The organism is Algisphaera agarilytica (assembly GCF_014207595.1).
In the GTDB taxonomy this organism is placed as follows: Bacteria; Planctomycetota; Phycisphaerae; order Phycisphaerales; family Phycisphaeraceae; genus Algisphaera; species Algisphaera agarilytica.
In genome coordinates, this window is the sequence record NZ_JACHGY010000001.1 from 3,884,375 (window position 1) to 3,998,716 (window position 114,342).

Below are 114,342 nucleotides of genomic sequence, written 5' to 3' on the forward strand. Positions count from 1 at the left end.
TTTCTGTGCTTGTTCAGTCATGAGGATTCCTTCCAGCCATTCCCCGGTGATGCGAAACGTGTCAGTCAGATCGCTCGAAGCATAGGCGTTCGGCTATAGTTCGACCATGCTATCCCCTCAAGGTTCATTCCGACTGTTTGGTTTCCGGGGCATCGACGTGTTCGTCCACTGGTCGTGGTTCATCGCGGCCTACATCCTCTTCAGCTACACCGGCGGCCAAAGCACGGGCGATCTGATGAGTTTCATGCTCATCTACGGCTCGCTTTTCGGCATCATCGTGCTGCACGAGTTCGGCCACGCCCTGGCCTGCCGATCTGTCGGCGGGGAGGCGAAACACATCGTGCTCTGGCCATTGGGCGGCGTGGCGTTCGTGAACCCGCCGGCCCGGCCTGGCGCGGTGCTGTGGTCGATCGCGGCGGGGCCGTTGGTGAACGTGGTGCTCGTGCCGGTCTTCTTCGGGCTGTACATGTTCTCGGGCGGCTTCCCGGACTGGCTGCAGAGTTACCTACTGATCATGGGCAGCATCAACACGGCGTTGTTGGTGTTCAACATGCTGCCGATCTACCCGCTCGACGGCGGGCAGATTTTGCAGTCGATCCTGTGGTTCTTCATGGGCCGGGCCAAGAGCCTGCGTGTCACCGCGAGCATCGGCCTAGTCATCGGCGGCTTCGCGTTCCTCACGGCCTTGCTCGGCGTGTCGAAGTTCATCCCGTTACTCCAGCAGATCAGCCAGATCATGCTGCTGCTGCTCTCGGCCTTCGTCGTCTGGCAGGCGTGGAACGGCTTCCGCGTGGCGCGGTACTTGGCGTTGCAGGAAGCGTACGAGAAGGACGGCCTGGAGAAAGCTCTTCAACGCGCCAGGGAGATGACGGCCGGGCCGGGGCGTAATCAACCATAGATATGGTTTGCCTTGGTCCCCTCTCCCCCCGGGAGAGGGTTAGGGTGAGGGCACTAACGATCCGCCTGTGCCCACCGGCCGCCCGCATAAAAACTTCCAGCCGCCCTCACCCCAGCCCTCTCCCGGGGGGAGAGGGAGCAAAGGCAAACGCCTCGAAAGAGTTTCAATCGCTCTCGTCGAGCTCGCACATCCAGCCGCGCGCCCTTGCGAGGAAGTTCGGCAAGTGTCGCTCCACAAATGTCGCCTCGTCCCACGCCTCTCCGCTTAGGAGGTGGCGATATTGCTCGGACACCACATACGAAAACGCCGGAGTACTTTCCCCCGAAGCCAACTCAACCTCAACGGTTTGCCGGTCATAGACCTCGCTCTCGAAATAATCGAGCCTTACCAACGACGCCTCATCCACATCGAAGTACAGCCTCCCCGTCACATGCATACCCTCGGCGGGCACGATCCCGGGATACACCTGCTGCGCGATCAGGAACCGCTCAAAGTCTCGAAGCGTTGCGTTTTCATGCCGAAACGAACGCCCCGTCACGACCTCCATCACGGCCGGGATCACGAGCGAGCCGTAGGTGAAGACGTCTGCGGACATAAGCACCGTTATCGCTGCGAGCTTACAACGCTCAGATCCCGTCCGGGATCGACTCAAACTGCGTTAACGATTCGAACGTCTGGCGTTGGCGGATCACGTGCGTCTGCCCGTCCTTCAGCAGGACTTCCGCGGCGAGGCGGCGGGAGTTGTAGTTGCTGCTCATGGCCATGCCGTAGGCGCCCGCGTCGTGGAGGACGAGGTAGTCGCCGGCGGTGGCGGTGGGCAGGCTGCGGGTGGTGACGAAGCCGCCTTCTTCCTGCGTGAAGACGTCGCAGGACTCGCACAGCGGGCCGGCCACGATGGAGTCGGTCGTGCCCTCGGGCGTCGAGCCGTCAGGGCGGACGACCGAGATGTGGTGGTAGGCGCCGTAGAAGCTGGGGCGGACCAGGTCGTTGAAGCCTGCGTCGATCACAATGTAGTGCTTGCTGCCCGACTGCTTGACGCTGCGCACCTGCGTGAGCAGGTAGCCCGACTCGGCGACGAGGTACCGGCCCGGCTCGACTTCGAGGTGGATGTCGCGGCCGGCGATCTCGGCGATCTGTTTGCGGGCATCATCCCAGACCTGGTAGTAGCGGTCGAGGTCGATGCGCTCGAGATTGTCCTTGCGGTACGGAATCGGCAGGCCGCCGCCCGCGGAGATCGTCGTCAGCGTGTCGGCGTACTCGGCGAAGGTGCGCGCGGCATCGACCATCGCGCCAGCGACCTGGGCGAGGTGATCGAACTCGCTGCCCGAGCCGATGTGCATGTGCAGGCCGTGGACGGTTAGGTTGTGCTTCTTGGCGGCGGCGAGGCAGTCGGCGACCTGGGTGTGCCAGATGCCGTGCTTCGAGGATTCGCCGCCGGTGTTGACCTTCTGCGAGTGGCCGTGGCCGAAGCCGGGGTTGATGCGGAGGGTGATCGGCACGTCGATGCCCGCCTCGGCGAGCTGGTCGATCATATCGGGGCTGCCAACGTTAACCGGTACGTTGTACTGGCGGATCATTTCGATCGCGTCGTTGTCGAAGATGTCGGCGGTGAAGACCACGTCGTCGGTGCCGAGCTCGTAGCCCGCGAGCTTGGCGCGGTGCATCTCCCCGGCGGTGACGGCGTCGACCTTCACGCCGTGCTTCCGCATGATCGCGAGCAGGGCCAGGTTCGAGTTGGCCTTCTGGGCGTAGCGGACGGTGTCGAACTGCTGGACCTCGCTGATGCGCTTCTCGATAACCGCGGCGTCGTACACCCAGGTGGGCGTGCCGTGGTCGGCGGCGATCTGCGAGCAGTCGAAGGGCAGGGCGGTGGCGTCGGTGGTGGGGGCGGTCATGGTCACGGTTGGGCTTTTCTTCGGGGGAAATCGGGGCAAAGGGTCATTGTAGGGCTTGCGCTGCGTCTTGGCTCGGGGCCGGGTCGAGGCGTTCCTCGCGACGCAGCTTGATGAGCGGCCAGAGCGAAGCAGCCAGGCAGAGCAGCACCAGCGGGGCGACGGCGATCAGCATCCCGCCGACGGGGTCGCCCACGACGCGCTGCAGCCCGATGCCCGCCAGGCCGATGGCGGGGCCCAGGGCAAAGCCGCTGCCGATCAGGGCCTCGTGGTGACCGCCCGCCTCGACGGATGCGTTCTCCAGCACCATGGCGTGGTAGAGCGCCGCGAAGTACACCTGCCCGCCGCAGAAGCCGAAGATCAGCTCCCCGCCGATCGCCACCGCGGTGGTCGGGGCGAACAGGACCATGAGAAACCCGGTGGGCACCCCGATCGCCGACACGGCCAGAGGCAGCGATCGGCCCCGCCAGAACGTCCAGATGCCGAGCGCCACGAAAGTGAGGAATCGGCCGACATCCAGCACCGAGGACAACGCCGGGGCCCAGAGCACGCCGTGCCCCAGCCGGTCGAAGATGCTGGGCATCAGCGGGACGAGCAGGAACATCATTGCGCACGTCCCGATCAGCGACCAGCGGGACGAGTTCATCAGGGCTCGGTACCGCCGGACACGCCGCGGGTCGGGGCGTTCGGGGTGGTCGTGCGGCAGGTGCTCGGGCACCCACGGCAGCTGCAGGATCACCGGCAGGGTGAAGAGGTAGATCGCTCCGGCGAGCATGATGAACGAGGAGGGCGGCAGCCATTCGATCATGACGCCGGTGAGCGCCAGGGCGAAAGGCATCGCACTCGACCAGGCCATGTTGAATCTGCCGATGACCTTGAGCGTCCGGTCGGGCGTGGCCCCGGCAGTCACGTAACTCTCGATCACCGGCCACTTCATCCCGATGAGCAGGCCGATCCCCGCAAAGCCCGACCACACGATCAGCGGCGTCGGCATCAGCGCGACCGTCATGTTCAGCATGCACAGCCCGATCATCAGCGATTGCAGCGTCGGCCGTTCGCCGCGTTTCTTGGTGACCTTGTGCGAGAGCATGGCACCCGATGCGTAGCAGACGCCGAACACGATCGCGAGCCCGAGATTTTCCGCCTCGCTGAACTTGAGGATCTCGTCGGTGTAGAAATACAACCCCCGCTCGAGCAGCACGGTGGCGAGGCTCTGGAAAAAAGTCAGGGGAATAAGCAGGCGTTGCATAGCTTTGTCGCGATCGGGCTTCGGGTTAATCGGAAGATGATAAGTAGCCGTCGCCTGCGCGGCGAGTGGCAGGGGCTCTGCCCCTGCACCCCGAAGGCACCGGGCGGCGGTACGCACCATCCGAGCACGAAGCGTCAGCGAGTGCTTCTGCCGGGCACTCGCTCACGCTTCGTGCTCGGGTAGGGCTGTTGGGGTGTCGGGGCGCAGCCCTGACCGCCCGCCGCGCAGGCGATCTTCCAAGAAAAAACTACCCAATGACCCTTCGTGTCATTGCTTTCCGGATTTCCTTGTCGGCTTCCTTCTTGCGGATGTCCTGGCGTTTGTCGGCCTGCCGTTTGCCGACGCCGACGCCGATCTCCAGCTTGGCCATGCCGTTCTTGAAGTAGAGGGCCAGGGGGATGATGGTGACGCCTTTGGCGGTGGTCCGGCCGTAGAGCTGCTTGATCTCGCGCTTGTGGGCAAGGAGCAGGCGGACGCGTTTCTGGTCGTGCTGGAAGGGGCCGGCCTGGGGGTAGTGGGCGATGTCCACGTTGTGCAGCTGCAGCGTCATCGCGTTCGGGTTGACCGCGACGTAGCCCTCGGCGAGGGAGACGTGGCCGTGGCGGATGCTCTTGACCTCGGTGCCCAGCAGCTTCATGCCGACTTCCAGCTTCTCGCTGATGTCGTAGTCGTGCTTGGCGCGTCGGTTGAGGATGCGCGGCTCGAAGTTGCGGGGTGGTTTCTTTCGCTTGGCCATAAATACATTCCGCTCCGCGGCTCCGGGCGGCGGATCGCACAGGGTAACCGCTCGCAGCGATTTCGGCGAAACGGTTTGTGTAGAAATGAACGAAAACGGCGTCCTGTTGTGCAGGACGCCGTTGGGTGGTGTGGTTGTTTGCTGGCTGACAGTCAACCGTCAGGCGGCGGAGCCGAATGCCTTAGCGCTTGTCGCGTTCGACCATCGCGTAGGCGTTGTGGTTGTGGATCGACTCGAAGTTTTCCGAGTTGACCTGGTACCACGCGATGCGGTCTTCGTTGTTCAGAGCCACCGCGAGGTCGCGGACGATATCTTCGACGAACTTGGGGTTCTCGTAGGCGTCTTCGGTGACGAATTTTTCGTCGGGACGCTTGAGCACCGAGAAGACCTGCGTGCTGGCGCACTTCTCGACGATCTCGAAGAGCTCTTCGATCATCATCGATTGCCCTTCTGCGAAGCGGACCTTGGCTTCCATGACGCAGCGCTGGTTGTGGGCGCCGTACTTGGAAATTTCTTTGGAGCAGGGGCAGAGGCTGGTCGCGGGGACCTTGATGCCCAGGATGAAGTCGTCGGTGCCGTTGGAGTTGCACTCGAAGGAGACTTCGATGTCGAGCTTGCCGGGCATGCCGGAGATGGGGGCTTCTTTGTCGATGAAGTAGGGGAACTCGAGTTCGAGGTGGGCGTCGTCGGCGTTGAGACGCTGCTTCATGTCGTGGCAGACGAGCATGATGTCTTTGGAGCTGATCGCTTCGTGGTACTTGTTGAGGATCTCCAGGAAGCGCGACATGTGGGTGCCCTTTTTCTCCTGGGGCAGCGAGACGTACATGTTCACCGTGGCCACGGTCGACTGCTTGCCGCCACTGGGGGTGTCCAGGGCGATGGGGTAGCGGATGTCTTTGACGCCCACTTTGTTGATCGCCACGCGGCGTTGATCCTGCGAACCCTGCACGTCGGGCATGGCCTGCTTGTCGGAGTTGGTGTCGGTTTCGTCGAGGGTGGAGCTGTCGGGCATGGTGATCCTTTGGTTGGACAGCGGCTGGGTGTCTCCCGGATTCGCCGCAACGCATCAGCATAGGCGTATGTTTCCCGCGAGGCAAAAATACTTTGTTTTGACGCCGTATTTCATGACGCGGCTCAACTCCGGCAAACCGTGTCCTATCATGCAGCAATGAAGCTTTACACCAAACGTGGCGACGCGGGTCTGACCGATCTTTACGGCGGCCAACGCGTGGGGAAACACAACCTCCGCGTCGAGGCCTACGGCACCGCCGACGAACTCAACAGCGTCATCGGGCTGGTCATTTCGACCGGCGGACCCGACGAGATTTTGCAGCCCCTGACCTCGATCCAGAGCCGGTTGTTTGAGATCGGCGCCGACCTTGCGACGCCCCACGGCGAGCTGGATGAGGACGGCCACGAGACCGGCCGCAGTTCCACCGTCCCCCGTGTCGGCGAGACGCAGGTTGCTGAATTAGAGCAGTGGATCGACGCGGTCTGTGAGCCCGTGCCCGCCATGCAACACTTCGTGCTGCCGGGCGGGACCGAACTCGCTTCGCGCTTGCACGTGGCTCGGACAGTTTGCCGCCGGGCCGAGCGGTTGTGTGTCGCGCTGGCCACGATGGAGCCCATCGGCGACCACGTCATCGTGTACCTCAACCGCCTAAGCGATCTGTTGTTTGCCATGGCCCGCCGGGCGAACCAGCTTGAGGGGGTGGACGACATCCCGTGGATCGCGCCGGGCAAGGGCGATGACTAAAGCCGATGACCCAGCGAAGCCCAAGCGACGCCGGCGGAAACGGAGGCGGGTTTTGAAGATCGTCGGCGGGTTGCTGTTGCTCGGGGTGCTCATGCTCCCGGCATGCGGGCACATCCAGGTCGCGTTGCTGCCCATCGCTGAAACCATCGGGCCGGAGGGCACGTTCCGGGTGGACGTGGGGGACGAGAAACTGATCGCACTCACCATCGACGACGGCCCGTCGGATCACACCGAGCCGATACTCGATCTGCTGGCGGAGCACGACATCACCGCAACGTTTTTCATCCACGCCGACCACCTCGACGTGATGGGCGAGAGGGGTGACAAGGCGGTGCAGCGCATCCTGAGCGAGGGGCACGAGCTGGGCAACCACACGCTGTCCGATGTGCCGAGCGTTTCGTTAAGCGAGTCGGAATTCGCCGCAACGTTTAGCGCCGCCGACCAACGGCTGCGTGACTTGGGGGTGGAGCCGCGTTGGTTCCGCACCGCGGGCGGGAATTTCGACCCCGACGTGATGTTGCCCGCCGTGGTGGCCGCGGGATACGAGCCCACGTTTGCCATGGGTTCGTTTATGCCGTGGGACACGTTCCTGCATCTGCCCGAGACTTACGGCAGGCAGATCGGCGGGGCGGCCTTCCCCGGTGCGATTCTGGTGCTGCACGAAGGTATCGGCGAGCAAGCGGGCCGGGGTGAACGGACCCTGAGGACGTTGGAGAAACTGATCGAGGTCACCGAGAAACGCGGCTACCGGATGCGGAGTTTGTCGGAAGTGGTGGACCACTCACGACAGGTCGATGCCGGGCAGGGCTTGTGAGAGGTTGATGTGCGTGCCGTCGGTGACGACTTCGCCCTCGGCCCGGTGGTTGGCTTCGAGCTCACGGACGATGTCGAGCATTGGCGAGTGGAGCGGGGCGGTAAAAGTCATCGATTGTTCGCTCACCGGGTGTTGAATGCGCAGGAGTGCCGCGTGCAGGGCGGGGGTGCCCATGACGAGTTCACCGCTGGCGGCGCGCTCGGCGGCTTTCGCCTCGATCTTCTGGCCCTCGGCCTTGGTGCGGGCGAAGTTGAGGTTGGGCCGCGCCCCGGCCGCGATCGGAGGGTCGAGGAGTTCGGGAGGCCCGACGGTTTCGCCGCCGTAGAGCTGGTCGCCGACGATGGGGAAGCCGTGGTAGGACAGGTGCACGCGGATCTGGTGGGTCCGCCCGGACTTGAGCTCGCACTCGATGAGCGAGAACCCCTTGTACCGGCGACGCACGCGGAAAAACGTCAGCGATTCCTTGCCGCTTGCATCGTTGCGCACGGCGTGCCCTTCGCGGATGGTCGGGTGCTTGCCCAGCGGCTGGTTGATCGCGCCGGAGGGTGGGTCCGGGCAGCCGTGGACCAAGGCGAGGTAGCACTTGAGGTTGGTGCGGTCTTCGAACTGCTTGGCGAGGAGCCAGTGGGTGGTTTCCTGCTTGGCGAAGATGATCACGCCGGTGGTGTTCATGTCCAGGCGGTGGACGACGCCGGGGCGCTGATCGTCTTTGCCGACTTCCGAGAGCTCGGTCTTCTGCGCCTTGGCCTGCTCGGTGAACGGCGAGGCGTTGTAGCCGGGGTGTTCGAGGTGGTAGGCCAGGGCGTTGACCATCGTGCCGGTCTTGTATTTCCGGGCGGGGTGGACGATGAAGTTGGCCTGCTTGTTGACCACGACCATGTCGCGGTCTTCGAAGAGGATGTGCAGCGGGATCGGCTCGGGGTGGACGTCGATCGCGGGCTTGGGCGGGACCATCACCTCGACGCGGTCGTTTTGGCGGAGCTTGTAGGACGGCTTGACGTTGTTGCCGTTGACGGTGACGCCGCCCAGGCCGATGAGCTTCTGGATCTGGTTGCGGCTGATGCCCTTTAGGCGGTTGTGCAGATACACATCCAGCCGTTTCTTGGAATCGGTGGTGATGTCGTAAACGCGGTGCTCGGCCCCGGCGTCTTCGAGCTCTTCGAGGGTCGTGGCCTCGTAACGCGCATCGGGATCGAGCTCGCGGTCGGGCGCGGGCTCGGGGGAGTCGTGGCTTAAGTCAAAAGGGTTGGAAGCGTCGGGTTGATCTTCTTCCGCGGGCATGACGAGCACATTCCTACTCCACCTGTAGCCTCGGGTTCAATCCCCCTCCCTTGAGGGAGGGGTTAGGGGAGGGTGACTAACCTCGCCCCAAACCACGGCAAACCGCAAGCCTCGGCACCCTCCCCCGGCCCCTCCCTCAAGGGAGGGGAGAAGACAAAACGCTACAGGTGAAAACGTTTTGGTCTACTGGGGGCTGGGCGTTTTTCGGGCGAGGTGGACCGCCCGTGACGGCTCGCGTCACTCGGCCGCGGCGGGCTCGGCTTCGGCGGCGGGTTCCGCTTCGGCCGAGGCTTCGGGGGTTTCCGGGGCAAGCTCGAAGGGCGTGGTGAGGTCGACACCGCTGACGGTGGGCGGGGCGGACGATCCGCTGGCCGACTCTTCGGCGACAGGCTCGGGGGCGAACTCGACGGCCTCGGCAAGCTCGGGCAGGAGGGCCAGGCGGTTCTCGGCGAGGCTCACCCAGTAGGGGAACTCGCCCTCGGCCTTGGTCTTGATCTGCTTGTAGAACTCGCCGGCCTTGGCGGTGTCGTACTGCGATTCGGCGACGGTCGCCAGGCCGTCAAGTGCGTTGAGCTCGAAGATGAGGTGGGGCGCTTCGTCGAGCGCGGCCTGGTACTGCTCGGCGGCCGAGCTGAGGATCGCCGGGGCGTCTTCATCCGAGGCGGTGCGCGATTCGGCGAGCAGCAGGTCACCGGCGTTGAGGTGGGCCTTGGCCCGGACGGCGGGGTTCTTGTTGCTCTCGGCGGTGACTTCGAGCGCTTCGGGGGTGACCGAGGCGTAGAGGTCCAGCCAGGCGGTCTGCAGGGCGGACTCGCGGTTCTTGGTGATCAAGTTGTAGCCGGCGAAGACGATGGCAAAGATCGCCAGGCCGCCGATGAACTGGGTTCCGAACTTGTCGTAGACGTACTTCACGTCGCTGAAGAAGCTGGACAGCTCGCTGTCCATGTCCGCTTCGTGCGGGTCGTGAGCCATCGGGGCGTTCTTGGGCGGGGTGGCTTTGGGGGGCGTTTCCATGGGGTGGCAATTCCGGGGGCGATCCCGGTCCGCGTGAGAGCGGTCGAGAGGCGATTAGGTTGAGGAGAATGAAATTACTGGGGCGGGGCGATCGGGCTGATGGTGATGGCCATGGTCGTGATGCCCTTGTCGCCGGTGATGGCGATGCGGAGTTGTTCGGGGCCCTTGGCGTAGGACTGGAGGGTGGCCCGCGGGTCGCCGTTGTCGAAGCCGTCGAGCTGCCAACCGAAGTCGTCGAGGTTACGACGGAAGTAGGCGGCGGCGTCCTGGGTGTTGGACCGGCCCTGGTAGACGTGGTGCACGGTGCGGATGCCCGAGATCGGGTCGACGCTGCTGGTGCTCTTGGAGGGCACGCCGACGAAGCCCACGGGGCGGGGCACGTCGGGGATCTCGGCGTCGGGGGACATGACCAGGCCGGCACCCGAGGGCTTGGGCAGCAGGTCGCCGTCGTCGGAGTAGGCGACGACCGGGAACGGGCCCTGGGTGCCGGGGCGGCAGCCGCCGACCATCACGGTGACGACGAGCAATCCGACGAGGCACAGAGCGGTCCAGATCGAGTGCGGCTTGGCAGCGGGCTTCATCATGTAGGAGTCTGCTTTCGGGGGGTTCACAATCTGATCGATGACGCGCCGCACCGCGGCGCGGGCGTGACGCAATATCGTATCTGGCGCTTGGGGGGCGAGCAAACGCTGCTTAACGTGGCGGCGTCAGATCAGCATGCGGGGCGTTTGACAGCGCAAGGCCCTCGGCGATATTCTTTGGCGCTTGACGCTAAGGCCATGCGGCCCGCGTGTCAGATGGTGATCGTAGCTCAGTTGGTTAGAGCATCGGGTTGTGATCCCGAGGGTCGCGGGTTCGAATCCCGTCGGTCACCCTTTCTCATCATTTGGATCGGCGGCAAAGTGCTGATGAGCGGGACGATCCGCCGATCTCATTCCGGTGGGCTGCAACAATCAAGCGAGCGAGGCACCTCAAGGATGATGGCTGACCGGCTGGCGAACTTCGGAACCAACATCACCGACCGCCTGGCGGGGTTCGGCGAGTTTTCGCGTTTCTGCGGGCACTGGGCCTACTGGACCGTCCGCAAGCCCGCGGGCTACAGCCGGCTGCGGCTGCTCATGCCCCAGCTGTTCACCATCGGTGTCCGCAGCATCCCCGTGGTCATGCTCGTCGGGGCGTTCGTCGGCGCGGTCATCGGCCTAGAGACCTACGGCCAGTTCGAAGCGATCGGCCAGGAGAACAAGCTCGGCGGCGTCATCGCGCTGTCGGTCGTGAAGCAGATCGGCCCGGTGCTGGCCGCGGTCATGATCGCCGGCCGCGTCGGCGGGGCGGTCTCGGCCGAGGTCGGCACGATGCGGGTGACCGAGCAGCTCGACGCCCTGCGCGTCATGGGAACCGACCCGATCCAGCACCTGGTCGTGCCTCGGGTCATGGCCTGCATCATCATGCTCCCCATCCTGACGATCTTCTCGAACCTGCTGGGCATCGCGGGGGGCTACCTCGTCGTCTCGACGGGCTTCGGCGTCGACCAAACCGACTACTGGGACTTCACCGCCCAGCTCGTGACCAACTGGGACGTCTTCACCGGCCTGTTCAAGTCGGTCTTCTTCGGCCTGTTCATCGGGCTCATCGCCTGCTTCAAGGGCTTCAACTGCGAGAGCGGCGCAGCGGGCGTCGGTAAAGCGGCCACCGAGTCCTTCGTGCTCGGCTTCATCGCCATCATCATCAGCAACTTCTTCCTGGCCCAGTTCCTCAACACCCTCGACCCGCTGATCAACGGTATCGGCGGCGCAAGCGTCGTGGGCTGACCCGATTCTGATTCAACCTTCCGAACCCTTTCCGCGAAAAACTCTATGGCCGACCTCCTCACATTCGAAAACTTCGCCAATCTTGGCGTGCTCCTGTTCCTCCAGGCCGTCCTGGGCTTCGACAACCTGCTCTACATCTCGATCGAGAGCCAGCGGGCCCCGAAAGACAAGCAGAAAGCGGTCCGCCGCAACGGCATCCTGATCGCGATCGCGCTGCGCATCGTCCTGCTGTTCGTCATCATCTCGCTGATCAAAAAACTCGAAGCGCCGTTTTTCGAGGTCCACTGGGAAGGCGTGATCGAGGGCGCGTTTAACTTCTCGACGATCGTCTTCCTCTTCGGCGGGGCGTTCATCATGTACACCGCGATCAAAGAGGTCCGCCACCTCTTGTCGATCGACGACTTCCATCACGCGGGCAAATCCAAAGAGTCCAAGAGCGCAGCGCAGGTCATCGCGCTGATCGTGTTCATGAACCTGATCTTTTCGTTCGACTCGATCCTCTCGGCCCTGGCGATCACCGAGGTCTTCGTCGTGCTGGCCATCGCGATCGTCAGCTCGGGCGTGGCGATGCTGCTGCTGGCCGACCGCGTGACCGATTTCATCTCCAAGAACCGGAAGTACGAGGTCTTGGGGCTGTTCATCCTGTTCATCGTCGGCATCGTGCTGCTGGGCGAGGGCGGGCACGAGGCGCACCTCAAGCTGTTCGGCTTCGAAGTCCACCCGATGAGCAAGGCGACGTTCTACTTCTCGGTCGCGGTGCTCGTGATCGTTGATGTGATCCAGTCGGGCTATCAGAAGAAGCTGGACGCGGTGAAGGCCGCCCAGCCGAATCGGCATTGACCGGAAACGAATCGCTGATGTGAGGCGGGGCCTTGCCCATGGTGGGGCGGGCAGGTTTACACTGTGCGGATGCCGCCTGCCGACCATCACGAATTAACCGGGTTGAGTCGCATGAAATCGGCGTCGGTGGCCGCGATGGCGGTGTTGCTCACAGCGATGGCGCTGGTGCCCTGCTTCACGCCCAACTCGCCGGTGCGGTACTTCGAAAGCGACCCGCGCATCGATATGCAAGGTCTGTATGGGGATCAGCTGCCCGAGCTCGGCCCGTTGGGCATGGCCTGGCTGCAGACGCTGACGGTGGTGGTGGCGGGGCTGGGAATCGCGGTCGCGGTCTGGGCCGGGGCGAGGCTGAGCAAGGCGGCACTGGTGCTCGCGTCGCTGGGGATGGCGGTGGCGGCGTTCCATATGACCAAGGGCACCGCACGCTGGGAAGACTGGACCCAGGGCGGGGCGTGGATCGCAGCGTCGGCGGTGGGGGTGTCGGCGATGCACCTTGCACAGCACGCATCGGCCCGGAAGTGGATCGTGGCATTGGTGGTGGCCGCGGCGTTGCCGTTGCTGGCCGAGGCGGGGTGGTACGTCTGGGTGGAACACGCCATGACGGTGGCGGTGTTTGATGAGGACCCCGCCGCGATGCTGGAGCGTCAGGGGCTGGTCCCGGGGACCGAGGCCGCGGTGCTGTTCGAGCGTCGCCTGCGGTTCGCCGATGCGACGGGGACGTTTGGGCTGTCGAACGTGTTGGCTTCGGTGGCTGGGGCGATCGCGATGCTGGGGCTGGGCGTGGCGGGGTGGTCGGCGTGGCGTTCGCGGGGGCAGGGCCGATGGGTCTTGGCCGGGGCGGCGGGCGTGGCGGCGGTGGCGGCTTTCGTGGTGGTGGGGTTGACCGCATCCAAGGGCGCGACGCTGGCGCTGGTCGCCGCATTGGGCTTGGGGGGGCTCGTCTTCATCGGCACGCGTTGGAAGCGTGCGTCGGGGCTGATCCATTTCGCGACGATCGCCCTGGTGCTCATGGCTTTTGCGTCGATTGGCGTTCGGGGCGCGATGGGTCCGCCCCCGGCCTCGCCCGACGGGTTCGTGGCCGGGGCGGCGATCGACGGCGAACGCAGCCTGCTGTTTCGCTGGCACTACCTGCAAGCAGCGATACAGATCGCCTCGGAAAACCCGCTGCTCGGGAGCGGGGCACGCGGCTTTGCCGACACCTACCCGAGTGCGAAGAACCCGATCAACCCCGAGACGGTGACGAGCGCCCACAGCGTATTCACCGACCAGATCACCATGCTCGGGCTCGGCGGCTGGGCGTGGACAGCACTGATGCTGTGGTGGCTGTGGCGGGCGGGCGGCGCGGTGGGCCGATCTTTGGCGGCCGAAGACTCGTCACCCGAAACCGAGCCTTATGCGGCCACGCGTTCGACGGTGTGGACCGCGGTGGGTGCGGCGGCGGTGGTCTTCACGATCACGCTCACCGTCCGGCAGGGGGCGTTGTTCATCGACACGGCCCTGCTGTGGCTCCTGGCGCTCGCGTTGTTCATCACGGTGGCGGCGTTGCTTGGCGCACGGGGCGGGATGTCCACGACGGCCCAGCGGGTCGCGCTGCTGCTGGCCGCGACGGCGGCGTTGGTGCACAACCAGATCGAGATGGCGTTCTTCCAGCCCGCGGCGATGGGCATCCTCTGGCTGATCCTCGGTGCGGCCGGAGCGCGTGTCGTTCAATCCAAGGCGGTCGTCGCAGAAGACGCGCCTGCCGAAGCCGCTAAACCGCCGAGCAAGGTCAGCCCCATGATTGCGGGGGGTTGGGGGTTGGTCGTGCTTGTAATGATGGGCGTCTACGCCGCGGGCGTCACCCATCACGAAACCGCGATGGCCCGGGCCACCTCGGCCCTGCGTGCGGGCAATCTATCGACCACACTGGATCGCTTGGCCGAGGCACAGCACGCCGCGGGGCTCGACACGCGGGCTCTGCGTTGGCGTGCCCAGCTGGTCCCGGTGTCGCAGCTCGGCTCTGTGCTGCGGTGGATCGAAGACGCGGTCGATGAAGCCAAACGCCCGGCCACGTTCGAACGCTTGCGGGCCTCGGTGTTGGCCGAGTTGGCGCAGCAGCTCAGCACGCCCGAAGCTCACGGGGCGACCGACGAGGCCTTCGCGGCGCTGGCGGAGAAATCGCCCTACAACATCCAGGACCGGCTGATGTGGGCCGACTCGCGTTGGGCCGCGGGGGAACACGGCGAAGCCCGTGAGCACTACCGGGCCGTCTTGGAATTGCGTGAGCAGAAATACCTCGACCCCGCCGACCCGCTGAGCCCTGAACAGCTTGAGCGGGTGCGTCGGGCGCTGGAATCTGCGGCTCCTTAAGACGTCGTGTGGTGTCAGATCGTCTGTGTCGACAACGCGGCCACGTTCAATTCATCGCGGATGACTTGCGCTAACCCTTCGGCATCGTCTGCCGAATCGGTGACGGCAAAACACGCCGCCCCCGACCCGGTGACATGCACGGGGCGGGGCGAGAGCCTGCCCAGGTCCTCCAGGAGCGACTTGAGCCGCGGCTGGACGTCAGCCGCGGCGGCGGTCAGGTCGTTGAACAATTCGCGGTTGCCGGGCGTGAAGCCCCGGGCGAGTTCCCGGATGTCGTCGGCGTTGATCGGGGACTTCGAAGCGTTGAGCCGATCAAACGCGGCGTACACCGCCCCGGTGGGGCAGCCGAAGGGGGGCAGGATCAGCACCAGATGGATTGGCCACGTGGCGGAGCATGGGGCGGGTTCGACTTGATCGCCCGTGCCGGTGACGATCGACGAGGTTTGTCCCGCCAGCACGCCCAGGGCAAAGTGGACATCGCTCCCGAGTTCCGCCGCCAAAGCGGATTGATCGCTTGCGTTAAGCCCCAGCTCGAAGAGCCGATCCAACGCCACGATCATCCCCGCCGCGTCGCTCGACCCGCCGCCGAGCCCAGCGCCGGTGGGGATGCGTTTCTGCAGCTCAACCCGCACCGCCAGCGGCCGGCCCATGCGTTGCTCGACCAGCGCGTGAGCACGAAACATCAGGTCGTCTTCCAGTGCCCAATCGATCGCCCCCGGGACCGGAGCGTCGGGCGCATACGCCAACTCGAACGAAGACTCGCCCGGCGATTCCGAGTCGGGAACAACCCGCTCCACCGTCAACGTGTCGGCAAACGACAACGCCGCCATCCAACTCGCGATCGGGTGGAGGCGGCGGGGGTCGTTGGGTTGTGGTGGGTCGACGGCGAGCGCGAGGTTGACCTTGGCCGGGCAATCGAGGGTGACCGGGCCGGCCATTGAGTCAGCCTTGCTGCGGGTTTGAGATCGCGGTGCCGGGCAACAGGTCGTCGATGCGACGGCCCATCATGATGGCGCCGTGCAGCTGAGCCCAGAACGACTCGGCGGCACGCTGGTCGTTGAACTGCTTGGTCCAGCTCTCGATGATCTTCTGGACCACGACGGGCATCGTGGTGTCTTGCGTAGCCTTGCCGATGCTCGACAGCCAGAACATCAGGCGGTACAGCTCGGGCTGATCGCTGGCGATCTGAGCGTAGAGGTTGGCCGAGGCATCGGCTGGGGCGCCTTGCTCGATGCGTTCGAGCACGGGCTCGAAGCGGCGTTGCACGACGGCGGCGAGCAGGGCCCGCTTGTCGTCGAAGTAGCGGTAGATCGAGCCGACCGCACAGTCGAGCTGCTTGGCGATACGGCGGATGGTGGTGCCGTCGTAGCCGAGCTCCTGCAGGCAGGCCTCGGTGGCGTCGAGGATCTGCTCACGGCTGAGCTGCGTGGGCGGTTTGGGGGTGGCGACGTTGGGGACCGGGCCGATGGTGCCCAGCACGTCGGGACGAGAGACAGCGGCCGGGGTCACCGGGGCGGTCAGCGCGTCGAGAGGTTGATTCGGGTGGGGATTAACCGATCCGTCGGTTACTTGTGACATAGGCGTTCACCTCCATGCGAACAGTTATCGGTAGTTTGAAGCCTACGGCGCGAAACGTCAAGTGTCTTGTGAAAACAGGGGTTTTACGGTGTTTAGCTCGGGGGTTTTCCACATCGGGTGTGGTTTATCATGGATGTGAGGTCCGGGCAGCAGCCGATTGCCCCGCCAGACCGCGCATCGTAACCCCGAAACCGGTGAGGTGGATGTGAATCTCGATTTCGACCAAGCCGCCGAACGCATGATCCGCACGCAGCTGCGGCCGCGGGGCATCCGCGACCCGCGGGTGCTCGAGGCGATGCGGCGTGTCGAACGCCACCGGTTCGCACCGCAGCAGTTGACCCCCGCCCAGGTCTACGGCGACCACGCCCTGCCCACCGAGCTGGGCCAAACCCTCAGCCAGCCCTTCGTCGTCGCCCACATGACGGCGTTGCTCGACGTCCAGCCCGGCCAACGGGTCCTGGAGATCGGCACCGGCAGCGGCTACCACACCGCGGTCTTGGCCGAGCTCGGCGCGTCGGTGATCAGCGTCGAACGCCACGCCGCGCTTTCCGAAGCCGCGGGGCAGCGTCTCCACGTAGCCTGCCCGAAGGCGGACCTCACGCTGGTGGTGGGTGACGGCTCGCTCGGTTGGCCCGACCTCGCGCCCTACGACCGCATCCTCGTCACCGCCGCTGCGCCGAGCCTGCCGGTGGCCCTCGACCAACAGCTCGAACCCCACGGCCGAATGGTGATTCCACTGGGCGACCGCAACGAACAGGTGCTCGCGGTGTTCACCCGCGACGGCGACGAGCTCCAACGCCACGACGACCTGGCCTGCCGCTTCGTCCCCATGATCGGCTCCGACGCCTGGCCGGGTTAAGTTTCTGCATCATCCGTATATACCTCTAGCCACTACCATTTCACCTTTCGTGCGGTATATTGTGATGTCTTACGTTGTATCAATTACGGGGAAAGCCTGATGGTCATGCAAAAACTCAAACTTTCGGTGGCGGCAGTTGTGGTATGCACGTTTGTTGCGTCTAGCGCCCATGCGGTGGCGGTGACGCAAGATGGTCCATTCGTTTGGGGGCCAGACCGCATAATCCGCATGAATATCACCAACGATGATGTGGGGGCGACGTACAACTCGCTTACGATCGACACCTCGCACCTCTTCGACCAGCTCGCCGCGGCCAACGGGATGACGCTGGCAGATGTCATCTCACAGTCTTGGGTAGGCACGATTACCACAACCCAGGGTGTTGATTACACCGGTTGGTTCGGCAACTTTGATGCGTCTGGGGATATTCAGATCACAAACGTCGGTGGCACCGCGGGCATTACATACGAAACGTTCGACTACAACCACGGCATACGATTGTTTTTCATTACCCCCACCGCACTGTCCCCATTGGGCATTGGCTACGGGCTTGCAAACGCGGGGTTGGTGGAAGCAAAGGATGATGCGGGGTTGGGGGCATCGTCTTACTATGGCTCCGGCAATACCTACATCGTCCTCCCGGAACCCGGCACCCTTGCGTTTCTGGGGCTGGCGGGCCTGGGGCTCTTGGCACGCCGCCGATCCGCATAGCCCCCGGGTACCCCATTAAGCAACGACCATGCACCCCCGCACTACGCCGGGGTGTTTTTGTTTGGGGTATTTCTATCACGTTTGTCGCGTCGCGCTCACTTCCCCTCTCTTGAGGGAGGGGTTAGGGGAGGGTGTGAAACCTCGTCCTAAATCGCGGCGGACTCTCGAGTCTCGGCACCCTCCCCCGGCCCCTCCCTCAAGGGAGGGGAGAAGACAAAAAGTCACGCGTGGAGTCGTTGGGCTCTGACGTGGCTACGAGGGCATGGGCAGGCAGAGTCCGGAGCCGCTCACGTCGATCGATCCAGCAACCGGTACTGGATCGCCTCGCCCACATGGGCGACCGTGATGTCATGGCACTCTTCCAGGTCGGCGATGGTCCGCGCGACGCGGCGCACTTTGTCGTACGCCCGGGCGCTCAGGCCGATGGAGGTCATGGCTTCTCGGAGGAGTTCTTTGGCCTGCGGTTCGAGTGGCGCAACTTCGTCGAGCTCGCTGCCGGACAAGACACGGTTGGTCTTGAGTGGTCCGCCATTGCGCTCGGCCTGGCGTGCCCGCGCTTGGACGACACGCTGACGGAGTGTGGCCGAGTCGGTGCCGTTCTTCTCGCCGGTGAGTTGTTGGTAGGGCACGGGCGGGACTTCGACGTGGATGTCGACGCGGTCGATGAGCGGACCGGAGATCTTGGCCATGTACTTGTCCATCGCGCGTTGGCTCACGTCGTCGGTGGGCTTGCTGCCCTTGGGCGTGGGGTTCATGGCGGCGACGAGCATGAACCGGGCGGGGAAGCGGATCGAGCCCTGAGCCCGGGCAATGGTGACGTGGTTGTCTTCGAGCGGTTGGCGGAGCGTTTCGAGCACGGCCCGCGGGAACTCGGGCATCTCGTCGAGAAAGAGCACGCCGTGGTGGGCGAGCGACACCTCGCCGGGCCGGGGGATCGCGCCGCCACCCACCACGGCGAAGGGGCTGGCGGTGTGGTGCGGGCCTCGCACGGGGCGGGCGGTCATCAGCGACTGGCCTTTGGGGACCTGACCGATGGACGAGTAGATGCGTGTGACCTCTAACGCCTCGTCACGCGACAAGGGCGGGAGGATGCCGGGCAAGGCTTTTGCGCACATGCTTTTTCCCGTACCCGCCGGGCCGATCATCATGACATTAGCGCTAATTTAACCAACCACTGACTACGCCAACCGAGCGGATTGGAAACGCCCAGATGACGCGAAACTGATGATACGGTTAGGCGGAGTAGCTACCGCCGTGCAACGGCCCGCCGCTGGGTTTCTTTCTTTCCCCAGCGGCGGGGCGTGCGACCCAACGAAAGGAAGCCCCGTGAAACAATCAAGACGAAGGGGCGTCCGCCGCCCCCGGCACCACTACTGGCCAAGTGAAGACATCCGACACATCGACGACATCCCACCGGGCACGCCCACCGTGCTGTATTGCCGCGTGAGCGGCTCCCGCCAAGACCCGGAGCCGCAAACGCAAGATCTAATCCAAGCGGCCGCCGCCGCAGGATTGCCCGTGGTGGGCGAGCGGTGCCACACCGGCCCAGCGGGCGAGGCGTTGGCCGCAATACGCGAGGCGGCGATCCTGGCGGCCGAGCACGGCGGCGTGGTGTTGGCGACGGGGACGACCCGCTTTGCCCGTGCCGCCGCGTGGCAGACCGGCGAGCAGGACAACGTGCGGGCAGGCCAGCACACCATCAAGGAAGTATGCGAAGCCGCCGGGGTGCCGCTGGTGACGGTGCTGCACCCGGATACCCCACCGCGTGAAGAACGCGAGTACCACGCCCGGTTAGGACGCACCGCGAAGCCACCCGCCGGGCGAACACCGAATAAGCGACCGGGATATAAGAAGCGGCGGCGCTTGAAGCTACTGCCCCGCGTGCTACGCATGCGGCTGGATGGTTACAGCAACCGGGGGATAGGACGCGAACTTGGGGTGGCGGAAAAAACGGTCCGTGATTGGCTAAAACGATGCGACGCATGACTGCGGGGATTTTGCCCGCGAGTTCACATGACGAACATAGGTAAATGCCGCAAATATTTGCAATAGCTTGCGTTACTACACCTGTGGCTTGGCCTATGCTAGGCGGTATGTCCTAACAGCCAGTACTGGCCCGGCTAGCTTGCCAGCCCTACGCACCACCCATATAGTGCTGTGTAGCCAATTTTCTGACTCCATGTGAAATTATCTGTTTACGGCAAGGAAGCCATGGCCTCAAAATACAAAGTAATTGACCTATTTGCCGGAGCCGGGGGACTGAGCCTTGGCTTTCGCCAAGCTGGGTTTGAGGCTGTTTTTGCTGTTGAGAAAGAGCCCGACTTCGCGAAGACCTATGCCGAGAATTTTGGCAGCCACATCGTCGCCTCTAGTATCGAGGACGTTGTTGCTTCGGGTATTTGTCCCAAGGCGGATATCGTTGTTGGCGGGCCACCATGCCAGGGGTTCTCAAACCTCACGGGCAATAAACGTTCTGATCCTAGACGCAAGCTTTGGCAGTATTTCATGGACGTCGTAGAGTCGTCCGACTGCAAGGTTTTTGTGTGTGAAAATGTGCCAAACATGCTTACCTCGGCGGAGGGTACCGCACTCATACGGAGGGCACGTAAACTTGGATTCCATGTCACCGATGACAGCATGGGTGTTTTGCTAGCGAGCGAGTATGGCACACCGCAGAATAGGCGACGGTGCATAATCATCGGTTCAAAGCTAGGGCCTACCAAACTACCAAAACCAAATGGTGAGAAGCGAACGGTGCGGGACGCATTTCAGTCGATTCCTTTAAAGCCTATTCACAAAGATCTGCATGCAACTCCTGCTAGCGGATCTGACTTGCACATTGCCCGTAACCCCACAGAGCTTTCACTCAAGCGATACAAACTAATTCCACCCGGTGGCAACCGGTTTGATTTACAACGGTTGGCACCCGAACTAACTCCGGGCTGCTGGATACGTAAAACATCCGGAGGCACGGACCTGTTTGGACGCCTTGAGTACGACGGCCCTGCACGCTGCACAATCAGAACAGAGTTCTATAAACCCGAAAAGGGTAGGTACCTCCACCCGAAAGCTGACCGACCTATCACACATTGGGAAGCCTCACGCCTACAAGGTTTCCCCGATGACTTTCGATGGCATGGAACCAAAATTCGAATCGCGATACAAATCGGTAATGCTGTACCACCTCCACTAGCGAAGGCAATCGCCGAGAACGTTAAGAAGCATCTTCGCGAATTCAAACATAGACCAACGTCACGCCCAGCAAAGGCTGATCTAAGGCAGCTTTCATTGCTTCCTAGCTAAGCGACTTTGATCCACGCTTTTGAGCGGACTTGGCAATTTCCGCCTTGATATTCGCTGGCCATGGCCTAGAAGAAATAAGCTGATACGCGAAACGTGCGGCTCCGCTTTCACCCTTCGCCCGCACAGATTTTACTTCCCAACCAAGGTCGCGTAGCTCGCGAAGCCGACGAGTCCATTCATCATCTTGCCCAACAATCTCAAGCAAACGGCGTGGAACTATCTGTCCATCAAAAGCCTTAAGTAGTTCGCCGAGTCGCTGTATCGGTAGCTCGAAATTCATGCATTTACGCATGAGGTCTGCGTCAAGCGACGCAAAGAAATCCTTCTTTCCACCATTACATTCTTCGCATAGGGCTTCGAGGTTTTCAATATCATTTGATCCACCCCAGTTGCGAGGGACCTTGTGATCTACAACTAGCTTAACTCCGTCTTCTTTAACAGTCAGTCCGCACATTTGGCATCTCCGCCCTGCTCTATGCATGACTTCTGCACGGTCCTTAGCACTAATCGAGTGTGGCTGCTTGTGCTCAAGCGTCGGCTCAATTGATTCAAGGGCATAGAGAAACTGACGATTTCGACGCCCTTCAACACGTCGAGCGTTCCAGCCCGCATCTCTTAGTTCTTGTATCCGTTTCCGGAGTTGTTGCTGCTCATGAGGCTCGAACCCCATTACGGCACGGATTTCATTTAGCGTTACGGGCTGGGCAACACCCAAACTGATAAAAGCTCGAAGTAGTGTTTGGTGAAACGGGCCAAGACGCTCTTCTGCAAGATTCGGAATCGGAATTGAATTCAAGTCCACACGAATAAGATAATCGATGCATTAGAGTTGCGAGTGGCGGATGAGCCGCTTTTCAAAACAATCTCTATATTTCTTTAAATATCTCCTAAACAAGGAGTTGCGACGCCTATTCGTTGCCGTACAGTGCGGGTGTAACGAACGCGGCATGTTGCCGCACACCCCCAACGCCAAAGGAGACCACCATGGCAACCGCAACGAAGAAGACGACCGCAGCGACCACAACCGCGAATAAGAAGGCGACGGCGAAACAAACCGCACCGGTAGATGAGCAACCGACGGCCGCCAAGCCCAAACCGAGGAAGCCCAAGGCCCCCGGCGTACAGGCGAAGGTGACCCGGCCCTACCTCGCCGGGCAGATCATCGCCAAGCACGGTTTGGCCGCGGGTGTGACCCCGGCCATGGTGGCCGAGTTGAACGAGGCGTACGGCAAGCCGAACGACGTTGAATCTGCCTTCTGCCTGAAGAATGCCCACCACGCCATCCGTGGTGCGACCGGCCTAGCCGAAGACCAAGCGTACGAGGACGCAGCTAGCTGAATACCAAACGCCCCGGCACGGCGGGCCGCAACACCCGGTTACAATTACGTGATGCTCAGATACGCCGCATTTGCGTTTGCCTTCTTGTTATCTACCTCGACTCAGGCCGACACTCTGACCGGCCGTGTCGTGGGCGTGAGTGACGGCGACACGATTACCATCCTGATTGATAAAGAAGAAGTAAAAATCCGCCTTGAAGGCATAGACGCCCCCGAGACGGGGCAGGCATTTGGTACGCAAGCTAAGAAGGCATTGTCCGATCAAGTATTTGGCGAGGATGTTGCCGTCGTTGTTACCGATACCGACCGCTACCAACGCAAGATCGGCAGGGTGTACGTGAAAGTGAGAGGCAAGACCCGCGACATCAATCTCGCTATGGTCGCGGCGGGCATGGCCTGGCACTACACCGCCTATAGTGACGACCCCGAACTGGCCGAAGCCGAAGAAACTGCGAGGAAGAAACGCCGAGGCCTATGGCGTGATCCGGACCCGATGCCGCCGTGGGAGTGGCGGAAACAGAACTAATCTTGCTAGGTTAATCACCTCTCCTGACACCATTGTTAGCACCGGCCATGCCCCGCCCCGCGGCGGGGAATGTCATCCCCCTGCATGCCCTTACACCCCTCTTATCAACTAGACGGCCCGCGAGCCCAAGCCGGGGACCGACGCGGCAGGTGGCCGACAGGCCCACGAGAGAACGCGACCCCTAACAAAGCGACCATTGCCGGGGCAACCTCCACCCATCACCGCGAAATACAAGTGAAACGAGGGATGATTTTGCGGCTTGCTATCGCGTCGGCGCTAGATTTTTCCAAATTAGTGAAAACTTTTTTACCGCGAGCCACAGTATGGGGTTACGTGCCGAAATGATGCCCAAAACATTGAAATCAGAAAAAGGAAACTTCGACTCACATCGAATCTGTATATGGCGGGTGTGTTATGCCCGCCGAGAGACACCCTAACAAGGAGACAGACGATGAGACGTGGTGACAGTGAATATGACGAGTACGAAGAGCACAAGATTCAGACTTTCGATGATTATTTGGCCATGCTCCGCCGGAGCTACCACCTGATGCGGAAGTTGAATCATAGCGATCCCAACGAAGAAGCCGTGAGGCGAAGAGTGGCTACGGCAGTGAGTTTCATTGTGGAAGAAATCTACGTATGGAACCTGCAAGCCTCCGGGTGGGACACCGTAGGCGACGCTGTGAAGGCCCTTGTCCCGCCCCCTTATGGGAACCCGGAATGCATGTGGGCACTCGAAGAGGTAAATCCCGAGAGAGGCCAAGCGAGCAGCCCGAGGGCGTAGTACACACCCCAGCCCCGACGCACCCCCTACCCCCGGCCCGCATACGCATACGGATTGAATGTACGTTTAGGGTGCGAGGCGATTAAGCCAAAAAAACGCCCCTAGAGCCGCCGCTGCGCCCTTACATCAAGTAACACCACACCCGTACCCTTACCGGCACACCCCTAACCACGAGGTAATGCCATGCAAAAGAAGGTTGCGGTTTATATCCGCGTGAGCACCACCGGGCAGAACGAAGCGGGCCAACGCGAGGCGATAACCGCGTGGCTCAAAAATCATGGTCACGACATACTCATGGTCACTTGGCACGTGGAACGCTACACAGGGACGACAACCACCCGTCCCGCGTTAGACCAACTACAGGCCGCCATCTTTAGGGGCGAGCACGAGATGGTGGTGACATGGCGTTTAGATCGCCTAAGCCGCAAACAGCGTGACGGAATCAACCTCCTTGCCAACTGGTGTGACGCGGGCGTACGCGTTGTTTCAATTAGCCAACAGCTTGACCTTAGCGGTGCGACCGGCCGCCTGATAGCCGGGGTGCTGTTTGCCGTGGCCGAGATGGAATTAGAGACGATGCGGGAGCGACAGAGGGTAGGAATTGAGGCAGCAAAGCAGCGAGGCGTATACCAAGGACGCGTACCCGGCACCACTAAGGCGAAGCCCACCCGTGCCGCCGAGCTACGCGACCGGGGGCTAACGCAGGAGGAGATTGCAACGGCTCTTGGCGTGAGCCGGACGACCGTAAATCGATACCTAAGAAAGGTTGGCTAGGGACTCTACACCCCATGCGACCTCCCGTAAGCTCGCGGCGATACCGCACCAATAGGCCGCCGATGCCCCAACGTTCGGGCATAGATAGGCAAATGATCATGCCCACCAAACGCAAAGACATCACTGCGACCTTCAAACCCATGTTTTGGGATGACCTAGATGGTCGCACCGGCACCGCCCCAAACATCCGCGACCGGTACATGACGCTAAAGGCGGACGCGGGGGCCGTGAGCCGCCAACGCGACATCCTTTGCCAGCGTGCGGTGTTTATGTGCGTGTGCCTCGAAACAATGGAGTGTGAGGCGGTGGCCACGGGCAAGTTCGACGCCGGGGTCTACACGCAGATGAGCAACGCTCTCCTCGGCTTACTCAAAGCCCTTGGCCTTGAACGCCACGTGAAGAAGGCGGGCGGCCTCAAGGACTACATCCGCGAGCGGCAGGCCGAAGCCGAGGAGGTAGCCGCGTGAACATCATCGAAGCCATCAAAGACCCGCAACTATTCCGGCATTGGCTTGCCCCGGATGGAAACCTCCGGAGTTGGCAACCGTGGCTTGCGGCATTGCGTTCGCTCTACCACATCCCAGGCAAAGGTAAACACGGTGCCCGCCTCGCCGCCCAGGCCACCGGGCATAGCCCGAGTGTGATTAACACATACGCCCCCTACGACGTGGGCCTATTCCTTACCGGCCGCCGCTCCGGCAAGAGCCGCATCGCCGCCGTGATTGCCGCGTATGAGGCCGTATTGGCGGGGCACCAAAAGAAGCTGGCCCCCGGCGAGGTTGGCGTGGTGCCGGTGCTGGCCCCCACCATGAAGCAGGGCCGGATCGTAAAAGGCTATCTCCGGGCGATCTTCGATCTACCCCTCCTACAGGGTGAGCTTGCAACCGAAACGGCCGAAGGCTTCACCCTACACGATGGTACGCGGATCGAGATCATGGCCGGTGATTACCGGAAGGTTCGTGGCTACACGCTCCTTGCCGCCATCATCGATGAAGCCGCGTTCTTCCAATATGAAGACACGGCGAAGGTGAACGACACGGAGTTGGTGCGTGCCCTACGGCCTAGCCTTGCCACCACGCAGGGGAAGTTGATTGCAATCACCAGCCCGTACGCACGGAAGGGTTGGTGTTGGTATGCCTACCGCACCTACCACGGAAGCCATGCCCGCACATGCTCGGCCGCCCTCATTTGGCAGGCCCCAAGTCGCACGATGAACCCCACCCTCCCGCAGAAGGTGGTGGATGATGCGTTGCGAGAAGACTACGCAGCGGCCAAGAGTGAATACCTCGCCGAGTTCCGCGACGACGTGGCCGCATACGTGGACCGCAGCGTGGTTGAAGCCGCCACCGACGCGGGAACACCCGAGCGATTGCCCCGGCCCCACACCGCCTACACCGCGTTTGCCGACCTGAGCGGGGGCCGCAACGACGACGCGGCGTTGGCCATCGCCCACAAGGAGGGTGAGCGGGTCATCATCGACTACGCCCGCCAGTGGCGGCCCCCGCACAACCCCACCACGGTTATTGAGGACATGGCCGCTGAGCTACGGCGTTACGGCATACGGCGTTGCACCGGCGACAACTACGCGGCCGAGTTTGTCGCCGGTGCGTTCCGTGCCAACGGCATCACCTACAAACGTGCCCCGCTTCCAAAGTCCGGGCTCTACATGGAATTTCTGCCCCGGCTCACCTCCGGCCTTATCACGCTGCCCGCCAACCCCGTGCTGGCCGAGCAGCTTTGCAACCTTGAGCGGCGAACCCGTGCGGGGGGCCGCGACATCATCGACCACCCCCCGGGCGGCCACGACGACCTGGCTAACGCCGTTGCGGGCGTAGCCACCACCGCCGCTACCCCGGCCCGCCTTGTTGGGGCGTTGGCCATCTAACCCCAATGGAGTCCCACCATGATCGAAGACCTGACACCCGGCCAACGAGTAGCCCGTTTTGACGCCCAGCATGGCCCCGGCGGCGAACGCGATGAGGCTTGGCTCTATTTCCCCGATGGTGCACGCCGCGAGCTGAACCCCATGGGTGCCCTGTGCGAGCCGCCCCGGGACGAAGCCGAGCGGTGCCGACTCATCGCCCATTACCACCGCACCATCGTCAACCGCCTTGTGCGGACGTTTGACGATAAGAAAACGCTCTACACGGAAAACGCCAGCCAGTACGACCATGAGGAGTGCATGGCGGAACTGAAAAGCCTGAAGGCCGAGATTACGACGGCCCGTGAGGCGTTGGCGGAAGCCGAGGAAGCCGAGCGGTATGCCCGCACCGGCCGCACCCGCGAGGAGGAGGCCCGCTACCAGCAGATGGAGGCGGACCACGCAGCGGAACGTGAGCGGCGACGCAAAGAACTCGAAGGGATCAACGTATGAACACTACCACTAGGAATATACCCATGATGTTTTACGACGACGGTTTGCCACTACCGGTTATGAACTTTGGTAACCCGGACCCACGCCCCCCGGCGTGCGGGGCGGATGATGTGGACGACATGCTGCAACTGCCGGTGATGAACTTTACCGGCAACGGCGACAAACGCCCCGACACGGGCGAGGTTGGCCAGCAGCACCAAAGCCCCCAGACCACCACGACAAACGCGGCACGCGGCAACGACGGGCTACTCCCGTTGCCGAGCACGCTGTAAGCACGAAGCCGGTGGCGGCATCCGGCACTTGTCCGCCTGGCCGCTCACTCCTTCCCCGGATCAATCACGGGGTCCACGGGCGGTACGCCGCCACCGGTTTTTTAGAACACCACCCCACGGGGTGGCGACGGCGTGGGTTTGATCCCCCACACCGGGCATGTAACCCCCTTGACCGCATGCTACGCCACCCCGTCTTTTAACCCATTGGTCAAGGGGGAAAGGTCGAGGGGCCCATGGCAACCGAGACAGAACCGACACGGGTGTATTCATACATTCGCTTCAGCACAGAAGCACAGGGCAAGGAAGGTCGTGATAGCGAACGCCGCCAGAACGAATGGCGTGACAGATTTATGGCGGCCCATCCCACGTACGTGTTGGACGACGAACTCAAGCTCCTAGATGATGCGTGTAGTGCCTACAAGGACGAACACCGGGGTAAGGATGGAAAACTAGGACAGTTCCTAGATCACGTTGAACATGGCCGCATCCCCACCGGCAGCATCTTGTTGGTTGAGAGCATCGACCGGCTGACACGGCTGGAGCCCTTTACCGCATTGGAGATGATTTGTTTTGGCCTATTAAAACACGGCATAACTATCCAGACGCAGATTGCTCGTTACGACCGTGAAGCAGCAACAAACGGCCAAATCCATGGCCTTATCGCCGAGATCACCCGTGCCTACCAAGAGTCGAAGCATAAGAGTGAGCGGGTTCGAGCGGCGTTTGATAACAAATTTAAGAAGGCACGCACATGCGGTAAGAAAGTGACTGCTCGCTGTCCAGCATGGCTATGGCTAGACAAGGAGACCGATGAGTTTGTAGAGGTACCCGGTGCAAGGGAGACAATCCAACGCATTTACCAAATGAAACTGGACGGGCTTAGCCAACACAAAATTGAGAAGACGCTTAACGCCAAAATCGGTGGGGCAACATGGCAGCGGCCGAAGGGGTGGGGAGTTGGCTATATACGGAAGATTTGGAGCAACCCTGCCGTCATTGGCGAGTTACAACGTTACCGCCGTGGGGCGGATGGCAAACGACGCCCCGTGGAGGCACCGATCCCGGGTTACTTTCCCGTCATCGTTGATCCGGACACCTTCTATGCCGTTCAGTCTCAGCTTGCCGGCAACCGAGGCAAGGGAGGTCGGAATGGGAAGAAGTGGAATGTATTCACACACATCATCAAGTGCGGGTATTGCAGTGGGGCTATGTATTACAAGCCTCCCCACGCAAGAGACGCCGCTAGGCTGAAATGCAGTAACGCCAAACGCGGCCTTGGGTGTGTTGCGGGAACTGTACGGTATGCGGAGGTTGTGGATGTATTGTTGCGGGGATGCGTGTACCTAGACCCGGCCCAAGTGCTGCCCGCCGCCGATGAACACGCGGCGAAGGCTGCGGCACTACGGAAGCAGCGGGATGGCGAACTGGCGGAATTGCAGGGTATAAAACAAAGACGAAAAAACTTCCTAGATCAACTGGGCCGTACGAACTGCCCCGAGACGCGTGATGATTACCAACGGATGCGGGCAACCCTGGCGGAGCGTGCAAACGAACTAGAAGACACCACGGCAGAGGTGATGCGGCAGCTAGTGAAGCTGGAAAACGGAACAAAAAACATGCGGTGTTGGCAGCGTGGAGTGGCCGACTTGATCGACGCCATCGAAGACGACGAAGCGGCAGACATGCGGGCCAAACTATCCGCCCACCTCCGAACGTTTATTGACTGCATCGAGGTGTTCCCCCACGGCTTCCCCAAGGTGGCGGAGCCCGCGACTCACTGCCAAATAGAACGGGGTGAGCCGGTGCCGGGCAAGCGTGGGCGACGGCGACGTGTTCCCGCGAAGCGGTGGTGGGACGCGGATGTCGACACCATAATCGAAACGCTGGATGCGGCATACGACGACACGCTCGGCCCCAGGCCAACGAATAAACGGTGGGCCAAATTTGAGCGTTATGTATTGGACCGCCGGATGAGCAAAGAGGGCCGCTTCTACCGCGTGCACTTCAAAACCGGTGAGCGGGTGGACCTAGTGCCGCCGGGTGGGCTAGCCACCGGATATACCACGGTAGGCAAGACGGTAGAAAAAACGCTGCCAAACATCGCGGGGCTGTGGAAGGACTTTAATGAGGCGTGATGTCATTTGGTTAAATTAGCGCCAATAGCATGAGGTTGTGCCCGCCCGCCGCCGCGATGGTCAGCGCCCGCTTCACCGCCTCCTGCCCGCGCACATCCGCGAAGTCGATCGCGGCGTTTGCACGTGCGAGTTCATGCTCGACCGCCACCGGCCCCAAAGGCTCGATGTCGAACGTCCCGTTCAGAAACCCCACCACGCTCGACAACGCATCCACCGGGTACACCTCGATCCCGTCCACCGCCCGCGCTTCCTCGGCGTTGTCCACCGGCACAACCACGCCTTCCACGCCCAGCTTCTTCGCCAGGATCGCGAGGTTGATGACCCCATTGATCGGCCGAACACGCCCGTCCAACGCCAGCTCCCCGGCGAACAACAGCCGCTTGTGACGCTGGGTCTGCACCACCTGTGCCGCGAGCAGCAACCCCACCGCAATCGGCAGGTCATACACCGGCCCCGACTTGGCGATGTCCGCCGGCGCAAGATTCACCAACAACCGCGCCATCGGAAACGGGTACCCCGAATTCACGATCGCCGACCGCACCCGCTCGATGGATTCTTTCACCGCGGTGTCGGGCAGCCCGACGATCGTGGTCTTGGGAAAGCCACTCTCAGCGACATCCACCTCGACCTCGCACGCCAGCGGGTCGATCCCCTGCAACACAAAACTATGAACCTGAGCCAACATCGCGCAGACCTGCCTGAAAACGGTCGGCCCCGCGTTCCCAGACACCCCCGGAAACGCCCCCGGCCGATCGGAAAAGAATTGTCATTAAACACCATACTCAGTGCCACGGCTTCACGCACGGAAAAAGAGGTGCGCCCCTTCGGTTGGGGGCACGAATGGGGAGAGAATTCCTCATCGGTACAGGGGTGTTTGCCCCGATGAAACCTTGTCATGCGTCATGGATCGCGTTAGCTTGGGGCATCGATAGTTTCAGTACGGGGATCGATCGAATCTGGAGGAAAGATGTACATGATGGCTAAAGGTTTACGGGGCGGTGCGTTGGCGTTGGTTGGCGGACTGCTCGGGATCGGTGTCGGCGTGCCCTCGGCTCAGGGGGCCGTGGTGTTCAGCCTGAATCGGGACGGCTCGTCGGCGGACGGCGTGCTGGACGACGGCTCGCGGTGGAACGCGGTCCAAACCAACTTCGTGCGCAACGGCACCACGCTTGAGCGGTCGCTGGCGGGCGGCCTCCGGTACTCGCTCCAGGGCGGCTCTTACGCGGCGTACCGCGACTTGTTTTCGTGGCGCATCACGCCGTCGACCCAGGCGTTTACCGACGCGGTGGATCGGGCGTTCAATGCCTGGACCAAAGTCGACCCCGTATCGGGCTTCGGCACCCAGCTCTCGTTTCAGGCCGACCTGAACACCGCGGTCGACGACGGTGTGGACAACTACGTGCGGCTGGGTTCAGAGATCGACCTGTTCGGCAAGAACATCGGCACCGGCCAACGAGGCCAGGCCTACTTCAACTCGATCTCGCTCAACCAGGGATTGACCCTCACCTCCGGCACGACCGGCTACGGCGGCTTCGCGATCGCCGGGGCGGACGTCGACATGAACACCAACGTGACGTGGTGGTCCTTGTCCGACTTCGAGGTCATCCTCACCCACGAGATCGGCCACGCCATCGGGCTCGGCGACGTCGACTTCCCGGGAAGCAACGGCTTCATCGACAACAACTACGACCCGAACAACCCCACCGCCACGCTCACCGACAGCTGGGCGGACCTCGTCAACCCGCTGAACCCCGCCGACTCGGCCGGGCTCTCGCTCTACACCGTGCCCAACAGCAGCCAGGGCGTGGACGCCCCCGGCGTGGACATCTTGATGGAGAGCAACATCCCCTCGGTCTTCTTCAGCCAGGGCTACGCCGAGCTACAAAACGACGACTTCGGCGGCCGCCAGTTCCTCTACCCCGAGCTCGAGCGTGCCCTGATCCTCGCCGGCGACTACAACGGCAACGGGGTGGTGGACGCGGCGGACTACACGGTGTGGCAGGACAGCTTCGGCTCGACGATCGCCCTCGACGCGGATGGCAACGGCAACGGCATCGTGGATGCCGCTGACTACACCGTCTGGCAAGACAACTTCGGAGCCATCGCCGGCACCGGCACACTCTCGATCATCCCCGAGCCTGCGACGGGATTGGCTATGCTCGGTTTGCTCGGGTTTCGTCGTCCTTCGCGGCGTGGGGCCTGAGCCGATCGGCGAGCGCTCGCTCTTTCATCGACCCCAAAATATGTCCAACAAAAAACCCCGTTGACTTGCGTCAGCGGGGTCTTCTGTAAGCGAGGGTGACGGGGCTCGAACCCGCAACCTTCGGATCGACAGTCCGATGCTCTAACCAATTGAGCTACACCCCCTAGGGGGAACGTCGGCTGAAAACGAGGTCGTTTCAGCGAACGTGCCCGGCTTGCTTAGGGCCGGGCCACATAGAGTAGCTAAGCCCCGCCGCATGTCAAACGGCCGGGTTGCATGTTCGGGATAACAGCATTTAGCGCCGTTTAGGGAGAGACGGCTGCGGGTTTTACTCCCTCTCCCGCCGGGAGAGGGTTGGGGTGAGGGCACACGGTGTCGCGATAGGCCCGACACCAATGTGGATTCGCGTTCCCCCTCCGACGGGTTCCACCCGCCACCTCCCCCGGTGGGGGAGGGGTTATAAACAGCTATCCAGACTTCGGGCCGCGCCGCCGGGGTTTACCGCCGCCGGAATTGCCCCCCGAACGGCCGCCGGGTTTGCCTTTGCCCTTGCCGCGTCCGCCGCCGGAGCCGCCTTGGGCAGCGCCTTGGCCGGGCTTGCCGCGGGGTTGGAAGCGGCGTTTGGGTTTCTTGCTGGATTTGGACAACTTGGCCTGTCCTTGAACACCACCGCCGCCTCGCCGAGGCTTGCCTTGGCCCTGGTTCTGGCCGCGCTGCTGACGCTTGGGGGATGGCGTGTCATCGGGCAGCTTCGCGGCTTCACCCTCGGGGATGTCATCCGGGAAGTCGGTCAGCACCGGCAGCTTCATCTTGATGGTCCGCTGCACCGCGGTCAGGTTGGCCCGCTCGAGCTTGTCGCAGAACGCGATCGCCATGCCCGAGGCCCCGGCCCGAGCCGTGCGACCGATGCGGTGCACGTACGACTCGGGGTCGTCCGGCAAGTCGTAATTGAACACGTGCGACACGTTGTCGACGTCGATCCCGCGGGAGGCGATGTCGGTCGCGACGAGAACATGGCACTGCCCGGACTTGAAACGTTCGAGGCTGCGGAGGCGGGCGTTCTGGGTTTTGTTGCCGTGGATCGCCTCGGCGGGGAATTTGAACTTCTTCAGACGACGTACGAGCTTGTCCGCCCCGTACTTGGTGCGGGTGAACACGATGGCCCGCGAGACCGAGTGCTTGCCCAGGAGGTGCGCGAGCATCTGCGGCTTGTGGCCCTTGTCGACGAAGTACACCGCCTGCTCGACCCGGTCGGCCGTGGTGGACTGCGGGGCGGTGCTGATCTTCACCGGGTTGCGCAGCAAATCGTTGGCGAGCTTCTCGATCGCGGGCGGCATCGTCGCGGAGAACAGCAGCGTCTGGCGGTCCTTGGGCACCTTCTTGTTGATCTTGCGGATGTCGGGGATGAATCCCATGTCGAGCATCCGGTCGGCCTCGTCGAGGATGAACGTCTGCACCCGCGACAGGTCGACGTGGCCCTGCTCCATCAGGTCGATCAGTCGGCCGGGCGTGGCGATGATCAGGTCGACGCCGCGGTTGAGCTTGGTGATCTGCGGGTTCTGGTTCACACCGCCGTAGACGAGCACGCTGGCGAGGTCGATTCGCTGGCCGTAGTCCTGGAAGCTCTGGGCGATCTGCCCGGCCAACTCGCGGGTCGGCGCGAGCACGAGGCAGCGTGGCAATCGCTTGCCGGACGGGCGTTTCTCGGTGTGCATGCGGTGGAGCGTGGGCAGGGCAAACGCGGCGGTTTTGCCGGTGCCGGTCTGGGCGCAGCCGAGCACATCACGCCCCTCGAGCGTGTGGGGGATCGTCTGGGCCTGGATCGGCGAGGCGGTGACGTAACCGCAGTCGGCGACGGCCTGGAGGATCGGTTCGGCAAGGGGGAGTTGGGCGAAGTCCATCGGGTGGGATTCAGTATCCGTTGGCGGGGTGAGTCGAAAAAAAGACCCGCGTGGGTCGCACGCGGGTGGTGGGGCGGGGTTGTCGGGCGGCGCGTCGGGCCGCCGGGCCGAGCCCTATTTGTAGAGCTCGGGGCCTTCGTCGGCGGGCTTGGGCGACTTCATCGGTACGACGGTGTCTGCCGGGGCGAGCGTGTTGCTCGGCGCGGCTTCGGCGGCGGGAGCGGCTTCGGCCTCGGCTTCATCGCCGGGCATGGCGACGAGGTAGATCTCGACACGGCGGTTGGCTTCCGAGCCACGCGGGCCGTTGGGCTCAACCGGGCGGAACTCGCCGTAGCCGGCCACGCTCATGCGCGACTCGGGGATGCCGGCCGAGCGGAAGCCCTTCATGACCGCGACGGCGCGGGCGGTGGACAGGCCCCAGTTGTCGCCGAACTGCTGCTTCACGAAAGCGTTCTTGATCGGCACGTTGTCGGTGTGGCCCACGACACGCACTTCGTACTGCGAAGCGACCGGCGAGCTGAGCACCTGAGCGAGCCGTTCCACGATCGGGGCGGCTTGTTCACGCAGTTCTGCTTTACCGGAGCCGAAGGTCACGTCGCTGCGGAAGCGGATCGCGCCGGTCTTCTCGTTGTAGCTCATCAGGTCGGGGTTGGCCTCGGCCAGGCGAGCCAGTTCGTCGGCCAGTTCCACGGGGATCGGGGTGGTGCCGGCACGGGAGAGCTGGTCCTTGAGCTTGGCCACGGCGGCTTCCAACGCGGCACGGTCGGCCAGGGCGTCGGCGAGCTGGGCCTGGAGGTCGGCGTTGGGGTTCTTCGCGCCGCGGAGCAGCTCGATCTGGCGGTCCTTGTCTTCGAGCTGGGCCTGGAGGTCGAGGATCTGTTCTTGAGCCACGCGGTACTGGGCGCGGTAGTTGGCGACCGCACTGTCGCTCACGCACCCGATGGAGAAGAGGGCGGGCAGAGCGATCGCGAGCGCGGAGAGGGTCAGGCGAGATTTCATATTCGTGGGTCCCTGTTGAGATCTGCAAAAAGCGCACCGTTGTGCAATCTTTGCAGTTTAACACGGTCGCCGTGCGGGCGTGTCCGGGGGGAGGCTTTTTATGAAGCCGTGGGCGGTTATCGGCGGGCGATGCCGGAGTGCTATGCTAGATCGAGTGAGATATCCGCGATGAACCGTTCTGAACCCGAGCCCTCTGGCAGCCCTTTCGAAGATGTCACGCTGATCCGTGCGGGAGCCATCGCGGGTTTCGATGCATCCGCGACCATCGTTTCAACCATACCGGAAGCGTTCCCAGAGGCCCACCGCCGAGCCGCGAACGCACGTCCCGCAGCGATCTTGGTGTCCGCGGGCCGGGTGGCGATCGCCGGCGAACCGAATGTCATTTGCGGGTTTGCAGGCGACAGGCCACCCCGGGTGATCGATCTGCCGGACCGGTTGGTCATGCCGGGGTTCATCAATGTCCACGCCCACCTCGAGCTGACCTCGATCGGTCCGCAGCCCTACGGCGGAGACTTCGTGGGCTGGGTGGCGATGTTGCGGGAGCATTGGCCGGGCGAGGGCGAGGCGTTCGCGAAGTCGCCCGACCCGGAATGGTTTGCCGCGGCGGCCGCCCTGGGTGCCGAGCAGTCGCGGGCGGCGGGCGTGCAGGCGATCGGTGACATCACCCGGTTCGACGCGGTAGCCGAGGCCCGGCGGGCCGGGGGGCTCGACGGCGTGAGTTTCATCGAGCTCTTCGGGATGGGAACGCCCTGGGACGCCGAGGCGCTGGCCCGTCTGGGTGAGCCCGCCGACGGTTTTCAGCCGCACGCGCCGTACTCCGCGGGCCCGGCATTGTTCGACGCGGCGTGTGCCTCGGGTCGGCCGGTGAGCTGCCACCTCGCCGAGACACACGACGAGCGGCGTTTCATTGCCGAGGGGGACGGCCCGTTTCTGGATTTGCTCCAGTCATTGGGCAAGTGGTCGCCCGACTTTGCATCGCGGTACGGCGACGGCCTGTCGCCCGTGCGTTGGATGGAGCCGTATCTGCGGCGGGCGCCGTGGCTGCTTGCGCACTGCAACTACGTCAGCGACGACGACATCGCGCTGCTCGCCGAGACGGGGGCGTCGGTCGCCTACTGCCCGATCGCCAGCGAATACTTCGGTCACGACAACCACCGCTACCGCGAAATGCTCGACGCCGGCGTGAACGTCTGCCTCGGCACGGACTCGATCGTGTGCCAGCCGGCCAACGAACCGCAACCGCTCGGCATCCTGCCGCAGATGCGTCGGCTGTATCAACGCGACCAAACCGATCCGGCGTTGTTGCTGCGCATGGCGACGGCCCACGGCCGACAGGCATTGCAACTCGACGGCAAGCTGACCTGTCTCGCCACCGCGCCGTTTGATCCCGACGACGAAACCGATGCGTTGACGCAGGTGTTGCAACGCCAAGACCCTGTCCAAGCGTTGGCGCTGAATGAATTTTCCAGCTGAGAACCGCGTTTGGATTTTCCTTCCTCGGCCCGATCGGCGTGGATAGAATTGTGTGAGAGAGGGTTGTTACTTCCGCCGCGCGTTCTTGCCGTGAAGGATTCAACCATGACCCACGAGTTGCCTCGCCTTTCCCCCATAACCGCTGCCGCGTCTCACCCGGCCCGAGGCAATGTCCACTTCCCGTACGCGTATCTCGCGCTCGTCTTCGTCTCGGCACTCGACCTGATCCTGACCTACATCATCCTGCTCATGGGCGGGTACGAAGTGAACCCGATCGCCAACGCGGTTCTGCAGAGCCCGGCCGACTTCCACGGGCTCATCCTGTACAAGTTTGTGATCGTGGTGAGCGTGGTGCTGATCTGTGAGTACATCAGCCGGCACGCCAACCACGCCGGGCGTCGCCTGGCCGTGTGGGCGGTGGCGATCAGTGCGTTCCCGGTGGTGTGGTCAACGCTGCTGTTGATCGATCAATTCTGAATCGTGCTGCCGGTGTTTAGCGGGCGGCACGCAGTGCCCCGCTTTATTTGTCATGTAAGTGGGACGCTTCGCGTCTTCCGCTAAACGGTTTTGGCGTCTTTCAAGTTGTGGTTATTCACCGAACAGGCCGAGCTGCCCGTCGAGGTTGGGGCGGCGGAAGTGTTTGCGGGCGATGGGGCGGATGTCGCGGTTGAGTCCGTACTTTCTGCAGTAGACGTCGAAGACGCGCTTGAGGTGCTCGACGTGGACGCCCGCGCCGCGTCGGCGGTCGTGGGCGGGGCGTTGGGGGATGCCGGACTTGCCGACGAAGTGCATCGCCGGGCGTTGGGATTGGGTGCCGAGGGTGACGCCGCCGTCGCGGGATTCCTGTGAGGCGGCACGCGGGTTCGCCACCATCTTGCCGGTGTGGTCGTCGAGTTTGTTCCGCTTGGCCATGGGGCCGGTGTCGTACAGCTTGCCGCCGCGGGCCTGGCGGATGAGCGATTCCACGTGCTTGGCCCGCTCGGGGTGGACGTTGCGTTGCAGCCAATCCAGGAACAACGCCTTGAGCTGGTAGGGCAGCCGCAGCAGCACCCACGCCACCCGCTTGGCCCCCGCGTCGGCGATCGCCTCGAGCAGCCGGGGCAGCTCCGTGTCGGTCAGCCCGGGGATCACCGGCGCGATGTTCACGCTCACCGGCACGCCCGCCTCGGTCAGCTTCTGGATCACCCGCAGCCGTGCGGTCGGCGGTGAGGCCCGCGGCTCAAGCCGTGTCGCCAACTCATCGTCGAGCGTGACCAGCGTCACCGTGACGCGTCCCACGTTGCGCTCGCCCAGCTTCTGCCAAAGGTCCAGGTCGCGCAGCACCAGGGTGTTCTTGGTCATCGTCGACACCGGCTGCATGCAGTCGGCCATCACCTCCAGGCACCCGCGTGCGATCTTCAGTTCCTTTTCGATCGGCTGATAGATATCCGTAATCGCCGACATCACGATCGGCTCGCCCGGCCAGTCCTTGCGGGCGAGCTCACGTTTGAGCAGGTCCGGCGCGTCGTGCTTGGCCATGATCTTGGTTTCGAAGTCCAGCCCCATCGAGAAGCCCAGGTACTCGTGGTACGGCCGGGCGAAGCAGTAGATGCAGCCGTGCTCGCAGCCGCGGTACGGGTTCACCGTCCAGTCGAACGGCACGTCCGACGTCTGCTTCACGCGGTTGATGATCGCCTGGGTCTTGTCGGGGAAGATCTGCAGCGGCACCCGCACCGCCTGGTCCTGAGCGTCCGCCGCGTTGCCCGGGTTGGTGGGGCGGATTACCGAGTGGCGGTTGTCGCTGGGCCCGGCCCGCTCGGCTTCCTGCGCGTCGGCCTCACGCTCGGCCCGCTGCGCATCGATCGCGTCGCCGAGCACGTGCACGTTGTGTTTCTCGAACCGGTTGCCCGGATTCAGGCCCGCGCCACGCCGGTGGGCGGGGCCGTCGGGCAGAGCATCGCGGTAGTCCGGTTCCCGCTCGGGGTCGCTTCCTTGCATACCGTACAAAATACAAACATATTTTGCAGCGTCAAGGGGTTTATTCGGCCGCGGCGGCGACGTCCAAAGCCGCCGTATCAGTGGGCTCGGCCTGACCCGTGAAGGTGAACGTCACCGCGGCACGCTGCCAGTCCGCCCCGGCGTTGCGGAGCGATTCGAGGTTGGCGTCGGCGAAGCCGGGGTGCTTCTGGATGGTGCGGATGTAGTCGGGTACCAGGCCGGCATCGGGGACGACGAGGGTGAACGTGCCGTCGAAGGATTGGGCGCGTTCGCCGTTGCCGGTGCGAGCGATCGACAGCTTCACCGGCTTGGCCGAGCCGGGCATCAGCGAGGTCAGCTCGGCGATCGGTTGCGACCACGATGCGTCCGCCCCGAGTTGTTCAAGGGTCTGGCTCTTGCCACGCAACTCAGCCTCGATCATCGAGACCGCGAGTTCGAGCTCTTCGTTGCGCAGGTCGGCGACGTTCATCTCCGCGAGGGCGGTGAGTCCGGTCGGGCGATCGAGGAGGATGCCGACTTTGAGCTGAGCGACCACGCGGTTGCGCAGCGTGTGCAGTTCGACTTCCCGGAGGATTAGGCGGCGGGGCGACGCTTCGATCGCCTGCAGCCAACCCACGACATCGGCCCACTCGCCCTCGGCCTGCATCATCGCGGGGCGGACCGCGACGCCTTGGCGTTCGATCACGACCTCGGGCATGACGCGCGTCAGTTCCAGGCCCGACCCGGCGGCGGAGGTGCGCAGCCAGTTGAGCCCCGCCTCGCCGTCGTGGCCGGGCCACATGCGTTCGGCGAAGAAGTCGAGCGCGGTGAGCCGCATCGACAAGCGTTGCTGTTGTTCCTGGTGTCGGGCCTGTTCGGGGCTAACCTCCGGCGGGGCGACGGCGGGTTGCACGGCGGAGGTGGCCGGGTCCGTCTGGCTGGATTCGGCGGGCGATTGGGAAGACGGATCGCACCCCACGGCCGCCACGGTCAGCGCGGCGAGGGTGAGGCGAGCGGCAATCGTACGCATGTCGAGAGCTCCGGAGGGCAAAGTGAAACAAAAGGCCTTAATCGTGCTATCGGCCGATGCCGATCGCCGGTGAGGCGGGGGAAATTGTTTTCTTGGCTTCGGCGGCTGGGCGCGTTAATTTGTGCGGGTCAAGGGACCTGACACGTCTAACCCATGTCGCAGAGGAGAGGGGATCATGAAATCGAAAAGAATCCGTAAGGCCATGACTTTGGCTTTGGGCCTGTCCGCATCGGCCGCGTCGGCCCAGATCACCGACCTGACCACCTGGTCGCTGGTTGAAGACCCCTCCCACCCGCTCATGAACGGCTCGGTCACGACGGGCGCGGCCACGCTCACCGCGGGCAACGGCGTGATCCCCATCGCCACCGACATCGGCTACGCCAGCGTCAACGGCCAGGACGTCGCCACCTCGACCTCCGGCTTCTACTTCGACCCCGGCAGCGACTTCGTGGCCGCGGTCGACTACGACCTGTCGTTCGCATCCTCGCCGATGCCTTCGGGCGGCCTCGCGGTCGGCTTCGGCGTCGGGGAAGACATCGACGGCACCGACTCGGCGGGTTTCACCGCACTGATCCAGAAGAGCGGCACCAGCACCTTCGGCTCGCTGGTCACCGCCGCACGAACCGACGATAACCCCGCGGGCGGAACGATCCTCAGCTTCACCCCCATCGCCACCGGCAGCATGTTTGTCGCCTACGTCGCCAGCACCGGCTCGATCACCGCCAGCTTCTCCGCCACCCCCGGGACCAACACCCCCGGCAGCGGCGCCGCAGCGTCCACCTTCATCGGGCTGCAAAACAATTGGGACAATCAGGGGCTCTTGCTCTCGTTCTTCCTCCGCAGCCAGAACCTCTCCGGGCAGCCCGCGTGGACCGCCGGCGACGCGACCGCGGTGTTCTCCAACCTCCGCGTGCTCTCGGGCACACCGATCGAGGTCCCCGAGCCGACCACGGCCATGTTGCTGGTTGCGGCTGGGGCGGGCCTTCTGCGTCGGCGACGAGGATAAGCACAGCGCGTCACGATTGCGTTCGGGTGGCCGGGGCTGACGCTCGGGGAAGCCCCGGAGGTGCGGGTGTTGCGTAAGTCTTTTATCACTCGTTCCGGGGCAACGAAGACTCTGCCCCGGCCACACTCACCCCGCATCCCTCACGTCTCACCCCTTCTTCTGCTGCTTCGCCCAGGTGTCGCGCAGCGTCACGGTGCGGTTGAACACCGGCTGACCGTCGGTGTTGGTCGCTTCGGTGTCCCGCACGAAGTACGCGTTGCGCTCAAACTGCAGCGGCGTCCCCGGCTGATCGTCCGCCAAGGCGGGCTCGGCCTTCGCGGTCACGACCTTCAGCGACTCGGGATTGATGTTGGTCAGCCAATCCTGGCCTTCCTCAACATCCTCGGGGTCTTCTTTCGTGAACAGGTGTTCATACAGCCGGAGCTCGGCGTCGATCGCGTGGGCCTGGCTAACCCAGTGGATCGTGCCCTTGACCTTACGCACGTTGCCTTCTTCGTCCGGCGGCGGGTCCTCGCCGCCGCGGGTGTCGGGGTCGTAGGTGCACAGCAGCTCGGTCACGTTGCCGTCGGCGTCGGTGATCGCTTCGTTGCACTTGATCCAGTACGCCCAGCGCAGACGCACCTCGCGCCCCTCGGTGAGGCGGAAGAACTTGCGGTTCGCGTTGGGCTTGTAGTCGTCACGCTCGATGTATAGGTGCTTGGAGAACGGCACCTGACGCGTGCCATCCGCTTCGTTCTCCGGGTTGTTCTGGGCGTCGAACATCTCGACCTGATCATCCGGGTAGTTCGTGATGGTCACCTTGATCGGGTCGGCCACGGCCATGCGCCGCTGGGCGAACGCATTGAGGTCCGACCGCAGCACGTTCTCCAGCTTGGCGAACTCGATGTTATTCTCCCGCTTGGCCACACCCGCCTCGTCCCAGAACCGGCGGATCGCAGCAGGCGTGTAGCCCCGGCGACGCATGCCGCGGATCGTCGGCATCCGCGGGTCGTCCCAGCCGGTGACATGGCCGTCGGTGATCAGCTGCAGGAGCTTGCGCTTGCTGGTGATCATGTAGGTGATGTTGCCGCGGGCGAACTCGATCTGCCGGGTCTTGTGGGCGACGCCTTCGGGGTGGCCCGAGACCTCGGCGATCTTGTCGATGAACCATTCGTACAGCTCGCGGTTGTTCTTAAACTCCAGCGAGCAGAGCGAGTGGGTGATGCCTTCGATCCAGTCGGACTGGCCGTGGGCCCAGTCGTACATGGGGTAGATGCACCAGGCGTCGCCCGTGCGGGGGTGGGACTGCTTGAGGATGCGGTACATCGCCGGGTCGCGCATCACGATGTTGGGCGAGGCCATGTCGACCTTGGCGCGGAGGACGCGTGAGCCCTCGTCGAATTCGCCCGCCTTCATCCGGGCCAGCAGGTCCAGCGATTCCTCGGCGGGGCGGTCACGGAACGGCGAGTTCGTGCCGGGCGTATTCAGCGTCCCGCGGTTCTCCCGGATCTCGTCGGCCGTCTGATCGTCGACGTACGCATAGCCCGCTTTCACCAGCGCGACCGCCCAGTCGTAGAGCTGATCGAAGTAGTCCGAGGCGTGGCAGAGGTTCGCCCAGTCAAAACCTAACCACTGCACATCTTCCTTGATCGAGTCGATGTACTCCTGCTCTTCCTTGGCGGGGTTGGTGTCATCGAGCCGGAGGTTGCACTGCCCCTCGAACTGGTCCGCCAGGCCGAACACGATGCAGATCGCCTTGGCGTGGCCGATGTGCAGGTAGCCGTTGGGCTCGGGGGGGAAGCGGGTGTGGACGTGGCCGACCTTGCCGGCCGCGAGGTCGGCTTCGATCTCTTGAACAATAAAATGGGAGGGCTGGGTTGAGTTGGTCTCAGACATGCTCGGGATTTTAGAAGAGTTCGCGGGGAATTGTTGGATGCATCCAGCCCAGCGTGTATGGTGTTCATTCTGAGCAAACGCCCGGCAATTCCACGGGATCTTTTTTGTTGTTTCCAGAGGGCTGAGATGAGTGTGCTTTCAATCGTGTTCCGGGCTTCCGCAGTGGCTTGTGCGCTGAGCCTGTCGTTTTCAAGCATCGGCCAAACCTTCACTCTCGATCTCGACGGGGTGAGCCTCTACGCCGGAGGCACGCTGGATCTCGGTAGTTTCGCCTCGGTCGAGGGCGGCGCGGTCGTCGCGGTAGGCGATGTCACCGGCTCCCTAGACGTGGATTCGATCTACGGCGAGGGTGCCCTTACCAGCGATGGGTTCGACAACTCCCGCGGCGAGATCTTCTTCAACGGATCGATCTCGGGCGTCGGCGGCCCGGGCTCGGTCCTCGACGGCCCGGTGACCAGCGCGACGGGCAGCATCACCATCGGCGGCAGCACCACGGTCAACGGCGACGTCTCTGCCGGGGGCAACTTCAGCCAGACGTTCTCGTTCGGCGTGATCAACGGCAACGTCGCGGCGGGCGGAGACGTCGCGGTCGATGGCACCGTAAACGGCAACGTCACGCACGGCGGCACGCTGACGCTCGGGACCTTTGCCGACGTGACGGGCACGACAGCGCCCGGCGGCCCGGTCACCCCCACGCCGTTCGCCGCCCCGGACCTGGCCCCGAGCAGCGGGTTGTCGGCGGGCATCGTCGATATCAACCTCACTACGTTCGAAGACATCACGCTCGCGCCCGGCACGTACGGCAGCCTTAATTTCGATTCGGGCAACACCGTCAGTCTGAGCGCCGGCACCTACGTCTTTGCCGACATCGTCTCGAGCTTTAACCTCAACGAGCTCGCCTTCGACACCAGCGGGGGCGAGATCTTCATCAACATCGATTCTATGGACACGACCCTGGACCTGATTCAGAGCATCAATGGCGTCGACCTGTTTACGGGTTTGATGCCCGACCCGGCGCTGGCCGAGCTGATCACGCTGGAGGCCGAAGGGTCGCTCACGCTGAACAGCGATTTCTACGGCACGGTGCTTGTGCCCGACGGCGACCTGGAGCTCGGCACCTTTTCTGAGCTCACCGGCCGGGCCCTGGTGGGCGGGGACGTGACTCTGGGGAACTCGACCGCCATCCTCGCGGTGCCCGAGCCGTCGTCGGCGCTGCTGGTCCTCGGGGCGCTTGGCGTCGTGGCCCGCCGGCGGGCCCGACGCTGATTCCGCAGGGCGGTACAATCGCCCGCCCCATGAGCGACCCAACTCAAAACGTCATCACGCGATTCGCCCCCTCGCCCACCGGCGAGCTCCACATCGGCGGGGCCCGCACCGCGCTCTTCGCCTGGGCCTACGCCAAGCGCCACGGCGGGAGCTTCCTCCTGCGTTTCGAGGACACCGACCAGAAACGATCCTCCAAGCAGGCCGAGCAGAACATCCTCCGCGACCTCGAATGGCTCGGACTGCGCGGCGACAACCACGATGCGATCCCCCGTCAATCCGAACGGCTGGACCTCTACAACACCGCCCTCGACAAGCTCAAAGCTGCGGGCCTGACCTACGAGGACGACGGCGCGGTCCGCTTCCGCATGGACAAGCCCGTCGCGTTCGACGACGCAGTGTTTGGCCACATCGCGGTGGAAGAAAAAGACCTCGAAGACTTCGTCATCCAGAAGGCGGACGGCTTCCCGACGTTCCACCTCGCCGTGGTGGTCGATGATGCCGACATGGGCGTGACCCACGTCATCCGTGGCCAGGAACACCTGAGCAACACCACCAAGCACGCGGCGCTCTACGACGCCCTCGGCGAGCCTCGGCCCGTTTGGTGCCACACGCCGAGCATCATGAACCCCGATGGGTCGAAGATGTCGAAGCGGGACAAGGCCAAGCTCGCCCGGCAAGCCGCCAAGCAGAACGCGTGGCCCACGCCCGAATCGATCGACGCCTCGCGGTTCGATGCGTTCATGGGCAAGGACAACGACGACCTGGACATCGCCACCGCGATCGCGGAGGCGAATGGCCTGGAGCTCCCCGAGATCTACGTCGATGACTTCCGCCGCAGCGGCTACACCGTGCCGGTGCTGCTGAACTACCTCGCCCTGCTCGGTTGGAACCCCGGCAACGACCTCGAACGGTTCGACCTCCACTACCTCTGCGAGCACTTCGACTTCGACCGTATCGGCAAGAGCAATTCCAAATTCGACCGCGACAAGCTCGCCGCGTTCAGCCAGGACACGTTCCTGCAGATGCCCGAGGACGAGTGGATCGCCACGCTCAAGGCCCACTTCGAGGCGTATTTCCCGAACTACATCGAAAAATTGGGTGATGGCTTCGGCGTCTTCGCGATGGCCTACAAAGAACGCAGCAAGACCCTCAGCGACCCGGCCGAGCTCGGCAAGTTTTTCGTTGAAGCGCCGGCCGCGTACGTACCCAAGGCGGTGAAGAAGAACCTCACCAAGAACGAAGGCGAGGGCCTAAAATCCCTTGCGAAGGTGCGTGAGACACTGGCCGCGTTGCCCGAATGGAAGGCCGAGCCGATCCACGCGTCGCTGGATGAGCTCTGGCAGACGTTGGAGCTGAAGAACATGGGCGGCGTCGCCCAGCCGCTGCGGGTCGCCCTCACCGGCAACGCCGTCTCCCCCGAGATCGGCCCGACCCTTGAAATCCTCGGCCGCGACGAAACGTTGCAACGCATTGACAACTGCCTCGCCGCTCACCCAAGCCCCTAACCCCCAACTCCCAAGCCCTCACCCATGAACTACTGGCTCTACAAATCCGAACCCGGCAACTGGTCGTGGGACGACCAGATGGCCGCCCCGAAGAAGACCACCGAGTGGGACGGCGTCCGCAACTACCAGGCCAACAACAACATGAAGGCCATGAAGAAGGGCGACCGCGGCTTCTTCTACCACTCGGTCAAAGAAAAGACCATCGTCGGCGTCGTCGAGGTCGTCAAAGAACACGAGCCCGACCCCACCGACAAAACCGGCAAAGGCTTCGGCATGGTCACCCTCAAAGCCGTGGGCCCCATGCCCGAGCCCGTCAACCTCGCCCAGATCAAAGAAGAGCCCAAGCTCGAATCGATGGTGCTCGTCAACAACTCCCGCCTCAGTGTCCAACCCGTGACTGCGTCGGAGTGGAAGCACATTTGCAAGATGGGGAAGTTTAAGAGTTGAGGCGCTAGGGATTAGGCGCTAGGCGTTAGGCTCCGACACCTGACCTAGCGCCTAATCCCTAGCGCCGAGCGCCTCGAACCCTTTTCCGCTTACGACCAACCCCAATACCTCACCACCCCGAGAACCCCCATGTCCCTCATCGTCACCGGCAGCATCGGCATCGACACCATCCACACGCCCACCGGCCAGGCGCCCGACGTGCTCGGCGGCAGCGCGATCTATTTCGCCGCCGCCGCGAGCTTCCACGGCCCGGTCCGCCTCGTCGGCGCCGTCGGCGACGACTTCCCCGATGAACTCGAGAAGCCGTTCCACCACTTCGATATCGATCTCGCGGGCCTCGAGAAACGCCAGGGCTCCAAGACCTTCCGCTGGACGGGCAAATACCTCGAGAACATGAACGACCGCGAGACGCTCAGCGTCGACCTGAACGTCCTGGCAGAGGACCTGCCGCCCGTGCCGGAGGCGTTCAAGAACAGCGAATACCTGTTCCTGGCCAACACCCACCCCGGCGGCCAACTCGCGCTGCTGGAGCAGTTCCCCGCGGCGAAGCTGACGGTGGCCGACACGATGGACCTGTGGATCGAGACCGAGCCCGACCTGCTCAAGACGCTGCTCGGCAAGATCGACGGCCTGGTGCTGAACGACAGCGAAGCCCACCTGCTCACCGGCGAGACCAACATCGTCAAGGCCGGCGAAGCGGTGCTCGCGCTCGGCCCCAAGTTCGTCGTCATCAAGAAGGGCGAGCACGGCGCGTTCCTGCTCCACGCCGACGGCGCGGTGGCGTTGCCCGCCTACCCCGCGAAGGACGTCATCGATCCCACCGGCGCGGGCGACACCTTCGGCGGCGGCATGATGGGCTACCTCGCGGCCTCAGGCGGCGATACGTCGCTGAGCAGCCTGAAGAAAGCCATGGCGGCCGGTACCGTGGTGGCGAGCTACAACATCGAGTCGTTCAGCCTCGGCAAGCTCATGGAGATCGGCAAGAGTGATCTTGAGCTGCGCCACAGCGAGTTCGCCGCGATGCTCGACGTCAGCGAGTAATTCCGCGACACTGCGGTCATGAGTTTTCCTGGTGTTTTGATCAACGCGACGCTGTGCATCGATACCGTCGAGGTGCCGGGACGAGGAAAGGTCGTTGACATCCTCGGCGGGGCGGCAGCCTACTTCGCCGCCGCAGCGCGGTTCTACGGCCCGGTGCGCATCCTCGGCTCGGTCGGCAGCGACTACCCCGATGAGCTCTGGCAACAGCTCCAAGCCATGGGGCTCGACCTCTCGGGGGTGGAGCGACGCGCCGGTGAGACCCTGCGCTGGCACGGCTCGTACCACGCCGACCTGAAGAACCGCGACACGCTGGTGGTCCACGAAGACCTCGCGGTCGAAGCGATCCCGCCGCTACCCGACGCGTGGCGTGACACGGCCTACGTCTGCTCCGGCGTGACCCAACCCACCAATCAGCTCACGCTGCAAAGCCAATTCCCGGATGCCCTCCTGATCGTCCTCGACACGATCGACCTGTACGTCCGTGAGCACCGCCCCAAGCTGCTCGAAGCCATCGCCGGGGCGCACGGCCTGGTCATCAACGACTGGGAAGCCACCCAACTCACCGGCGAAGCCGACGCGACGGAGGCGGCCCAAAAACTCCTCGGCCTCGGCCCACGCTTTGCGATCGTCAAACGCGGCGAGTTCGGCGCGGTCCTGGCTCACTCCGAAGGGGTCTGGCATTGCCCTGCCTACCCCGTGAAAGACCTCGTTGACCCCACCGGCGCGGGCGATTCGTTCCTCGGCGGGTTCCTGGGTTATATGGCCGAGCAGAACGCCGATGCGGAGGATTTCACGGCCATCCAACAAGCGATGCGTCACGGCACCGCCGCCGCGAGTTTCACCATTGAGGATTTCAGCTTGCGGCGTTTGGCAGATTTAACGCGTGAGCAGATCGATGAACGCGTTGCGGCGCTGACGTGATACCGATGGATACGTAGGTCAGGCATGCTTGCCTGACATGAGCGACAAAAATCATGGCGTCAGGCAAGCATGCCTGACCTACAGGAGTGGCGCTTGCTTGTGGTTTTCTTGAATCCCATGCGGAAATTTCTTAACAGTTCCGTACCCCGCGTCGTATATTGAATTAGACAATTCGATTTGCTGCGTGTTGAAGGGATCACTCGCATCTATTTGCCATTCTTGTTTTGATCTCCATTTTTCTGATCCTTTCCTTCCTGCGGGATTTGCTTTTTTGTTTCGTGGGCCAGCGACGCTGAGCAGGTGTTCTGCTTGGCGGTTGTGACGGTTGTGGACTGAGCCTGTTCTGCTCGGCACGGTGGTGGTGTTGAGTGTGGGGCGGGTTGATTCGGCCGTCTTCACGGTGTGGTGCTTTGCACGGCAGCGGTCAGCTGTCGCGTGGGCCAAATACGAAAGGTCAGGTGTCGGATGAACGCGGAATGGGCGATAGCGGACGGCAATGCGGAGACGGTGGATCTGGCGGTGACGAACGAAGCGGAAACGCAGCGACCGAAATCCACGGGCATCATCGAGACGTTGACACGTCGGTTTAACCTGCGGCCGACAGACGAAGGGGCGCACCCTTGGTTTCTGCTGAGCGGGTTGTTCATGGTCGTTGGCTGCGTGTTGCTGAACGCGGCGGCGCACCAGCGGCAGGACGAGATCGGCCCAGTGCTGCTGATCCTGGCGGTGGTGACGGTGTACGAGGTCGCGGTGCTGGGCATCGGCTGCCGGTTCGTCGGCAAGGGGCGACGCAGCGGCGAGCCGAGGACGGCCCGGGAAGGGCACCAGTTGCTGGGCTTGCTCGTCGTGATGACCGCAGACCTGACGTTTGTCTTCAACGAGTTGTCGGTGGCGGACCTGGGGATCGGCACGACGCTGGCGGGGTTGGCTCTGGTTTGGGGGCTAACCAAGATCGGCATCGCGACGCGGGTCGCGGGCCTGCGGCTGGGCGGCACGGCGTGGGCGGTGGTCGTGGTGAGCCTGGGCCTAACGTTCGGCGCAGCGCTGGTTGCCCGCGCGGTCGGCGGGACGGGGCGGCTGCCCGAATGGTTCGGGCACGCGGTATGGTGGCCCGCGGCGGGGCTGCTAGCCGCGGGGCTGTGGGCGTTTAGCGATCCACGCGGCGCGGAGCGGGCGGCGGGTTTGCATTGGCTGCGCGGACTGATCCTGCTCGTGCCAATGACCTCGGCGTTGATGCACGTGTTGGCGTTGCACTGGATGTATCACTTCGAACTGGAGCCGGCCTATCTCTCGCCGGTGCTGCTGGGCCTGAGCGTGGTGATCATGCTGCGGGTGGACCGCAGTGCGCCCAAGACGCGACGCCTGGCGGAGTTCTGCGGGTTGATCGGCGCGGTGACCGCGATGTCGAGCCGGGACGTGTGGCGGCTCGAGCTGGGCGGGTTGGACCCGATCGCGTTCACGCCGTTCCGGGTGTGGTTAGCGGCGGCGGTGGTGGGGTATGCGGTGGTGTGGTGGCGGCAGCGGACGCTGGGTTTGCTGCTGGTTTGGCCGTTGCTCGGCGGGGCGGCGCTGATGGGACATAACCTCGGGATGATTCTCGACCGTGTCACGGGGATGTTCGAGCAGGTCTGGCGTGCGATGCGTTGGCTGGCCCCGAAGACGCTGTGGGCGTGGGGCACAATCGTGGTCGGCATGGCGTTTGTGATGCTGGGCATCGGCGCGTGGACGAGTTCTCGGCGCGGCGGGACGCAGCCTTGAACTCGGGATCAGTAGGTCAGGTCTTCGACCTGACGCCTGCCCAAGCGAAACCACGTCAGGTCGAAGACCTGACCTACAGCACCTGCTTGGCCTTGGTCCGTCGCAGGAGCATCACGAGCAGGGCGGTGAGGAGCCAGATCACCGCGAGTTTGCCGAAGCGGTTGTGCATGACGATGCCGACGGGAAAGAGGACTTTCCAGGCGGCGGTTTCGTAGAGGGCGCCCAGGAGTTGGCCGAAGCGTGAGCCGACCCAGCCGTGCAGCAGGTAGATGCCCATGGTGAGGATGGCGATGCGCATCAACCAGGCGGGTGTCTTGCCGGTGACCTGTACCGCGAGGGCGACGGCGAGGAACGCGAAGGCCTGACGCCACCACTGCCAGATCGCGTGGCCGTGGATGATCGGGTTGTCGAAACACTTCCAGACGTAGTACAGCCCGAACATCGCCAACGCCCCGGCGAGCAGCCATTGGCGCGGCGCGGGGTTGCTTCGGCCCTCGGGGGTAACTGACAGGCTGAGCGTTCGGCCGAGCGCGATCCCCAGGAAGACCGACGCCGTGCCGAACAGCCACGACTTGCGGACCGTCCAGCCGTAGAGCGCGGCACGCTCGGCGTAGTCGTCGCTGCCCATGGTCATGCCGCCGTAGACCGTCGTGGCTTGGTCGTACATCGCTCCGGTCAGCACGATGCAGCCGGTCGCCAGCGCGATCGAAACCGCGATGATTACGCCCGTCGGCACGCGACGCAGCGGAGCCAGCAAGCCCAGCACCGCCAACTCCGCGACAAAGATGAACGGCAGGAACCAGAGGTGCATGCTCGTTCCGCCGAGGATCATCCACGGGTAAAACAACCCTTCAACCGATTTCTCCGGGTCCAGCCCCGCCCAGAACACGCGGTTGAGCCCGAAGAAGACCGTCCACACCACCCACGGCCAGAGCACCCGCGCCGCCCGCTTCCGCGCCGCCTCCGGCAACTCGCCCCAGCCCGGCAGCTCGGGCTTGCGCACCCCCAACGCCACCGCCACGATGATGAACACCGGCAGCCCCATGCCCCAGAGCAGGTAGTGTTTGGTCACGTGGATCGACACGATGTCCATCATCGCCACGATCCGCAGCGCATCGAGCAGCGGGTAGCGCGGCGAAGGCTTGGCCGAGGCGCTCGGCGCGCAGTCAGTTTGTGGTCCACGTCCCATCAGGCGGGCCATTGTGGCAAAACCTCACGCCTCGTGTGCCGCTTCGTGCATATATTTTCTTAGCTTCGATAAGAACCGCCTTGGGAGAACCGGAGCCCGCGAGGAGCAGCCACGATGGACCCCTATCACGAACCCGAACGCCAACGATTCGTCTTGCCGCTGGAGCCCGAGCCCGCGATCGTGGACTACTGCCCGGTCGGCGGGGGCGTGGTGTCGTTTGACCGGGTCTACGTGCCGCCGGCCCACCGCGGCACCGCGGCGTCGCGGACCATCCTGGCTTTTGCTTTTGACCATGCTCGGGAAGCGGGGTGGAAGATTCGACCGACGTGTCCCTACATCGCCGACCGTTATGTGCCTCGGCATCCGGAGCTGCAGGACCTGATCGAGAAGTAAGAACGTGTCCGGGAAGCCATGGCCTTGGTTCCCTCTCCCTTTGGGAGAGGGTTAGGGTGAGGGCGTTTGGGACTCTCGTATGCCTGCGTAAGCGCAGATCCCTCCGGACTCGCGTTCCCTCACCCCAGCCCTCTCCCGGAGGGAGAGGGAGTAAAGCCAGCCTTCACTTGTTCATGTGAGAAGGTATGGGCATAACGACAACCGCCGAGCGGGTGACGCTCGGCGGTTGCGGTTTGATTCGATGGTTGCGGCGAAGCTTACTTCGCGACGTTGGCCTCTTCGGCGTTGACCGGGGTGCGGCCGACGCTGAAGTAGGTGAAGCCTTCGTCCTGCAGCAGTTGCGGGTTGTAGAGGTTCCGGCCGTCGAACACGATCGGCGAACCCATCAGCGAACGCATCTTGCCGAAATCGGGCTGCTTAAACTCGGGCCAATCGGTGCAGATGACCAGCGCGTCGGCGCTGCCGAGGGTGGCGTAGAGGTCGTCGTGGTAGCCGATGGAGTCGCCCAGCACGATCTGGGTGGTCTCGTGGGCCACGGGGTCGTGGGCTTCCACGGTGGCGCCGGCGTCGACCAGCTTATTGGCGATGGTCAGGGCGGGGGCTTCGCGGACGTCGTCGGTGCCGGGCTTGAAGGCCAGGCCCCACATCGCGATCTTCTTGCCCGACAGGTTTTCTTCGCCGCCGAAGAACTCGACGATCTTGTCGTAGAAGTTCAGGCGTTGCTGCTGGTTCACGTCGTGGACGGCTTTGAGGAGGGGGGTCGGGGTTTCCGACTCGATGCCCATGCTGACGCAGGCGAGCGTGTCCTTGGGGAAGCACGATCCGCCGTAGCCCAGGCCGGGGTAGAGGAACTTGTTGCCGATGCGGGCGTCGCTGGTCATGCCGCGCCAGACCTCGTCGACGTTGGAGCCGTAGGCTTCGCAGAGGTTGGCGATCTCGTTGATGAACGAGATCTTGGTGGCGAGCATCGCGTTGGCGGCGTACTTGACCATCTCGGCCGAGGGCACGTCCATCACGAAGATGGGGTGGCCGTTGCGGACAAACGGCTCGTAGAGCTTACGCATCCGGCCGCCGGTGCCTTCGTCGTTGACGCCGACCACTACCCGGTCGGGCTTGTTGAAGTCGTTGATCGCGGCGCCTTCTTTGAGGAACTCGGGGTTCGAGGCCATGTAGAAGGGCTTGTTCGTTTCCGCGGCGATGGCCTGGCGGACCTTCTCGTTGGTGCCGACGGGCACGGTCGACTTAACCACGATGATCTTGCCGCGGCGTTCTTCGAGCTCGCCGCCGGTTGCGCCGGGGGCGTTCTCGATGGCCTTGCCGATGTCGCTGGCGGCGGCCAGGACGTACTTCAGGTCGGCGTGGCCCATCTCGTCCGAAGGCGTGCCCACGCAGATGAAGATCATCTCGGCGTTGGTGTAGGCCTGGGTCTTGTCAGTCGTGAAGTGCAGACGGCCGGCCTTGTGGTTGCGGTCGATCAGCTCGTCGAGGCCGGGCTCGTAGATCGGGCTGATGCCGTTGTTGAGCTTCTCGATCTTCGCGGGATCAACGTCGAGGCAGGTCACCTCGTTGCCGATGTTCGAGAAGCAGGTGCCGGTCACGAGTCCGACATAGCCGGTGCCAACCATGGTGATACGCATGGAAACTGTCCTTCTTGCTGCCGACCGTCGGGTCGAGCGATGAAAAATGTCGGTCCCTGATCTGTGGGCCGATTAGTGAGACCCCGCTGCGATCCGTTCGCCGAGCGAGAGTCCCACCCTATTTGTCGGCCGAATGCCTCAGCCGCTTCACGGAGCGGGTCTTATCGGCCAGCAGACCCGAAATCCGCGGCGTTGCACCACGGGCCTCGGCACCGCAGTGCCACCCACTCCAACCGGCCGTACCCACGGCCAGCCTACCCATTGAAACACGCAATCCCCGGCCGAGCAACACAACCTGCCCCGCAATCTTTCGCCACCCCGCGCAAAGGCCGGTCTGTGCCGAAAACCCATTATCCGGACCTCCGATTCGCCACTAAGCGTTGTCCCTAGCCCCGCCGATTCGCAACGCCCCGCAACCCGACTATCATGTCCCATCTGACCCGATAAACCGGGACGCTCCATCCCCTTACACGAGATTTACCCCGACCATGGCCGACAAGCCCGCCAAGAAGCCCCGCCCCGTCAAACTCCCCGAGCCCCTCCTCCAGACCCCCGAGGACCAGCTCTCCCACGACGAGCACTTCAAGATCAACTCCAAAGGCGTCGTCGGCCCCCTCCCCGAACGCTACCGCGACCACGACACCCTCGACCTCGAAAAAGAGTCCGAGTTCCTCTCCAAGTCCCACGGCCTCTACCTCGAGTACAACCGCGCCAAGACCGGCCGCGAAAAGGACTGGATGTACATGGTCCGCGTCACCGTCCCCGGCGGCGGCGCGTTCAACGCCGACCAGTGGGCCATCCTCGACAAGGTCGCCGACGACTACTGCCACCACAACCCCTACGGCGGCAACTCCCTCCGTCTCACCACCCGGCAGAACATCCAGTACCACTGGCTCCGCAAGCCCGAGGTCATGTCGCTCGTCCAGGACGTCGCCAAGACCGGCTTCTACACCCTCAACGGCTGCGGAGACAACGTCCGCAACGTCATGGGCTGCCCGCTCTCCAAGTTCACCACCCTCGAAGGCGCTTCCGCCTTCGACCTCGCCCACCAATACGGCACCTACTTCCGCCTCCCCGCCGCGCCGCACATCCAGGTCTTCGCCGTCGACCCCAACGACATCGACGACACCGGCGTGGGGTACGACTACGGCAAGCAGCTACTCAACCGCAAGTTCAAGATCGCCTTCAGTACCGCCCACCGCGACCCCGACACCGGCGCGATCACCTACGACAACTGCACCGAGATCCGCACCAACGAGATCGGCGTCGCCCCCCTCGTCGAAGGCACCGGCTCCGACGCCAAGGTCGTCGGCTACCAGGTCTACGTCGGCGGCGGCCAGGGCGAAAAGAAAGGCAAGCCCACCTTCGCCGCCCACGGCAAACCTCTGGGCATCTTCACCCCCGAAGAACTCATGCCCGGCCTCAAGGCCATCGTCGACGTTCACAAAGAATGGGGCGACCGCAAAAACCGCGTCTGGGCCCGCATGAAGTACGTCGTCTGGAAGCAGGGCATCGCGTGGTACCGCGACCAGGTCAAAGCCCTGGGCGCCTCCTTCGACCTGCCTAACGAAGACCACCACCCCGGCGAACGCAACCTCCACACCGGCTGGTCCAAGCAGGAGTCCAACGGCAAGTGGGCCTACGGCGCTTACATCGAATGCGGCCGCCTCACCGACGGCGTCTACATCGACCCCGCCAAGACCGCCGCCGAACGCGGCAAAGAAGCCCCCACGGGGCGTGCGGACTTCAGTCCGCATGAAGCCCCGCGCCTCCGCGCCATGGTCCACGCCGCCCTCCAATCCTTCCCCGGCACCGAGGTCATGGTCACCCCCAACCAGGACCTGCTCTTTACCAACATCGACGAAGCCGCCAAGGAAGACTTCACCGCCAAGCTCGCCGAGTTCGGCCACGGCACCCGCCGCGGCAAAACCTACTCCACGCTCCGCGTCCTCTCGGGCGCCTGTGTCGGGCTGCCCACCTGCCGCCTGTCCTACACCGACTCCGAGCAGTTCGAGCCCGAGCTCCTCGACGAGCTCGAAGACCGCGGCTACGGCGACATGGCCGAGTCCATCGGCATCACCGGCTGCGAACGCCAATGCTTCCGACCCGCCACCAAGACCCTCGGCTGGATCGGCTCCGGCGGCGACAACTACGCCCTCAAGCTCGGCGGCTCCGAAGACGGCTCCACCCAGGGCCACTGGCTCACCGACGGCCAACTCCAGTTCCTCTCCGCCGTCCCCCGCGAACGCGTCGCCGACGTCTGTGCCACCCTCTTCGACTGGTACAAAACCGACCATCTCGCCGAAGGCGTGCGGGCTTCAGCCCGCATGGACGACGACACCAAGTCCCCCGAAAAAATGGGCCCGTTCATCCACCGCATGGGCTACGCCGCCGTCCTCGAAAAACTCAAAGCCGACGAGCGCACCGCCGACCTCCTCGAGAAACGCAACCCCGCGATGGTCTTCGACCCCTACATCGAGAAGAACCTCGTCGAGACGACTTCCTAACCCGCTGACGAAAAGGCCGGCCGTCACCCCCTCTCCCCCCGGGAGAGGGACGGGGTGAGGGCACACGAGTCCCGCAAGACCACCACCCCAAGCACAGGAATCTTTCTGTGCCTATCATGTGGTGCGTCTTGATTTAAGTACTTCAGCATCACCTCTCCAGGAAAAAGTCGCCATGCCTGCCCCGAACATCTGTGCTCGTTTCTCCGCAGTCGCCATCGCCCTCATCCTCGCGGCGTTCACTTCCACCGCCGTCGCCCTCCCCCCAGCCCCCGAAGGCTACAAGTGGGAAAAACAAGAAGCCTTCTCCGACGAGTTCAACGGCGACGAGCTCGACAAATTCAAGTGGCGCACCTACCACCCGTTCTGGCACACCGGCCGAGCCCCCGGCCGATTCACCGCCGACACCATCTCCGTCAAAGACGGCAAGCTCCAGATCAAAAACCGCATGCTCGACCAGCCCCAGGACGGCTACACCATCGCCTGCGGCTCGGTCACCTCCATCAGCGAAGACGCCCACTACGGCTACTACGAGGTCAGCATGAAGGCCTCCTCGGTCAACCTCTCCTCCACCTTCTGGTTCACCAACCGCCCCCACTACGGCGTCCACCACGAGATCGACGTCATCGAGGCCGTCGGCGGCGACCCGAAATTCGAAATCATGCGCCTCGGCATGAAGTCCAACACCCACACCTTCACCGACAAGGGCCAGCAGTTCTCCCAAGGCGGCAGCACCAAGCTGAACGTCCCCGCCGACGAAGCGTTCCAGCGCTACGGCATGTGGTGGAAAGACGCCAACACCATCGACATGTACTACGAAGGCGAATACGCCTTCACCATCCACCCCAAGACCGACGTCTCCGACACCCCCTTCGACCGCCCGATGTTCATGTGCCTCGTCACCGAAACCTACGACTGGCAACCCCCGCCCACCGCCGAAGACCTCGCCGACGACACCCGCAACACCACCTACTACGACTGGGTCCGGGCCTATCGCCTCGTGCCGATTAAAGAGCACGCTGCCGAGTAACGGCATCTCACCATCTGCTTTCGGCCCGCCCCAGGCAGAGGCCGCTTTAAACGGACCCTGTTATCATGCAACAGATGATTTTCGGATACTCATTTCCTCAATCATGCTTTACCTTTATCCGCAATACACCGCCAACTTCTGCGCCAACCTGTTCGAGAGATACAAAGCCAAATGGTTGGAAGCAGAAGCTGCTAAACTAGAAATCGAACCCATGGACCTCTTTTTACCTGCATGGACTACGCCGCCGTGCTGGAGAAACTCAAAGCCGACGAACGCACCAGCGACCTCTTCGAGAAGCGTAATTCGAAGAAGCTGTTCGACCCGTATGCTGAGCAAACATTTTTCTGATAGTTACCTTTGGCTGTCGTAAAGGCAAAAAATGCTTCAGAGATTAATTGTAGAGAACTTCAGATCGATAGAACGGGCTGAGATTGATTTATCTAGTCCGACGATTGCATTTGTAGGCCGAAATGGTGCAGGCAAGACTAACGTTCTTCATGCAATATTGCTGGCTGCAAAATCATGCGTAGGTGATAACAGTCATGGGTATTTGCCGAGGCCTCATCGTACGGATAGGCCGTTGCACTTTGACCTTACGTTTAAGATTGATGGTCATGTCTATAGATACATATACGACCGACATTTTAACAGTAATGAAGATTTTGAATTAAAAGAATCGATGGAAGTCAATGGGCAAAGTATTTTCGATCGAAAAGACTTGACGATAACTACAGAACTAGACGGTTATCGCAGTATTAAACTCGCAGAGCAAACCTCTGCTATGGAAGGCCTGTTGGCACTAGTTCCCGATGATGTGCAAGGCCTAAATACCCTACGTATTGCCAAGGGGTACCTCGAATCTGTCAGGTATTATCCCCTCGCTCAACGGTTCGAAGAGCATCGCATGCCAAGAAGCCCTTTGATTACGGCGCAAGAGTTTGATGCTTGGTTCACGGACCCTGAAAAATCAGATCGTGTGCGGTCAGTTCAATTTCGGATTATTGCCATGTCCGAACATTTTCCAGAAAAATTGGAGGAATTGCAGGTCATACTTGGCGACAAAGGGCTTGGGTTGATTTCTGAAATTCAAGTCGGGAAAGTAGAAATTCCAGAGTCGGAGTCAACTTCAAATTTGGAGAATAAGGTTAATAATCATGCATATATTGTTGGCTTTACGCCGGGATATGGCATCGCAGGATCTGAACGGAATTTTTGGGCTTTGGGGCTATCGGCCGGTACGCTAAGAGTTTTGCAACTTCTGACGTTTCTTATTTATGACGAATCGAGTTGCGCGCTTATGGAGCAGCCGGAGGATTCTGTGCATGATGGGTTGCTCGTCAAAGTGATTGATGTTTTAAAAGCATATTCTCACAAAACTCAGTTGCTTTGCACTACACATTCGGCTGGAATCATGAATTCATTTGACTCAACAATGATTCGGCTCGTTTCGGCAGATGAGCGGGGCCTCACAAATGTCAATAGCCTTTCTGAGTCTGAGGTTATTTGTGCGCAACAGTATCTTGAAGATGAAGGTTCGTTGTCTGAGTTTCTTGAGGGGTTGCAATGAAACTTGCCATATTGGCTGAGGATGTAAGTGACTGTGATGTGCTCAAAAATGTAGTGCGTTTACTTGAACCTGGTATCGGTTTTTCATTTAAAGCTAAGGGTTACAATGGTTGCTCTGGTCTTCTCAGAAAGGGGTTTAGGGATATGAAGTCGTGGCACCAGCAAGGTGTTGATCGGTTTCTGATCTGTCACGATGCTGACTCGAATTCTCCTGAAGATGTATGTGCTAAAGTAAAGCGTGATGTGATTCGGAAATCTGGTGCGACTTGTTTATCTTGTATAGCGGTGCCCGTGGAAGAAATTGAAGCATGGCTAGTTGCTGATGAGTCGGCAATCAAAACAGTGCTTCCGAAGTTTAATTTCTCTGGGCATCCCAACCCTGAGTCAATCAATTCACCGAAAGAATGGTTAGAAAAGAAGTCTCGTGCTCAAAACGGCCGCCCTTTATATGCTCACAAAGTTTTTAATCCCAGAGTAGCAGAGGTTTTGGATTTGTCTGTTGTGAAAAAAAAGTGCCCTTCATTTGAAAAGTTTGCGTCGGAGTTTTCTAGCATAATTTAGTATCGCTTGATGGGGAAAGTGTTTGCAATTTTTGTAGTCCGGGCGGTGGCTGGCTGAGGCAGAGTCTTCGATGCTCCGGGCCGATAACTTGCGCGTCAAGCCCAAGGTGATTTTTTCAACCCTCACTTGGGTATTGATGAGCCCGATGGTCATCAGGATTAGGGCAAGTCTCACGCATCTGATCTCGCCCCGAACTACCGATACGTCTAGCTTTCGTGTTTAACCTTGAGATCGCGTCTTTAGTTGTTCGCGAACGCGATGTAATCATAAGCATATGCGCCGTTTCCCCTTCCAAACGCTCTGTTTCCCTTTCCATAAGCTCCATATTCATTTCCGTACGCGGCGTATCCCTTTCCTTACGCGCCGTTTTCTTTCGCAAACGCAGCGTTTCCCTTTCCGTACTCCGCATATTCCTTTGTAAACGCCGCGTATCCCTTTCCATATACGGCGTATTCACTTGTTTTTCCGGCATTTTCGTCGGAATCATGCAGTTATCCGGACAGCGCCGAATCACCTGACGAGAGTGGGGGTCGCATCGGTGCGCACAGAATGTCAGGCTGATCCCCCAATAATCGGGACTCGCGTAGGAAAATTATCTACCGTTCGCAGCGGACCTTATGTCGTTGAACTCGGCAGAGCGGCCAAACCGTGCGCACTGGGGCTGCGCCCAGCCCCCTAGTGACAGCCCCCGGTGGTTTTCAAGCGTGAAGGATGTCCGCGGGCAAGGCGCCAGGCACGCTCATATCCGGTCCCCCGCCCCCGGAAGAATTCCGGAAGTGGGAAGGGGGCTCTGCCTTCGGACGCTTCCGGGGGCGGGGGCGGCTGGGCTCGCGTGCTTCAATGCGTGGGGTGTTGGCGTTTGTGGGTGAGTCACCTTGCCGACAACAGACACGATGGACCCCGCAAGGGGCCGCCCCCCGGACGCGGGTTGAGGACGACGGCACCCCCGGAAGATCACCGCGCCATGGCGCGGCGGTAGCCGGGAGCCAGCGGGACCGACGTGTGGGCCGATGCACACGACGCCAACCCGCCGCCGAGCGTTCGCTCTTTGGCAATTAGGTGTTGGGGGCTTAGGGGCTTAGGGGCTTGGGGGCTTAGGTGGACTTGTTTTTTGACGCCTGGCTGGGCTTGTGCAGCTTCATTTTCTGCAGTGATGGTACGATGCAGTCGATATTGTTAACAATCTGAGATTGCCGGCGTTCTGCCCGGGTCTGAAAGGTCAGCGAGATGAATTGGAAATCGATTGGGTTGATCGCGGTTGCGCTTGCGTGGGGGCCGATGACGGGGGCGCAGGAGGTGGTGTTCGATATATCGAGCGAGGCCGACGTGCGTCGGTTGTTGCCCAAGAGTCAGGCCAAGGCGAAGGGCATGGCGGGCCGAGGCGGGTTGAAGGTCCGAACCGCCCAAGGGCCCGGGGGAGAGGCGGCGATCTTGATCGGTGGGAAGGTGGATGGATCGCTGTACCCCAACGCGACGTATGGCGACGTGTTGCTGCCGGGCACCGGGTATCACGGCATCAATATCGACCCCGATTGGATGGGGCGGCCGTACACCATCCAGTATGAGGTCTACCTTGGGGCGGGGCACGGCGTGCAATCGATGTCCTTGTCCACGCGATTCATGGCCGACCTTGACGACAATCAGATTGTGAAGTTCGAGGATCCCGGCAACGAGTTTGCCCACCGCCTCGAAACATTTGCCGCCGTCGGGGGCCCCGACCTGGCGGTCGTTGATGCTTGGCAGACCGTGAGTACAACCGCGGTGATCCCCACCGCGGATAAGGCCGGCAACGCCATCGGCCAGATGAACGTGTCGATCAACCTTGGCACCATCGGGGCGCCCAAGGGGCAGGTTTGGGTCCGCAACATCCGGATAACACTGGAGGCGCCGGCCGACGAATCTCAAGACGACCCGCCGGCCGAGGAAGCTCCGCCCGTCGAGGAAGAAGTGCCCGAGCCCGAGTAAGCCGCAAACGCATTCGGCTGCGGGTTGTGGTATCGCGATTCACCATGCCATCGGGTGGTTATTCGTACAGGTCTTCGCCGGCGCGGCGACTGGCTTCGATGAGTTCGGCGTAGGGGGTGTCGCAGGTGTCGGTGAAGCCGATCTGGTAGTTCTCGTGGTCCCAGAGGCGGCCGGTCGTGGGGGAGTCGCAGAACTGGAACCAGTGGCAGCCGACGATGTTGGGGTGGTTCACGCAGTCCATCACGTACTGGTAATACGCGTCGGCCCGTTCGTCTTGGTCGGCGACTTTCACGAGGCCGGTGTCGAACATGCCGCGGTCCAGAGCGCCGAAGTGGAACTCGCCGATGATGTAGGGCTTGTCTCCGGTTCGCTCGAGGCCTGCGAGCTTGTCGGCGAGGTGGCGGCTGTACACATTGAAGCTGACCACATCCGCGAACTCGGCGTTCGCTTCCAGCACCACCGGGGTGATCTGGGCGTTGCTCCCGTAACGGCAGCCCAGGTACATGTGGTTGGGCGCGACCTCCTCGAGCACGCGATGGATGGTGCTGAAGTAGGTGCGGACGAACTTGGTGTTGAACGCGACGAGGTCGGCGTGGGCGCCGTCGCCCTCCGGGGCATGTGTGGCTTCAAGCATGGCGGCCCAGGAGGCGTAATTTGTCTGCCAGGCGGTGTTGAGTGCGTCGATGGTGCCGTACTTCTGCTTGAGGTCGGACAGGAACACCCACTTGGCCGACTGGTCGACGGGGGACTGCAACGCCGCCACGGCCATCGCGGTCTCGTCACCAAAGGTCAATTCGTTGTCCACGAAGTAGCCGATGCACATCGGGTCCTCGATGGTTTCGACCAGTCGCGGCTCGCTGAGTTTGCGGCGGATGCTTGCTTCGAAACTCGGGTCCAGCACATCCTTGAACTTGCCCCAGTGACCGCTGGACCCCGCCAACGGCTTGGAATCGGGTCGCACATAGGCCACATAGGGCAGCTTGCCACGCAGGTAGATGTCTGGCGAAGACCAGTTCCCCAGCGTGTTCACGCCCCATGCAGGGAGGCGCTGCGTGCACATTTCAGCGAAACGGTTCTCCCAGTCGTCTCCATACTTACGCATAGCGTTGAACTTGTGGAAGCTGAACGCACGCACCGATTTGTTGTAGAAGTGAGACCGCTTGAGGTTGGGCGTCCAAGAGAAATAGAGCTCGCTGTTCTCGGCATTGTCTTCGGGCAGGTGATCGAACCAGTGCTGGCGTTCGTCGACGATGGTGCCCAGCTTGAACGCAACGCCGTCGATCCCCACGGAGAAAAACAATCGGCCTTCCGGATCGACTAGGGTCCACTTGCCGTCGTGTTTCGCGGTGCGGAACCAGCCGGTGGCTTCGAGTTGGGGGCCGTCTTTCCATCCGCCGTAGCGGTTCCACGATGAGGGCGGGGCGGCCTCGGCGAGTTGGGCGGCTTCATCGACGCCGGCTTGGATCATCGCCTCGAGCGAATGGGTTTTGCCGGGCCAGTCCTTGTGCTTGAACTGTCCGAACTGATCGATGAAGGGGAAGACCTGTTCGGGCACGGCCGTGGTGGATGGCGGGGCGGGTTCGCCGGCGAGGCGTATCGGGCCGAGCTCGAAGGAATGCGGGGTGTTGTCTTGAATCACGAAGAAGATGAGCTGGGTGATGTTCTCCAGGTGCATGGATTCGTTGCTGAAGAACGGGATGCCCCGCATGCCGAAGAAGTCTTCCGGCGAAATGCCCTCGTAATGGACGTAGGGCACGAGGGGGATACGGACTTCACGCATCACGCCCGGCTTCAGGGAGATGGGGTGGGTCCGGGTGAGCGTTTCCGAAGCCTCGGACCCCGCCGGCTGACTGTCGATCCGGCAGTGGATTTTGGCGGAAGATTCGCCGGTGTTTTTGATCTGGAAGACCAACTCACCATGGGTCGAGACGTCGGCCCCGTGGTCCAGGGTGAACGTGACGCCCGGCCACCTCTCGGTTTGACCCAGCGTCATCTGCAGGACGGGCCCGGCCTCGTTCTCGGTGAGGGACAAGGCCGCGTCACTGGTTTGCATGACCTCCAGCTCTAATTGGTCAGGCACCTGTATCAATACAACTTCGGTTGCGGCCAGTGGAAGAGCGAAAGCGAGCAGCGGGAAGAGCCAGCCAACGAAATAGGTCATCGCGAATCTCCGAGCGTTAACAGAAACAGCAAGATATGCACCTCTGAAGAATATTGAATCCGGCGTCACACGACATGGTACGAAAGGCAAAAAGGATGTCGCATCTCAGGGGTGGCGGGATTGATGGGGATCGGCGTGGTCTGATGCACGCCTCCCCAGCACGCCAATCGTTCGCTCTTGGGGAATCAAGTATGTGGCGTGAGGCTTGAGAGGCCTCGGCTCATGACGGCAAGACCGATAGAATGAAACCATGAAGCATATCTACGGATTATTTTTATTGATGGTTTTGTTGGGGACAGCGGGCGCGATGGCGGACGAAGCTGTGTTGTCGCCCTCCTTAAACGCGCAGCCACAGACGGCCGAATGGGCCGCGTCGTGGTGGATGCCGCGGCACGAAGCGAAGCTGCAAGAGATTAAGGACCGCGAACGGATCGACCTGGTGATGATCGGCGACTCGATCACGCAGGGTTGGGAGTCCGCGAACCCCGACAACGCGGCGTGGAATATGCAACCGGTCTGGAACGAGTTCTACGCCCACCGCCACGCCCTGAACCTTGGGTTCAGCGGCGACCGGACCGAGCACGTGTTGTGGCGGCTGCGTAACGGCCAACTCGACGGCCTCTCGCCCAAGCTGGCCATCATTATGATCGGCACGAACAATCTTTCCATAAAACGCACGCCTGACGATACCGCGGCGGGCGTGCTCGCAATCGTCGAAGAGGTCCGCACCCGGCTGCCTGATACCAAGGTATTGCTGCTCGGCGTATTCCCTCGGGGCGAGCAGCCCGACAACCCCGTCCGCGAGCCGATCAAGCAGATCAACGACACCCTACAGCAACGGGCCGACGGCGAGACGGTGTGGTACTTGGACGTCGGCCCCAAATTCCTGAACGACGACGGTGTCTTGCCCAAGTCGATCATGCCCGACGGGCTCCACCCCAACGCCAAGGGCTATGCGATCTGGGCCGAGGCTGTCGAGCCAACCGTGGCGGAACTGCTGGGCGGGTAAAGCGTGGCCGTGGCCCGCGGATCGTTCGGCTGGTGTGGTGTCGATGGTGTTGATTGAGCGAGTAAGGTGGATGTGGAACTCATGAGCCGCCTGTCGGTTGGAGGTCGGTGATGTTTTTTGCGTTCGTCTGGGATTCGGAGACTAAGTGATGCGGCAGATGGCTTGTTTGTTCTGTGCTTTACTGGGGTTATCTCAGATCGGGGCAGACGTTGACGGTCAGGTGGCAGCGAACGTGGATGCCGAGGGGCAGGCCAGCATCAACGAGTCCAGCTGGAACCTGGAGAACGCGCCCGGAAACCTGAAGCACGCACGACAAGGAGATGGGGCTTTGAAACCCTACCTCAGCGAGGTTGCGAGGCGGGGTTCGCGGTCGGTCGTTCATCAGCTTGGAACCGAGGGGGTAAGCGGCTCCCAGCGTAGCGAGCACCTGATCGTGGGCGGGCATGACATCAGTGAGGGGGACGAGTATTTCACGGGGCTGAGTGTTCGTCTTGAGCCGGGCTACCCCAAGCCGGGCAGCTGGCACGTGTTGCACCAGATCCAGCAGGCCCCGGCTGTGCCCCGTCCCGGCAGCAACAACCCAATGATCACGCTGAACCTCGACGCGGAGACCGACAAGCTCCAGATCCATTGGCGCACCGGCGAGGACGGCCGGGATGGGAAGTACCTCGGGCGTAAGGCCGTGATCGATTTCGAGGAAGGCCCGCTGCGGCGTGGCGTGTGGTACGACCTCATCGTCGGTTGGAAGTACTCGCCCGACAGCAACGACGGCTGGGTGCACGTCTATATCAAACGCAGTGATCAGCCCCAATACACCCGCTACGCGTTCGAGAACCTACGCGTCGGGTTCACGGACGCTCCGGACATGATCTGGCAGAACAAGTTCGGCCTCTACAAAGGCGGCGACGGTCAGAAGCACGTCGCCTATTTCGACGAGGTGCGGTTCGCCACGAGCCGCGAAGACGCCCGCATCCCCGGCAGCAGGTTTTGATGCCTCTTGGAACGTGCGGGACCGGTATGAGATTTCACTGATTCTCATCTGCTCGTGGTGGGGCGGGTATGATCGTGTTGGCCTGCGAGGACTCATGCCTTTGAGGATTCGCGATGCAGGATGTCGGAAACGTGAAGGAAATCTGGCGCTACCCCGTAAAAGGGATGGCGGGGGAGCGCCTCGATGTGGGCCAACTTGGCGAATCCGGAGTGGAGGGAGACCGGGTTTGGGCGTTGTGGGACGTTAAACGGAAGGAGATCCAGAGCTGCAAGGTTCGACCAAAACTACTGCGTTGCACCGCACGGACGCTGGACCGCGGTGAACACGTCGAGGTCAGGTTTCCCGACGGTTCGACCCTGACCAGCGAAGGCGACCGGACGGCGATCAACGCGCGGCTGTCGGATTTGGTGGGGCACGAGTCACGTCTCGAGCCGTTGCGGCCGGCGTCAGACGTAGACTTCTTCCGGCGGTATCAGCCGGGATGGCGTGATGATTTGGTGGCGACATTTGAGCGGGAGCCGGGCGAGCCGCTTCCGGATTTTTTCGATGATTTTCCGGAGGAGGCGCGGGAGTTCATCGCGGCCCCAGGTTCGTTCTTCCTGGTGACGACGCTGCATGTGGTGACCACCGCAACATTGGAGCATTTGCGGTCGTTGACCCCCGAGTCGGATTGGGATGTGCGGCGGTTCCGGCCGAACCTGGTGATCGAGACGCCGCCGGGCGTGGAGGGGTTGGCGGAGCAGGACTGGATCGGCCAGCAGTTGACGCTGGGCGAGGTGACGCTCGATTGCCCGATGACCACACCACGCTGCGGCGCAACCGTCCGGCAACAAGACGGCATCCCCGCAGATTCGACGGTGCTGCGGACCATCGTGAAACACGCCGACCAGAACCTGGGCATCTACGGCGAAACCGCGACGCCCGGCACCGTGCGACTCGGGGACGTAGTAACGCTGGTTTAAACGATCGTGTTACTCCGCGATGCGCCAGGTGCGGACGTAGTCGTAGCGGGTGGAGCGGTCTTCGAAGCTGAGCTTGGTGCCGTCCGGATGGTACATGCTGCCGGGCTCGCCCTTGGCGGGCGGGGGGTTGTGGTCGTAGGTCTCGACGACCATGCGCAGCCGCATCGGGATGTTGAACGGCAGGCCTTCCTCGGGGTGAAGGATGGCGACACGTTCGCCGTCAATGTAGAACCAGATCTCGGTCTCGGTCTTCCACCAGCAGGCGAAGGTGCGCCATCGGCCGGTGATCGGGCCGTCGGTGGGGATCTGGGCTTGGGAGAGACCTTGCTTGGGGAGTGGGCCCTGGTTGCGGACCGACAGCCAGTAGTGCTGGTCCCACTCTTTGGTCCACCACGGGTCATCCGGATTCTCACGGCTATCAACGCCGACGCATTCGACAACGTCGAGCTCGACCGAGCGGATGCCCTCGGGGGTTTCGGTGGGGTAGGCCATGAGCCAGAAGGTGGAGGACATGAAGGTGGCGTTGACCATCATGCGGGCTTCGGTGTACATGCCCACGTCGGCGGGAAGCCGGCTGCCGACCAGAGCGCCGCGGTGGGTCCACGTTCGGCCGTGGAGTTCGAACGGCTCGTCGATGCGGTCGGCGGTGAGCCAGAGTTGGCCGTCCTTCACGGTGACCTGATTGGCGTCGAAGATCGCGGGCGGTCGGCCCGACCAGTTCTCATCCAGCCAGATCCATTTGGAGAAGTTCAGCCCGTCGCCATCGAACTCGTCGGAGAGCTCGGGCACCAGTTCAAACTGAGCGCCGCCCAGGTCGGGTGCTTGCCCCTCGGCAAAGTCGGGCTGCGGCTCAGACGTCGCGGCACAGGCGGTTAATCCGGTCAAGCAAAACGTTACCAAGCCCATCAAAACGCGATCGATCCGAGTCATGTACTTCCTTTCGTGAAACACGTTCTGATCATAGACAGCAGAGCCTTGATTGTAACCCACTCGGTATGATCGGAGCCCCGCGGGGCTGTGCTGGGGACTCGGTGATGCGGCGGACGGAGTGGCCATGAAAATCGACTTCAAGAAAACGTTGCCGAGCTACAAAGCCAGGCGGGGCGTGTTCGAGGTGGTGGACGTGCCGGCGATGCAGTACCTCATGGTCGACGGCGGCGGCGGGCCCGAAGCCGAGTCGTTCAAGCGGGCGATCGAGACGGTGTACCCGGTGGCGTACACGCTGAAGTTCATGTCGAAGAACGATCTGGGTAAGGATTATGTGGTGCCGCCGATGGAGGCGTTGTGGTGGGCCGAGGATTGGTCGGTGTTCACGACGGGCTACGACCGCTCGCGGTGGGAATGGTCGGTGATGCTGATGACGCCGGACTGGATCACGCGGGAGATGTTCGACGCGGCGGTCGAGAAGGTGGCGGCCAAGAAGAACCGCCCACCCGGTTTGGACGAGCTCCGGCTGGGGACGCTGGCGGAGGGCCGATGTGTACAGACGCTGCACCTGGGCCCGTTCGCGGATGAGGGGCCGGTGCTGAAGCGGATGCACGAACAGTTCATCCCCGAGCAGGGTCTGAAGATGACCGGCAAGCACCACGAGATCTATTTCAGCGACTTCCGCAAGACGGCACCAGAAAAGCTGCGGACGCTGCTGCGCCAGCCGGTGGCTTAGCGGTTGAGGTGGGGCGGCGGGAGCGGTCTCGGGCAAACGCTTTGAGTGTTTTGAATTAGCCGCGTTTAACCCAGCCCAGGTTGCTTCAGCGCGGGGACGCCGAACGCCACAAACGCACGGAAATCCGGTGTTTATGGCGAAAAAAATTGACTCACACTAGGGTTCTCACTAATGTAAACGGTCAAGGCATTGCGAATTTCGCGGCCATTCATGCCTTTTTTTGATTCCATACATGGTCAGCGAGGATTGAGAGAGGTCTGCCGCAGGGGCGGGCTGGGAAAAATCACACATTACTTTGGAAGGGTGAGTTAACTATGAACTTGTTTAGAACTGTCGCGTTGGGCGGCATCGGTACCGCGCTTTGCGGGATTGGCGTGGCGGGAGCTTCGGCTCAGATCGCCACCGCGATCATCAGCGAAGGCGATGCGTTGGGCGGCTCGACCGTCGACGTCATCCGTTTCTCGGGCGACGCCAACAGCGTCAATGGTTTTGTGGTCCAGCTCGACACCGTGGACGGCGCGGCCCACATCTTCGGCAGCGTGGACGGCGTGACGCCTAACGGCATCGTACGGACCGCCGGGACGGTCGGCGGTTTTGTCCAGTCTGGGATTGATGGCGAAATCGGGTTGTCCGACGCCGGCGTGGTCACCTACGGCACCGACATCACCGAGGTGACGGGAGCTCCGATCGGCAATGCCATTTACCAAGACGACACGCTGATTGTGAAGGAAGGCGATGCCGCCGCTGGCACCGCAACCAACTTCCTCGACATCGTGTCCACCCGCAGCGGGACCGCGTCGTTCTTCGGCATCAGCCCCGACAACGGCTTGTTCGTCGGTGCGGGTCTCGCCAATTCGCCGCAGATCGGCGACACCATCCTCGGCATCGCGATCGACGGCTTCGACGAGTTCCAGCACGGCAACAGCGACGCCAACGGCCCGATCCAAGAAGTCAACATCGACACCGGCTCGTCGGCCGACGACGGCATCGTGCTGATCAACGGTGCGCCGATCGCTTCGGGAACCGGCAACATCCGCGAAGGCGATGCGATTCCGGTCGCGGATGGCGGCGTCGGTGACGACTGGGACAACTTCGACTTCCACCGCATCAACGAAAACGGCACCTTCCTGATCACCGGCGACACCAACCAAACCGGCGGCACGGCCGACGAATTCGTCTCCATCAACGGCAAGATCATCGCCCGTGAAGGCGACGCCATCGCCGGCGGCATCATCGACGGCGGCATCGAAAACGCCGACCTCAACGAAGACGACCTCTGGGCCGCCGTCTGGGACTTCGACACCGACCTGACCGGTGGGGGTACCGACGCGGAAGCGATCATCCTCGGCGACGCTTTTGGTGTCAGCCAGCTGCTTATCAAAGAAGGCGACACGGTGTCGGTGGGCGGTTCCCTCCAGACCCTGACCGACATTACGGTCGGCGTGGCCATCGGCGATGTCCAAGACGATGGCACCTACAACGTCTGGTTCCGCGGCGTGTCCGATGGCGTTCAACGTCAGTTCGTGATCACGGTCCCCGAGCCCTCGACGCTGGGCCTCCTGGGCCTGGGCGCCGCCCTCGCGGTTGTGCGTCGCCGTCGTGCGTGATCTGTAGAAGATGTTTGCTTGGCTAGTGTGTTTTTAATTTATCCTGCCGCATCGGCGAGCCCGGATTAAAAAGCACAGCCGTGAGCAGATTCGAGATTAAACCCCCAACCCCTTCGGCGATAAGCCGATCGGGTATGGGGGTTTTTATTTGCGGAAAATTCCGCCACTCGTTACGTCTGGTTGATAGAGCCGCAAATATTCGGGCGGTGATTTCGGTAACACAGAGTTTGGGTCGGTATAACTTCTTCTCAATCTTCCGGAGAATGATGATGCTTCGTGACGCAATATTTCGTTTCTGGTCCGTGTGTTGTTTTGCGGCAGCCGTCGTGCTGGGAGGTGCTGAGGCACAAACTCAGTTCCCCGACCCAGCGGCCGACCGCAATCAGGTCATCGGGCAGCGGCTGTGCGATGTGTTTGGCACCCGCGACACGCCGAGACCAGGCGACACGCTCGCGTCGAGCCTCCCGCCCGAAGCCCGGGCGATCAGCATCCGCAACCCCGGCTTCGGATTCACCTATGCCGACGGCCTGACGCCCAAAGGGGTGTACATCGTCGCCGGGCTCCGGGAAGGACACCCCATCACCATGCGGGGCCAGACCAAAGGCAAGACCGATCCGGTGATCGGCTGGACGTCGTACGGCTGTGCCGGCATGGAAACGTCGGATCCCCGTCGATACCCCACACGCCCCGACGGATCGACGGGTTACGCCATCGCGCAAAACAAAGAAAACTATCTGTATCAGGTCATCGAGGGCGAGCTTCGGCCGAACCAGCACTACCTGCTGCAGGTCGAAGTGTATGCCCGGGACGACTTCGATTCGGTGGAGCCCGATGAGATTCTGTTTGACCTGCTGGCGGGCGACGGCACCCCGATCCAATCCGTGGGCGTCCACCGATGGGTTCCGGCCCCCGATCCGGAGAGCCGTTTCTCGGTCGCGACCATCAGCCTGGTCACCGGGCCTGAACAACCCGAGGGCGACCTGATGATCCGTGTCGGCCTCAACACCGAACGCAAGCGGGTCCGGGTGAACTTCGACAACCTCCGGTTGTGGGCGGTCGAACGAGAATAACCGGCCCCTTTGGGGCGAGATGGAACAGGCGCGATTAACCGGCTATATCGCTGAATCCATTCCGCCGCGTAGGCTCGCAACTGTGCCGCGAGCTATACAATGGTGTTCATGTCGGTCACGCACAAACAGATTGCGGACAAGGTCGGGGTGAGCGAAGCCTCGGTCTCGGTCGCGCTGGGGAGCTCCGGCCGGATCGCGGCCAAGACCAAAGCGCGGATTCTCCAGGCGGCGGAAGAGCTGGGGTACCGACCCAATAAATTGGTTCAGGGCATCCAGACCGGCAAGAGCATGACCGTGGGGGTGCTCCTGCACTGCTCGGGCGACCCGTATGAAGACAACCTCTTCCGCGGGATCTACAAGGTCCTGGCTCAGAACGATTACGTCCCGATCGTGCTCTCGGGCTGCGATGAGCTGGAAGAGTTATCGCAGGTCCATGCGTTGATCGACCGCCGGGTCGATGGCCTGCTCCTGCGGCCGTTCAAGGCCATCCTCTGGGAAGACTTTCTCCCCGAGATCCTCGGGCGCGACATCCCCGTGGTCTCGGTCGACATCGAGATGCAGGCGCGGTTCCCCGAGATCGACTTCGTGGGCACCGATGAAACCCTCGGCACCGCCCAAGCGGCCGACGCGTTGTTGAATGCCGGGCACCGACGGCTGGGGGTCGTCACCACCAAGCACGCTTCGGCCGAGGGGGTGAAATACAAAGACAGCCTCTACTACCGACACCACGCCTTCCAGTCCTATGTTTCGGGCAAGCAAGGCGTCAGCTGCTCCTACGTCGAGGCGTTTTGGGCGCAAGGCATCCACGGCTACGAAAGCGCATTGAATCTGCTCAGCCAAGAAGATCGGCCGACGGGGGTGTTCGTCACGATGGACCACCTGGCGGTGGGGGTGTACCACGCCGCTCGCGAGCTCGGACTGCGCATACCGGAAGACCTGTCGGTGGTGGGTTATGCCAACAACCCGATCTCGCAGGCGTTGGCCCCGCAACTCTCGACCATCCACCAGCACGCCGACGAAGTAGGCAGTAAGGCCGCGGGGCTCCTGCTCGAACGGATCCAGGGTCGGCCGGAGGGTGACGACCGCCGGCAAATCCTGATCGAGCCCGAATGGGTCTCGCGGGATTCGGTTGCACCGCCGCCCCAGCCAAAGCGCTGAACCACGAGGTCATGCGTCTGGCCGCCTCCAACCCATGTGACGATTCCGCCTCGGCCTCTATCCGATATTGGGTTAATCTGGAGCCACTCGGGGGTTGTTAACTTGTCGCGTGATGGGGTGGTTAAGGCTTCAGGTTCTTTCGGCGTGCGGTCAGCAGGCCGCCCGCGAGTACCCCCACGAAGCCTAGCGTGCTGGGCTCGGGCACCGTGCCCGCAGCCGCCGCCGATTCCGCGCCGAAGTTGTCCTGCCACAGGGTGTAGTCGGCCGCATCAACCACGCCGTTGTCGTTACCGTCGGCCCGCAGGTCCGCCGTAGAACCGAAACTGTCTTGCCACACGGTGTAGTCGGCCGCATCGACCACGCCGTTGCCGTTGTAGTCGCCCGCCACGAGGAACGGATCGCGGCGGGCCCGGTAGGCGAGCGCCAGGGTTGAGGCGTCGGCCGAAAACTCGAAGCTCGCTCCGCTGCCGGTCTCAAGAATCTCAAGACGCAGTACGCTGAAATTCGCCAGCAGTTCAAGGAACGCGGGGGCGAGGTCAACCGCCACCGGTTCGGTCGAATCCAGGGAAAACTCCCCGAGTTGGAGGTTGTACTGCTCGGCGACGCCCGCCGTGGCCGCGGAAATCGGGTCGCCGCCTTCAAATGCGTACACCTCGAAATGAGCAGCTTCAGCACCATCGGCCGGCGTGAAATCGACGGTGTCCAAGCTCAGGGTCGCCGAGAGCAGATGCGCCCGATCGCGTGCCGGCACATCCCGGAGGTCGAATTCGAGTTGGGCGCGGGATTCGAGGCCGCCCGCGGATCGCTGAACTTTCAGCGGATCGACCCCGGCGGCCAACCGCCACGGGGAGGGCGAATCAACCAGCGATCGTTGGAATTGCGCGTCGGAATACGCCCCCAGGTTCAGCGTCCCGGAGTCGGGCAACTGGATAACGGTATCGATCCGGGGCTCGTCGAAAATATCTGTGCTCGCGGTATCCGGCAGACTGACGTTGCGATTGAAATCAAGGGCGAAGGTGGAGACCGCGATGTAGGGGTTGGCCCCGTTGAAGATCGAGTTGACTTGAATCAGGTCGGTGGAGAACGGTGCGAGGTTATAAGGGATTGGATCGGTGATGCCGGAGAACACGGCTGTCGAAGAGGGAGGTGTGTCGGCGTCCGCCGCTTCCGCGACCCCGTTGCCGACCCGCGAGTAAAGTGCCAGGCGACCGCCTACGGTACCGCTAAAGGTCGCGCCCCCCGGATCGAGATAAAGCTGTCGCCCGATCACCTGCCCAAAGCGCGGCCGCCGGCTGATATCGAACTCCAGCACGGTGCGGATTTCGCTGTTCGTCGTTGGATTAAAGCTGGTTTCAAAACTGCCCACCACGTCGGCGGGCGTCCCGGAAATCACGAAATCGTTGATGTCCACCAGTGGCGAGGCGAACGTGTACTCCAACGCCTCGACGTGCATCGTATTCAGCGAAAGCCCGCAACAACAAAGAGTCCACACCCAATACTTCATCGTTCTGATTCCGCCGGAGTTGATCCCGAATAAGCGATCTGTTCGCCGTTATCAATCTATCAACGCAACGCCCAAAGGTCAACGAACTTCGGCCACCCTTGGCGTCGGGCCGATCCGATCCCGGATCAAACCCTGACGCCTGCAGGGCGTTTCGAATCGGCCATGCAACATTGGGCCAAGCCCCGAGGTGGGAGCCCGGTGGCGGGCTGGTTGGCGGGGCAGGCCGATGCGTTAGTCGAAGTTGACGTAGAACGTCTTCTTTTCGAGGTACTGCTCGAAGCCGTACTTGCCGTCTTCGCCGCCGGTGCCGCTGAGCTTGTAGCCGTTGTGGAAGCCCTGGTGCTGCTCGCCATGGCCGCGGTTGATGTAGACCTCGCCGCACTCGAGTTCGTCGACGAGGCGGAGGATGTTCTTCATGTCTTTCGTGCAGATCATCGCGGCCAGGCCGTACTCGGCGTCGTTGGCGTATTCGATGGCCTGTTCGATGGTTTGGAACTTGATGACCGGCAGGATCGGGCCGAACGCCTCTTCGTGGACAATGGTCATGTCCTGCTTCACATCCGTGAGGATGGTCGGCTCGAACCAGTTGCCGCCTTCGAAGCCGGGCACCGAGGCTTCTTTGCCGCCGTGGGCGACGGTCGCGCCTTCCTTGACGCTGACCTCGACGAGGTGCTTCATGTGCTCGAGCTCCTTGGCGCTGACCTTCGGGCCCATGTCCATGGACTCGTCCATGGGGTCGCCGACCTTGATCGCTTCGACCTTGGGCATGAAGATCGACATGAACTCGTCGTAGACCGATTCCTGGATGTACATGCGTTCGTTGCAGGTGCAGACCTGGCCGCAGTTGTCGAAGCGCGAGTGCAGCGCGGCGGCGGCGGCTTGTTCGAGGTCGGCATCCTCAAGCACGATGAACGGGGCTTTGCCGCCGAGCTCGAGCTGGCAGTGGGCCATGTTGTCGGCGGTGGCTTTGATGATCGCTTGGCCGGCGGGGGTGCTGCCGGTCATGGAGACCATCTTGGTGATGGGGCTGCGGCACAGGGCGTCGCCCATGGTGCGGCCCGGACCGGTGACGATGTTGAGCAGGCCGTCGGGCAGCCCGGCCTTCTTGGCGAGGTTGGCGAGTTCGAGCGTGGCGAGCGGGGTCTCGCTGGTGGGCTTGAGGACCATGGCATTGCCAGCCACGAGCGCGGGGCCGATCTTACGGCCGGCCAGCGCGACCGGGAAGTTCCACGCGGTGATGCCGACGACGACGCCGCGCGGGATCTTGTGGATGTAAATGTGTTCGTTGCGGTTGTCGGACTGGACGATGTCGCCGTCCATCTGCCGAGCCCAGTCGCAGGCGTACTCGACGAAGGAGCAGAACACGTCGACCTCGAAGCGGGCGACGGTCAACAGCTTGCCCATCTCGCGGGTGGTGAGCACAGCGAGCTCTTCGCGGTTCGCACGGACCTCGTCGCAAAACTTACGCAGCAGCTCGGCACGCTCGCGCGGCGGGGTCTTCGCCCAGCCCTTCTGAGCTTTCTCGGCGGCTTCGAGCGCGGCCTGGGCGTCGGCTTCGTTGCCGTTCTGGATCGTGGCGACAACTTCGCCGGTCGCGGGGCTGAGCACCTCGGCGGTCTCGCCGGACTTGGAGTCGACCCATTGGCCGTCGATGTAAAGCTGGTAATTCTTCATGCTCGTGCTCCTCGGGGATTCGGGAAGGGGATGGATGAATCGGGTGGCGACTCGCTTGAGTCAATGATTAACAATCTGTAAGTGTTTTTTAAAAAAGCACTTGCTCATTCGCGGGTCGATATTGTAGCCGATATCCGACGCGACCGCCCGTATTCACAGCCGATTCATCCACAAAAAAGAGCCCCATCCGTCGTGCGACGCTGGGGCTCTTATGGGGGCTTGATGGTCGAAGCGGGGCGTTACAGGCCCTTCTCCCAGTCGCGAGACTCGCGCTGGTAGATGATGCTGGCTTCGTGGGTCTGGCTGTCCTTGGCGAACTGCTGCGTATCGGGGTTCCAGTGCACCGGGGTGCCGGCCCGCACGGCGATATGGCCGAGGTGGAGCATGGTGGACAGGCGGTGGCCCGCATCGACGTGGTAGCTGGTCGTTTTGCTTCGGTCCAGGATCGCGTCGATGAACTCGGGCTGTTCTTTCTTGGGCTGCTTCCAGTAGTTTTCGTGCTTCGCGAATTCTTTGTTGCGGAAGATGTTCATGTCGCTGGCGACGAGCTTGCCGTTCCACCCTTCACAACCGATCCAGCCGTCGGCGCCGATGAAGCGGATGTAGTTTTTGCCCAGGGTGTCGCTGGCCTGGATGACTTTGCCGTTGGCGTAGCGGAACTCGACGTCGTAGCTCGAGGGGACCGAGACGTAAGAAGTCTCGGGCAGCGTTTTGCTGGTGCCCACGACTTCGACCGGGCCGGAGTTTTCCATGCCGATTGCGATCTGGGCGCTGTCGCAGTAGTGCGAGCCCCAGTCGGTCAGGCTGCCGCCGCTGTAGTCGATGCTCTGCCGCCAGCGTTGGCCGTGGGTCACGCGCTGCGTGTACTCCGCCGCGGGGGCGGGGCCCAGCCAGAGGTTCCAGTCCAGGTCTTCAGGGATCTCGGCGGGCGCTTCGAGATCAAACAACGGCTTGTTGGGCAGGCCGCACTCGACCTTCTCCACCTCGCCGATCGCGCCGGTCCGCGCCAGGCCCGCCATGAGCCAGTACTTCTGCATGTGGCGGTCTTCGATGCCCCACTGGAACACGAGGTCACGCTTGATCGCTTCGTCGACGACCTCGTGGCCCTCGGTGATGGTCAGGGTGGGCTTCTCGCAGAACACGTGCTTGCCCGCACGCAGCGCCATCATCGACATGGGGACGTGCCAGTGGTCCGGGGTCGAGATCACCACGGCGTCGATGTCGTCACGGGCGATGATTTCACGGAAGTCCTGGTAGACCTCGCAGTCGGTGTTGCCGTACTTCTCATCGACGAGCTGCTTGGCTTCGTGGGCTTTGCTCAGCTTGCAGTCGCAGACCGCGAGCGTCCGGGTGTGGGGCGTGTTCAGGAACCACTGCAGGTTCATGCGGATGCCCTGCCCGCCCATGCCGATGAACCCGAGGGTGATCTCCTTGGAGGGAGCGGACTGCCCCAAGACACGAGAGGGGACGATGGACGGCGCGACGGCGGCACCGATGACAAGACCCGAGCGGCTGAGAAACTGGCGTCGTTTCATGTGGGGTATCCTTGAGACAAGACAGATGGAAGTTCGATCCGAGATGGATGTGACATCAAACTAAATGCCCCGGGCGATGGCGGGCAATAGACACAATCGATCAAGATTTGCACATAATCAACACACAAAACGTCTTATGCGAAGAGGAGGCAAAGCTTTGGCTCCGGATGTTTGACCGAAAGCGATCCGTTGCTAAAGCTTGCGGCTTCGCCAGAGTGGGAGGCGCGTGGCCGCGAGCAAATTTGAAGGCTATCGATGTAGACAGTTAACAACCGTCCCGGGGTTGGTACAATCGCACCGAATCATTTCAGATCAATCTCTTCCCGTACTCTCTCGTCGACGCCTATGCCTGTCGTATTGATGTATCGCCCCGGCCTCTTGAGGTTTGATGTGTTGCCGCCCGATGGCTCGTGGTTGATGTCACCGTCTGGTGGCCATCCGACGCGTGTTGCGTCGCTTGGAGGCCTCGGCGCGTGATGACGTACAGCCACCTCAAAACTGTGGCGGCGGGATTGCTTGCGGTGGCGGCGGGGCTGCTGGTCTTGTGGTCCATCATCCACGTCTCGGCCCGGACCCTCTTGCAGGAAGACGACGCCCGCGACACCACCCTGCGCATGATGGTGTGGGGCCACGAGCACGAGAACAAGATCCTCCGGGAGATGGCCGACGCTTACGAAGACTTGCACCCCGATGTGCGCATCGAGGTGATCTACGTCGCGCACAACAACTACCTGTCCAAACTCAAGACCATGATCGCCGCGGGCGATCCGCCGGACCTGTTCTATCTGCAGTACGACCTCGTGCCGGACTTCTCGTCGCTCGGGCTGGTGCTGCCGATGGACGAAGCGCTCGACGAGATGGGCAGCGAGTGGAAAGACGACGTCTACCCGGTCCTGCTCCAGGGCTTCCGCTTCGACCCGGAAACGCAGACGCGTGGTGAGGGGCCGTTGTGGGGCATCGCGCGGGACTACACGCCGTTGGCGATGTACGTGAACGTCGACCTCTACGAGCAGGCGGGGGTGCCCGTGCCCCACGACGGCTGGACGTGGGAAGAGTTCGAAGAAGCCTCGCGTGCCATCGACGGCCTGGGCGACAACATCTACGGCGCGTTCATGGGCCTCTGGGCCGACCCGCTCATCGCGATCATCTGGAACCACGGCGGGGAGCTGTTCGAGTTCGACGAACACGGCCAGCCCGACTTCACCCGCCCCGACATCGACAACCCCGGGCTGCTCGCGGCCTTCGAACGCATCCGCCGTCTGCGCATCGACGAAGGGGTGATCTACAACGCGATCGGCATCAACCGCTCGGGCGCCGAGGAATTCTTCACCGGCCGCGTCGGCACCATCGGGCCCACGGGACGCTGGACCTCGGGTCTGTGCGAAGCGATCGAGACTTTCCGCTACGCGGTCGTGCCGATGCCCCACGCCCCGGGGGTGGAGCCCCGCTCGCCGATCATGACGGCGGCCTGGGGCGTGAGCGCCAAGGGCGAACACCCCGAAGAAACCATGGAGCTGGTGATGTACCTCTCCAGCCCGGCGGGGCAGCGGCTGCTCAGCAGCGACGGCTTGTCGATCTCGATCAACCGGACCATCGCCGAGAGCGAAGAGGTGCTTTATCTCGGCCGGAAGTTCGAGGACGGGCCGGTGTATCTCGATATCGCCAAGTCGGTCGACTTCCAGCTCATGCCGCGTCAGCGGGAGTTCGAAGACATCCTGCTGGCCGAGCAAAACGCGGCGATCCGCCTGGGCTCGCGGTCGATCGAGGAGGCCCTGGGCAATATCGAAGAGCTCTGGGCGTTTGAGTTGTCTTCGCCATTAAAAACCAAGACGTATCCGCGGATGCCGTGGGTGTCGGTCGGCGCATCATTGCTGGCGCTCATCGCGGCGGCGGTGACGTTTGTGTGGTGGCGGGCGCGAAAAGAAAAACTCGGCGCTCTCGACCGCGCCCACGAGCGCTCGGGCTTGGGGTTCATCAGCATCTGGGTGATCGGGTTCGTCGCGCTCACGGCCGGGCCGATGTTCCTCTCGGGGTTGCTGGCGTTGTCGCGCTGGTCGGCCGTGACGCCGCTGGGCGAAGCGGAGTTTGTCGGCCTGGGCAACTTCGTGCACATGTTCTCGCACGACCCGCCGTTCTGGAAGTCGATCTGGGTCACCGCGTACTACGTCGTGCTGGCGATCCCCATCGGGCAACTCGCTTCGCTGGGTGTGGCGCTGCTCATGAACACCGAGGTCCGCGGCATCGCGGTGTTCCGCACGATCTTCTTCGTCCCCTCGGTCATCACCGGCGTCGTGCTCGGCGCGCTCTGGCTGGCGCTACTCAACAACGACTACGGCCTGATCAACCAGGTCATGAACGTGCCCCTCGGATGGCTGGGTATGCGTGCCCCCAACTGGTTCGGCGACGATGCGCAGTGGGCCGCGATCCCCGCCTTCGTCATGATGAACCTCTGGGGCGTGGGCAGCGCGATGGTGATCTACCTCGCCGGGCTCAAGGCCATCCCGAAAAGCCTGACCGAAGCGGCGATCATCGACGGGGCTTCCGCGTGGCACCGCCTGACCCACGTCACGCTGCCCATGCTCAGCCCGCTGATCTTCTTCAACTTCGTTATGGGCATCATCGGCAGCTTCCAGGTCTTCACCCAGGCTTTCGTCATGACCCGGCGTGGGCCCGACGACGCGACGCTGTTCTACGTGCTCTACCTCTACCTGCAGGCGTTCGAGTTCCACAACATGGGCTACGCCTCGGCGATGGCTTGGGTGCTGTTTGTGGTGATCCTCCTGGTCACGCTCCTGGCCTTCCGCGGCAGCCGGAACCTGGTGCATTACGAGGGGCTCAAGTCATGAAACCTTCAGAGCCCCAAACTGTGCAGAGCGAAGCGCAGCTCCCCGCGCCCGCCAAGCCGACGGACTGGCTGCGTATCACCGCGTGGGTCTTGCTGATCTGTGGCTCGATCATCCTGCTGATGCCGTTCGCGTGGATGGTCAAGAGCTCGCTGAGCACCGAGCAGGTCGTGCAAAGCGGCGAGGTGTGGGTCGGCTTCGGGCAGGGCGGTCCGCAGTGGGAGAACTACCCCGACTCGCTGGCCCGGATGGACTTCCTCAACGCGCTGGCCAACACCGTGTTCATCACGTTCTTCAGCATCGTCGGTATGGTGCTGAGCAGTTCGCTGGTTGGCTTCGGCTTTGCGCGTTTCCGCTTCCGCGGCCGCAAGCCGTTGTTCATCCTGATGCTCAGCACGATGATGTTGCCGCCGCAGGTGACGATGATCCCGGTGTTCGTGTTGTGGCGGTACCTGGGGGTGATCGACACGTTTTGGCCGTTGGTGTTGCCGATGTGTTTGGCCGGGCCGTTCTTCGTGTTCATGTTCCGCCAGTTCTTCAGCCAGATCCCCGAGGACCTGGTCGAGGCGGCGCGGATCGACGGCGCGAGCAACATGCGGATCTACTTCCAGCTCATGCTCCCGCTGAGCAAGCCGGTGATCGCGATCACGGCGATCTACACGTTCATGGGCGTGTGGAACGACTTCCTGGGCCCGCTCATCTACCTCAACAGCCCCGAGAAGAACACGCTGGCCCTGGCGCTCAACGCCTTCCGCGGGCAGTACGGCATCAGCGATGCGCACCTGCTCATGGCGGCGAGCTTCGTCTGCATGTTCCCCTGTGTCGTGCTGTTCTTCGCGGCTCAGCGGTATTTCATCGAGGGCGTCTCGACCAGCGGAATGAAGGGTTAGACCTGCTCGTCGGTGGCCTGCCGCTGCGCGGAGGGCGACTTGCCGAAGAACATTCGGAAGCTCTTGTTGAATTGCTGGGGGTCGGGCAGGCCGACGTCGCGGCCGATGTCTCCGATGGGTCGGCTGGAGTGGATCAGCAGGTGGCGGGCACGCTCCATCCGCCGGGTGCGGAGGAACGCGATCACGGTGGTGTCCAGGTGCTCCCGGAACATGCGGGTCAGGTGGTTGTGGGAGTAGCCGACGTGGTCGGCGATGTCGCGGACCCGGATGTTCTGCTGGATGCGTGAGTCGATGAAGCCGATGGCGTCGGTGAGCGCGGCGGGCAGGGCGTCGGCGGTGTCGGGGCCGTACCGCCGGTTGGACAGGTCCCACAGGATGCTCCACAGCACGGCGTCGGCGTGGCGCGGCTCGGCGGACTGCAACTGGACCACGCGTTCGAGGCGGTGGCGGTAGGCGGCCGCTTCCTCGCCCAGCGGGTGGCTGATCCAGGTGGGCCGGTAGTCGGCCGCGCTGTCGTCGAGCGCGAAGTGGGCGCACAGGTGTTCGCTGGCGCCGCGGTACCGGTAGGTGGCGGGCGTGTTGGCGGGGGTCAGCGTGATCATGCCCGGCTCCAGCGCAATCTCCTGCCCGCAGACCTCCAGCGTGGCGCGGTAGGTGTAGAGGTGCAGGGCCCAGAGCTCCGGGAGCAGGTAGCGCTCGACCGGGTGCTTGGTCCCCTGCAGGCCGTAGCCCGCGAAGCGGACCCGGGGCGGGCGTGACAGGTCGATCCGGATGGGAGGGGCGGAGGCAGGCATGGTGAAAATTTACCACACAAGGTGAGCCCGGACCATTGCCAGACGCGATCGGAAGGGTCATAATTTTGATCCATGCCTAATGGCTGAATCCTGGGTCGGCCGGTTCTTGCAAACCGGCGCGAGGCCCCAGCATGTCTTGATTCGTTCGGTGTTTACGGTTTGTTCTCTACGGAATCCCCGCCATGAAAATTGCTCTTGCCTGCCTCGTGTCCTCGGCGTGTTTGGCCTCTTCGCTGGTGGCCGAACCCGTGGTGCTCACGGTCGACCCGACCTCGGTCCGTTCCATCGGCGGCATCACGACGCTGGAGCGTGAGAAGTACATCGTGATCCACGCCTCGCCGGACGATGGCGACACCGACGATGAGAAGTTCCGCTACATCGAAGAAGAACTCGAAGCCCACTTCGGGCGCGACGGAGGTATCCAAACGGGGCAGCTTCAAGCCACTCCCGCCGACCCGGACAACCCGGGCATGCCCGACGTGGAACGCATGCGTCGCGCCGGAGCCGAGTTCCAGGCCGAGCGTGCCAAACGGCCATTCCGATTCCGCCCCGAGGTGCTGCGCGAGGTCGTGCTGTGCACGCACCCCGAGTACATGATGGGGCTGGTGTCCAACGACGCCGCCGAGTTCGGACCGAAGACCCCCGAGGCCGCCGCCGAATTCTGCGCCCAGTTCCTCAAGTATTACTACACCGACGAGTCTCGGCCTCAGTACTACGAAGTCTTCAACGAGCCTTTCATCAAAGCCGACAAGCTCGGCACCACCGCGCGGGCGATGGCCGAGCAACATGTCACGACCGCCCGTCGGATCCGCGAGGTGCTGCCGAACGACGACATCATGATCGGCGGCTACTCCGCGGCCTGGGCCGAGGTCGAGGCGCGCAACTTTGAACACTGGAACGGCTGGCAGAAAATGTTCATGGACGTCGCCGGCGAAGAGATGGATTTCTTCTCCATCCACCTCTACGACGGGGTCAACGTTAAGGGCACCCACGCCGAACGCACCGGCAGCAACGTCCTGGCGAACATGGACCTCATCGACGCCTACAGCTACATCAAGTTTGGCGTCGCCAAGCCGCAGTCCATCACCGAATACGGCCGCATCATCCAGCACGACCGCGATAAGAACTGGCCCAACCGCCTGCGTCGCGAGACGGCCCTGATCGGCTCGTTCAACGGCATGCTCATGATGTACCTCGAGCACCCCGACCGGTTAATCAAAACCGTGCCGTACATTCTCGGTGTCGCCGAGTGGACGTACAGCTTCCCCGGCGGCATGTTCAGCAGCGAAGAAGCCCCGTCCGGTTTCCTGCTGTACCGCCGGTCCGGCGAAAACTACGTGCTCACCGGGCTGGAGCTGTTCTACCGTTTCTGGAAAGGCGTCCATGGCGAGCGTCGCATCGCCTCGGCCGACGACCCCGATATCCGCACGCACTACTTCGCGGACGGCCTGCGCCACACCGTCGTGCTGCACAACATGGACACCGAGCAGCGCACGGTGAAGCTACAGGGCTTCGACGAGCTCGACATCGCCCGTGTGAGCCTGCGGACGCTGGGGTCGCGCAACGGTGCCCCGCTGCTGGGCGAGCAGGTGCTGTACGGCCTGCCCGATGAGATCGAGATCGGCGTCGCCGAGGCGGCGGCGGTGATCATCGACCTCAAGAAACCTTTCGAGGCCGAGCAGACCGTGACCGAGACCCGCGTGTACGCCGAGACCTATCTCCAAGCGATCGAGGCGGACCAGCCTATCGAGTTCACCTACAAAAACGTCCCGACCGGCGAGGGCGACGCCACGCTGCGGCTGAGCATCGGCCGGGTGCCGGGGCTGTCGCTCCAGCCCGAGGTCTGGGTCAACAGCACCGCCGTCGAGGTGCCCACCGACTGGGCCGGCGGCACACAGGAAGGCCGGCCGACGTTCTTCGGCATGATCCCCGTGCCCGTCCCCGCCGAGGCGCTCGCGGAAAACACCACGGTCAAGCTCGTCTTCCCCGACAGCGGCGGCAAGGTCGCCAGCGCGGTGTTGCAAACGAATCTGGTTTCGAAAGACTGAGTGAAGCCGCCGCAAGGCGGGCATATCTCCTCGCGATCGAGAAGCACCTCAACCATGGGTGGACGACATCCACTCCGTACATAGCCCGATCTGGGCGTCAGGAACATCAGCATGATTGATAGCAAGACCCTCCGAACCCGCCGTTGGCTGCGCCCCGCATGGTCGCTGGGGTTGGCCGCCGCGCTGGTGTCGGGCCACTCGACACCGGCCCACGCCGAGGCGACCCAAGTTGCGGCTTCGGAACAAGCCAAGCGTCCCAACGTCATCTTCATCATCACCGACGACCAGAAAAACCGTGAGCTGGGCTACCTCGAAGGCGAAGCGCTTACGCCGAACTTCGACCGTATGGCCCGCGAGGGCGTGGTGTTTGAGAAGAACTACGTCGCCGCGAGTGTCTGCTCGCCCAGCCGATACACCTGCATGACCGGCCAGTTCGCCAGCCGGTGCGAGCTGGACTTCTTCAACCTGCAGACGACCGAAGAGGGCGTCCGCCGGGTGCTGTGGAACCTGGGCTTCGCGGACGGACAGCCGAACCTGCCGCGTGTGCTGCAGGCCAACGGCTACCGCACCGGCTTCGTCGGCAAATGGCACATCAACGGCGTGGGCAGGACGTACGAGACCGTCCCCGGAACCGACGCGTCGGACCCCGCCATCGCCAAGATCCTCAAAGAAAACCACGACCTCATCGCCAAAGACATCAAGCAGTTTGGCTTTGACTACGCCGACGGCGTCTACCGCGGCAACCTGCACGATGACAAGCTGCTCGTGAACACCGGCATGGACGAGCACAACATGGAGTGGCTTACCCAAGCGGCGCTGAATTTCATCGAAGAGAGCAAGGACGAGCCGTTCTACCTCTACTTCGCCACGACGCTGAACCACGTGCCCGACCCGAAGATTTCGATCAAGGCCGACCCGCGCATCAGCGGCGAGGGCCTGCTCGACGAGCCGATCACCGGCATCATGCCGCCGCGCGAATCGATCTACGCCCGCCTCAAAGAGCACGGCGTGCCCGAAGACCTCGCCGACGCGACCTGGCTGGACGACGGCATCGGCGCGGTGCTCAGCAAACTCGAAGAGCTCGGCATCGCAGACAACACGCTGGTCATCTACTTCAACGACCACGGCATGGCCGACCAGAGCAAAGGCACAACCTACGAGGGCGGGCTGATCTCGCCGACCCTGGCGTACTGGCCCGGCCGGATCAAGCCCCAGCGCGTGAGCACCATCACGCAGAACACCGACTTCGCCCCGACGATCCTCGACGCCGCGGGCGTGACCCCGCCCGACGACATGATCATCGACGGCAAGAGCTGGCTGCCCCTGGTCGAAGGCAAAGTCGACCACACCCACACCTCGGCCTACTCCGAGATCGGCCTGGTCCGTTCGGTCAGCACGCCCGAGTGGAAGTACATCGCCTTCCGCGTGCCCCCGAGCCTGCAACGCACCAAGGCCGAGCGTTTGGCGGAGCACAAAGCGCTATACGCCGAGCTCTACGAGAAAGAGCCCTGGACCCGCGACAACCCGAAGTACGCGATCGACCCCGAAGCGCGCTACCACCAGATGGGCATGGGCCCCGGCGGCAGCCGTTTCGAGCGTGGCCAGCTCAACCCCGACGCCGCGTGGATCGACAACTACTTCGACGCCGACCAGCTCTACCACCTCGCGGTGGACCCAAAGGAGAGCAACAACCTCGCGAACGACCCGGCCTACGCCGACAAGCTCGCCGAGATGAAAGCGATCCTCCGCGGCTACCTCGATGACATGCCCGACCAGTTCGATACGCTGCTCGATTGAGTGGATTCCGGTTTTTACCCCTGATGTAGTTTCGTTATGTCCACACCCGCCAACCTCCCCGTATCCGACTTCATGACCCGGCTCGAACCGGTCGGGCGCGTCCTCGAAGACCCGGACTACAACGTCTGGTGCTGTTCGCCCATCCTGGGTGAAGACGGCCGGACGCATCTGTTCTACGCCCGCTGGCCCAACGCCGCGGATCATGTGGGCTGGATCACCGTAAGCGAGATCGCCCACGCCGTGGCCGACCAACCCGAAGGCCCCTACACCACCACCGGCACCGTGCTGGCCGGTCGGGGGGGTGACCACTGGGACGCCCACACCATCCACAACCCCGCGGTCTTCAAGATCGACGGCGGGTACGTCATGTACTACATCGGCAACCGCGAGCCCAACGTCGAAACGCTGCGCACCGGTGCCGCGTTTGCCGAGTCGCTCGACGGGCCATGGGAACGCATGGACGAGCCGCTCATCCCCGGCGGCGAACACCCCGACGACCTCGACAGCGCTTACGCCTGCAACCCCGTCATGGCCCAACACCCCGACGGGCGCTACATGCTCTACTACCAGGGCATGAGCCTGACCGAGTGGCGCTACGACATCGAGCTGCGACAACTCAAGCCCGGCACCGGCATGGTCGGCACCAAGGCCAACCGCCGCGGCCTGCTCGCCACCGCGACCGACCCCCGCGGGCCTTACACCCTGTACCCCGGCAACCCGATTATCGACCTCAACCGCTACGGCAACCACAACCCGCAGTGCGAAGACCCGACCGTGTGGTATGAGGATGGCAAGTTCCACATGCTGGCCCGCGACATGGGCGTGGTGAACCACGAGGTCGGGCTGTACTTCTCCTCCGACGACGGCGTCCACTGGTCCGACCCGCAGCTCGGCTTCGAGGCGATGTCGCATTACGTCGATGAAGCGCCCAACGGCCTGGACCGCGAGGGCCGCATGGAACGCCCGCAGGTGTTGCTCGGCGCCGACGGCCGGCCTACGCACCTCTTCGGCGCATTCCGCGGCGGGAAGTACAACACGTCGTCCGCTTTTGTGTTCCGGATCAAGCCGTAACCACCCCAACTGTTTTCCTGACTTTCACGCAGAACCCCATGCAAACCCTCACCCTCCAATCCCCCGGTGTGTTTGCCACGACCGACGTCCCTGAGCCCACGCCCGGCCCCGGCGAAGCGTTGGTCGAGGTGGTGAGCTGCGGGATCTGCGGCACCGACATCCACGCCTACGGCGGGAATCAGCCGTTCTTCTCCTACCCGCGTCGGCTGGGGCACGAGCTGTGCGTGCGAGTGGTCTCGGCTCCTAACGGCAGCGACCTTGAGCCGGGCACGCTCTGTGCGGTGCGCCCGTACTTCTTCTGTGGCAAGTGTCCCGCGTGCAAGGCGGGCAAGACCAACTGCTGCCGCGAGCTGAGCGTCATGGGTGTGCACATCGACGGAGGGCACGTTCCCCGGCTCGCCATCGATGCCGACTTCCTCCACCCCGGCGAAGGCCTGAGTGCGGATGCGCTAGCGTTGGCCGAGCCGTTGGCGATCGGTGCCCACGCGGTCGAACGTGCGGCGATCAAACCCGGCGAACCCGTGGCGATCATCGGCATGGGCCCGATCGGTTTGGCGGTGGCGCTGTCGGCCAAAGCCGAGGGGGCCGAGTTGGTGTTGGTCGATCGCGATGCCGGACGGTTAGATTTCGCCAGCAAGACGTTGGGCCTGGGTAAGGCGGTCGTGGCGGGCGAGGGTATGGCGCAAACGTTCCGCGACCACTTCGGCCAACTCCCGAACTGCATCATCGACGCCACCGGCCACCCCGCCTCGATGAACGGCTGCTTCGACCTGGCCGAGCACGGGGGACGCGTCGTGTTCGTCGGCCTATTCACCGGGGACCTGCAATTCGACGACCCGAACTTCCACCGCCGGGAGCTGTCGCTCTCCGCCAGCCGCGCCGCGACGGCGTCGACCTTTGACCAACTGATCGAGTCCATGCAGGCCGGCCGGATCGATCCCACGCCGCTGATCACCCACCGCGTCGCTTTCGACGACCTCGAGCACCAATTCGCCGAGGTCATCCGGTCTCCGGGATTGATCAAGGCCGTGATTGATTTTTAACCACCGACCAAGCGAGTCGAGAACCCCCATGCGCATAACCAAGCTCGAGCCCATCATCCTCCACGCCCCGGTCACCCGCGGCGGGATCGCCGACAGCACCCACTCGATCACCCACTGGGGTGCGCCCGGCGTCGCCATCCACACCGACACCGAGCACGTCGGCTACGGCTTCTCCGGCACCCACGCCCATCTGCCCACCGACAAGCTCATTACGTCCTGCATCACCGACGCCTTCGGCCCGCTGCTGCTGGACGAAGACCCGCGCGACGTCCGCGGCCTCTGGGAAAAGCTCTACCGCCAGAGCGAGATCTACTGGGTCGGCCGATGCGGCATCACGCACCTGGCGCTGGGCGCGATCGACATCGCGCTGTGGGACCTCAAGTGCAAAGCCCAGGGGCTGCCGCTGTGGAAAGTGCTCGGCGGCCACGCGTCCAACAAAGTCGAGGCCTACAACACCGACGGCGGCTGGCTGAACTGGAGCATGGAAGACCTCGTCTCCGACTGCAAACGCATGATCGAAGAGGAGGGCTACCGGGCCGTGAAGATCAAGGTCGGCGGCGACAGCGGGACGGAAGACCTCCGCCGCGTCGAGGCGGTCCGTCAGGCGCTCGGCCCCGAGGTACGCATCATGACCGATGCCAACGGGCGCTGGCCGCTGCCCGTTGCGATCCAGCTCGGTTCGCGCCTGGCCGACTACGACATCACGTGGATCGAGGAGCCGATCGCGTTCGATGACACGATGGGCCACAAACGCTTGGCCGAGTCGATCAGCACACCGATCGCCATGGGCGAACAGCTCTATGAGGCGTTCCGCTTCCGCGATTTCATCCAAGCGGGTGCGGTGCATTACGTCCAGCCCGACATCGTCCGCCTCGCGGGCATCACCGAGTGGTGGCAGGTCGCGGACCTCGCCCACAGCTTCAACCTGCCGGTCGTGCCGCACGTCGGCGACATGGCCCAGGTCCATCAGCACCTTTGCATCGCTCACCCCGCGTGCGGCCTGCTCGAATACATCCCTTGGCTGCGCGATTGGATGAAGCACCCCGCCGAGGTCGTCGATGGTTTCTTCACCACGCCCGACTACCCCGGGGCCGGCATGGAGCCGACACCCGAAGCGCTCGAGACGATCAACCAGCTCTGACCCATCCCTTCATTCGCTAGGCTAGTTCCGATGAACGTAACTTCTTCTCCGTCTCTGCAGGATCGTGTCGCGCTGGTCACCGGCGGCGGCACGGGCATCGGCCTGGCGATCGCCCAGTGCATGATCGACGCCGGGGCCAAGGTGTGCATCAGCGGGCGTCGCACGGAGGTCATCGAAAAGGCCGTCGCCCAGCTCGGCCCGAGCGCCCACGGCGTTGTCGGCGACGTGAACAGCCCCGAAGGCCGCGCCGAAATGATCCGCGGCGCACAAGAACAATTCGGCCAACCGATCACCCTCCTCGTGAACAACGCCGGGCACCAGCACAAGCAGGAAGCCACCCAGGTTTCCGATGAAGACTTCGACACGATGCTGTCGACCCACATCAAGGCGGGCTTCGCGCTCAGCCGCGACCTCGCCCCCGGGATGATCGAAGCGGGCGGCGGGAGCATCCTCTTCCTCGCGTCGATGGCGAGCTTCATGGGCGTGCCGCACATCGTCGGCTACACCACCGCCAAGACCGCGGTGCTCGGGCTGGTCCGTTCGCTCACCGCCGACTGGTCATCCCAGGGCATCCGCGTCAACGCCATCGCCCCGGGCTGGATCAGCACGCCGATGACCGACGAAGCCTTCGCCAAGTCGCCCGAGCGCAGAGGCAAGGTCCTCTCACGTACCCCGATGGGCAAGATGGGTACCCCCCAAGACATCGGCCACGCCGCGGTGTTCCTCTGCTCAGACCAAGCAGGATTCATCACCGGCCAGTGCCTGTGCGTCGACGGCGGCGCGTCGATCGGGTTTTGAGAATTCCCCACGGTTCTTCTTTGTCTTACTCCCCTCCCTTGAGGGAGGGGCGGGGGGAGGGTGTCGAGGCTTGCAGATTGCCGCGATCTGGGGCGAGGTTAGCCACCCTCCCCTGACCCCTCCCTCAAGGGAGGGGGATCAAGACTGCTGTATTGCATGCCGAATCGCTACCCCTGACGCGGCAGGAACCCCACCGACGATCGCAGAATCCGCGCATTCAAATCCTCAACATGCGATTGCGCCTCGGCGTCCTGCGTCTGCTGCTTCAGGTCCTCGAAATTCGCCGCACAGAACCGGCAGCCCAGCGTTTCCAGGTGGAACCGCACGTAGTCGTGCCACGGCTTGTCGAGCGAGCCGAGCAGGTACGCGCCGATGGTGCTGCGTTTCGGGCAGCTCGGGCGGGCGGCTTCCCACGCGGTGGTGAGCAGGGTGTCCGTTAGCGGCGTGTTGCCCGCCTCATTGGGCAGAGTGTCGCCGATGCGTTGGAGCGTGCGGCGTTTGATCGTGGCGACGGTGTTGCTGCTGATCTCTATGTGCCCGGCGATCTGGACCGGCGGCAGCTGGGCGTAGAACAACATCTCGATCACCCGCAGCTTGTCGAAGTCGCACTCCGCCTGGTACCGCGCGGTCACCGTCCGCAGTGCATCAGCGAGCCATTCCTGCTGGTTGTCTTGGGCCTCGCGCAGCCCGGCGTAGGCCGAGGGCGTGGGCTGATGGGCTTCCATCGCCGCGATGGTGTCTTGCCGGTCCGACAGGTCCGTGCTCAGTCGGCAGGGACGGCGCGCCTGCTTGCGGTACTGGTCGATGATGCGGTGGCGCAGGATCTGAAACAGATACGTCTCGATCGACGCGGCGCCGCGGAAACGCTCGAGCTGTTTGAGAAACGTGACGAAGCAATCCTGCACCGCGTCCTCGGCGTCGGCGCGGTTGCGCGTCTGCTGCGTGGCAAACGCCACCAGCCGGCCTTGATACAGGCGGACCAACCTGGACCACGCGGCCTCGTCACCGCTGCAGATACTCTTCAGAAGCAATCGATCTGCTTCGGTCATGCCATCCACAGTAGCCCAAGCAGCAACGCCCCGCCAAGGATGACCGCGATCACCGTGACCGACAACGCGCCTTGCCGATACCCCAAGGTCCAGTTGTCCAGCACGCGGTAGATCAGCAGCGTGATGCCCACGAGCACCCCGAGCCCTAGCACGCGGAGGACGTAGCTGAAGATGACGGGGCGCATCGGGGCGCTGGGAGCCGGCGAATAATCCGCCGCGGCGTAGGCGGGTTGTCCGTTGGGTGGGGTGCCAGACGGCCGCGGCGCCTGAGCCAACTGCTGTTGGGGCGGGATGTCGACCCAGGTGAAGTTGCCTCCTTGGTAGAGGAGCTTGAGCACCTGCGGGTTCGCATCCACCAGCACCGCGTGGCGGAACACGCTGCCGTAGGACCGCTCAAGGCGTTGGGTGAACTGATCCTCGACCAGGTTGAGCCGCCGGAGGTTGCGGACGATCGAGTCGAGCTCGGGGTACAAGATGCTGGAGTCGTAATCACTCGGCGATCCGCCGCGTTGGTCGGCCACCCGTGGCGCGAGTTTCGCCGCGACAGCCCGCAGCGCCGCGGTCTCGGCGTCTTCGGCGGTGCTCTCGGGGTTGAGACTGAAACCCATCATGAGCTTGGGCGAGTCGTGCGTGATGCGGTAGGCCGAGAGATCGGTCAGCCAGGGCTTGTCGACGAAGCGTGCGGAAAACGCGAAGGGCACCGCATCGGTCTGGTGCTCGTCCCGGGCGTGGTACATCCCGATCGGCGACTCGGGGGTCGGCGGGTTGAGCGTGAGCAGGATGCCGTGCTGACGGGTGTGGTTGGAGACGCTGGGTCTGACCGCCCGAGCCGTGATACCGAGTTCGCGTATCGCATCGGCTGCGGTCTGGTAAGTGTCGGTCGGCGGTCCCTCCATCGAGTGGATGAGCGTCAACGGCAGCCGCCAGGGCTGACCGTACGCCTCCACGATCGCCGCGGCGATCGCCTGCTCGGCCTCGCGCTGCGAGGGATAGAAGTCCACCTCGGCGTCCGGCATGATCTCGGTCGCGGGTTGCCACTCCGTGGGGGCGACGGAGATGTTGGGCGGCTCGACCGCTACCAACGGCACGGCCGGCTGGGGTACGGGGCGCGCGGTTAATTCTTCGCGAAACGCCTCGCGTTGGCGCTCAGATTCAGTTTGGAGATAAGCCGCATTGTGTTGCTGCACGGTTGCGGTTCGTTGAACGCTGAGGAACACCATGCCGAGGGGAAGCACAAAGAACATCATTGCGAACAACGCCACGGCGACCCATAGCCCCGTGGAGTTCTTTCGCTTGATCGCCGTCACGACCAGCATCACAAAGCCCGCCATGAGGATGCCGACGAGCAGCAGGATGAACAAGGCGGCAAAGGATACGACTACCGGGGATTGGGCCAAAAGCGTAACGTTCATGAGGACACCTCCGGTCTGGTCGAATGCGAAATCACGCGACTGCGCGCGGGGATGGCCATCAACACCATGCCAATCGCCAGCGTTGCAAAACCGCCGATGACGTTAGTCATGCCCTGGTCAAGGTAGAGGTCCAGGGTCGCGGCGAACCCCGTCTGGCCTTGTTCGAGCAGTGTGGTCTGCATCTGGTTGAGTTTCCAGTCACTGACCGCGCGGAATCCGTCCTCGGTCATCGACATCATCGCAAAGAAGAAGAACAAGCCGCCGGCAGCGAGGGCCCGCAGACAGTGCAGCGCGCCGCCCCGGCGGCCCATGACAATCATGAAGGTGCCCAGCACGATCCCGGCCAGGCCGACGATCCCGATCAGCCGGCCCAGCAGCAGCGGCCACGCGTCGTAGCCGAACTCCCGGGCGATCTCTTCACGCATGTTCTCGAACACCGGCAGCACCGATACCGCCTGCGGTAGCGACATAAACACCGGCATCACCAACGCCAGGCTGACCAGCAGCAGCAGAATCCCAAACAGGTGTAGCATCATCGCAAACGGATTGATCCGGCCGTCGATGCGTGGTGTCCAGGTACGCTTCACCGCAGCGCTCTTGCGCGTGACGTGGGCCGAGCGGCTTTGCGGCGGCCCGGCGAGTTCCCAACGGACGAGCGGCTTGCCCTGGGTGTCGGTAAACGCGCCGCAGAGGATGAGGATGCCGTCGATAAGTTGGCCGATGCCAAAGAGGCCGAACGTGCACAGCCAGAGGATGCCCGTGAACCACTTGCCGACGTAGAAGCGGTGCAGCCCGCCCAGCGGCATGATGATCCACACCGCACACAGCAGTAGGGCCGCGAGTCGGCTGTGGCGCGAGGAAGTATCCGTCGGCTCAGTTTGCGACTCGGCCTTTGGCTGCGGTGAGACAGGCGCGGCCTCGGGATGCGGGGGCTCAGCCACGGGAACGGGGAGCGGGACGACCGGAGTTGCCGGGGATAGCGGCGCGACGGGATGAGGCGTGTTGGTCGGACGCACCAGCTGCGCTCCCAACGCAATGATCACCGGCAGCACAAACGCAATCGCGACCGCTTCGGGCATTAACACGAGAGTGGGCAACGCCGCGGCCAGCCCCAGGCCAACCCAAAGCCCCGGCGAGAACGCAACCGCTCGGTCCGGATGCGTATAGCGAGGCCAATACACACACGCCGTCACCAGCGCGGAGAAGAAGGCTGCTGTAACGAGATGGCTGCCCACGCGATCGGATACCCCGCCGGCGACCACGATAAAGATGAACGGCAAAGCGATCAGGGCGTGGCTCAGGATCGGGCGGATGGCGAACCCCAACCGGGTTCCCAGCAAGGGATCGGGTTCGTAGCGGCTTCCGCGAGTCACGGCCCATGTCGTCGCCGGGCCCACGAACATCAGCATGAAGAGCGATGACCAGAACCCTTCATCGGCGTGACGCTCCATGCCGGTGCCGGTCAGGGCCGCCGCAACCAAAGCAAGGATCACGGTCAGCATGAGGAACAGGCCGCGGCCCTGGCTTGGCCAACGCCGCTCGTTTGCGGCAGGTGGTGTCTTGGCACCGGCTGCGGGACGCAGCGCACGCAGCGGGACGCCCCCCGGCGATACGTTGTTCGCTGGCGGCGTCTCGAGCTTTCGCCCCACCCGCTTGGCGATCACGCTCAGCTCGTCGGCGTTGAGCTGCGACACGCTGTTGCGGACGTGCTCGGTCCCGAACAAGTCTTCCACCGTCTCCGTGGCGGACGCGTAACGGTCGGCCGGGTCTTTCTGCAACGCCTTGCGGATCACCTTGGCAAACGCCTCGGGCACATCATCCAGCTCGGGCTCGGCCTGGAGATGTTTCATCAGCACCTCGCTCGGGCTGTCGCCGGAGTACGGCACCCGGCCGGTGAGCATTTCGTAGAGCAGGCAGCCCAGGGCGTAGAGGTCGATGGACTTGTCGTACTTGCCCGCGCCGATCTCCGGCGCCATGTAGTGCACCGTGCCGACGGTGACGGTTTGGCTGGCGACGGGGTCGGCGGACATGAGTTTAGACAGGCCGTAGTCGCCGATTTTTACGTAGCCGTCTTCGTAGAAGATGTTGGCGGGTTTTAGGTCGCGGTGAACCACGCCGTAGCCGTGCAGGTGGCTCAGGCCCTTGGCGACTTCGCGCAGGAAGAACGCGGCCTTGTCCGGGCCCAGGCCCTCGGGCGAGTCGTTGAGCAGGTCGCGCAGCGACGGCCCGGCGACGTACTCCATCACCACGAACGGCGTGCCGTCCTCGGCGGTCTTCACATCGAAGATGCTCACCAGGTGCGGGCTCTTGAGGTTCATGCAGTGGCGGATGCCACGCAGCTCGATCTCGTCGTAGCCCTGAGTGACGTAGAGCGCTTTAAGCGCGACCTCACGGCCGGCGTCGCTCTCGGCGAAGTAGACCTCGCCGAAGCCGCCGCGCCCGGCGGGGGCGCGCACGGTGTAGCCGTCGAGGGGGCGGTCGCCGGGTTGGTATCGATACGTTGACAAGAGAGGTGGACCCTGGATTGAGGCGGTCAGGCCGATGACAAGTCGAAAGAGGTGACGGACCACGCTTGGCCGTGGATGGTTTGCTCTGGGCCGCCCGGCACAAGCGGTACGCCCTCGGCCGCGAGCCCGTCAGCCGTGGGGCGGAAGGTGACGGGGTGCGGCAGCTTCGGGTCACGCAGGTGGCAGCCGCGGTGCGGACCGATGAGCAACTCGCCCGAGAGCAACACGACGCGTCGCAGGTTCGGCGTGGTGAAGCGCCCGGCGGTCAGTTCGAGCACCGCGGTCTGACTCGCGGGGTTGGCCCGCAGGTAACGCAGCTTGATGCGTGGGCCGACGCCCAGGCGGTCCTGGTGCGTGAGCAGGGCGTGCGTGGCGGGCTGCTGGTTCACGGTGAGGTCGGAGCTGGCCTGGACGAGGTGGCCTTCTTCATCACGGGTGAACGTGAGGGGATGGCTGGATTCGGATGCGATCAGCGGCAACACGGATGCACCAGTCGTACCCAGGCTCACCTGCGGCGTAGCGCAGAGCACGGCCAACGGCTGGCCGTCTTGGTGCAGGATGAGTGGAGATTGCGACAAAGTAGAAGCGGCCACGGCCTGGTGGGGTGAATCCGTCATCGAGCGATACCCATATCCTACCGCTCGCGTTGCCGCTTGAGTTGCGACATTCGACGTCGCGCCGCCCACTTCCGCGAGGGCCCCGATCGGCCCGGCGATCAACGCTTCCTGTGCATCACGCAGCGATTTCGTTTGCGCAATCGCGTCGTCTAGCCAATCCACGCCCCGGAAGTGACGCGCTGCGCGTTGAAGCGGGGGCAGCGCAACGGCGGCGTCACCCCGGTCCAGCGCCACCGCCGCGGCTTGCAGATCGTGGCACACCTGCGTCAGCGTTTCGCTGGCCCCGGTCAGCTTGAGTAACGTCAGCGCTTCATCGGGTTGGCCGGCACGGAGATGGTCCTCGGCAGACTGCGCGGCATGCGTGTGTAGCGCGTGTTTGAGCACGTCGCTCTCGGACGATGGCGGGAATGCCGCGAGACGTTCGACGACGTGGGCCGCTCCAACGAAATCATTTCGCTCTAGCGCCGCCTCACCGCGTTCGATGAGAGCCTGACGTTCGAGCTTGCGGAGGTCCAGGTGTTCAACCAGGCGTTTGCCCGCGACGCTGCCGAGTTCCGGGGCGGCTTCTCGGGCGCGGGTGGATTGGCCCAGGTCGGCCAGCCGTTTGGCGTAGGCCAGGCCGTCGGCGGCGCATCGTTCTTGGCGCTGTTGGGCTGCGCGTTCCTGGGCCACTTGAGCGAGGAGCTCGGCGGCCTCGGCTTGGCCCGGCTCGATGGACAGGACACGCTGGGCATCGCTTCGGGCCTCGGCCCAACGCTCGGCACCCAGGTGCTCGCGCCCACGCTGCACGAGCCGCTTGCAGAGCTCGGTCAACGCGTCCTGGGCCCGGCGGTGCGGCCGAATACTCGGTTGCGTTAAAAGGTTCGCCGCCTCGTCGAGCCGACCCGCGTGCATGGCGGTGAGGGCGTGATGGAGGGTGGCGTGGTTCATGACGGGCGGTGCGGTGCGGGCGTTGGCGGGAGAGACGAGACTTGAAGCTGGCTAGCCTCGGTTAGGAAGTCAACCGGGAGGGTGGGAACTTAGGAGAGCTGCGAAGGGTGATTGCCTTGGTCCCCTCTCCCCCCGGGAGAGGGTTAGGGTGAGGGCGGCTGGGACGCTCGATGGCCTGCATCGGCTCAGATCATCCAGACTCACGTGCCCTCACCCCGGCCCTCTCCCGGAGGGAGAGGGGGTAAAACCAGCGGCCTCGTACACGTTCTTACTGGCCGATCCGTCCGGCCAGTTCCATGTTTTCGATCGCGGGGGTTTCGTCGATGCCGAGCAATGCATCGACCTCGGCTAGCAGCTCGGCCTCGGTGGGGCCGGCGAGCGGGATGCCGGCGGTGAAGCGTGCTTCGTGGGCCAGCGTGCGTTCGGCCACGTCCAGACGTTCCTGCAGCTCGGCGATGAGGTTCTCGGTCTGGTTCAGCTTGCTGTCGTTGAGGGCGAGGCCCGACGCCGACTCGGCGGCCTGCACCATGCGGAACTGCGCGGCGAGGCTTTCGATGCGGTCTTCGAGTTGCAGCTTGCGGGTCTGGGCCTGCTCAAGCGAGGTCGTGGCGGCGGCCAGCGACGCACGGCGGCTTTCCTCGACGCGGCGTTTGCCCTCAAGCACGAGCTTGGCTTCCTTGAGCATCGACACGCGTCGGCCCATGTCCTGGGTGACCGCGTCGCGGCTGTAGGTCCGGCCGTTGACGTAGTGGACGGTCTGGCCGGACGCCACGACGTCACGCAGCTGGGCGAGGGCGGCTTCTTCCTGGGCGACGCGCTGCTCGCTCTCGACGATGCTGCGTGAGAGGGCTTCCAGCTCGACTTCTTCCCGGGCGATCTGGCGGATGTTGTCGTGCAGCTCGGGCAGCACTTCGTCGAGCAGGTCGCGGGCCCGCTGCAGCTCGAACGACAGCGGCACCGCCGCTTTGGTCTCGCGCTGGACCGAATAGACCGAGCTCTTGGCGTAACTCATCAATTCTCCGCCGAAGAGGAGGGCACCGGCGGCGACGCCCACGGCACCGATGAGAAGGACTTTTTTGACCGTTTTGGGGACCAACATGGCTAACTCCAGTAAGGGGAAAAGGGGGCTCAATTCGGTAGACGCGGCCCGATTTCGAAAATGACAGCGGAGTTAGAAAAAATTTTGAAAAACGACGGGCTGATGCGCACAGCACATCCGCCACGCCCCTGTATGGAGGCGCTGTTCTATGCATAGACGTCACGAAAGCTCAAGGATTTCAGACTTCACCCGACGGGGCGCATTATGGTCTGGATGTGGTCTACCGCCAGACCAGACCACCAAAACCAGACCAGTTGACCAGCGAGGCAAAGCCGGGTGGCCGGGGCAGAGTCCGCGATGCCCCGGAACCAGTGGCCAAAGCGGCGGTTTAGGATCGCCGGCTAAACGTGACATGGAAATTGGGGCGATTAGAAAATCACGTCACGGGGGTTTACGACTGGCCCTTGCGGTAGGCCGAGGGGCTGCGGCCGGTGAACTGCTTGAACTGCTTGGAGAACGCGAACGCGTCGGCGTAGCCCAGCAGGTCGGCGATCCGGCTGACCGCATGGCTGGATTCTTTGAGCTCGTGGCAGGCGCGTTCGATCCGGGCGGCGACACGGTACTGCTGCGGGCTCTTGCCGAAACGCTGGCGGAAGAGGCGGGAGAAGTGGGCGGCGCTGACACCCAGGTCCTCGGCCATCTGGGCGATGGAGATGCTGCTCGCGGGGTCGTGTCGCATCTGGGCGGCGAGCGTGGTGAGGGCGGTTTCGTGGGGGCCGCGGTCCTGCCGCGCGGGGGTGTGCAGCAGGTCCAGCAGCACGGCCTGAAGCAGGGTCAAGGTCGCGGGGTTGGCCCGGGCCGATTCGCCCCAGCGATCGGGGGTGGCGCGGTCGATGGACTCGATGATCCGCCGGGTGGCCAGGTCTGTGAACGCGAGGTCGGCGACCTCGAAGAACTCCGGCGGCTCGGTGGAGAAGCTGCCGGTGAAGTGGATGTACGTGAAGCCCAGGGGCTGGGTGTCGCTGGTACCCGCGTCGTAGATCCCGCCCGGCCGCATCCACGCGCAGAAGCCGGGGCGCAGCTCGTGCGTTTGGTTGTGGCGGTCACGCATCCAGCCCCGCCCACCCCAGACCAGCCACAACTCGTGGTCGCGCAGGGCGAGAGACGTTTCGCGGTCCCGTCCCCAACCGGGCTCGGCGGTCTTGCTGCCGCAGGGGTGGGTGATCGCGAGATCGTTGAAGCTGACTACAGGATCAATCGATGACATGATTGGTGTGGATGAATCAATTGTGATTGAGGGTATGCAGCGGCATAATACATCAAGCCAATACATCCCCAAAGTATTTCTTGTTTCTGTCCCGTCTGGAGTTCTGTTTTGAAATCGATCATCTCGGCTTGGGTTCTGTTGCTGCTGGTTGGTGCGTCGATGAACGCCGTGGGGAACGCGCAGGCCGACGCCCCCCGGCCGAACATCTTGCTGTTCTTTACTGACGACCTGGACTTCGACGAGATCAACCTCTACGACCTGACGCAGTACCCCAGCCACACAGGCATGCGGCAGCAGGGGTATTACGACGGCAAGCCTGACCAAAGCGACTACTTTTCCAATCCCCGCATGCTCACGCCGAACCTCGAGAAGCTGGCGAGTCAGGGGCTGACGCTGAATCGGTTCTACATCACCTCGCCGATCTGCACGCCCAGCCGATTCACGATCCTCACCGGGCGTTACGCGTCGCGCAGTCAGGCGTTCCTGCATCACAGCCCCGCCGGCGGCCCGGCCAACGTGAACTGGGGCACGGGGCTGAAGATCGCCGAGACCAACATCGCCAAGGCCCTGCAAGACGCGGGCTACTTCACCGGCGTCGTCGGTAAGTGGCACCTCGGCCACGACATCAGCCGTTACGACAAAGAGCTCAAAACCCTCGATCCCATGAAGCCCGAGGACAACCAGCGCATCCGCGACGCGCACGAAGACACCTGCGAAGCGTTCAAGCAAGCCGGCTTCGACTTCGCCGACAGCATCTACGTGGGCAACATCGGGGAGATCCACGTCCCGCAGATGCTCAAGCGGGAGAACCTGCCTTGGGTTACCCAGGGCGCGCTCAACTTCCTCGACCTGCAGAGCCCCGAGAGCGATAAGCCGTTCTTCCTATACATGTCACTGCCGCTGCCGCACAACCAGTTCTACGACACGCAGAACCGCTCGGGCAAAGGCGCGGGCTGGTGGAACAACGACCCCCGTGCCACGCCCGGCGGGTATCTCGACGAGGCCCCCACATCCCAGCCGTCGAGCGACGACGTGATGCGCCGTATCCGCGAGGCGGGTTTGCCCGATGTGAATTCGATGGCGACGAATCTGGACGACAGCCTCGGGGCGGTCATGGCCAAGCTCGAAGAGCGCGGCCTGGCAGAGAACACCGTCTTGATCTTCACCAGCGACCACCAGAGCCGCGGGAAGAACACCGTGTACGAAGCGGCGCGGGTGCCGTTCGTTGTGCGTTGGCCGGGCAAGATCCCCGCGGGCGTGCGGTCCGACTTGTTGTGCGGTAACGTCGATCTGCCCTCAACGTTTCTCGAATGGGCGGGCGCTGAAAACGTGCCCGAGGATGTGGGGCAGGACGGCGTGAGCCTTGCCCAGGCGTTACTGAATCCCGAGGATGCCACGCCGGTGCGCGACGCGTTGCTACTGGAATGCGGCTTCGCCCGGGCGGTGGTGACGGACCGTTGGAAACTGATCGCCTGCCGCGCGCCCGACGAAATCATGCAGCGCATGGCCGAGGACGCCGCGCGGGCCGAGCGTGAAGGCACCCGCCGGTACGTCGCATGGGACGGCCGCACCAACGAGCGGAACCGGGGCAAGCGGGGCTTCAGCGCCGGGGTCGTGATGGACTCGGACCGCGACTTCCCGCACTACTTCGATGCGGACCAACTCTACGACCTCGACGCCGATCCGTTCGAACAGGTCAACCTGTTCGGAGATGAGGCGAACCGCGAAACGATCGAGCAGTTGCAAGACCAACTGCGCGGTTTCCTCGAGACACTGCCGCACACGTTTGGCGAATTCACCCCGTAAGTCTGCTTGAATTTGCGTCACGCCTCGGCAGGCGATTTCGAAAGATCGTCTTCCACCACCACCGCCGCGGAGGTCGGCTTGAGGTGGACCGCGTCGCCGATGTCGTAGAGGCTGCCGCCGGTGGTTTGGATGAGGTAGGTGCCTTCGCCGTGGCGGACGTGGTAGGTGAGGTCGTGGCCCTTGAACTCGCGGAGGGTGATCGTCGCCGGGGTGTTGACGCCCGCCTGCATGTCGAACGAGAGGTGTTCGGGGCGGAGCGAGAGCGTGACCGGGCCCTCGGCGTGGCGATCGATTTCAACGCGGCCGATGGGGGTTTCGGCAAAGTTGCCCTGGGCTTGGCCGGTCATGAGGTTCGAGTTGCCCAGAAACTTGGCGACGAAGGCCGAGCGAGGCCGGCTGTAGAGCGAGGGCGGCGGGCCGATCTGTAGGAGCTGGCCGTCGCGCATCACCGCGATGCGGTCGGCGATGGACATGGCCTCTTCCTGGTCGTGCGTCACCAGGATCACGCCGAGGTCGCCGCGTTGGACGAGTTCCTGGAGCGACTTGCGCAAACCGATACGCAACTCGGTGTCGAGGTTGGAGAACGGCTCGTCGAGCAGCAGGACGTCGGTGCCCGGGGCGAGAGCGCGGGCGAAGGCCACGCGTTGCTGTTGCCCGCCGGAAAGTTCCTGGACCCGGCGGTTTTCCAGGCCGTGCAGCCCGACGCGGTGCATCGCTTCTCGCGCGATCTCGGTGCGTTCTTTCTTGCTGCCGTGGCGCAAGCCGAAGCGGACGTTCTGGATCACCGACAGGTGAGGGAACAGGGCGTAGTCCTGAAACACAAAGCCGATGCCGCGTTTCTCGGGGGCGAGGAAGGTGTCGGCGTTTTGGCAGAGCGTGTTGCCGTGGCGGACGTAGCCTTCGTCCGGACGCTCCAGCCCGGCGATCGAACGCAGCAGCGTGGTCTTGCCGCATCCCGAAGGCCCGACGAGCGTGAGGATCTCACCCGCCGAGACGCAGAACGACACTTCGTCCACCGCACGGGTCTCCGCACCGGGGTAGCGCTTGGCGAGCCGTTCGATGCACAGGCGGTGACCGTCGACGTCCGGGGGTTCGGGATGGATTTGGGGCAGTCGCATCTTGGGGCAATCTCAGTCCTGCATCTTACGCGACTTGGCTTGGCGTTCGCACCAGATCAGCACGCCGACAAACACCGCGGACACGCCGAGGATGGTCAGGGCGAACGGTGCCGCCTCGGCGTATAGGTTTTCGTTGCTCAGGTCCCAGAGGTTGTACGCCAGCGTGTCGTAGTTGGCGGGGCGGAGGAGCATGACCAACGGCAGCTCTTTGATCGCCGAGAGGAACACCAGCGCCATCGACGCCGCGAGGCCGTTACGCAAGAGCGGGAACGTGACCGCGAAGAACGCCGCGATGGGCCCGCGTCCCAGGCTGCGTGCGGCTTCTTCCACGCGGACGCCGGCCTGCATCAACCCGGTGCGCACCGGGCCGATCGCCTCGGCGAGGAAGTGCAGCGTGTAGGCCAACACGATGAGGCCCAACGATTGGTAGATCAGCGTGTCGCCCGCCTCGACGATGAACCCATCGAGCCACAGCGCCACGCCCACCATCGCCAGGCCCAGCGCCAGCCCCGGCGTGGCGTAACCCGCATAGGTCAACCGCTCCAACCCTCGGCTACGCCAACCCGCGTAGCGCTGGGTCAGCAAGCCCATGGTCAACGCGATGCCGGTCGCAATGATCGCGGCCGGCACACAAATCTTCAGGGAAGCAGCCGTCGAAGCGCCCCAGTCGCGGGTCACAAATCCGAGCGTGGGCTGGAAGTACCAGTACACCGAGGAAAACGTCGGCAGGCCGATCGCAAAGAACAGGAACACGATCAGCAACAGCACCACCGGGATGGCGAACCAGCGCAGCCGGACCTGGTGTTGCACTCGCGCCGCCCCGGGCGTCACCCGGTCGTAACGCCGACGCCGAAGCAGCAGCACTTCGCCGCCGATGAACAGCCCCGCAACCACGAGCATGAGCACCGCGACCCACGCGGCGTAGGTCGGCTCAAACGACAGCGAGTTGTAGAGCAGCACGCTCAACGTATCGAAACGCATCAGGCTCACCACGCCGAAGTCGCCCAGCACATGCAAGACCACCAGCAGCGCCCCCGCGAGGTACGCCGGGCGGAGCTGAGGCAACTCGGCCCGGAAGAACGCACGCCATGGCCCATCGCCCAGGCTCCGCGCCGCCTCCTGCAGCGACGGGTCGATGCGTGCGAAGCCCGAGCGAAGCGTGAGGAACATGTAGGGGAAGTTGTAGAGCGTCAGCGAGATCAGCGAGCCGGTGAAGCCCGTCAGGCGCGGCGTCTCCCATTCCAGCAAGCGGTAGGTCACGCCGTACGACCCGCCGACCGACAGCAGCGTGTACGCCATGAGGTAGCCCGGCACCGCCAACGGCAGCACGAGCAGAATCGACCACACCCGCCGGCCAAACAGGTTGCTGCACGTCATCAGCCACGCCGCGGGCAGAGCGAGCAATGTGGTTGTCGCCAACACCGCGGCGCACAAGCCGAACGTGTTGAGCAGGACCTGCAGCGTCTTGGGGCGGAAGATGATTTCGCTGACTTCGCCGTCGGCTCCGCGCACCGCGGTGATCACCAAATACCCCAGCGGCAGCAAAATGCAAAAGCCCACCACGAGGGCGGGCAGGCTGAGCAGCCAGGGCCAAGGCTTGCCGCTGGCCGGGGGGCGGACCGCGGCGGGGCCTATGCCGGCCGCGGTGAGGATGATCTGACGGGCTGGCCGCATCGTTGGGTTTAGAGCAGGCCGACTTCGCGGAGCAGCTTCAGGGTTCCGTTGAGGTCACTGATGGCGTTGAGGTCGACTTCGGGGGCTTGCTCGAGCTTGGTGTCGAGGTCGCCGTGTTGGCGGTGGGGCATCACGCCGTCGACGACGGGGTACTCGAAAATCTCGCCGACGAAGTAGTGCTGGCCCTTGTCGGTGAGCAGGTAATCGATGAGCTTCTGCGCCGCCTCGGCGTTCTTGCTGGACTTGAGCACGCCCGCGCCGGCGACGTTGACCATGTTGCCGATATCGCCTTGCTCGAAGTTGGTTTGCTCAACGGGGAACTTGCTGTCGCTGATCTTGAAGCGGATGAGGTAGTAGTGGTTGGGCAGGCCGAAGTCGATCTCACCCGCGGCGATACCCTGGATGATGGCGGTGTTCTTGGGGAAGGACTTCACGCCGTTGGCCTTCATGTCCAGCAGCCACTGCTTGGTTTTCTCTTCGCCTTCGGACAGACGCATCGCGGTGACGAACGCCTGGAACGACGCGTTGCCCGGCGCAAAGCCGACCCGGCCCTGGTACTTCGGATCGGTCAGGTCGTAGACGCTGGCGGGGAGGTCGTTCTCATCCACGCGGGCCGAGCTGTACGCCAGGGTCCGCCCACGCAGCGAAGTCGCGACCCAGTCGCCTTCTTCGCTGACGTAAGTCGGGTCCACCCGAGCGGTGATCGACTCGGGCAGGGGGGCAAGCAGGCCCGCGTCGGACAGCGAACCCAATGCCCCGGCGTCTTGAGCGAGCACCACGTCGGCGGGGGAGCGTTCACCCTCGGTCTTGAGCTTCAGGGCGATCGCGGCGGTCTTGTCGTAGACACGGTTGACCTTGATGCCGGTGTCTTTTTCGAAGGCGTTGAACAGGTGGTCCATGAAGGATTTGGATCGGCCCGAGTAAACGGTGATTTCCTGGGCGATCGCGACATTGCCCAGTGCGCTGGTCAAGCCAAAAGCAAGCAGCAGGGCCAGGGTACGGCAGGCGGATTTCATGACAGATTCCTGTGGGGACGGTTGTTTAGAATTTGACACGCAGTCTCAATACCGCATTGTGGCACATCGGGCGAACGAGTGCAACGGGTCGGTGAGCGGGCGATGGGCAAGAAAAAACCGCACTCAAACGCAGTGAGGCGTCGGAGTGCGGTGTAAAGTGGCCAGACCCGGACTTGAACCGGGGACACCGGCATTTTCAATGCCGTGCTCTACCAACTGAGCTACCTGGCCGGCCAACCGTTTCGCCGGGGTCAATTCCGGGGCGAATCGGATCAGTTGGGCCACAGAGATTAACGTGCCTATCGCACTTGTCAACCGCGATAGGATCAGTACACTATGCGACTCGCCACAGCGCGGCCGATCGGCCTGCTGGGCGTGTGACCCGGACCTAACCTCAGACGCAGGATGCGTTTGCCCGACGGAGGCTATCCCCTCCGCCAGCCCCGAAAGTTCGCCATGGCCAAGAAAGAAATCAGCTCGCAGTTCAAGATCCAAGCCCCCGGCGGCCAAGCCACCCCGGCCCCGCCCATCGGCCCCGCCCTCGGCCAACACGGCGTGAACCCCGGGCAGTTCATCCAACAGTTCAACGACCGCACCCGTCCCCTGAACGGCAAGGTCGTCGGCTGCGTCATCACCGTCTACAAAGACCGCTCCTTCGAATTCGAAGTCAAGGCTCCGCCCGTGGCCGTGCTCCTGAAGGACGCCGCCAAGGTCGACAAGGGCTCGGGCGTTCCGCACAAGGAAAAGGTTGGCTCGGTCACCATGGACCAGGTCAAGGCCATCGCCGAAGAAAAGGGCAAGGAGCTCTCGGGCCACACCCTCGAAGCGAACTGCCGCATCGTCGCGGGCACCGCTCGCTCGATGGGTATCACCGTCGAAGACTAAAAATAACGCTGACCGCAGGTCTGCGATGTTCAGAAGAGGCCAACCACGGGCCCTGACCGTGGGAGATTCCGCCGCTCAATCGTGAGACGGCCAATCGAAAGGAAAGTTGATGTCTCGGAAAAAAGGTAAACGCTATACCGCCGACGCACGGGTCGCTAACGACGACGTGCTGCCTCTCTCCCAAGCGGTGGAACGCCTAAAAGGCTTCCGCGCCACCAAGTTCGACCAGACCGTCGAGCTCCACATGCACCTGGGTATCGACCCCAAGCAAGCGGACCAGATGCTCCGCGGCTCGGTTTCGCTTCCCCACGGCATCGGTGGTGCCCAGAAGCGCGTCGTCGCTTTTTGTGCTCCCGAAAAGGAAGAAGAAGCCAAGGCCGCTGGCGCCATCGAGGCTGGCAGCGAAGAGCTGGTGAAGAAGATCGAAGGCGGCTGGATGGATTTCGACGTCGCCGTCGCTGAGCCCGCCCAGATGCGGGTCGTGTCCAAGCTCGGTAAGGTGCTGGGCCCCAAGGGCCTGATGCCCTCGCCCAAGGCCGGCACCGTCGATCCCAAGATCGCCGAGGCCGTCAAGGCCTTCGTCGCCGGTAAGGTTGAGTATCGCAACGACGACGGCGGCAACATCCACGCCCCGATCGGCAAGCACAGCTTCTCGGCCGAGCAACTCGTCGAGAACGCCGAAGCGATGATCAAGCTCATCACCCGTCTGAAGCCCGCCGCCACCAAGGGTCAATACGTCAAGAAGATCGCGATCACCGCGACGATGACGCCCTCGGTTCTGGTCGAAGCGTGAAGTCCTGATAGGCGCTAGGCGTTCGTCGCTAGGCGCTAGGAAAACATACGAACCTTCCTCGAATAACGAAACACAACCTAGCGCCTAGCGCCTAACCACTAGCGCCTGCGAGCGCAGCGAGCAAAACCATGAGCAAGCCCGTTAAAAACCTCATCGCCTCGGCTTACGCCAAGGAATTCGCCGACCTCAGCGGCGCCGTGCTGATCGACATCCGCGGCGTCGAAGCCAACGACAACAACGCCCTCCGCAACGAGCTGGCCGAGAAGTCGATCAAGGTCCGCGTGATCAAGAACAGCCTCGCCAAGGGCGTTTTCGCCGGCGGCGAACTCGAAGGACTCAACGAGTTCCTTGAAGGCCCCGCCGCCATGGTCTTCCCCGCCAGCGAAGACACCTCGGTCGTCGGCGTCGCCCGTGAACTCATCGACTGGGCCAAGAAGCTCGAGAACATGGAGTTCAAGGGTGCCGTCATGGACGGCATGACCTTCGGCCCCGACGAGATCAAGAAGCTCTCGGAATACCCGACCAAGGAAGAAGCCCAAGCCCAGGTCGTCCAGATCCTGCTCACCCCGGCCCAAAACCTGGTCAGCGCGATCACCGCCCCCGGCAAGAACCTCGCGGGCATCATCAAGACGATCCAAGAGAAGCTGGAAAACGGCGAAACCATCGCCAAGGTGGGCTAACCGTAGGGTGGGCACCGCCCACCATTAATCGTTTTTTACGTAACCCGGTGGGCTGTGCCCACCCTACATGAATCAATTACACGATCTCTCACTGGCCCCGCTGGGGTTAAATCGTCGATGGTCGACGACCTATGGGAGACGCAACGTTTGGAGTTTTAGTTATGGCAGAAGCAGCAATCGCAGAACTGGGCGACAAGCTCGTCGGTCTCACCCTCAAGGACGCCGTTGATCTGGCGGACTACCTCAAGGAAACCTACAACATCGAGCCCGCCGCTGGCGGTGCCGTGATGGTTGCCGGTGCGGGTGGTGGCGGCGCGGCCGAGGAAGCCGAAGAGAAGACCGAATTCGACGTCGTCCTGAAGTCTGGCGGCGACAAGAAGATCCAGGTCATCAAGGCCGTCCGCGAAGCCACCGGCCTGGGCCTCAAGGAAGCCAAGGCTATGGTCGACGGTGCCCCCGAGACCATCAAGGAAGCCATGCCCAAGGAAGAGGCCGAAGCCCTCGCCGAGAAGATCAAGGAAGCCGGCGGCGAAGTCGAACTCAAGTAGTTCTAACGCCCTCGGATGTCGTCGCCCGCTTCGGCGGCGTGACGACGCCCTCCGAAATACAAAACCGCACCGTGAAAACGGTGCGGTTTTTTTGTGGGTGCAAGCAAGCCGCGGCGTTGAGATTCGCAGTTGTGGGGCAGGCGGGCGGGATATACTCGTCCCATGGGCGGATCGGCACTGGTTCTTGTTGCGGTGGTGGTGACGGGGGGCTTACTCCTGGCCCTTTTGGTTCTGCTAGTCCTGGCGCTGCTCACCAAAATCCGTGGCGGCGAATCAGATGCTGCGTTCCAGCCCGATGCGGAATGGAAGGTGCTTCGGACCTACAACACGGCCGAGCAGGCCCACCTGGACCGCGCCATGCTCGAGGGTTGTGGCGTCCCCGTTCGGCTGGCGAATGAGCACACCGTGGGCACGGACTGGATGTACGGGATCGCGGTCGGCGTGGACCTGCGGGTGCCCGAAGACCAACTGCAGTCCGCAGAATTGATGCTACGTGACGCGAGGGTGGGCAGCGCTTCGGTCGACCTCGAAGTCGAGGAGTTTCCGGAAGACGAATCGGGCCGACGGTGTTCACGTTGCGGCTCGACCGAGGTCTACCGTGTCCGGGCGGGCATCGGTTGGGCGATCAGCACGGTGGTGCTTCTGGGCATCCCGCTGCTCCGAAAGAAACAACTCAGATGCGACGCGTGCGGGAACATCGGCCCGATCGCCTCGATGTCATGAGCAGCGGGGCGAGCAGGCACAGGGCCACCGAGGGCTCGGGGATGATGGTGGAGGCCGGCAGGTTCGTGTTGCCGAAGTTGTCCTGCCAGACGGTGTAATCGGCCGCGTCGATGACGCCGTTGCCGTTGCCATCCGCAGCCAGGTCGGTGGTCGAACCGAAGGAGTCTTGCCAGACGGTGTAGTCCGCGGCGTCGACGATGCCGTTGCCGTTGTAGTCCCCGGCGAGGAGCTCGGCGACGGTGGCGGTGATCGACAGCAAGACGCCGCTGAACGTTTCGTCGATGCCCACGAGGATGAGTTCGCCGTTGGCGTCCTGCGCGAAGCCGGTGATGCGGTAGGGCAGTTCTTCGCCGTCGGGATCGATCAGCATCTGGAAGACCGTGTTGCTGCCCGGCGTGCCGGTGGGGTCGCCGTAGAGCAGGCGTCCGCCGTCGCCGACGGTTCGGCCTTCTTCGTCGAACTCTTCGCCCACGCCCTGGAACTCCCCGAAGATGTATTGGCCGTAGAGTTCCGGCAGTTCCGAACCGCGGTAGACGAAGCCCCCGATGGGGCTGACGCCGTCGGTCTGGTCGTACTCGAAGACGGGCAGGTCGTTGACCGGGCCGTTGACGATGGCCAACAAGCGGGCGACTTCTTCGTCGGTGAGTTCACGCATGATGGCCGTATTGCGTGTGGTCCCCGATTCGTTGTTGGCGATGGTCCCGTTGGGGTGGGTGATGAACTGCACCATCGGGTTGGGGTTAGTGACCGGGTCGTAGTCGGCGAGGACCTTGCCTACGGAAGTGGGCGGGATCAGGTTGGTCGGCCCGCCGACGCGGTGGTGGGTGCTGTCGGAGCTGTGGTTGCCCAAGTAGATGAACGAGCCTTCAAGCAAGCCCCAGCCGAAGTCGCCGGCCGAGTCGCCGCTGAGCACGTCGCTGACGTTGAAGGACTTGATGGATTCGATGTTGGCCTGTCCGGTTTCGCTGACGTAGGCGTCGTCGCCGTCGAAGCTGATGCGGTAGGGGTTGCGGGCCCCGTAGACGAAGACCATGTCCTCGGCCCCGATCGTGCCGCCGTCGTAGTGCGGGTTGTCGGTGGGCACGGAGAAGCGGGCCTCGCCATCGACCGAGAAAACCGAGCGGTCGGCGGTGTTGGTCAGGGTGAGCGGGTCGATGCGGAGGATCTTGCCGTAGGCGTTGTCGGGGCTGCTGGAGTTGTTCTCGTAGTCGGTGGCGTTGCCGCCGTCGCCGGAGGTGACGTAGAGCAGGTTGTCGGGTCCGAAGGCGAGGTCGCCTATGTTGTGGCCGTGGTGCTCCTGGTGGAAAGTCGCGAGCACTCGCCGGGTGGTGTCGGTGCCCAGCGACAAGGTGGACGCGCCGGGGGCGGTGGTGGTGTACTCGGCCAGCACCGATTCGTGCTCGCCCTTGGTGAAGATGGTCCCGTTCTCGTGGTAGCCATAGAACGGGTGGTCGAAGTCGGAGTCGAACCCGCCGGCGGGCGGGGTGTTGTTGGCCTCGACGGTGTAGAACTTGCCGTAGCCGGCACTGCCCGTGTTGTGGAAGTCGGGGTGCAGGGCGATGGAGGTCAGGCCGTAGTCAAAAGGCTCGCTGAGGTTGGCGAAGCCGTCGGCCGACGGCGTGGTGATCCAGGGCGTGGCTTGAATGTCCCCGGCGGAGTCGATGAGGTGAATCCGGCCATCGAGCGAGGTCAACAGCGTTCGGCCCAGGGCATCGAACTGCATGTCGGTGGTGAGCCCCATGTTGATCCCGCTGGGGTTCTGCGCGTACGGCGTCAGCTTGATCGTGTGGTTGGTGGAGAGCACCTGGATGTCGGTGATGGTCGTGCCCGGCGCAACGCTGGGGTCCGACAAGTCCATCGGTTGGCCCGAGGCGGATAGGCCCGCGACGGTCAACGTGTAAACAACTCCCGAAACAACCAAACCCCTCATACCCTGATCTCCCGGTTACGGTGTGAACTCACGCAAACCCCCAAGGCCGATAGTTGAACAAAAAACGAAGTGAACCCTGCATCGACACGAGGCAGAGAAAAGTCGATGCCGAACGCAATCATACACGAAGGTGAAATTTGGTTAAGTCGGTGATTGGGATTTAACGCAAGAAGTGTGAAATTCGTTCACGCCGCGAGCCGACGAAGGCACAAGACCGAGCAAACCGCATGCAACTGGTGCTGCTTGCACGGGTTTTTGAAAGGTCTATAGTTCGAGCCGTCATCGCCAAAGGCTTGGCCGGAAGGCTGCAGATCACCCCAGCGGGTTGTAGCCGGCCGGACCGTACTTGTACGCAAAGGGACCGTTTCGATGGACCGTGGCCGACTGATCAAACTCTGTATCGCGCTGATCATCCCCCTGATCGTGATACTCATCCCCCGAGACATGATCCCCATCGACGGGCTGACGGTGACCCAGCACCGGGTGGTCGCGATCTTCGCTCTGGCGCTGTGTTTATGGGTGCTCGAGCCGATCCCGATCTTTGCCACGTCGGTGTTGATCATCGTGGTGGAGCTGATGACGATCTCGAACAAGAGCATCAAGTGGCTCATGCCGAGTGGCGAAGCGCCCGAGGGCTTCGGCGAGATGGTGCCGTACAAATCGATCATGGCCACCTTCGCCGACCCGATCATCATGCTGTTCCTCGGCGGCTTCTTCCTCGGGGCGGCGGCGACCAAATACAAAATGGACACCAACCTCGGCCGGGTGCTGCTCAAGCCCTTCGGCACGCGGACGGCCCTGGTGATGCTGGGCATGATGGTGGTCACCGCCGTGTTCTCCATGTTCATGAGCAACACCGCGACCACGGCCATGATGCTCGCGGTGCTCATGCCCGTGCTCCGCAGCATCGACGCGGTCGACCCCGCCCGGATCAGCTTCGCCCTGGCGATCCCCTTCGCCGCGAACATCGGCGGCATCGGCACGCCCATCGGGACGCCGCCCAACGCCGTGGGCATGAAGTACCTGGTCGACGGCGACGGGCAGGCGCTCGTGACGTTTGCCGGGTGGATGGGCTTCGGCGTGCCGTTCGTGATAGTGCTGCTGGTGGTGGCCTGGCTGCTCTTGCTGTTCATGTTCAAGCCGAGCAAGCCGAACCTCGAGGTTGAATTCAAGGGGCGGTGGCTGCGGAGCCCCCAGGCGTGGGTGGTGTATGTCACCTCGGCCGCGACGATCCTGCTTTGGCTCACCGGCGGCACGGTGCACGGGCTGACCTCGCACACGGTCGCGCTCATCCCCGTGGCGGTGTTCTGCTGCACGGGCATCATGACCTCGCAGGACCTCAAGGGGCTGAGTTGGGACGTGCTGTGGCTGGTGGCCGGCGGGTTTGCGTTGGGGCTGGCGTTGCAAGCGACCGGGCTGAGCGCGGCACTGGTCGAGAGCATCCCGTTTGCTTCGATGCCCGCGCTGGTGATCATTTGCATCGCGGTGGCCCTGACCTTCACGATGGCGACGTTCATGAGCAACACCGCCGCGGCGAACCTCGTGCTGCCGATCATGGCGGCGCTGGGCGCTTCGCTGAGCTCGCTGGTGCCGCTGGGCGGGCAGATGATGCTCATCCTCGTGGTGACGTTCTCCGCCTCGCTGGCGATGACGATGCCCATCAGCACCCCGCCCAACGCGATGGCCTACGCCACCGGCTGGATCAAGACCGGCCACATGGCCAAGGCCGGCCTCGCGGTCGGTGCGCTGGGTCTTGCCCTCACCGCGGTGATGGCGGTGCTGATGAACGTCATGGGCTTCTTCGATCGCTGACCCGGACGCCGTCATGGACTGCGGCGTTGACCTGATGGATGATGATGGTGATGTCTAATCCGAGCAACACCAACCTGCAGGACGTGATCGATCGGCACTTCAACGAGCCGACGCGGACCGTACGTCTGGCCACGGGCGAAACGCTCTTGAACCAAGGCGATCCGAACCGCCGTCTGTATCGGGTCCGTAGCGGGCTGATGCGGGGCCATATCGCGGAAGACGACGGCACGCTCACCGATGTCCTGCGTGCGGGGCCGGGCAACCTCGTCGGGGTGCAGAGCTTCTTCGGCAACGGCGTGAACTCGCAAACCCTCACCGCGTTGGAAGAAACCGAGCTGGGCTATATCGAGCGTGATATGCCGATCAAGCCCGGCGAGCCATCGCTGGAACGCCTGCTCATGCCGATCGTGCTGGGCGAACTGATCCGTCGGCAGCGCAAAGCCCTGGAGTTGGCCGAAAGCGAGCGCGAGACACGTGAACAGCTCGATCAGTTGCAACGTGTCTCTGCACTGGGGCAACTGGCGGCGGGGGTGGCTCACGAACTCAACAACGCGATAACCGTATTGGTGCGCGGGACGTCGTGGATCGCGCAAACCGTACAGCTGGTGGTGGATCAGAACGAGCGTGTGTTGCACCGCGCCTTCGATGCCGGGCTCGAGCACGGCCGCCGCGCTTCCGCCGCCGAGGTCCGGCAACACACCACGATCCTCGAGAAAAAGCTCGGCGTGTCGTACAGCGACGCCCGCAAGCTCGCCCGCACCGGCCTGTCCGAACCCCACCTGGCGAGCTTCAACGACCTGAAGAAAAACGTCGACCACGTCGTCAGGCTGTGGGAGCTCGGCGCGACCATCCACGACATGCGTCTCTCCGCCGACCAGGCCGAGCACGTCGTGCAGTCGATGCGCAACCTGGGCTCTAGCCGTGTCCGCGACGACCAGCCGGTGGACATCAACGAGACGATCAACACCGCCCTCAAACTCCTCCGGGGCCAGCTCGAGCACGTCGAACTGTCCGCCGACCTCCAAGACCTGCCGACCATCCGCGCCAGCCAGGGCAAGCTGGTACAGGTCTGGACGAACCTGATTAAGAACGGCATCGAAGCGATGACCGCGGGCGGCACGCCGACCCGTCGCCCCAAGATCAGCATCACGTCCCGTGCCACCCGCGATTCGGTGATGGTCGTGATCGACGACACCGGCCCGGGCATCCCCGACGACGTGCTGCCCCGCATCTTCGAACCCAGTTTCTCCACCAAGACGCACGGCCTGAACTTCGGGTTGGGACTGGGCCTATCCATCGTCCAACGCGTCGCTGCGGAATGTGGCGGCAACATCACCGCGAAGAACACCCCGACGGGTGCCCGTTTTATTGTTCAACTCCCCCGAGAGGTGCTCGATGTCTAAACCCGTGATCCTGTGTATCGACGACCAACGCGAAGTGCTCGCGGCGCTGATCAAAGACCTCGAGCCGTTTGCGGAGTTCTTCGACATCATCGATGCCGAGAACGCCGAGGACGCGGGGGCGGTGCTCGACGACATGATCGACCGCGGCATGCCCGTGGCGCTGATCATCTCCGACCACGTGATGCCGGGGATCACGGGCGTGGCGCTGCTCACCCAGATCCGTAGCCGGGGTGACCTGCCCCACACCCGCAAGCTTCTGCTCACCGGCCTGGCGACGCACGAAGACACGATCCGAGCGATCAACGAAGCCGCGATCGATCAGTACATCGCCAAACCGTGGCACGCCGATCAATTGCACGAGACCGTGGGCCGGCTGGTGACCCAGTACATCCTCGACGTCTATCCCGACAGCTATCAGCCGTTCCTGCCCATCCTCAATCAGGACGTCATCCTCGACCGCATGCAGCACGGCCAGGGTCCGCACGGCGACCGCTGAGCGCTGCTCGCTTTTCGCTCCACACGACGCTTCATCGGTCGGCATACAATCACGAGGTGACGTTCAACCCCGCCGATATCCTCGCCGCCGACGGCCCGATCGCAAGGCGATTGGGCGATCGCTACGAGCACCGGCCCGAACAAGCGCAGATGATCGAAGCGGTTGAAGACGCGCTCGACGCCGGCCACCCGCTGATGGTCGAAGCCGGCACGGGCGTGGGCAAGTCGTTTGCGTACCTGCTGCCCGCGGTGGCGCACATCCTCCGGGCCGGTGAACGCGGGGCCGACCAGAAACGCCGGGTGATTATCTCGACGCACACCATCGCGTTGCAGGAACAGATCATCGAGAAAGACATCCCGCTGCTGCAGTCGATCCTGCCCGGCGCGGGCGGCGATGAGTTTTCGGCCGTGCTCGTGAAGGGCCGGGGGAATTACGTTTCGCTTCGGCGGATGAACCGGGCGTGGGAACGCAAGGCCTCGCTCTTCGACGAGTCGGCCGAGGAACGCACCATCCGCGACATCGTGGCGTGGTCGAAAGAAACCTCCGACGGCTCGCTCGCCAGCCTGCCCCAGCTCGAAGCGCCCAACGTCTGGAACGACGTGCAGAGCGACAGCGAGGACTGCATGGGCAAGCGTTGCCCGAGCTACAAGGAATGCTTCTACCAGAGCGACCGACGGCGGATGATGAACGCGGACCTGCTCGTGGTGAACCACGCGCTGTTCTTCGCCGACCTGGCGTTGCGGGCCGAGACGGACGGAGGCTACGCGATCCTGCCGCCGTACGACGCGGTGGTGCTGGACGAGGCCCACACGATCGAGGACGTCGCCAGCGACCACTTCGGGCTGAGCGTCAGCAAGTACCAGGTCGGCTACCTGATCTCGCGTTTGTACCAGGCCAAACGCCACCGCGGCCTACTGCCCTCGCTGCAGAACAAGCTCGACATGCGGCTGTTCAACAATACCGTGCTCGCGCTCGAAAAAGCCTACACCGCCAGCGAAAACTTCTTCGATGAATTAATCGTCTGGCACGAGCAGCAGGGCGGCCGGAACGGACGTATCCGCGAGCCGCAGCCCATCAGCAACACGCTGACGCCGCTGCTGCACGAACTGTCGCTCATGCTGCTGCGAGTGAAGAACGCGTTGGACAGCGAAGACGATCGCCTCGAAGTACAGGGCTACGCCGACCGGGCCCAGGCGCTGGGCGACACGCTCAAGGCGCTGATCGATCAGACCGTGCCCGACAGCGTGTACTGGGCCGAGGTGTCCCGGCGGGGGCGGTACCACCGCGTGAAGCTGTGCAGCTCGCCGATCGAGGTCGGACCCCTCATGCGGCAACGCCTCTTCGAGAGCAAGACCAGCAAGGGCGACCCGCTGCCCGTGGTCATGACCTCGGCGACGCTCGCCACCGCGCCGCGGCGCACCTCGCCCACGGCCAGCGCCGAGCCACGCCCCGCCAACCAGGTTGCGGGCCCGGACAAGTTCGCCCACCTCAAGCAGCGGCTTGGCTGCGACGAGGCGCAGTCGCTGCTGCTGGGCTCGCCCTACGACTACGCCGAACAGGCCGAGCTGGTCGTCGCACGTCATCTACCCGACCCGGGGTCGCCCGCCTTCTTTGACAAGATGACGCCGACGCTGTTGCGCCACCTCGATGACAGCGACGGCGGGGCGTTCGTATTGTTCACGAGCTACGCCATGCTCAAGCGGACCGCCGAGTGGCTGCGGCCCCGTCTCATCCAACGCAACATGCCCGTGCTCGTGCAGGGCGAGGGCCTGCCGCGCACCGCGATGCTGGAACAGTTCAAACAGGACCACCGCAGCGTGCTGCTGGGCACCGACAGCTTCTGGCAGGGCGTGGATGTGCAGGGCGAGGCGTTGCGCTGCGTGATCATCACCCGGCTGCCGTTCGTCGTGCCCGACCGCCCGCTCATCGAGGCCCGCAACGAGCGGATCAAAGCCCGTGGCGGCAACCCGTTTGCCGACTACTCGCTGCCCGAAGCCGTGCTCAAGTTCAAGCAGGGGTTCGGCCGGCTCATCCGATCTAAACAAGACACGGGTAAAGTCGTTGTCCTGGATAGCCGGATGATGACCCGGCCGTACGGGCGAAAGTTCATCGAGGCGTTGCCCCGCCTCCCGGTGGTCGAAGACCGCCTGCCCAACCCCGATACCAATGCCATCGACCCGGCATGGAGCTGACTCAATGACTCACAAGAAACGATACCTGGTCCTGTGCACCGCCAACCGCTGCCGTTCGCAGATGGCCCACGGCTGGCTGGCCCACCTCGGCGGCGACGCCGTCGAAGTCTCCTCCGCCGGCGCGAAGCCCGGCGGCGTGCACCCGCTCTCGATCCAGGTGATGAACGAAGCCGGCGTCGACATCAGCGGCCACAGCTCCGACCACCTCGACCAGTACCTCGAAGACGACTTCGATGCGGTCATCACGGTTTGCGACAACGCCAAGGAAGCCTGCCCCTACTTCCCCGGGGCCAAGCGATTGATCCACCACGCCTTCGACGATCCCGACGACAAGACCGGCACGCTGACCGAAGAACAGATGCTGCCGACCTTCCACCGGGTGCGTGACGAGATCCGCACGTGGTGCGCCGACTTCCTCGCGGAAGAAGGCGTCGCCGTCGCGGTGTGAGATCGGTTGGGCTTATCTGCAATACGGATCGCGATGCGGCGGGTACGAATGGTCCCTGCGGTGTTTGTCGTAGTACACGTCTCGGACGCCGTGGTGTCGTTTGTGTTTGTGGTGGTCGTGATCGGCTTCACTGCCGATGACGTAGCCGATGGTCGCGCCGACCGCCGCGCCGATGAGGGTGCCGGTCTGGCGATCGGTGGCGCAGCCGGTGCTGGCGAGCAACACCCCGCCCAACGCAAGTGCGGCGAGCGGGAGGCGGACGGATGTCGAGAAGGTGGATCGGGACATGGCGGTTCTCCGGGGGCCGGACGCGCAGAAGCGACAAAGCACGTCTCACCTCTTGGGGCGTGACGCGCGGGTTGGGACAGCGGAGAACGTGTAAGCCGATGTGATTACGTCGTTAACGCGTTGTCGCCCCTGCGGGGCAAGCGGGTTAGAAGCTGCCGTGGCGCGACAATGCGTGCCATGCCAGCAGGTCTTTGAAATGCTCGGCCACTTCGTCCGGATCGGCGTCTGGCGGGGGCAGCGGGGCTTCCGCCGGCAAGTAGCGGCGGAGAACCTGATGCCAGCGATCGTGCCAGACCCATTGCAAAGGTGACGGATTACCGTGGGCTGAAGTCTCAAGTGCAAGTGGACTACCGAAGCTCAAGAGATGGTCCAGCACGTCATGGCTTAAACCGCGGTGCAGCATGGCCAGCATTACCGTGGACTCGGGGATTCCT

The 114,342-nt window shown here is 63.2% G+C and carries 100 protein-coding genes and 3 tRNA genes (2 of these 103 only partly in view); 61 read left to right on the plus strand and 42 right to left on the minus strand.

Annotation, left to right across the window (positions count from 1 at the left end):
- Positions 1-21: the beginning of an SDR family oxidoreductase gene (locus tag HNQ40_RS16815; RefSeq protein ID WP_184678979.1), read on the minus strand. 705 nt of this gene lie to the left of the window's left edge; 21 of the gene's 726 nt are visible here — the first part of the coding sequence; it begins with the start codon at positions 19-21; its stop codon lies off the left edge, out of view.
- A gap of 85 nt (positions 22-106) precedes the next feature.
- Here HNQ40_RS16815 and HNQ40_RS16820 point away from each other — a divergent pair, with 85 nt between their 5' ends.
- Positions 107-898: a site-2 protease family protein gene (locus tag HNQ40_RS16820; RefSeq protein WP_184678980.1), complete on the plus strand. Its 792-nt coding sequence runs from the start codon at positions 107-109 to the stop codon at positions 896-898.
- 163 nt (positions 899-1,061) lie between these two features.
- On the opposite strand, the gene HNQ40_RS16825 is transcribed toward HNQ40_RS16820, so the two are convergent.
- The 5 genes from HNQ40_RS16825 to folE2 form a co-directional block, all read right to left on the minus strand.
- Positions 1,062-1,493: a gamma-glutamylcyclotransferase family protein gene (locus HNQ40_RS16825; protein WP_184678981.1), complete on the minus strand. Its 432-nt coding sequence runs from the start codon at positions 1,491-1,493 to the stop codon at positions 1,062-1,064.
- Positions 1,494-1,524: 31 nt separating this feature from the next.
- Complete coding sequence (gene lysA / locus HNQ40_RS16830; RefSeq protein ID WP_184679282.1) at positions 1,525-2,793, minus strand: diaminopimelate decarboxylase; 1,269 nt, start codon at positions 2,791-2,793, stop codon at positions 1,525-1,527.
- Between the two features lie 43 nt (positions 2,794-2,836).
- The gene (locus HNQ40_RS16835) at positions 2,837-4,039 is read right to left on the minus strand and encodes an MFS transporter (RefSeq protein ID WP_184678982.1); all 1,203 of its coding nucleotides are present in this window, start codon (positions 4,037-4,039) and stop codon (positions 2,837-2,839) included.
- Positions 4,040-4,286: 247 nt separating this feature from the next.
- On the minus strand, positions 4,287-4,775 hold the full coding sequence (smpB, locus tag HNQ40_RS16840) for an SsrA-binding protein SmpB (protein ID WP_184678983.1): 489 nt from the start codon (positions 4,773-4,775) through the stop codon (positions 4,287-4,289).
- Positions 4,776-4,956: 181 nt separating this feature from the next.
- Complete coding sequence (folE2, locus tag HNQ40_RS16845; RefSeq protein ID WP_184679283.1) at positions 4,957-5,733, minus strand: GTP cyclohydrolase FolE2; 777 nt, start codon at positions 5,731-5,733, stop codon at positions 4,957-4,959.
- Positions 5,734-5,943: 210 nt separating this feature from the next.
- On the opposite strand from folE2, the gene HNQ40_RS16850 reads away from it, so the two are divergent.
- Both HNQ40_RS16850 and HNQ40_RS16855 read left to right on the plus strand, forming a co-directional pair.
- Complete coding sequence (locus tag HNQ40_RS16850; RefSeq protein WP_184678984.1) at positions 5,944-6,531, plus strand: cob(I)yrinic acid a,c-diamide adenosyltransferase; 588 nt, start codon at positions 5,944-5,946, stop codon at positions 6,529-6,531.
- Positions 6,524-7,345: a polysaccharide deacetylase family protein gene (locus tag HNQ40_RS16855; RefSeq protein WP_221435598.1), complete on the plus strand. Its 822-nt coding sequence runs from the start codon at positions 6,524-6,526 to the stop codon at positions 7,343-7,345. Before HNQ40_RS16850 ends, HNQ40_RS16855 begins: the two co-directional genes overlap by 8 nt.
- Here HNQ40_RS16855 and HNQ40_RS16860 read toward each other — a convergent pair.
- From HNQ40_RS16860 to HNQ40_RS16870, 3 genes are all read right to left on the minus strand, one after another.
- Positions 7,313-8,626 (minus strand): RluA family pseudouridine synthase, encoded by a 1,314-nt coding sequence (locus tag HNQ40_RS16860; protein ID WP_184678986.1) that lies wholly within the window; start codon positions 8,624-8,626, stop codon positions 7,313-7,315. The genes HNQ40_RS16855 and HNQ40_RS16860 overlap by 33 nt on opposite strands.
- A 237-nt stretch (positions 8,627-8,863) precedes the next feature.
- Positions 8,864-9,640, minus strand: coding sequence for a hypothetical protein (locus HNQ40_RS16865; RefSeq protein ID WP_184678987.1), 777 nt, complete (start codon positions 9,638-9,640; stop codon positions 8,864-8,866).
- A 74-nt stretch (positions 9,641-9,714) separates the two neighbouring features.
- Positions 9,715-10,224, minus strand: coding sequence for a hypothetical protein (locus HNQ40_RS16870; protein ID WP_184678988.1), 510 nt, complete (start codon positions 10,222-10,224; stop codon positions 9,715-9,717).
- A gap of 216 nt (positions 10,225-10,440) precedes the next feature.
- On the opposite strand from HNQ40_RS16870, the gene HNQ40_RS16875 reads away from it, so the two are divergent.
- From HNQ40_RS16875 to HNQ40_RS16890, 4 genes are all read left to right on the plus strand, one after another.
- A tRNA-His gene (locus tag HNQ40_RS16875) sits at positions 10,441-10,514 on the plus strand.
- Positions 10,515-10,620: 106 nt separating this feature from the next.
- Complete coding sequence (locus HNQ40_RS16880; RefSeq protein WP_184678989.1) at positions 10,621-11,448, plus strand: MlaE family ABC transporter permease; 828 nt, start codon at positions 10,621-10,623, stop codon at positions 11,446-11,448.
- A 45-nt stretch (positions 11,449-11,493) separates the two neighbouring features.
- On the plus strand, positions 11,494-12,288 hold the full coding sequence (locus tag HNQ40_RS16885; protein WP_184678990.1) for a TerC family protein: 795 nt from the start codon (positions 11,494-11,496) through the stop codon (positions 12,286-12,288).
- Between the two features lie 111 nt (positions 12,289-12,399).
- Positions 12,400-14,637 (plus strand): O-antigen ligase family protein, encoded by a 2,238-nt coding sequence (locus HNQ40_RS16890; RefSeq protein ID WP_184678991.1) that lies wholly within the window; start codon positions 12,400-12,402, stop codon positions 14,635-14,637.
- A 14-nt stretch (positions 14,638-14,651) separates the two neighbouring features.
- Here HNQ40_RS16890 and HNQ40_RS16895 read toward each other — a convergent pair whose 3' ends face one another.
- Both HNQ40_RS16895 and HNQ40_RS16900 read right to left on the minus strand, forming a co-directional pair.
- Positions 14,652-15,575 carry a 4-(cytidine 5'-diphospho)-2-C-methyl-D-erythritol kinase gene (locus HNQ40_RS16895; RefSeq protein WP_184678992.1) on the minus strand — a complete coding sequence of 308 codons (924 nt, stop codon included), beginning with the start codon at positions 15,573-15,575 and terminating at the stop codon, positions 14,652-14,654.
- Between the two features lie 4 nt (positions 15,576-15,579).
- Positions 15,580-16,215, minus strand: coding sequence for a TetR/AcrR family transcriptional regulator (locus HNQ40_RS16900; RefSeq protein ID WP_184678993.1), 636 nt, complete (start codon positions 16,213-16,215; stop codon positions 15,580-15,582).
- Between the two features lie 205 nt (positions 16,216-16,420).
- On the opposite strand from HNQ40_RS16900, the gene HNQ40_RS16905 reads away from it, so the two are divergent.
- Positions 16,421-17,074 (plus strand): protein-L-isoaspartate(D-aspartate) O-methyltransferase, encoded by a 654-nt coding sequence (locus tag HNQ40_RS16905; RefSeq protein ID WP_221435600.1) that lies wholly within the window; start codon positions 16,421-16,423, stop codon positions 17,072-17,074.
- A gap of 105 nt (positions 17,075-17,179) precedes the next feature.
- Positions 17,180-17,785, plus strand: coding sequence for a PEP-CTERM sorting domain-containing protein (locus HNQ40_RS16910; RefSeq protein WP_184678994.1), 606 nt, complete (start codon positions 17,180-17,182; stop codon positions 17,783-17,785).
- A 287-nt stretch (positions 17,786-18,072) separates the two neighbouring features.
- On the opposite strand, the gene HNQ40_RS16915 is transcribed toward HNQ40_RS16910, so the two are convergent.
- The gene (locus HNQ40_RS16915) at positions 18,073-18,933 is read right to left on the minus strand and encodes a YifB family Mg chelatase-like AAA ATPase (RefSeq protein WP_315852783.1); all 861 of its coding nucleotides are present in this window, start codon (positions 18,931-18,933) and stop codon (positions 18,073-18,075) included.
- Positions 18,934-19,111: 178 nt separating this feature from the next.
- Here HNQ40_RS16915 and HNQ40_RS18555 point away from each other — a divergent pair, with 178 nt between their 5' ends.
- Together HNQ40_RS18555 and HNQ40_RS16925 are read left to right on the plus strand one after the other, a co-directional pair.
- Positions 19,112-19,771 carry a helix-turn-helix domain-containing protein gene (locus tag HNQ40_RS18555; protein WP_184678996.1) on the plus strand — a complete coding sequence of 220 codons (660 nt, stop codon included), beginning with the start codon at positions 19,112-19,114 and terminating at the stop codon, positions 19,769-19,771.
- A gap of 195 nt (positions 19,772-19,966) precedes the next feature.
- Entirely contained in the window at positions 19,967-21,088 is a 1,122-nt protein-coding gene (locus tag HNQ40_RS16925) for a DNA cytosine methyltransferase (protein ID WP_221435601.1), read from the plus strand.
- Here the strand turns inward: HNQ40_RS16925 and HNQ40_RS16930 are convergent.
- Complete coding sequence (locus tag HNQ40_RS16930; protein ID WP_221435602.1) at positions 21,081-21,890, minus strand: HNH endonuclease; 810 nt, start codon at positions 21,888-21,890, stop codon at positions 21,081-21,083. The two genes, HNQ40_RS16925 and HNQ40_RS16930, sit on opposite strands and share 8 nt — an antisense overlap.
- Positions 21,891-22,072: 182 nt before the next feature.
- Here HNQ40_RS16930 and HNQ40_RS16935 point away from each other — a divergent pair, with 182 nt between their 5' ends.
- The 8 genes from HNQ40_RS16935 to HNQ40_RS16975 all read left to right on the plus strand — a co-directional run bounded on the left by HNQ40_RS16935 (position 22,073) and on the right by HNQ40_RS16975 (position 29,290).
- Positions 22,073-22,426, plus strand: a complete 354-nt coding sequence (locus HNQ40_RS16935) for a hypothetical protein (RefSeq protein WP_184678997.1) — start codon at positions 22,073-22,075, stop codon at positions 22,424-22,426.
- Positions 22,427-22,477: 51 nt separating this feature from the next.
- Entirely contained in the window at positions 22,478-22,951 is a 474-nt protein-coding gene (locus HNQ40_RS16940; RefSeq protein ID WP_184678998.1) for a thermonuclease family protein, read from the plus strand.
- 967 nt (positions 22,952-23,918) lie between these two features.
- Positions 23,919-24,509, plus strand: a complete 591-nt coding sequence (locus HNQ40_RS16950; RefSeq protein ID WP_184679000.1) for a recombinase family protein — start codon at positions 23,919-23,921, stop codon at positions 24,507-24,509.
- A gap of 98 nt (positions 24,510-24,607) precedes the next feature.
- The gene (locus HNQ40_RS16955; protein ID WP_184679001.1) at positions 24,608-24,976 is read left to right on the plus strand and encodes a hypothetical protein; all 369 of its coding nucleotides are present in this window, start codon (positions 24,608-24,610) and stop codon (positions 24,974-24,976) included.
- 173 nt (positions 24,977-25,149) lie between these two features.
- The gene (locus HNQ40_RS16960) at positions 25,150-26,394 is read left to right on the plus strand and encodes a hypothetical protein (RefSeq protein ID WP_221435603.1); all 1,245 of its coding nucleotides are present in this window, start codon (positions 25,150-25,152) and stop codon (positions 26,392-26,394) included.
- A gap of 18 nt (positions 26,395-26,412) precedes the next feature.
- Positions 26,413-26,883, plus strand: a complete 471-nt coding sequence (locus HNQ40_RS16965; protein ID WP_184679003.1) for a hypothetical protein — start codon at positions 26,413-26,415, stop codon at positions 26,881-26,883.
- A 23-nt stretch (positions 26,884-26,906) separates the two neighbouring features.
- Entirely contained in the window at positions 26,907-27,155 is a 249-nt protein-coding gene (locus HNQ40_RS16970) for a hypothetical protein (RefSeq protein WP_221435604.1), read from the plus strand.
- 233 nt (positions 27,156-27,388) lie between these two features.
- On the plus strand, positions 27,389-29,290 hold the full coding sequence (locus tag HNQ40_RS16975) for a recombinase family protein (RefSeq protein WP_184679005.1): 1,902 nt from the start codon (positions 27,389-27,391) through the stop codon (positions 29,288-29,290).
- Positions 29,291-29,300: 10 nt separating this feature from the next.
- Here the strand turns inward: HNQ40_RS16975 and HNQ40_RS16980 are convergent, their stop codons facing one another.
- Positions 29,301-30,020 carry a magnesium chelatase domain-containing protein gene (locus HNQ40_RS16980; protein WP_184679006.1) on the minus strand — a complete coding sequence of 240 codons (720 nt, stop codon included), beginning with the start codon at positions 30,018-30,020 and terminating at the stop codon, positions 29,301-29,303.
- Between the two features lie 246 nt (positions 30,021-30,266).
- Between HNQ40_RS16980 and HNQ40_RS16985 the strand changes: the two genes are divergently transcribed.
- Entirely contained in the window at positions 30,267-31,493 is a 1,227-nt protein-coding gene (locus HNQ40_RS16985) for a M57 family metalloprotease (RefSeq protein WP_184679007.1), read from the plus strand.
- 90 nt (positions 31,494-31,583) lie between these two features.
- Here HNQ40_RS16985 and HNQ40_RS16990 read toward each other — a convergent pair.
- The 3 genes from HNQ40_RS16990 to HNQ40_RS17000 form a co-directional block, all read right to left on the minus strand.
- Positions 31,584-31,657: transfer RNA gene (locus HNQ40_RS16990), tRNA-Asp, on the minus strand.
- Between the two features lie 303 nt (positions 31,658-31,960).
- Complete coding sequence (locus tag HNQ40_RS16995; RefSeq protein ID WP_184679008.1) at positions 31,961-33,394, minus strand: DEAD/DEAH box helicase; 1,434 nt, start codon at positions 33,392-33,394, stop codon at positions 31,961-31,963.
- Positions 33,395-33,508: 114 nt separating this feature from the next.
- Positions 33,509-34,393 carry an OmpA/MotB family protein gene (locus tag HNQ40_RS17000; RefSeq protein ID WP_184679009.1) on the minus strand — a complete coding sequence of 295 codons (885 nt, stop codon included), beginning with the start codon at positions 34,391-34,393 and terminating at the stop codon, positions 33,509-33,511.
- A 168-nt stretch (positions 34,394-34,561) separates the two neighbouring features.
- Between HNQ40_RS17000 and HNQ40_RS17005 the strand changes: the two genes are divergently transcribed.
- Both HNQ40_RS17005 and HNQ40_RS17010 read left to right on the plus strand, forming a co-directional pair.
- Entirely contained in the window at positions 34,562-35,866 is a 1,305-nt protein-coding gene (locus tag HNQ40_RS17005; protein WP_184679010.1) for an amidohydrolase family protein, read from the plus strand.
- A gap of 105 nt (positions 35,867-35,971) precedes the next feature.
- The gene (locus HNQ40_RS17010; protein ID WP_184679011.1) at positions 35,972-36,343 is read left to right on the plus strand and encodes a DUF5658 family protein; all 372 of its coding nucleotides are present in this window, start codon (positions 35,972-35,974) and stop codon (positions 36,341-36,343) included.
- A gap of 111 nt (positions 36,344-36,454) precedes the next feature.
- Here the strand turns inward: HNQ40_RS17010 and HNQ40_RS17015 are convergent, their stop codons facing one another.
- Positions 36,455-37,843 carry a radical SAM protein gene (locus tag HNQ40_RS17015; RefSeq protein ID WP_184679012.1) on the minus strand — a complete coding sequence of 463 codons (1,389 nt, stop codon included), beginning with the start codon at positions 37,841-37,843 and terminating at the stop codon, positions 36,455-36,457.
- Between the two features lie 40 nt (positions 37,844-37,883).
- Positions 37,884-38,852 carry a hypothetical protein gene (locus HNQ40_RS17020; protein WP_184679013.1) on the minus strand — a complete coding sequence of 323 codons (969 nt, stop codon included), beginning with the start codon at positions 38,850-38,852 and terminating at the stop codon, positions 37,884-37,886.
- Positions 38,853-39,027: 175 nt separating this feature from the next.
- Between HNQ40_RS17020 and HNQ40_RS17025 the strand changes: the two genes are divergently transcribed.
- Positions 39,028-39,858 (plus strand): PEP-CTERM sorting domain-containing protein, encoded by an 831-nt coding sequence (locus HNQ40_RS17025; RefSeq protein ID WP_184679014.1) that lies wholly within the window; start codon positions 39,028-39,030, stop codon positions 39,856-39,858.
- Between the two features lie 147 nt (positions 39,859-40,005).
- On the opposite strand, the gene HNQ40_RS17030 is transcribed toward HNQ40_RS17025, so the two are convergent.
- Entirely contained in the window at positions 40,006-41,733 is a 1,728-nt protein-coding gene (locus tag HNQ40_RS17030) for a glutamine--tRNA ligase/YqeY domain fusion protein (RefSeq protein WP_184679015.1), read from the minus strand.
- Between the two features lie 126 nt (positions 41,734-41,859).
- On the opposite strand from HNQ40_RS17030, the gene HNQ40_RS17035 reads away from it, so the two are divergent.
- The 5 genes from HNQ40_RS17035 (at position 41,860) to HNQ40_RS17055 (ending at position 46,913) form a co-directional block, all read left to right on the plus strand.
- Positions 41,860-42,999, plus strand: coding sequence for a PEP-CTERM sorting domain-containing protein (locus tag HNQ40_RS17035; protein ID WP_184679016.1), 1,140 nt, complete (start codon positions 41,860-41,862; stop codon positions 42,997-42,999).
- A gap of 29 nt (positions 43,000-43,028) precedes the next feature.
- Positions 43,029-44,504, plus strand: a complete 1,476-nt coding sequence (locus tag HNQ40_RS17040; protein ID WP_184679017.1) for a glutamate--tRNA ligase — start codon at positions 43,029-43,031, stop codon at positions 44,502-44,504.
- A 24-nt stretch (positions 44,505-44,528) separates the two neighbouring features.
- Entirely contained in the window at positions 44,529-44,951 is a 423-nt protein-coding gene (locus tag HNQ40_RS17045) for an EVE domain-containing protein (protein WP_184679018.1), read from the plus strand.
- A 129-nt stretch (positions 44,952-45,080) separates the two neighbouring features.
- Positions 45,081-45,992, plus strand: coding sequence for a PfkB family carbohydrate kinase (locus tag HNQ40_RS17050; protein WP_184679019.1), 912 nt, complete (start codon positions 45,081-45,083; stop codon positions 45,990-45,992).
- Between the two features lie 18 nt (positions 45,993-46,010).
- The gene (locus HNQ40_RS17055; protein ID WP_184679020.1) at positions 46,011-46,913 is read left to right on the plus strand and encodes a PfkB family carbohydrate kinase; all 903 of its coding nucleotides are present in this window, start codon (positions 46,011-46,013) and stop codon (positions 46,911-46,913) included.
- Positions 46,914-46,991: 78 nt separating this feature from the next.
- Here the strand turns inward: HNQ40_RS17055 and HNQ40_RS17060 are convergent, their stop codons facing one another.
- On the minus strand, positions 46,992-47,312 hold the full coding sequence (locus HNQ40_RS17060; RefSeq protein WP_184679021.1) for a hypothetical protein: 321 nt from the start codon (positions 47,310-47,312) through the stop codon (positions 46,992-46,994).
- A 66-nt stretch (positions 47,313-47,378) separates the two neighbouring features.
- Between HNQ40_RS17060 and HNQ40_RS17065 the strand changes: the two genes are divergently transcribed.
- Positions 47,379-48,671: a hypothetical protein gene (locus tag HNQ40_RS17065; RefSeq protein ID WP_184679022.1), complete on the plus strand. Its 1,293-nt coding sequence runs from the start codon at positions 47,379-47,381 to the stop codon at positions 48,669-48,671.
- 73 nt (positions 48,672-48,744) lie between these two features.
- Here the strand turns inward: HNQ40_RS17065 and HNQ40_RS17070 are convergent, their stop codons facing one another.
- A complete protein-coding gene (locus HNQ40_RS17070; protein ID WP_184679023.1) occupies positions 48,745-49,860 on the minus strand; it encodes an acyltransferase in 1,116 nt (371 codons plus the stop codon).
- A gap of 114 nt (positions 49,861-49,974) precedes the next feature.
- On the opposite strand from HNQ40_RS17070, the gene HNQ40_RS17075 reads away from it, so the two are divergent.
- Entirely contained in the window at positions 49,975-50,253 is a 279-nt protein-coding gene (locus HNQ40_RS17075; RefSeq protein WP_184679024.1) for a GNAT family N-acetyltransferase, read from the plus strand.
- A 257-nt stretch (positions 50,254-50,510) separates the two neighbouring features.
- Here HNQ40_RS17075 and HNQ40_RS17080 read toward each other — a convergent pair whose 3' ends face one another.
- The gene (locus HNQ40_RS17080; protein WP_184679025.1) at positions 50,511-51,890 is read right to left on the minus strand and encodes a UDP-glucose dehydrogenase family protein; all 1,380 of its coding nucleotides are present in this window, start codon (positions 51,888-51,890) and stop codon (positions 50,511-50,513) included.
- A gap of 488 nt (positions 51,891-52,378) precedes the next feature.
- Between HNQ40_RS17080 and HNQ40_RS17085 the strand changes: the two genes are divergently transcribed.
- From HNQ40_RS17085 to HNQ40_RS17110, 5 genes are all read left to right on the plus strand, one after another.
- Positions 52,379-54,397, plus strand: a complete 2,019-nt coding sequence (locus HNQ40_RS17085; protein WP_184679026.1) for a nitrite/sulfite reductase — start codon at positions 52,379-52,381, stop codon at positions 54,395-54,397.
- 172 nt (positions 54,398-54,569) lie between these two features.
- On the plus strand, positions 54,570-55,424 hold the full coding sequence (locus HNQ40_RS17090; protein ID WP_184679027.1) for a family 16 glycosylhydrolase: 855 nt from the start codon (positions 54,570-54,572) through the stop codon (positions 55,422-55,424).
- A gap of 379 nt (positions 55,425-55,803) precedes the next feature.
- Complete coding sequence (locus tag HNQ40_RS17095) at positions 55,804-56,991, plus strand: AAA family ATPase (protein WP_184679028.1); 1,188 nt, start codon at positions 55,804-55,806, stop codon at positions 56,989-56,991.
- Positions 56,988-57,551: a DUF4276 family protein gene (locus HNQ40_RS17100; protein ID WP_184679029.1), complete on the plus strand. Its 564-nt coding sequence runs from the start codon at positions 56,988-56,990 to the stop codon at positions 57,549-57,551. Before HNQ40_RS17095 ends, HNQ40_RS17100 begins: the two co-directional genes overlap by 4 nt.
- Positions 57,552-58,778: 1,227 nt before the next feature.
- Complete coding sequence (locus HNQ40_RS17110) at positions 58,779-59,516, plus strand: hypothetical protein (RefSeq protein ID WP_184679031.1); 738 nt, start codon at positions 58,779-58,781, stop codon at positions 59,514-59,516.
- A 58-nt stretch (positions 59,517-59,574) separates the two neighbouring features.
- Here the strand turns inward: HNQ40_RS17110 and HNQ40_RS17115 are convergent, their stop codons facing one another.
- Positions 59,575-61,569, minus strand: a complete 1,995-nt coding sequence (locus tag HNQ40_RS17115) for a hypothetical protein (protein ID WP_221435605.1) — start codon at positions 61,567-61,569, stop codon at positions 59,575-59,577.
- Between the two features lie 358 nt (positions 61,570-61,927).
- Between HNQ40_RS17115 and HNQ40_RS17120 the strand changes: the two genes are divergently transcribed.
- The 3 genes from HNQ40_RS17120 to HNQ40_RS17130 all read left to right on the plus strand — a co-directional run bounded on the left by HNQ40_RS17120 (position 61,928) and on the right by HNQ40_RS17130 (position 64,639).
- The gene (locus HNQ40_RS17120) at positions 61,928-62,686 is read left to right on the plus strand and encodes a platelet-activating factor acetylhydrolase IB subunit (RefSeq protein WP_184679033.1); all 759 of its coding nucleotides are present in this window, start codon (positions 61,928-61,930) and stop codon (positions 62,684-62,686) included.
- Between the two features lie 328 nt (positions 62,687-63,014).
- Positions 63,015-63,677, plus strand: a complete 663-nt coding sequence (locus tag HNQ40_RS17125; protein WP_184679034.1) for a heparin lyase I family protein — start codon at positions 63,015-63,017, stop codon at positions 63,675-63,677.
- Positions 63,678-63,790: 113 nt separating this feature from the next.
- On the plus strand, positions 63,791-64,639 hold the full coding sequence (locus tag HNQ40_RS17130; RefSeq protein ID WP_184679035.1) for an MOSC domain-containing protein: 849 nt from the start codon (positions 63,791-63,793) through the stop codon (positions 64,637-64,639).
- Positions 64,640-64,648: 9 nt separating this feature from the next.
- Here HNQ40_RS17130 and HNQ40_RS17135 read toward each other — a convergent pair whose 3' ends face one another.
- Positions 64,649-65,524, minus strand: a complete 876-nt coding sequence (locus HNQ40_RS17135; protein WP_184679036.1) for a family 16 glycosylhydrolase — start codon at positions 65,522-65,524, stop codon at positions 64,649-64,651.
- A gap of 169 nt (positions 65,525-65,693) precedes the next feature.
- On the opposite strand from HNQ40_RS17135, the gene HNQ40_RS17140 reads away from it, so the two are divergent.
- The 4 genes from HNQ40_RS17140 (at position 65,694) to HNQ40_RS17155 (ending at position 70,137) form a co-directional block, all read left to right on the plus strand.
- Entirely contained in the window at positions 65,694-66,302 is a 609-nt protein-coding gene (locus tag HNQ40_RS17140; protein ID WP_184679037.1) for a GyrI-like domain-containing protein, read from the plus strand.
- 314 nt (positions 66,303-66,616) lie between these two features.
- The gene (locus HNQ40_RS17145) at positions 66,617-67,909 is read left to right on the plus strand and encodes a PEP-CTERM sorting domain-containing protein (protein WP_184679038.1); all 1,293 of its coding nucleotides are present in this window, start codon (positions 66,617-66,619) and stop codon (positions 67,907-67,909) included.
- 326 nt (positions 67,910-68,235) lie between these two features.
- Positions 68,236-68,979 (plus strand): hypothetical protein, encoded by a 744-nt coding sequence (locus tag HNQ40_RS17150; protein WP_221435606.1) that lies wholly within the window; start codon positions 68,236-68,238, stop codon positions 68,977-68,979.
- 108 nt (positions 68,980-69,087) lie between these two features.
- Positions 69,088-70,137: a LacI family DNA-binding transcriptional regulator gene (locus HNQ40_RS17155; RefSeq protein WP_184679040.1), complete on the plus strand. Its 1,050-nt coding sequence runs from the start codon at positions 69,088-69,090 to the stop codon at positions 70,135-70,137.
- A 121-nt stretch (positions 70,138-70,258) separates the two neighbouring features.
- Here the strand turns inward: HNQ40_RS17155 and HNQ40_RS17160 are convergent, their stop codons facing one another.
- From HNQ40_RS17160 to HNQ40_RS17170, 3 genes are all read right to left on the minus strand, one after another.
- Positions 70,259-71,641, minus strand: a complete 1,383-nt coding sequence (locus HNQ40_RS17160) for a PEP-CTERM sorting domain-containing protein (RefSeq protein ID WP_184679041.1) — start codon at positions 71,639-71,641, stop codon at positions 70,259-70,261.
- 231 nt (positions 71,642-71,872) lie between these two features.
- Entirely contained in the window at positions 71,873-73,315 is a 1,443-nt protein-coding gene (gene aldA, locus HNQ40_RS17165; RefSeq protein ID WP_184679042.1) for an aldehyde dehydrogenase, read from the minus strand.
- Between the two features lie 239 nt (positions 73,316-73,554).
- The gene (locus HNQ40_RS17170) at positions 73,555-74,850 is read right to left on the minus strand and encodes a Gfo/Idh/MocA family protein (protein ID WP_184679043.1); all 1,296 of its coding nucleotides are present in this window, start codon (positions 74,848-74,850) and stop codon (positions 73,555-73,557) included.
- A gap of 476 nt (positions 74,851-75,326) precedes the next feature.
- Between HNQ40_RS17170 and HNQ40_RS17175 the strand changes: the two genes are divergently transcribed.
- Both HNQ40_RS17175 and HNQ40_RS17180 read left to right on the plus strand, forming a co-directional pair.
- Complete coding sequence (locus tag HNQ40_RS17175; RefSeq protein WP_184679044.1) at positions 75,327-77,696, plus strand: extracellular solute-binding protein; 2,370 nt, start codon at positions 75,327-75,329, stop codon at positions 77,694-77,696.
- Complete coding sequence (locus tag HNQ40_RS17180; protein ID WP_184679045.1) at positions 77,693-78,583, plus strand: carbohydrate ABC transporter permease; 891 nt, start codon at positions 77,693-77,695, stop codon at positions 78,581-78,583. Before HNQ40_RS17175 ends, HNQ40_RS17180 begins: the two co-directional genes overlap by 4 nt.
- Here HNQ40_RS17180 and HNQ40_RS17185 read toward each other — a convergent pair.
- Positions 78,580-79,377, minus strand: a complete 798-nt coding sequence (locus tag HNQ40_RS17185; protein WP_184679046.1) for a helix-turn-helix transcriptional regulator — start codon at positions 79,375-79,377, stop codon at positions 78,580-78,582. The two genes, HNQ40_RS17180 and HNQ40_RS17185, sit on opposite strands and share 4 nt — an antisense overlap.
- Before the next feature lie 182 nt (positions 79,378-79,559).
- Here HNQ40_RS17185 and HNQ40_RS17190 point away from each other — a divergent pair, with 182 nt between their 5' ends.
- The 6 genes from HNQ40_RS17190 (at position 79,560) to HNQ40_RS17215 (ending at position 87,275) form a co-directional block, all read left to right on the plus strand.
- Complete coding sequence (locus tag HNQ40_RS17190) at positions 79,560-81,425, plus strand: cellulase family glycosylhydrolase (RefSeq protein ID WP_184679047.1); 1,866 nt, start codon at positions 79,560-79,562, stop codon at positions 81,423-81,425.
- A gap of 111 nt (positions 81,426-81,536) precedes the next feature.
- Positions 81,537-83,222 (plus strand): sulfatase family protein, encoded by a 1,686-nt coding sequence (locus HNQ40_RS17195; protein WP_184679048.1) that lies wholly within the window; start codon positions 81,537-81,539, stop codon positions 83,220-83,222.
- 36 nt (positions 83,223-83,258) lie between these two features.
- Positions 83,259-84,293: a glycoside hydrolase family protein gene (locus HNQ40_RS17200; protein WP_184679049.1), complete on the plus strand. Its 1,035-nt coding sequence runs from the start codon at positions 83,259-83,261 to the stop codon at positions 84,291-84,293.
- A gap of 38 nt (positions 84,294-84,331) precedes the next feature.
- Positions 84,332-85,336: a zinc-binding alcohol dehydrogenase family protein gene (locus HNQ40_RS17205; protein ID WP_184679050.1), complete on the plus strand. Its 1,005-nt coding sequence runs from the start codon at positions 84,332-84,334 to the stop codon at positions 85,334-85,336.
- Positions 85,337-85,364: 28 nt separating this feature from the next.
- Positions 85,365-86,477 (plus strand): mandelate racemase/muconate lactonizing enzyme family protein, encoded by a 1,113-nt coding sequence (locus tag HNQ40_RS17210; RefSeq protein ID WP_184679051.1) that lies wholly within the window; start codon positions 85,365-85,367, stop codon positions 86,475-86,477.
- 30 nt (positions 86,478-86,507) lie between these two features.
- Positions 86,508-87,275: an SDR family NAD(P)-dependent oxidoreductase gene (locus tag HNQ40_RS17215; RefSeq protein WP_184679052.1), complete on the plus strand. Its 768-nt coding sequence runs from the start codon at positions 86,508-86,510 to the stop codon at positions 87,273-87,275.
- Between the two features lie 167 nt (positions 87,276-87,442).
- Here HNQ40_RS17215 and HNQ40_RS17220 read toward each other — a convergent pair whose 3' ends face one another.
- The 6 genes from HNQ40_RS17220 to HNQ40_RS17245 form a co-directional block, all read right to left on the minus strand.
- Positions 87,443-88,324, minus strand: a complete 882-nt coding sequence (locus tag HNQ40_RS17220; protein ID WP_184679053.1) for an RNA polymerase sigma factor — start codon at positions 88,322-88,324, stop codon at positions 87,443-87,445.
- Positions 88,321-89,736 carry a hypothetical protein gene (locus HNQ40_RS17225; RefSeq protein WP_184679054.1) on the minus strand — a complete coding sequence of 472 codons (1,416 nt, stop codon included), beginning with the start codon at positions 89,734-89,736 and terminating at the stop codon, positions 88,321-88,323. The genes HNQ40_RS17220 and HNQ40_RS17225 overlap by 4 nt, the downstream gene beginning before the upstream one ends.
- Positions 89,733-92,243 (minus strand): protein kinase domain-containing protein, encoded by a 2,511-nt coding sequence (locus HNQ40_RS17230; protein WP_184679055.1) that lies wholly within the window; start codon positions 92,241-92,243, stop codon positions 89,733-89,735. Before HNQ40_RS17230 ends, HNQ40_RS17225 begins: the two co-directional genes overlap by 4 nt.
- A 26-nt stretch (positions 92,244-92,269) precedes the next feature.
- Positions 92,270-93,790 (minus strand): hypothetical protein, encoded by a 1,521-nt coding sequence (locus HNQ40_RS17235; RefSeq protein ID WP_184679056.1) that lies wholly within the window; start codon positions 93,788-93,790, stop codon positions 92,270-92,272.
- A 268-nt stretch (positions 93,791-94,058) separates the two neighbouring features.
- A complete protein-coding gene (locus HNQ40_RS17240) occupies positions 94,059-94,889 on the minus strand; it encodes a hypothetical protein (RefSeq protein WP_184679057.1) in 831 nt (276 codons plus the stop codon).
- A gap of 391 nt (positions 94,890-95,280) precedes the next feature.
- Positions 95,281-96,096 (minus strand): helix-turn-helix domain-containing protein, encoded by an 816-nt coding sequence (locus tag HNQ40_RS17245; protein WP_184679058.1) that lies wholly within the window; start codon positions 96,094-96,096, stop codon positions 95,281-95,283.
- Between the two features lie 108 nt (positions 96,097-96,204).
- Here HNQ40_RS17245 and HNQ40_RS17250 point away from each other — a divergent pair, with 108 nt between their 5' ends.
- Entirely contained in the window at positions 96,205-97,902 is a 1,698-nt protein-coding gene (locus tag HNQ40_RS17250; RefSeq protein WP_184679059.1) for a sulfatase family protein, read from the plus strand.
- A 17-nt stretch (positions 97,903-97,919) separates the two neighbouring features.
- Here HNQ40_RS17250 and HNQ40_RS17255 read toward each other — a convergent pair whose 3' ends face one another.
- The 4 genes from HNQ40_RS17255 to HNQ40_RS17270 all read right to left on the minus strand — a co-directional run bounded on the left by HNQ40_RS17255 (position 97,920) and on the right by HNQ40_RS17270 (position 101,941).
- Positions 97,920-99,020 carry an ABC transporter ATP-binding protein gene (locus tag HNQ40_RS17255; protein ID WP_184679060.1) on the minus strand — a complete coding sequence of 367 codons (1,101 nt, stop codon included), beginning with the start codon at positions 99,018-99,020 and terminating at the stop codon, positions 97,920-97,922.
- Positions 99,021-99,032: 12 nt separating this feature from the next.
- Entirely contained in the window at positions 99,033-100,694 is a 1,662-nt protein-coding gene (locus HNQ40_RS17260; protein ID WP_184679061.1) for an ABC transporter permease, read from the minus strand.
- 8 nt (positions 100,695-100,702) lie between these two features.
- Positions 100,703-101,710, minus strand: coding sequence for an iron ABC transporter substrate-binding protein (locus tag HNQ40_RS17265; protein ID WP_184679062.1), 1,008 nt, complete (start codon positions 101,708-101,710; stop codon positions 100,703-100,705).
- A gap of 158 nt (positions 101,711-101,868) precedes the next feature.
- A tRNA-Phe gene (locus HNQ40_RS17270) sits at positions 101,869-101,941 on the minus strand.
- 225 nt (positions 101,942-102,166) lie between these two features.
- Here HNQ40_RS17270 and rplK point away from each other — a divergent pair.
- From rplK to HNQ40_RS17295, 5 genes are all read left to right on the plus strand, one after another.
- Complete coding sequence (gene rplK / locus HNQ40_RS17275) at positions 102,167-102,595, plus strand: 50S ribosomal protein L11 (protein WP_184679063.1); 429 nt, start codon at positions 102,167-102,169, stop codon at positions 102,593-102,595.
- Positions 102,596-102,704: 109 nt separating this feature from the next.
- Complete coding sequence (rplA, locus tag HNQ40_RS17280; RefSeq protein ID WP_184679064.1) at positions 102,705-103,388, plus strand: 50S ribosomal protein L1; 684 nt, start codon at positions 102,705-102,707, stop codon at positions 103,386-103,388.
- A 128-nt stretch (positions 103,389-103,516) separates the two neighbouring features.
- Complete coding sequence (gene rplJ / locus HNQ40_RS17285; protein WP_184679065.1) at positions 103,517-104,068, plus strand: 50S ribosomal protein L10; 552 nt, start codon at positions 103,517-103,519, stop codon at positions 104,066-104,068.
- A 161-nt stretch (positions 104,069-104,229) separates the two neighbouring features.
- Positions 104,230-104,616 (plus strand): 50S ribosomal protein L7/L12, encoded by a 387-nt coding sequence (rplL, locus tag HNQ40_RS17290; protein WP_184679066.1) that lies wholly within the window; start codon positions 104,230-104,232, stop codon positions 104,614-104,616.
- A gap of 162 nt (positions 104,617-104,778) precedes the next feature.
- Complete coding sequence (locus HNQ40_RS17295; RefSeq protein ID WP_184679067.1) at positions 104,779-105,339, plus strand: hypothetical protein; 561 nt, start codon at positions 104,779-104,781, stop codon at positions 105,337-105,339.
- Here the strand turns inward: HNQ40_RS17295 and HNQ40_RS17300 are convergent.
- Positions 105,290-107,197 carry a PQQ-dependent sugar dehydrogenase gene (locus HNQ40_RS17300; RefSeq protein ID WP_221435607.1) on the minus strand — a complete coding sequence of 636 codons (1,908 nt, stop codon included), beginning with the start codon at positions 107,195-107,197 and terminating at the stop codon, positions 105,290-105,292. The genes HNQ40_RS17295 and HNQ40_RS17300 overlap by 50 nt on opposite strands.
- Positions 107,198-107,638: 441 nt before the next feature.
- Between HNQ40_RS17300 and HNQ40_RS17305 the strand changes: the two genes are divergently transcribed.
- The 5 genes from HNQ40_RS17305 to HNQ40_RS17325 are packed head-to-tail and all read left to right on the plus strand — an operon-like array spanning position 107,639 to position 113,620.
- Entirely contained in the window at positions 107,639-109,081 is a 1,443-nt protein-coding gene (locus HNQ40_RS17305) for an SLC13 family permease (RefSeq protein ID WP_184679069.1), read from the plus strand.
- 50 nt (positions 109,082-109,131) lie between these two features.
- Positions 109,132-110,484: an ATP-binding protein gene (locus HNQ40_RS17310; protein ID WP_184679070.1), complete on the plus strand. Its 1,353-nt coding sequence runs from the start codon at positions 109,132-109,134 to the stop codon at positions 110,482-110,484.
- On the plus strand, positions 110,477-110,980 hold the full coding sequence (locus tag HNQ40_RS17315) for a response regulator (protein WP_184679071.1): 504 nt from the start codon (positions 110,477-110,479) through the stop codon (positions 110,978-110,980). The genes HNQ40_RS17310 and HNQ40_RS17315 overlap by 8 nt, the downstream gene beginning before the upstream one ends.
- A gap of 56 nt (positions 110,981-111,036) precedes the next feature.
- On the plus strand, positions 111,037-113,172 hold the full coding sequence (locus tag HNQ40_RS17320) for an ATP-dependent DNA helicase (protein WP_221435608.1): 2,136 nt from the start codon (positions 111,037-111,039) through the stop codon (positions 113,170-113,172).
- 4 nt (positions 113,173-113,176) lie between these two features.
- Positions 113,177-113,620 carry an arsenate reductase ArsC gene (locus tag HNQ40_RS17325; protein WP_184679072.1) on the plus strand — a complete coding sequence of 148 codons (444 nt, stop codon included), beginning with the start codon at positions 113,177-113,179 and terminating at the stop codon, positions 113,618-113,620.
- A gap of 12 nt (positions 113,621-113,632) precedes the next feature.
- On the opposite strand, the gene HNQ40_RS17330 is transcribed toward HNQ40_RS17325, so the two are convergent.
- Positions 113,633-113,908, minus strand: coding sequence for a glycine zipper domain-containing protein (locus HNQ40_RS17330; RefSeq protein WP_184679073.1), 276 nt, complete (start codon positions 113,906-113,908; stop codon positions 113,633-113,635).
- A gap of 145 nt (positions 113,909-114,053) precedes the next feature.
- A protein-coding gene (locus HNQ40_RS17335) for a hypothetical protein (RefSeq protein WP_390675705.1) crosses the window boundary here: on the minus strand, positions 114,054-114,342 show its 3' end. Its footprint extends 1,262 nt past the window's final position; the window shows 289 of its 1,551 coding nt (coding positions 1,263-1,551); its start codon lies off the right edge, out of view — the gene reads right to left on this strand; its stop codon occupies positions 114,054-114,056.

Excerpts from the sequence above, each read along its gene's own strand:
- HNQ40_RS16820 (WP_184678980.1), top strand. The coding sequence starts at position 107 with ATGCTATCCCCTCAAGGTTCATTCCGACTGTTTGGTTTCCGGGGCATC.
- HNQ40_RS16825 (WP_184678981.1), bottom strand. The coding sequence starts at position 1,493 with ATGTCCGCAGACGTCTTCACCTACGGCTCGCTCGTGATCCCGGCCGTG.
- lysA (WP_184679282.1), bottom strand. The coding sequence starts at position 2,793 with ATGACCGCCCCCACCACCGACGCCACCGCCCTGCCCTTCGACTGCTCG.
- HNQ40_RS16835 (WP_184678982.1), bottom strand. The coding sequence starts at position 4,039 with ATGCAACGCCTGCTTATTCCCCTGACTTTTTTCCAGAGCCTCGCCACC.
- smpB (WP_184678983.1), bottom strand. The coding sequence starts at position 4,775 with ATGGCCAAGCGAAAGAAACCACCCCGCAACTTCGAGCCGCGCATCCTC.
- folE2 (WP_184679283.1), bottom strand. The coding sequence starts at position 5,733 with ATGCCCGACGTGCAGGGTTCGCAGGATCAACGCCGCGTGGCGATCAAC.
- HNQ40_RS16850 (WP_184678984.1), top strand. The coding sequence starts at position 5,944 with ATGAAGCTTTACACCAAACGTGGCGACGCGGGTCTGACCGATCTTTAC.
- HNQ40_RS16855 (WP_221435598.1), top strand. The coding sequence starts at position 6,524 with ATGACTAAAGCCGATGACCCAGCGAAGCCCAAGCGACGCCGGCGGAAA.
- HNQ40_RS16860 (WP_184678986.1), bottom strand. The coding sequence starts at position 8,626 with ATGCCCGCGGAAGAAGATCAACCCGACGCTTCCAACCCTTTTGACTTA.
- HNQ40_RS16865 (WP_184678987.1), bottom strand. The coding sequence starts at position 9,640 with ATGGAAACGCCCCCCAAAGCCACCCCGCCCAAGAACGCCCCGATGGCT.
- HNQ40_RS16870 (WP_184678988.1), bottom strand. The coding sequence starts at position 10,224 with ATGATGAAGCCCGCTGCCAAGCCGCACTCGATCTGGACCGCTCTGTGC.
- HNQ40_RS16880 (WP_184678989.1), top strand. The coding sequence starts at position 10,621 with ATGGCTGACCGGCTGGCGAACTTCGGAACCAACATCACCGACCGCCTG.
- HNQ40_RS16885 (WP_184678990.1), top strand. The coding sequence starts at position 11,494 with ATGGCCGACCTCCTCACATTCGAAAACTTCGCCAATCTTGGCGTGCTC.
- HNQ40_RS16890 (WP_184678991.1), top strand. The coding sequence starts at position 12,400 with ATGAAATCGGCGTCGGTGGCCGCGATGGCGGTGTTGCTCACAGCGATG.
- HNQ40_RS16895 (WP_184678992.1), bottom strand. The coding sequence starts at position 15,575 with ATGGCCGGCCCGGTCACCCTCGATTGCCCGGCCAAGGTCAACCTCGCG.
- HNQ40_RS16900 (WP_184678993.1), bottom strand. The coding sequence starts at position 16,215 with ATGTCACAAGTAACCGACGGATCGGTTAATCCCCACCCGAATCAACCT.
- HNQ40_RS16910 (WP_184678994.1), top strand. The coding sequence starts at position 17,180 with ATGCAAAAACTCAAACTTTCGGTGGCGGCAGTTGTGGTATGCACGTTT.
- HNQ40_RS16915 (WP_315852783.1), bottom strand. The coding sequence starts at position 18,933 with ATGATGATCGGCCCGGCGGGTACGGGAAAAAGCATGTGCGCAAAAGCC.
- HNQ40_RS16935 (WP_184678997.1), top strand. The coding sequence starts at position 22,073 with ATGGCAACCGCAACGAAGAAGACGACCGCAGCGACCACAACCGCGAAT.
- HNQ40_RS16940 (WP_184678998.1), top strand. The coding sequence starts at position 22,478 with ATGCTCAGATACGCCGCATTTGCGTTTGCCTTCTTGTTATCTACCTCG.
- HNQ40_RS16950 (WP_184679000.1), top strand. The coding sequence starts at position 23,919 with ATGCAAAAGAAGGTTGCGGTTTATATCCGCGTGAGCACCACCGGGCAG.
- HNQ40_RS16955 (WP_184679001.1), top strand. The coding sequence starts at position 24,608 with ATGCCCACCAAACGCAAAGACATCACTGCGACCTTCAAACCCATGTTT.
- HNQ40_RS16965 (WP_184679003.1), top strand. The coding sequence starts at position 26,413 with ATGATCGAAGACCTGACACCCGGCCAACGAGTAGCCCGTTTTGACGCC.
- HNQ40_RS16970 (WP_221435604.1), top strand. The coding sequence starts at position 26,907 with ATGATGTTTTACGACGACGGTTTGCCACTACCGGTTATGAACTTTGGT.
- HNQ40_RS16975 (WP_184679005.1), top strand. The coding sequence starts at position 27,389 with ATGGCAACCGAGACAGAACCGACACGGGTGTATTCATACATTCGCTTC.
- HNQ40_RS16985 (WP_184679007.1), top strand. The coding sequence starts at position 30,267 with ATGGCTAAAGGTTTACGGGGCGGTGCGTTGGCGTTGGTTGGCGGACTG.
- HNQ40_RS16995 (WP_184679008.1), bottom strand. The coding sequence starts at position 33,394 with ATGGACTTCGCCCAACTCCCCCTTGCCGAACCGATCCTCCAGGCCGTC.
- HNQ40_RS17000 (WP_184679009.1), bottom strand. The coding sequence starts at position 34,393 with ATGAAATCTCGCCTGACCCTCTCCGCGCTCGCGATCGCTCTGCCCGCC.
- HNQ40_RS17005 (WP_184679010.1), top strand. The coding sequence starts at position 34,562 with ATGAACCGTTCTGAACCCGAGCCCTCTGGCAGCCCTTTCGAAGATGTC.
- HNQ40_RS17010 (WP_184679011.1), top strand. The coding sequence starts at position 35,972 with ATGACCCACGAGTTGCCTCGCCTTTCCCCCATAACCGCTGCCGCGTCT.
- HNQ40_RS17015 (WP_184679012.1), bottom strand. The coding sequence starts at position 37,843 with ATGCAAGGAAGCGACCCCGAGCGGGAACCGGACTACCGCGATGCTCTG.
- HNQ40_RS17020 (WP_184679013.1), bottom strand. The coding sequence starts at position 38,852 with ATGCGTACGATTGCCGCTCGCCTCACCCTCGCCGCGCTGACCGTGGCG.
- HNQ40_RS17025 (WP_184679014.1), top strand. The coding sequence starts at position 39,028 with ATGAAATCGAAAAGAATCCGTAAGGCCATGACTTTGGCTTTGGGCCTG.
- HNQ40_RS17030 (WP_184679015.1), bottom strand. The coding sequence starts at position 41,733 with ATGTCTGAGACCAACTCAACCCAGCCCTCCCATTTTATTGTTCAAGAG.
- HNQ40_RS17035 (WP_184679016.1), top strand. The coding sequence starts at position 41,860 with ATGAGTGTGCTTTCAATCGTGTTCCGGGCTTCCGCAGTGGCTTGTGCG.
- HNQ40_RS17040 (WP_184679017.1), top strand. The coding sequence starts at position 43,029 with ATGAGCGACCCAACTCAAAACGTCATCACGCGATTCGCCCCCTCGCCC.
- HNQ40_RS17045 (WP_184679018.1), top strand. The coding sequence starts at position 44,529 with ATGAACTACTGGCTCTACAAATCCGAACCCGGCAACTGGTCGTGGGAC.
- HNQ40_RS17050 (WP_184679019.1), top strand. The coding sequence starts at position 45,081 with ATGTCCCTCATCGTCACCGGCAGCATCGGCATCGACACCATCCACACG.
- HNQ40_RS17055 (WP_184679020.1), top strand. The coding sequence starts at position 46,011 with ATGAGTTTTCCTGGTGTTTTGATCAACGCGACGCTGTGCATCGATACC.
- HNQ40_RS17065 (WP_184679022.1), top strand. The coding sequence starts at position 47,379 with ATGAACGCGGAATGGGCGATAGCGGACGGCAATGCGGAGACGGTGGAT.
- HNQ40_RS17070 (WP_184679023.1), bottom strand. The coding sequence starts at position 49,860 with ATGGGACGTGGACCACAAACTGACTGCGCGCCGAGCGCCTCGGCCAAG.
- HNQ40_RS17075 (WP_184679024.1), top strand. The coding sequence starts at position 49,975 with ATGGACCCCTATCACGAACCCGAACGCCAACGATTCGTCTTGCCGCTG.
- HNQ40_RS17080 (WP_184679025.1), bottom strand. The coding sequence starts at position 51,890 with ATGCGTATCACCATGGTTGGCACCGGCTATGTCGGACTCGTGACCGGC.
- HNQ40_RS17085 (WP_184679026.1), top strand. The coding sequence starts at position 52,379 with ATGGCCGACAAGCCCGCCAAGAAGCCCCGCCCCGTCAAACTCCCCGAG.
- HNQ40_RS17090 (WP_184679027.1), top strand. The coding sequence starts at position 54,570 with ATGCCTGCCCCGAACATCTGTGCTCGTTTCTCCGCAGTCGCCATCGCC.
- HNQ40_RS17095 (WP_184679028.1), top strand. The coding sequence starts at position 55,804 with ATGCTTCAGAGATTAATTGTAGAGAACTTCAGATCGATAGAACGGGCT.
- HNQ40_RS17100 (WP_184679029.1), top strand. The coding sequence starts at position 56,988 with ATGAAACTTGCCATATTGGCTGAGGATGTAAGTGACTGTGATGTGCTC.
- HNQ40_RS17110 (WP_184679031.1), top strand. The coding sequence starts at position 58,779 with ATGAATTGGAAATCGATTGGGTTGATCGCGGTTGCGCTTGCGTGGGGG.
- HNQ40_RS17115 (WP_221435605.1), bottom strand. The coding sequence starts at position 61,569 with ATGCAAACCAGTGACGCGGCCTTGTCCCTCACCGAGAACGAGGCCGGG.
- HNQ40_RS17120 (WP_184679033.1), top strand. The coding sequence starts at position 61,928 with ATGAAGCATATCTACGGATTATTTTTATTGATGGTTTTGTTGGGGACA.
- HNQ40_RS17130 (WP_184679035.1), top strand. The coding sequence starts at position 63,791 with ATGCAGGATGTCGGAAACGTGAAGGAAATCTGGCGCTACCCCGTAAAA.
- HNQ40_RS17140 (WP_184679037.1), top strand. The coding sequence starts at position 65,694 with ATGAAAATCGACTTCAAGAAAACGTTGCCGAGCTACAAAGCCAGGCGG.
- HNQ40_RS17145 (WP_184679038.1), top strand. The coding sequence starts at position 66,617 with ATGAACTTGTTTAGAACTGTCGCGTTGGGCGGCATCGGTACCGCGCTT.
- HNQ40_RS17155 (WP_184679040.1), top strand. The coding sequence starts at position 69,088 with ATGTCGGTCACGCACAAACAGATTGCGGACAAGGTCGGGGTGAGCGAA.
- HNQ40_RS17160 (WP_184679041.1), bottom strand. The coding sequence starts at position 71,641 with ATGAAGTATTGGGTGTGGACTCTTTGTTGTTGCGGGCTTTCGCTGAAT.
- aldA (WP_184679042.1), bottom strand. The coding sequence starts at position 73,315 with ATGAAGAATTACCAGCTTTACATCGACGGCCAATGGGTCGACTCCAAG.
- HNQ40_RS17170 (WP_184679043.1), bottom strand. The coding sequence starts at position 74,850 with ATGAAACGACGCCAGTTTCTCAGCCGCTCGGGTCTTGTCATCGGTGCC.
- HNQ40_RS17175 (WP_184679044.1), top strand. The coding sequence starts at position 75,327 with ATGACGTACAGCCACCTCAAAACTGTGGCGGCGGGATTGCTTGCGGTG.
- HNQ40_RS17180 (WP_184679045.1), top strand. The coding sequence starts at position 77,693 with ATGAAACCTTCAGAGCCCCAAACTGTGCAGAGCGAAGCGCAGCTCCCC.
- HNQ40_RS17185 (WP_184679046.1), bottom strand. The coding sequence starts at position 79,377 with ATGCCTGCCTCCGCCCCTCCCATCCGGATCGACCTGTCACGCCCGCCC.
- HNQ40_RS17190 (WP_184679047.1), top strand. The coding sequence starts at position 79,560 with ATGAAAATTGCTCTTGCCTGCCTCGTGTCCTCGGCGTGTTTGGCCTCT.
- HNQ40_RS17195 (WP_184679048.1), top strand. The coding sequence starts at position 81,537 with ATGATTGATAGCAAGACCCTCCGAACCCGCCGTTGGCTGCGCCCCGCA.
- HNQ40_RS17200 (WP_184679049.1), top strand. The coding sequence starts at position 83,259 with ATGTCCACACCCGCCAACCTCCCCGTATCCGACTTCATGACCCGGCTC.
- HNQ40_RS17205 (WP_184679050.1), top strand. The coding sequence starts at position 84,332 with ATGCAAACCCTCACCCTCCAATCCCCCGGTGTGTTTGCCACGACCGAC.
- HNQ40_RS17210 (WP_184679051.1), top strand. The coding sequence starts at position 85,365 with ATGCGCATAACCAAGCTCGAGCCCATCATCCTCCACGCCCCGGTCACC.
- HNQ40_RS17215 (WP_184679052.1), top strand. The coding sequence starts at position 86,508 with ATGAACGTAACTTCTTCTCCGTCTCTGCAGGATCGTGTCGCGCTGGTC.
- HNQ40_RS17220 (WP_184679053.1), bottom strand. The coding sequence starts at position 88,324 with ATGACCGAAGCAGATCGATTGCTTCTGAAGAGTATCTGCAGCGGTGAC.
- HNQ40_RS17225 (WP_184679054.1), bottom strand. The coding sequence starts at position 89,736 with ATGAACGTTACGCTTTTGGCCCAATCCCCGGTAGTCGTATCCTTTGCC.
- HNQ40_RS17235 (WP_184679056.1), bottom strand. The coding sequence starts at position 93,790 with ATGAACCACGCCACCCTCCATCACGCCCTCACCGCCATGCACGCGGGT.
- HNQ40_RS17240 (WP_184679057.1), bottom strand. The coding sequence starts at position 94,889 with ATGTTGGTCCCCAAAACGGTCAAAAAAGTCCTTCTCATCGGTGCCGTG.
- HNQ40_RS17245 (WP_184679058.1), bottom strand. The coding sequence starts at position 96,096 with ATGTCATCGATTGATCCTGTAGTCAGCTTCAACGATCTCGCGATCACC.
- HNQ40_RS17255 (WP_184679060.1), bottom strand. The coding sequence starts at position 99,020 with ATGCGACTGCCCCAAATCCATCCCGAACCCCCGGACGTCGACGGTCAC.
- HNQ40_RS17260 (WP_184679061.1), bottom strand. The coding sequence starts at position 100,694 with ATGCGGCCAGCCCGTCAGATCATCCTCACCGCGGCCGGCATAGGCCCC.
- HNQ40_RS17265 (WP_184679062.1), bottom strand. The coding sequence starts at position 101,710 with ATGAAATCCGCCTGCCGTACCCTGGCCCTGCTGCTTGCTTTTGGCTTG.
- rplK (WP_184679063.1), top strand. The coding sequence starts at position 102,167 with ATGGCCAAGAAAGAAATCAGCTCGCAGTTCAAGATCCAAGCCCCCGGC.
- rplA (WP_184679064.1), top strand. The coding sequence starts at position 102,705 with ATGTCTCGGAAAAAAGGTAAACGCTATACCGCCGACGCACGGGTCGCT.
- rplJ (WP_184679065.1), top strand. The coding sequence starts at position 103,517 with ATGAGCAAGCCCGTTAAAAACCTCATCGCCTCGGCTTACGCCAAGGAA.
- rplL (WP_184679066.1), top strand. The coding sequence starts at position 104,230 with ATGGCAGAAGCAGCAATCGCAGAACTGGGCGACAAGCTCGTCGGTCTC.
- HNQ40_RS17295 (WP_184679067.1), top strand. The coding sequence starts at position 104,779 with ATGGGCGGATCGGCACTGGTTCTTGTTGCGGTGGTGGTGACGGGGGGC.
- HNQ40_RS17300 (WP_221435607.1), bottom strand. The coding sequence starts at position 107,197 with ATGGACTTGTCGGACCCCAGCGTTGCGCCGGGCACGACCATCACCGAC.
- HNQ40_RS17305 (WP_184679069.1), top strand. The coding sequence starts at position 107,639 with ATGGACCGTGGCCGACTGATCAAACTCTGTATCGCGCTGATCATCCCC.
- HNQ40_RS17310 (WP_184679070.1), top strand. The coding sequence starts at position 109,132 with ATGTCTAATCCGAGCAACACCAACCTGCAGGACGTGATCGATCGGCAC.
- HNQ40_RS17315 (WP_184679071.1), top strand. The coding sequence starts at position 110,477 with ATGTCTAAACCCGTGATCCTGTGTATCGACGACCAACGCGAAGTGCTC.
- HNQ40_RS17325 (WP_184679072.1), top strand. The coding sequence starts at position 113,177 with ATGACTCACAAGAAACGATACCTGGTCCTGTGCACCGCCAACCGCTGC.
- HNQ40_RS17330 (WP_184679073.1), bottom strand. The coding sequence starts at position 113,908 with ATGTCCCGATCCACCTTCTCGACATCCGTCCGCCTCCCGCTCGCCGCA.